Here is a 115,343-nt window from a genome sequence, read left to right as displayed (position 1 = left end):
CAAGGTATCTGGCGGCGCTGGGGGCGGCAAAGGATGGCGCGTATATACTGGGAGGATATGGCAGCTCAACGGGGCAGCAAATGCTGAATCCCCGCAACTGGTATGACCTGCTTTTTTTCAACGCCAAAACCAGGATGTTCAGAAAACTTTACGAGCTCAAATTGCCGAAAGAAGATTTCGTTTTCAGCAATTCGATGATCATTCATGAAAAAGATAACTCCTTTTACACCCTGATCTTCCCGAAGGATAAGTTCAATTCGGAGTTGCAGCTGATCAAAGGCTCGCTTACCGGGCCGGATTTCAAAATGGTTGGGTCCAAAATCCCTTACCAGTTTGTCGATATCCAGTCGTACGCCGATCTGTTTTTCGATTATTCCAGTAACCGATTTGTCGCCGTGACGTTGTATCTGGGAGAAAATAACCTGACAAAAGTTTCCGTTTATTACCTGAATGCACCACCGTTGGAATCCGTTGCCCCTGTTGCCGAGGCAAAAGCAGCGCATGAAAAAACATTTTGGCTGATTGGCGGTTTGCTGTTACTAGGCGCACTGGCTTATGTTTATTTGAATTATTACAAAAAGAAAAAAACAGTAGAATCTGCCATTTTGCCCAATTCCGTGCCTGCTGCATCTGTTGGTACTTCTGACGCGGACGTCGTTGCTCTTGTGGATGACAATTCGGGAATCACCAACGAGTCGCTTCACAGCAGCATCTTTTTGTTTGGGAATCTTCAATTGTTTGACGAAGAAGGGAACGAGATCACAAAACAGTTCAGTCCGTTGGTTAAGGAGCTTTTTCTCGTGATCCTGCTTTATTCCATTCGCTGGGAGGGAATCAGCTCTGAGAAATTGAAGGAACTGCTCTGGTTTGACAAGCCGTCGGAAAGTGCGCGTAACAACCGCTCGGTGAATATCGCGAAGCTGAAAGGGATATTGGATAAAATGAAGTATTGCCAGGTTTCAAAGGAAACCGGCTACTGGAAAATAAAGATCGATTATGAAAAAATACATGTCGACTATACCCATTATCTGACGCTGATCCGAAATAAAAAGGCGCTCAACAAGCAAAGTATTATGGAACTGGCCGATATTACCAAACGCGGAAATTTTCTTTCCAATGTGGAATATGAGTGGCTGGATACTTTCAAATCTGAAATTTCCAATGAAATTGTAGACACCTACCTCCGCTTTGCCGCTACCATAAAAATTGCTGATGACCCAGAATTTTTGGTCAAGCTGGCGAACTACGTTTTTTACTTTGATCCGGTAAACGAGGAAGCGATGATTATCAAGTGCAAAGCGCTGGCACATTTGGGTAAACATTCTCTGGCAAAAACTACATACGAGAACTTTGCCAGAGAATATAACCGGATTTACGGTGAAGATTTCCAAAAGGACATGCCGGAAGTTTTACATTCCTGAGAACCGCTTCATCATATTTCATTTGACAACCTTATGGAAGAAGATGATTTGCAGTACGACAATCTGAATCTGGCTGAAGCCAAAGCCATTCAGTCCGCGTTGCGTGACAGGATTCAGATAACAGCCTTAACAAAACCTATCCTGACGATTGCGGGTGCGGATATTTCACTGAACAGATTCAGCAAAACTATTTTTGCAGGCATTGTCGTACTTCGTTATACGGATTTGCAACCGGTCGCCTATTCACTCGTAGAAAGCAAAACGACGTTTCCTTACATACCCGGTTTCCTGGCTTTTAGGGAAGTACCCGCTTTGGTCCAGGCATTGGCACAGATGCCAGTCCGCCCGGATGTGATGATGATTGACGGCCACGGCATCGCGCATCCGAGAAGGATGGGTATTGCTGCCCACTTCGGCGCATTGACCGGTATCGCAACGATGGGTTGTGCAAAAAATATATTGTACGGCAAATGGCAGGAACCTGGCATTCACAAAGGCGATTTTTCGTCGATCACAGCGAAGGAAGAACTCATTGGCTATGTGTTTCGCTCGAAGTTCCGGACAAATCCCGTCTTTATTTCTCCCGGAAATAAAATGAGTTTGCAGGACAGTCTGGATATTGCCCGTCGCTGTGCAGGGCGATATCGTTTACCGGAACCGACGCGGAGAGCACATGAATTTATGAATTTGTTCCGGACCCAAAAATTGAAGGAGGGTTATCATGAACTACCTCCTTCCCTTATACTTTAATTTTTAGCCAGGGCTTTTCGGTCACTTTTGACTGCGCCGGAGATTTTCACTTTAAACAAAGTAGGCCAATTTTTGCCGGTAATATAAAAGGCATCTTCCATCGGCTGGTAGGCAATACCATTCAGTACACTGGATCCGGTTTGATCCACCTCAACCGGAATGATTTTCTTCATATCCATATTACCAACAACTTTTCCTGTTTTCAGATCAATCTGAACGATCCGGTCCGTTTCCCAGACATTGGCAAAAACATAACCGTTTACATATTCGAGTTCGTTGATTTTTATAAGAGGCCCTTTGTCATCATAAACCTCAATTTCGCCTGTCTTTTGAAAATCTGCGTTATAGAAATACAGTTTATTTGACCCGTCGCCCATGATAATGGTCGTATCATTATGGGTCATCCCCCAACCCTGTGTATAATAGGTGAAGGTTTTATCCAGCGTAAAATCCATGTTATAACGGAAGCCCACACCGGTTGTCCAGGTTAGCTGATAAATTTTATCATTGAAAATAGTCATCCCCTCGCCAAAATATTGATCGCTCAGTGGTACTGACTTAACCGTCGCACCGGTTTTTAAATCGATTTTCAATAAAAGCGATTTTCCATTTTCTCCGGTGCTTTCATATAATTCCCCTTTATAAAATTCCAGTCCCTCGGTAAAACTCGTTTTTTGATGCGGATAAGAAGACAAAACCGAATAGGTCATTTCTTTCGGCTTAACATCTGATACCAACTCCACGGATAGCGTATCCGCGAAGGCTTCCTTCGTTTTGGTCGTACCGCTTACAATCAGTTTTTTCCAACCTGGCTTTTCAGAGTCTGCCTTCACAAAAACTGAATCCGAAACCTGTTTGGCATCCGGTATTACTGCGCCATTCCATTGCACTTCAAATTTGTGGACGGCCTGCGAAAATCCTACGGCAATGGAATCTCCGATTTGAAATCTGCTTTTTGTAAGAACAGCCACCGGAATTTTTTGTACAGCTTCGGGATTTGATTCTGCCTTTTTCTCCTGCTTACAAGAAAACACGGCCAGGCCTATGCATATAACAAGAAGAAAATGTGTGCTACGCGTATTCATAAAAGGTGTTTTACAATTTGGCTGCAATATGGGTTAAATTAAAAGTTAGTGCAAAAAACACCACGGCTTTTGTGTCGCGAAATATCTGATCACATTTCGTTTGTCTGATTCTAAGCATATGTGGTAGACATATTGCCAGAATAGTACAGCATGATCCATGACGACTTCTACTCCACTTTGTCATGTTGGACCAATTAATTTATTTCCAATAGTTATAATCAGTTGGATCACAAATGTCGGAATAATGCCTAGGAATTCGATACGCTGCGGCTTACGGAACAAAAACTTTCAGTGACGATTTTCTTCTTCTTTAATTTAACCCGGAGTCGTATCTAATCACCGTTCTATCGCGTTTGTGCTGCCTTTTAGGTAACTGTTAAAATGTGAAATAGTAAGTGCAGAGATGCTACGATATACTTCGGGAACAGAGCATTTGCCCGACGATCTGACAACAGTTGCCAACGAAGAAAAATCTTGGTGGCCAGCAGAGTCAATTTTTACAACTTGTTTTATGGCATTGACCTTGCTCAAAAAATTATAGGTAGAATCCTTCTTTGAGGTTTTAGGTTGAGGATTACTCTCTAAACGTAAGTAAGGCACAGATAAGGTTTCCTTCTTGAAGAAAGGTGTATTAATCGTCTCCTCAAAATCTTGATCCTCTGATTTCGAATAGCCATAATGATGGAATTCGGAGCCATCTAGTGAGACGATAGCGTCTATCTCGTACCGCTGCATAGCCCATAGTGCCCCAGCCAGACCTCCCCAACTATAACCTAATACCCCTATTTTGGTCGTATCTATCCTATTATCCAGACTTAACCGGTTCAAAATTTGATCGGCGTCTCTAACCTGTTCCATCAAGTCAGCGTTCTTCATCGTCATATCGCCAGGATACCGGCCAATTGAATTAACGCAGGCAATGATGTAGCCTTGGCGAACCAGCGATTCAAACAACAAGTAATTTTCATAACCCATCGAGCCGAAACTTGCGAAGTATAGGATCAGAGGAAATCGTTTAGATACTGACTTGGCCTGATTAAATGTATAGGTAGGATTTTGTAAAAGAAGGCTTGGCCGTGAGCAGCCGAACCCATCACAGAATGACTTAGCTATGGTCATTGGTAAACTGTCAAACTTCTGAGGCGCACTGTAGAAATTAGCCCGGTCTTGCAGCAATTGCAGGAAGTGCCCAAATCGTAGCGTTGAATCAGAAGCAACCGGTTGAGCAGGATACCAGAGATCAATATCAATCGGTCGAAAGTACAATCGATCGCTTTGCTCCACGTTTGGCTTGTAGGTTCTCGAACTGTCAACAAATGAGATAACCCGGTATCCTACTTGGTAAACTGTTGTAGTGTCGGCGGAGCTTTGCTGGGTATTTTTGTCGGAATCACAACCTGCCATCATTAGTAGGAGCAACCATAGAGGAAAGTAAAGGATTTTCAACATAAAGGTTTATCTAACTGATTGATATTAAAGCGAAGTTATGTAAAATCCTGCCAAGGGGTTACTTTTTTAACAAACTTTAATGAGGAGGTGCTGAAACTCGTTGCGCTTTTAGTACTAACTTTTAATTGAACACGATACCCGCAGAATCGTTAAAATGACTCCCAGTTTCTTCGAATATTTCAGTAGCAACAATTTTCACAGGACTAATTTCAGAAGCTACTTTAAAACAAAAAATCCTGCCGCAAAATATTTACGCAGCAGGATTTCAGTAAATATATAACAATTAAGCTTCGCCGCCGGGTCCTCCGAAACTGATCGGGAAGTTGAAGGAAGGATCGCTATCGTGGTTGCTCTGGATCGGTCCGTACTGATCTTCGTACTTTTCGATATTATCTTTCAAGGCTGCAACCAAACGTTTGGCATGCTCGGGTGTGATGATGATACGTGCCTTTACCTTTGCACGCGGCACACCCGGCATCAGACGGATGAAGTCCAGTATAAATTCGCTGTTGGAATGAGCGATCATCGCAAGGTTTGAGTAAACGCCTTCGGCCATTTCTTCCGAAAGTTCTACATTAATCTGCTGTTCGTTTTCTTTGTTGTTGTCTTCCATCGTCAAGGTTTTCGATATTTGCGCAGGTGCTGGATAATTACTTGTCGTTATTCATGCTTTTAGAAAGTGAAAATTACTAAAATTATACAGCATCTAAAAACAAAGAGTCGGTTCCGCTTACGCAGAACCGACTCTTTTATCTTATTGGAATTCCGACTAAACTAATTCACGTTTTTTACGCGACTGTTTTTCACGGGATTCTGCCAAAGCATCATATTCTTCTTTCGAACCAACAATGATGTCTATGTATTTACGCATACCTGTACCGGCCGGGATCAAGTGACCAACGATCACGTTTTCTTTCAGACCTTTCAGTTCGTCACGTTTTCCACGTACAGCAGCCTCAGACAATACTTTGGTTGTTTCCTGGAACGAAGCCGCAGAAACGAAACTTTCAGTACCCAATGAAGCTTGTGTGATACCCATCAAAGTAGGTTTCGCCACAGCCGCCTGTGCATCACGTGCTACAACCAGTTTCAAGTCACGACGTTTCAGACTTGAATTCTCGTCACGCAGACGACGTACAGAGATAATCATACCTGGCTTAAGTGTTTCAGAGCTACCAGCATCTTCAACCACTTTCATGTCAAGAATCTTATCATTTTCTTCGCGGAACACAACGCGGTCAACCGCTTGCATTTCCAGGAAGTTGGTATCACCGGCATCAAGTATTTCTACTTTCTGCATCATCTGGCGTACGATACACTCGATATGCTTGTCATTGATCTTCACACCCTGCAGACGATATACCTCCTGAATTTCATTCACAAGATATTCCTGAACTGCTGTTGGTCCTTTGATAGACAAGATATCTGCTGGTGTGATCGCTCCATCCGATAACGGATCACCTGCTTTTACGAAGTCACCATCCTGAACAAGAATGTGTTTCGAAAGGGCAACCATGTAGCGGCGTTGTGTACCATCTCTTGATTCGATATGAATCTCGCGGTTACCACGTTTAACACCTCCGTATGATACAACACCGTCGATTTCAGAAACTGTTGCAGGGTTCGATGGGTTACGTGCTTCGAATAATTCCGTTACACGCGGCAGACCTCCCGTAATATCGCGGGTTTTTCCAACCACACGTGGGATTTTCGCCAAAGGCTGACCAGCTTTGATACTAGCACCAGCCTTCACAACCAAACGAGCTCCTACCGGCAAGTTATAACCTTTCTCAGTCTGATCTTTCAGCAACGTGCTCTTACCTTTCACCACGATTGCCGGGTTTTTGGTTTTATCACGTGTTTCAATGATTACTGATTCCTGGAAACCTGTTTGCTCATCAAATTCTTCACGGTAGGTAATACCTTCTTCAATAGCGTCGAAAGAAACAACACCCGTGAATTCAGAAAGGATTACTGCGTGATATGGATCCCAAGTACAAAGTTCCTGTCCTTTCGTTACTTTCTCACCATCTTTTACAAGAAGCTGAGCACCGTAAGGAACGTTGTTGGAAATTAATAACTGACCTGTTTCAAGGTTAACGATTTTCACCTCACCTGAACGGCCCATTACTACTGTAATTGGATCTCCCTCTGAATTAACAGAATCAACCAAACGTAACTCTTCAAACTGAATTGTTCCGTCAAACTTCGCTTTGATGTTGGCATCAACAGAAATGTTGGATGCCGTACCACCCACGTGGAATGTACGAAGTGTAAGCTGTGTACCCGGCTCACCAATGGACTGCGAAGCAATTACACCCACAGCTTCACCAATGTTAACCATGTATGCCGAAGCAAGAGAACGGCCGTAACATTTCACACAAACACCACCACGTGTTTCGCAAGTAAGTACCGAACGGATTTCTACGCTTTCGATGCTTGTTTCATCAATATAGGAAGCGATTTCTTCTGTGATTTCCTGACCTGATGCAAGGATCATTTCTCCTGACAACGGATCAAAAACATCGTGAACACTTACACGGCCCAAAATACGCTCAGAAAGCGGTTCAACGATATCTTCGTTGTCTTTCAAAGCTGATATGGCAATACCACGAAGAGAACCACAATCTGTTTCAATAACCACAACATCCTGCGCAACATCATGCAAACGACGGGTCAGGTAACCTGCATCCGCTGTTTTCAAGGCTGTATCCGCAAGACCTTTACGCGCACCGTGTGTCGAGATAAAGTACTCAAGAACGTCAAGACCTTCTTTAAAGTTAGAAAGAATTGGATTTTCGATGATTTCACCTGCTCCACCAGCCATGTTTTTCTGAGGTTTGGCCATAAGACCCCTCATTCCACCCAGCTGACGAATCTGTTCACGGGAACCACGTGCACCGGAGTGCATCATCATATAGATGGAGTTAAATCCACCCTGATCCGTTTCCAATTGCTTCATCAATGTTTCTGTGATACGTGAGTTTACACGTGTCCAGATATCGATAACCTGGTTGTAACGTTCGTTTTCAGTGATAAGACCCATCAAGTAGTTACTCCAGACGTTTTCCACGTCTACTTTCGCCTGCTCGATCAGTTTAACTTTTTCATCCGGTACCATTACATCATTAAGCCCCATTGACAAACCGCCTTTGAAGGCCATTTGGAAACCGAGTTCTTTGATTTCATCCAGGAACTGGGCGCAACGCGCAACCCCTGCAAGTTTGAATACCAAACCAATGATTTGCTGCAACTTTTTCTTCGTAAGCAGCTCATTAATATAACCTACCTCAGCTGGAACCGCCTGGTTGAACAGGATACGGCCGGCAACTGTTTCGACTAATTTAATTTCAAATGTTCCATCATCGTTACGTACACGCAGACGGCATTTGATGTTGGCATGCTTGGAAAGTTTGCCTTCATTGATCGCAATGATTACTTCATCCGGTCCGTAGAAAGTCATTCCTTCTCCCAGGATCGGATACTGAGGCGTGCTTACACGGCCCTTTGTTACATAATACAGACCCAAAACCATGTCTTGTGATGGTACCGTAATCGGTGCACCATTCGCAGGGTTAAGGATGTTATGTGAAGAAAGCATCAACATCGAAGCTTCCAAAACGGCTTCCTGACCCAATGGCACGTGAACAGCCATCTGGTCACCGTCAAAGTCAGCGTTGAATGCAGTACACACAAGTGGGTGCAACTGGATTGCTTTTCCTTCGATCAGCTTAGGCTGGAAAGCCTGGATACCCAAACGGTGAAGTGTTGGAGCACGGTTTAGAAGAACAGGATGCCCTTTCAAAACGTTTTCCAAAATATCCCAAATCACAGGATCTTTACGATCTACGATTTTCTTAGCTGATTTTACAGTTTTAACGATTCCGCGCTCGATAAGCTTGCGAATGATAAACGGCTTGAATAATTCAGCAGCCATATCTTTCGGCAAACCGCACTCGTGCAGTTTCAATTCTGGTCCTACGACAATTACAGAACGACCAGAATAATCGACACGCTTACCAAGCAAGTTTTGACGGAAACGTCCTTGCTTACCTTTAAGCATATCAGAAAGTGATTTCAAAGCACGGTTCCCTTCAGAACGTACTGCGTTCACTTTACGGCTGTTATCAAAAAGCGAATCAACCGCTTCCTGCAACATACGTTTTTCGTTACGCAAGATTACCTCAGGTGCTTTGATCTCGATCAGACGTTTCAAACGGTTGTTACGAATGATAACGCGGCGATACAAGTCATTTAAGTCAGAAGTCGCAAAACGACCACCATCCAGAGGTACAAGCGGACGAAGTTCTGGTGGAATAACCGGAACCATTTTGATCACCATCCATTGCGGGCGGTTTTCAACACGCGTATTTGCATCACGGAAAGCTTCAACAACTTTCAGACGTTTAAGCGCTTCCGCCTTACGTTGCTGAGAAGTATCCGTTGCAGCCTGGTGACGAAGTTCGTATGAAAGCTCATCCAGTTTGATACGGCTCAAAAGCATTTCAAGCGCATCAGCACCCATCTTCGCGATAAACTTGTTTGGATCCGTGTCCGGAAGCTGTTGGTTTTCACGAGGAAGTTTGTCGATGATGTCAAGATATTCGTCTTCGGTAAGGAAGTCAAGGTAGCTAACGCCGTCCTCTTCTTTAACACCAGCTTGTACTACGGCATACCGCTCGTAGTAAATAATTTGATCCAGTTTTTTGGTAGACAATCCCAGCAAATAACCGATTTTGTTCGGTAAGCTACGGAAGTACCAGATGTGTGCAACAGGAACCACAAGCTCAATGTGTCCCATACGCTCACGACGTACCTTTTTCTCAGTCACTTCCACACCGCAACGGTCGCAGATGATACCTTTGTAACGGATACGTTTGTATTTTCCACAATGACATTCCCAATCCTTCACAGGACCGAAAATACGCTCACAGAACAAACCACCCATTTCCGGCTTATAAGTCCGGTAGTTGATAGTTTCAGGCTGGGTTACTTCACCGAATGAACTTTCCAGTATCGATTCAGGTGAGGCCAGACTGATTGTCATTCTGGAAAAATCACTATTTAGTTTTTTGTTCTTTTTGAAAGACATAATTAAAGAGTCGTTTGTCTGTTAGTCGAAACTCAATTTGTATTGCATTTCTAAGCAGAGCAGCATTACTGCCGCTCTGCTTACGACTAAAAATTAGTCCAGCGTAATTTCCAATGCCAATCCACGAAGTTCGTGAACAAGTACATTGAATGACTCCGGAATATTTGGTTTCGGAAGGTTTTCACCTTTTACGATAGCTTCGTATGCTTTGGCACGGCCCACTACGTCATCCGATTTTACGGTAAGGATTTCCTGAAGGATATGAGATGCACCGAATGCTTCAAGTGCCCACACTTCCATCTCTCCAAAACGCTGACCCCCAAACTGTGCTTTACCACCCAACGGCTGTTGTGTAATAAGCGAGTATGGTCCAATCGAACGCGCGTGCATTTTATCGTCAACCAAGTGACCCAGCTTCATCATGTACATAAGTCCGACTGTAACTGGTTGGTCAAAACGCTCTCCGCTAAGTCCGTTGTACAGATAAGTACGTCCCCAATCCGGCAACCCGGCTTCTTTCAACTCAGCTGCAACTTCTGCTTCCGTAGCTCCATCGAAGATAGGCGTAGCATAGCGACGACCCAGTTTAAGACCTGCCCATGCAAGGATGGTTTCGTAAATCTGACCGATGTTCATACGTGAAGGTACCCCAAGCGGGTTCAACACGATGTTCATTGGTGTTCCGTCTTCAAGGAATGGCATGTCTTCATCACGTACAATACGGGCAACAACCCCTTTGTTACCGTGACGACCCGCCATTTTATCCCCTACTTTCAATTTACGTTTCTTAGCGATATATACTTTCGCAAGTTTCACGATACCTGCCGGAAGTTCATCTCCCACTTCAAGCGCAAAACGGTCACGTTTGAAACGGCCCATCAACTCGCTGCGTGCGTTAAGATAATTCTTCAATGCAAGCGAAACCTGGCGGTTGGCATGCGCATCATCCGTCCATGAATCAGTCAATACATCACCGATCAAGTTTACTTCCTCAACCACGGCGTACTGGCTTTCGTCACGGTACGGGTTGTTGGCAGGGAATAAATTCTCAGAGATATTTCTCACGTTGAATTTAACCGCTTTTGAAATCAACTCATCACCGAATTTGTGCTTAACACCCTGACTTGTTTTGCCATCTGTAAGAGAAACTAATTTCTCGATGATACGTCCGCGAAGTGCTGTCAAGTCACGGCCATATTTCTTCATAAGCAATTTAAGCTCGTCTTTGTGTTTCGCACGCTCTTCTTTCGTAGGACGAGAGAAAAGTTTGGTATCGATAACTACACCTTTCATAGATGGCGGTGCTTTTTTCGAAGCATCCTTCACATCACCGGCTTTGTCACCAAAGATTGCACGAAGAAGTTTTTCTTCCGGAGTCGGATCAGACTCACCTTTTGGTGTGATCTTACCAATCAGAATATCACCCTCTTTTACTTCCGTACCAACTTGTACGATACCGTTTTCATCAAGGTTTTTAACAGTTTCCTCGCTTACGTTAGGAATCTCAGCAGTAAGTTCTTCTTCTCCACGTTTCGTATCACGTACTTCCAATTCAAATTCTTCAATGTGAATAGAAGTAAAGATATCGTCACGAACCACTTTCTCAGAGATTACAATCGCATCCTCAAAGTTGTATCCCTGCCAAGGCATGAACGCAACCAAAAGGTTACGACCCAAGGCAAGTTCTCCACCTTCTGTACCATATCCCTGGCATAATGCTTCACCTTTCGATACCTTTTGGCCTTTAAGAACCATTGGTTGCAGGTTTAAGCAAGTATCCTGGTTGGTACGACGGAACTTAACAAGGTCGTAAGAAACGCTGTCTTCAATAAAGCTTACAAGACGCTCTTCATCTGTTCTTTCGTAGCGAACAACAATTTTAGTTGCATCCACATACTCAATCACACCGTCACCTTCCGCCACTACCAATGCACGTGAATCCATCGCAACACGCTTTTCAAGGCCCGTTCCAACGATTGGCGCTTGTGGGCGCAACAATGGAACACCTTGACGCTGCATGTTCGATCCCATCAAAGCACGGTTGGCATCATCGTGTTCAAGGAAAGGAATAAGAGAAGCTGCTACCGATACGATCTGGTTAGCGGCAACGTCCATATAAGAAGCCTGAGAAGGATCAACCATCGGGAAGTCACCTTCAAAACGCGTCTTGATTTTTTCTACCGTAAAGTTTCCGTCCGTATCTACCGAGGCGTTAGCCTGAGCGATATATTTGGAATCCTCTTCTTCGGCAGTCATGTATATAATATCATTCGTCAGCTTTCCGCCACCATCGATCACACGGTAAGGAGTTTCAATGAAACCCATTCCGTTCACCTTGGCAAATACGCAAAGAGAAGAAATCAAACCAATGTTAGGTCCTTCAGGCGTTTCGATTGTACACAGACGACCGTAGTGCGTGTAGTGAACGTCACGAACCTCAAAACCTGCTCTTTCACGGGAAAGACCACCAGGCCCAAGCGCAGACATACGTCTTTTGTGGGTGATCTCAGCCAATGGATTCGTTTGATCCATGAACTGTGACAACTGGTTGGTACCAAAGAAAGAGTTAATAACAGAAGAAAGCGTACGCGCGTTGATCAAATCAACAGGCTTGAAATCTTCGTTGTCACGCACGTTCATACGTTCTTTGATGGTACGGGCCATACGAGCCAAACCTACACCGAACTGTGCGTAAAGTTGTTCACCAACGGTACGAACACGACGGTTTGACAAGTGGTCAATATCATCGACAACTGCTTTCGCATTGATAAGACCGATCAGATACTTAACGATCGAAACGATATCACCTGTTGTCAGAACGCGTACGTCAAGACTTGTGTCAGAACCTAATTTTTTGTTGATACGGTAACGACCAACATCACCAAGGTCATAACGCTTATCACTGAAGAACAAGCTTTGGATTACATCCCTTGCCGTTTGCTCATCCGGTGCTTCTGCGTTACGAAGCTGACGGTAAATCTGCTCAACAGCTTCCTTGTCGGAGTTTGAGCTATCTTTTTGCAGCGTATTATAAATGATGTTATAATCCGCAACATTCATGTCTTCCTTGTGAAGGATCACTGACTTCTGGCCAGATTCCACGATAACCTCGATATCGTCAGGAGTGATTGTTGAATCACGCTCTAACAATACTTCGTTACGCTGGATAGAAACTACCTCACCGGTATCTTCATCCACGAAATCTTCTGTCCAGGTGCGAAGCACTCTCGCAGCCAAACGACGGCCAACCGCTTTTTTCAAGTTTGTCGGTGTCGCTCCGATTTCCTCAGAAAGTCCGAAGAGATCAAGGATATCCTTATCAGAACCAAAACCGATGGCTCTTAAAAGCGTAGTAACCGGGAATTTCTTCTTACGGTCGATATATGCATACATGACATTATTCACGTCAGTAGAGAATTCAATCCATGAACCCTTAAACGGGATAATACGTGCTGAATATAATTTAGAGCCGTTTGTGTGCTTGCTCATGGAGAAGAACACACCCGGAGAACGGTGTAACTGAGAAACAATAACACGTTCAGCACCATTGATTACAAATGAACCGCGGTCGGTCATGTAAGGGATATTTCCTAGGAATACCTCTTGTTCAATGGTTTCAAATTCTTCGTGATCTGCATCATTACATATCAAACGTAATTTTGCTTTCAGAGGCACTGCATAAGTTAACCCACGATCAATTGATTCGTCGACAGAATACTTTGGTGGCTCTAATAAATAGTCGATAAATTCGAGCACGAAGTTGTCGCGAGAATCGGCAATAGGAAAGTTTTCAGCGAAAACTTTGTACAATCCTTCATCAGAACGATCTTCTACTGAAGTATCAAGACTGAAGAAATCCCGGAACGATTGTACCTGGATTCCCAACAGATCCGGATAATCAATAATCTGATTAATCCTGGAGAAATTTATTCTGGGAGTTGCTTTAATTGTAGCCAAGGCTATGTCTGATTTTGGGTTAGTAGAACGAAAACAAAGCGACGGTGTAACACATTACAACACGCAATCGTACTAATTAGTTTAAAACCTTAATCGTTTGCCTCGTAGAGAAAAATAGAATAACGGCCCCTTTTCTTCTTTTCTACGAGTAAAGAAGTGTTTCAGACCAATTATCCGGAAGGAGAATTAGCGAACCGAAGAATAAAATTTCACTTTCGGCCCAATAAACCAAACGTAAGGAAGTACATTTTGTTTGGTTTATATGCAAAATAGGAAAAGACCTGACGTCAGTCAGGCCTTGTTCCCAAGATATTATTGATGATTGGTATAAAGCAAATTACTTCACTTCAACTTCTGCACCAGCTTCTTCAAGTTGTTTTTTCAAAGCTTCTGCTTCGTCCTTAGCAACTCCTTCTTTAACTGGTTTCGGTGCACCGTCAACAAGTTCTTTTGCTTCTTTAAGTCCAAGACCTGTAAGGTCTTTAACCAATTTCACAACAGCTAGTTTACTAGCACCTGCTGATTTCAAAATTACATCAAAAGACGTTTTTTCTTCTACTGCCGGAGCGTCACCGCCACCTGCTGGACCTGCAACCATTACTGCACCTGCAGCAGCTGGTTCGATTCCGTATTCGTCTTTAAGAATTGTAGCCAATTCGTTAACTTCTTTAACCGTTAGGTTAACAAGCTGTTCCGCGAAAGCTTTCAAATCTGCCATTTTTATTTTTGATTTTGTGATTATACAATAAGATGATTTTAAAAGCTCGATTTCTTATAAACCCGGAGAGCTCAGCCTGGCTATTTATATTAGTCTTCTTTCTCAGATAAAGTCTTAAGAATACCAGCCAATTTGTTTCCACCGCTTTGAAGAGCGCCGATAACGTTTTTAGCAGGCGATTGCAACAGACCGATAATCTCTCCAACCATCTCTTGTTTAGATTTAAGAGCGATCAGAACGTCAAGCTGGCTTTCACCAACAAAAAGAGATGAATCAACAGAAGCTCCTTTGAACTTAAGCTTGTCGCTACCTGCTTTTTTCTTGAATTCTTTAATCAGCTGTGCAGGAACTTTACCTGACTCCGGGTGAAACATTACACCGGAAAAACCTTTCAAAACTGTGTCGAAAGAAGAATAATCCGTATCTAGTGTTTCTAATGCTTTCTTAATCAGAGTATTCTTAACAACACGATACTCGATACCGCGCTCGAAGCATAGGCCTCTAAGAACGTTAACCTCACTTACAGACATGCCTGCAGCACTGGTAATATAGAAGTATGGCGTGTTCGAGAATTTCTGACTTAGCTCGTCAATAATTACTGCTTTCTCTTCCCGTGTCATATTATAATCCTGGAATCGTGTTTTTGTCAATAGTCACACCCGGGCTCATCGTAGAAGATAAGTGAATGCTTTTTACGTAAGTACCTTTTGCCGAAGATGGCTTAAGGCGGATCAAGGTGTTGATAACCTCAGTCGCGTTCTGTGCAAGTTGGTCTGGTCCAAAAGAAACCTTTCCTACGCTGGTATGGATAATTCCAGATTTGTCAACCTTGAAATCGATCTTACCTGCTTTCACTTCTTTCACAGCTTTAGCTACATCTGGTGTAACTGTACCTGATTTAGGGTTTGGCATCAGACCACGAGGACCCAATACTTTACCTAACTTACCCACTTTTGCCATTACACTAGGCATTGTGATGATCACGTCGATGTCAGTCCAGCCTTGTTCTATCTTTGTGATAAACTCGTCAAGACCAACGAAATCTGCTCCTGCTTCTTTCGCTTCAGCCTCCTTATCAGGAGTACACAAAACCAATACACGAACATCCTTTCCGGTTCCGTGTGGCAATGTTACCACGCCACGTACCATTTGATCAGCTTTACGAGGATCAACGCCCAAACGAACGTCGATATCAACAGAAGAATCAAATTTAGTATAAGAAATCGTCTTTAGGACTTCCGCTGCTTGTTCCAAGGTATAAACCTGGGTTGCGTCGTATTTCGAAAGAGCTTCTTTTTGCTTTTTGGTCAATTTTCCCATGTTCTTTGTTTCTTTGGCGTAATTAAACTACGCTCAGTTGTTTTCTTCCCACGGGGCTTTGCCAGCTACGGTAATACCCATACTACGAGCCGTTCCCGCTATCATTTTCATAGCCGAATCAATTGTAAAACAGTTAAGGTCAGGCATTTTAGTTTCAGCGATCGTACGAACCTGATCCCAAGTAACTGAACCAACTTTTAGACGGTTTGGCTGAGCCGAACCAACTTTTACTTTTGATGCTTCCAGAAGAAGATTTGCGGCCGGGGGAGTCTTAATGACGAAGTCAAAAGACTTATCCTTATAGTACGTAATAACTACCGGCAATACCACACCAGGTTTATCCTGAGTACGGCCATTGAATTGCTTACAAAACTCCATGATATTCAAACCTTTCGATCCTAGTGCAGGACCGATTGGAGGTGAAGGGTTGGCTGAGCCACCTTTTACCTGTAGTTTGACGTATCCACCTATTTCTTTTGCCATTGTTTTGGAATTTGTGCGGTTCACTGATTAATTAAACGGCTTACATGCAAGTGGAAGCTTACCCTGCCCGTTCTCTTGATCAATTATCCTTTTCTACTTGTGCGTAACTTAATTCAACGGGTGTATTACGCCCGAATATTTTTACAACTACATTGAGTTTTTTCTTCTCATCAAATACTTCTTCCACCAAACCGATAAACCCGCTGAACGGACCATCGACCACCTTTACGGTTTCGCCTTTCATGAAAGACATGTTTGGTGCCTCTTCGTGCTGTTCCGCTTCGTCGACCCTACCTAAAATCCGGTTGATCTCCGACTGGCGCAACGGCACCGGTACTTTGGAATTCCCTTCTGCGTTTCCTAAGAAACCAATCACCCCAGGAATACTGGTAATGATGTGTAACACTTCACCTTTTGATAAATCAGCTGAAATGATAATGTATCCAGGAAAGAAATTCTTTTCCCGAACTCTCTTTTTTCCGTTACGCATCTCATAAATCTTCTCAGAAGGAATAAGAATCTGCGGAACGAATTCATTGAGTTTTTGCCGTGTTATTTCATTCTCGATATAGGACTTGATCTTTTTCTCTTGTCCTGACACAGCACGTAATACAAACCAATTTAATCCACTCATACCATTCAGGGGGTGTCGCTAAAAAAAATACCTTAGAAAGACTGATAAAACAGTCTGAGTGCGTTTTCAAAGACAAAATCCATCACTCCTACCACGAAGGCAAAAATGAGAGATCCAACAAGCACTAATGTTGTGTTCGCCTGAAGCTCGTTAAAGGGAGGCCACGTCACATGCTCGGTCATTTCTTCCCAAGACGCTTTTAGAAACGAAGTAAATTTATCCATTGTTGCTTTTGACTTTTGCACGGGTGGAGAGATTCGAACTCCCATCAACGGTTTTGGAGACCGCTATTCTACCCTTGAACTACACCCGTATTCCGTGCGAACCAATGTTTCGGGCTGCAAAGATACACTATTTTTATAAAAAACAAGTGCATTTCAAAAGAAACGCACTTGTTTTTTATTTTTATCTCGATTAGTCAACAATCTCAGTTACCTGACCCGCACCTACGGTACGTCCACCTTCACGAATCGCGAAACGAAGACCTTTTTCCATAGCGATTTTGCTGATCAATTTAACGTCGATTGTAACGTTATCACCTGGCATAACCATTTCAACACCAGCAGGAAGAGTGATCTCTCCTGTTACGTCAGTTGTACGGAAGTAGAACTGAGGGCGGTATTTGTTAAAGAATGGCGTGTGACGTCCACCTTCTTCTTTCGAAAGTACGTAAACTTCACCTTTGAAAGCAGCGTGAGGTTTTACTGAACCTGGCTTACAAATAACCATACCACGACGGATATCTTCTTTGTTAATACCACGAAGCAATAAACCTACGTTATCACCAGCTTCACCACGGTCAAGGATTTTACGGAACATCTCAACACCAGTTACGGTTGATTTAAGACCTTCTGCTCCCATACCCAAGATATCAACAGGCTCACCAGAGTTGATCACACCACGCTCGATACGACCAGTTGCAACAGTACCACGACCAGTGATCGAGAATACGTCTTCAACAGGCATAAGGAAAGGAAGATCAGTCATACGTGGAGGAATTGGAATGTAGCTGTCAACAGCGTCCATCAATTCTTCGATTGTCTTAACCCATTTTTCTTCGCCATTCAATCCACCCAAAGCAGAACCCTGGATAACTGGAATGTTGTCTCCATCATAATCGTAGAAGCTCAAAAGCTCACGGATTTCCATTTCAACAAGTTCAAGTAGTTCTGGATCATCAACCATATCCACTTTATTCATGAATACTACTAGTTGAGGAACACCTACCTGACGAGCCAAAAGAATGTGCTCACGAGTTTGAGGCATAGGACCATCAGTTGCAGCAACTACAATGATAGCTCCATCCATCTGAGCAGCACCAGTAACCATGTTCTTCACGTAATCCGCGTGACCTGGACAGTCAACGTGTGCATAGTGACGGTTTGCTGTTGCGTATTCTACGTGTGATGTATTAATTGTGATACCACGTTCTTTCTCTTCAGGTGCATTATCAATTGATGAGAAATCACGCAATACTGCTAAACCCTTTTTTGCCAATACAGTTGTAATTGCCGCTGTAAGGGTAGTTTTACCGTGGTCAACGTGCCCGATAGTACCAATATTCACGTGGGGTTTCGAGCGGTCAAACGTCTCTTTTGCCATGTCCTAAGTACGCTTAAAATTTGAAGTTATTACGAATTTATTAAACACTAATGATTGATTCCGTTTAGCTTACATTTACCAAGCCCTTCAAAACCAATAAAACTAAATGCAAAGAATCAAAATCTTCGCGGATACTTCGGAGACAAACCAACGCCATCCCGAGAAATCACCGCTGAATGCCCAAATATCCTGGCACTCTCTGAGCTATTGAGGGGATTTGAACCCCTGACCTCTTCCTTACCAAGGAAGTGCTCTACCCCTGAGCTACAACAGCAAATTTCAATATTTTAGAAACGTTACGCTTAACGTTTCCCTGGCTTTTTTGACCTAAATCAAAAAGGGCCCAATTTAAACAACAGCCAAAAGCGACCAGCGAAAGGGCTTCAAAATGAATGTTTTTCGCTGATCGCTTGACGGTGTCTTAATTGAGCGGAAGACGAGGTTCGAACTCGCGACCTATAGCTTGGAAGGCTATCGCTCTACCAGCTGAGCTACTTCCGCATCTGTTTTGTGCCTTTCTTTATTCTGGTAAATCATAAAGAAAACTTCGACACTCACTGTGGGGGCGGATGGATTCGAACCACCGTAGGCATACACCAGCAGATTTACAGTCTGCCCCATTTGGCCACTCTGGTACACCCCCTTTCAACATTTCAACACAACCGTGAAAACCTCTTGTCTCACTTTTGGAGCTGCAAAATTATGTCCTTTTTTAATACGCTGCAACTTATTTGGAAAAATATTTTCAAAAAAATTTAGCGCCCGTTAGAAATACATTTCTAGCAGACACTAAATCAACAGGTTATAATCAAAATAATTTTATTCCAAAACTCAACATTTTTACGGCCGGTCCCTGATTTGTTTCATAAAGTTCGTTCAAATCGTAGTTCACGAACAAATCGGGGAACCTGCGGATGCCCAGTTCAAATCCCACGCCATACCGGACATCATTGGCAAAAAAGTTAACACGATCGAATTTTTTGTCCTTACTTCCCTCCGCCACAATCTTCGAATAACTCCCCAGACGGTACCCGCCGTAGACGCCGGCGGTGATGTGGGAGATGAACGATCTGCGGAAACTGAGCGTCGGCATGAACGACAGGTTCACAAACGGCAGCACATACTTGTTTTTCTTCAACGCGATCTCATTCGTGCCTTGTTCGTCCAGAACAGGTTTGAACACGGCGATACCATCCGGCGATTTTACAATTTTTTTATTCCCTTCAAACATCAGGTTGTACCAGGAAAAATCAATACCAAAATCGAAGCTCAACCGCGCTTTCTGTCCCTTTGCAACGGTCGTGGAAGCGATATATCCCAGACTGATGTACCGCGATGCAAATGGTTTTAAATCAGGCATTTCATTTACCGCCCCCGAACTTAATGTCATGGGTGTATTGCTGCCATAGGTGTTCAGCCCCAGCCCGATGTTAAAGCCTTTGCGCGGACTGGATCCCCAGCTCGGAACATAAGCCTTTGCCGCCTCTCCAATCTTTCCGTAATTAAAATTTCCCGTATTATCGTCCGACACATCGACGTCATCATCATTGACCGCCACGCGCTTATTCCCGTTTTTTATCTGCAGGCCCCGTCTCCCGATCCTGACATAATTTTTATCGTCGCCCAGGTCCGGTTTATTTTTCAGATAATCGTCACCGCTAAACTCCTCGACGATCAGCGTCGTGTCCTGCTGCGTACTATCCAGACGGACTTTCAGGTCTTTCAGCAAAGCATTCAGATCATATTTCAGGATTTTCTCCAATTCTTTCTTATTCTCCCCGTAAATGACCATTCTCGTTTTATTGCCAAATCTTACGATGATGGAGTCGTTCGGGAATGGTTTCTTATCCACTGGGGGGATTGTTTTTGCCGCCATAACTTCTGTCAGCGACATCAGCAGCGCAACTACCAAAATGATTCTCGTTTTCATGACTAAGGGGGTTACCAATTAATTTTTCCGTTCACGTTTACCTGAAACTTTTTCATCATCATTCGTTCGGTCATCTGCTCTTGCCATGATACTTTTCGGATTAAATCCAACGTCATCCCAATCCACCGGTTCGGCTTCCCTTACATTTTTAAGCTGGCGAAAAACGCGGGCAAACCGCGAAGGTTTCCCTTTTTCTTTCGGCTCGTTCACCGGTTCTTCAACCTCTACGATAATGGTACGGTCTGGTTTCTTTTCATCCACACGGGCAAGTTCCGGCGCTTTCGGGACAACCTTTTCCGGCACGATGGACGGCTGCATATCAGGTTTATCCAATTTCACTTCGTTTGTTTTTGCCGTTTCAATTTTAGCGATCTGGATCTGCGGCTGGTTATCCGGCTTGTTTTCCTCCGCGTTGGCTTTGCGCAAAGGATTTCTTTCGATCACCTTCTGATGCACCTTGCGATCCACTTTTACTTCCGCCAATACAGGTGTCTGGCCAGCCGACTCAATTTCGAGCTCCTTGTCCTTGCCTTCAACAGCTTCTTTTTTCCCGGTTACTGGATCCGGCGTTGGTTTTACATCCGGTGTGACTTTTTCCACCCGGGCCATCTGAACAGTGCCTGTCGGGGAAGAAACAGGATCCTGACTTTGCCACACGAGGTACCCCGTGATCATCGTCAGCACCATACTTGCCGCCGCATACCATACCCACGCCGCCATTCGCCGCGATTTGTTCTTCTGACCTTCCTGAATCCGTTTCCAAGCCAGCTCAGTAGGTTTTTTCTCCAATGAAGTGAGTCTCTTTTTGAAAAGATCATCAACCGGATGCTTTTTCATAATTCAATTTTTTTTTGAAATCATTTTCCCATTCCACCACCATTTTTTGCAACAATGCCCGGGCGCGGTGTAACTGGGATTTCGATGTACTTTCAGTAATACCTAACAATCCTGCAATTTCGCTATGCGCATAACCTTCAATTGCATATAAATTAAAAACCGTGCGATAACCAACCGGAAGTTTTTCAATAATATCCAGGAGCTCCTGCGTTTCAATATGCTGGTCCGCGTAATTATAGTCCGGAATATTGGCCGCTTCGTCAGATAAAATATCTTCCGGCATTTGTTTTCTTTTCCGCAGCAACCCAAGTGCCTCATTCACCATGATCCGCCTGATCCACCCTTCAAAACTTCCATCACCACTGAACTGGTCAATTTTCCCAAACACTTTCAGAAAACCCTCCACCATCACATCCTCGGCCGTCATTTCATCACCCAGATAACGAAAGCATACCCCCAGCATGCGCGGGCCATACTTTTCGTACACCTGTCTCTGCGCCCTGGCGTCTTCCTGCCGGAGTGCTTTGATCAGCTGTGCTTCCTGGTTAAAAAAGGATAAAATTCGACCCATGCTCATGTTGTTTCAATGGTAAGATGTGAAAACCTATCCCGGAGGTTGCACAACAGGATTTATTTTTTTAAATCATTTCCATCGTACTCATGTTCTGCATTATATTACATTATCAACAATCTAATTATCAATTAGTTACAAAAAGACGGAATTTTTAATTTTTCGCAATAAAATATATTTACCGCTTACAAAGGAATTATTACCAACCTTCATTTAGTTTTATAGCCGATTAACTATTTTCCCCTGATTTACTCCATGTTCGATTCCTCAGCGCCCATCGGCATTTTTGATAGCGGTATTGGCGGCATGACCGTCGCCAGCGCGGTAACCCGTCTTTTACCCAATGAAAATACCATTTATTTCGGAGATACCGCCCACTTGCCTTATGGAGACAAATCAACGGCAGCCATCCAGGCTTATTCGATCAAGATCTGTAACATGCTTTTGCAGCAAAATTGTAAGCTGATACTGATTGCCTGCAACTCCGCATCGGCCGCTTCATTTGAGCTCGTACGGGAATATGTCGGGAGCAAAGCCAAGGTTCTGAATGTAATTGACCCGGTTGTGGACTACATCAAGGAGCATTATGAAGGAAAAACCGTGGGACTCATCGGGACCAAACAAACCGTTTTATCCAATGTGTATAAAAAGAAAGTGGATGCATTGGGGAAAAATATCAACCTGAAATCACTCGCGACACCTTTGCTTGCACCGATGATTGAAGAAGGTTTTTTTGACAATAACATCAGCGAAAGCATCATTGACAGCTATTTGTCAGATCCAACGCTGAACGGCATTGAATCGTTAATTCTCGGGTGTACCCATTATCCCCTGATTAAAAACCAGATCAGCAAGTATTACGGCAAGGACGTGGAGATCCTGGATACTTCGGAAATTGTAGCGAATTCCCTGCGGGCCTGGCTGGAACAGCATTATCTCGTAAATGAAAAAGGTACGGGAAAACGTCAGTTCTATGTTTCTGACTATACGCTTTCCTTCGAACAATCTACCAATATATTTTTCGGACAGCAGATTCAGCTTGAACATTACCCGCTGTGGGAGTAGATGTTTATGCTGCCATGCATTTTCACGAGCCCATTACGTGAAAATTCATGGCAGCAAAGTTTAGTAATATAAAAATCTAACCAGTCCCAATAAACCAGATGGCATCGGTTCCCAGTTTTCTGCATTGAATTTCTTATAGGTGATATCAACGATATTGATATCATAAAATTTCTTCCAGTCGGGTGCCTGTTTATCCCGCAGACGCATGTAATTCGCCGAAAGATTTGTCACTTCAATTTCCAGTTTGTTTCCTCTCTCCCGAAGCATTTCCGAAATTAACCGGAGCTGAAACGGTATCGACCACGCCGTGCCGATCTCCCTACCGTTTATTTTCACCGCGGCCACTTCCCGGACATCTCCCAAATCCAGCGTTATAGCTTTAGAGCCCAACAGCTCCGAGGGAACATCAAACTCCAATGCATAACGTGCCGTACCGGAGAAATAACGGGCCGTATCGGAAAACGTAACCCACGATCCAGGCTTGGATAACTGCGCCGGGGCCGGAAGTGAGGGTTTCCCCTTGATAAAGTTTACATGCCAGGTTCCCGAAAGCGGGTATTGTTTTTCACCAACCGAAGAAACGGCTGATTCGGCTGACCGATCCGATTCTCTCAGAAAACACGACTGTCCGGGTAACAATGTTAAGAATATCTGGTTTTCACCTTTTTCCTTCCTGCCCGCCAGCGTTATGGACTGATCGCTCAAAGCATCATAGCGTTCCACGTTGCCTTTGAACTTACCGGGACCTATCCAGCCCTCCCGGAACGTATTCCCGACGTTGGCAACAAAATATAAAGTCTTTCCATTTTCTATTTTTCTTATAAAAGTCAGGCCCTGTTTTGCCCATGGCTCCTGCACCACGCCCTGTTTTCGCAGCGCTGCCTGCCAGTCTTTTCCCACCAGTACTTTCGGATGATTACTTTTCAATGCGGCAAGACCGGTTGTAAACTGCTTTTGCCGGTTTTCATTGAGGTTATAACCCGTCACTTTTTGCGGCAAATGATCGGCGAAAACGATTCTGGCACCCGCCTTTGCAAGTCGTTCGAGCGCTTGTAATGTCTCCTCTGGCATATAGGTTGACGGCGGGATGATTATTGTTTTATAGGTCGAACCTTCCGAGGCCAGATTTCCCGCCTGATCCACCGACAGTCTGGTCAGCTGACGGTCCGAAACGTAATCGAAAGCATATCCTTCCTGCCAGAGTTTTGTCGTGAGTTGCCCAAAGGGCAATTGCAGCAACCAGCGGTCCACGTGATGCACTTCCAGTAAATGTACTCCGCCACCCGATTTGGCCGGTGTCGACCACAGATCATGGATTGGGAAATAAACCAGTACATCATGATCCGGACGGCTTTCCTGCAACAGCTTCTGACAGCGCTCCACATATTGATTTAAAAGTGAAAAGTGCTCAGCAAAATGTGAGGAGCCTCCGAAATTGGTGGAAGCATAAAATAACCAGCCGGGATAAGACTCTTTCACGGGCGAATACGTGGTTCCGTGGTAGAAAATGTGGTTGATTCCCGCCGTCAGCAACTCGTCAATCTGCGGTTTTAACTGTGATAAGGAAACTTTAAAATGGTTGGCAAGCCAGGTACCGGTTTCCGAGCTAACGAGTTTCTTTCCCGAAAAATGTGCAGCCGACGAAGCAAATTTCATCGCCAGCGGATTCGGTGTTCCAAACTGTTTTATGGAATAGTCGGGATCAATCCTTAATCCCGGAATCGGGAAACGACTGGTGCCAAAGGATTCCGTCTCGGGAATATCTGCTTCATCGTAAAGATCCAGCAAATTCCCTGGGGAGCCATGCGCCTGGTATCTTGTTAAAAATCCTTTTTCCCGGCTCCATTTCGTCCATACATGCGCGTAACGCTCTCTTAGCAGTTCAGCCAGTGTCTGGTGATAATCGATTTTCACGAGTATCGACCCGGGTTTACCCGTCGTATCGGTCAGCATCGCAGGCTCATTAGCCAAATCATATCCCCGGCGTTTTTTAAATTCCCTCAAAAAATCATCGGTCCAGTTGGCTCCATAGGCTTCGTAAGAATCCATGTACATCGACCGCGGACGTTGCCTGGCATGGACGAACGCCGAATCAAATCTGTTCAGGTAGGTTGACATAGCCGTCGGATGGAACGGATCAAACACCAATCCCTCACCTCCCGGCGCTGCGCGCTTTACTTCTTGTTTTGTCGGTACAATGATCCATTTCCCGTCTTTGAAACTGATTGTCTTCGCCGCCATCTGTTTAGTTACATTGGGTCCGCCGAAGGGCCAGCCTGTACCCGTTGTCATATCGACACCCAAGCCGAGCCGTTTCCCTTCCATAACCGTATGTTGCATCACATCCAGCCAATGATCGGTCAAAAAAGGGACAAACTCGTTCTCGTCTCCTTTCACGCCATAAATAGGAATGATATGAACACCTCCCAGGCCTGACCGGGAAAATTGTTCGAGCTGCGCTGTGATGTCTTCTTTATTAACGGCACTGCCCATCCACCACCAGTATGTCCATGGCTTCGACGTTGAAATACTTTGACCGTTCCCGGACAAGGAACATATTAGCAGCAGAAATAAAATAATCGATCGCATGACAAACTTGTTTTCCAGTAAAGACTTCAACCCCTCATTACACACCTACATTCAGGAAATATTTTTAGCTTTTTATAATCACCACAAAATCTGTTGACCATTTCCCAAATAAAAAGGCGGAACCAATAATTTGATTCCGCCTGGGATAAGATCTATAAAACCCTATTTGTGATGCAAAGCCTGCTGCACACGTGCCGATACAAATTGACGTTCCTGCTGTGCTTTTTTACTATGCCGGTACCACATGTATCCGATCACTGCGACCAACAGATAAGGCATCATAAAAAGGTAAACGATACCGGTGTTCAAACCTACGCCTACGTTATTTCTCCCGTTGCCCATGGAACTTTCAACACTTCCTCTGCACATCGCACACTGAGCCATGGTTGAGGGAACCGTTAAAACAAAAAAAGCAATTACAAACCCGCAAATCACCAGAAACTTTTTCATACGTAATAGGGACTAATCAACAAATAAACAATAACACCGCTTACACTCACATACAACCATATCGGGAAAGCCCATTTTACGGCTTTGCGGTGCTCAGCCAGCTGATTGCTATAACCGAAGTAGACGGCTCTCAGTACAAACCAAACGACCACAATGGATAATAATATATGCGAGATCAGCAGGAAATAATAAATGGGTCTGATCAACCCGGATCCACCAAAGGGTGTTGACTCGTTGGAAATGTGATACAGAATGTAACAGACCAAAAAAACAGCGCCCAAAGCAAACGCAGCCGTCATCATCAAACGGTGTGCGCTACGGTTATTAACTTTGATAAAATAAAATCCCAGCAACAGCAAAATAGCCGTAGCCGTATTCAGCAGACCGATGACGTGGGGTAAAACTTTCGTCCAGGTACCCAAATCTATCTTTTGACGGATTCCAATCAATGCCGCAACCGCAAGGGGAATTACGATGGCCAGTATATTAATAACTTTTCTATACTTCTTATTTTCTTCAACCAATACAGTTGCCATAACAATTCGTATTAATTCGTTTTTTTCTCGTAATCCAAAATTTTTATTTCAGCCATCAGCCTGTCTGTCTCCTCTGTATCCGTTACGTGGTAATAACCCCTGACATGTCCTTTGGCATCTATCAATACTAACCTGGATTCAAACGAATTGGTTTTCGAACCCGGAAGTTTTGTTGGTAGTTTCAACACCTTTTGAAGCACGCTATCGATTTCAGCTTCGGATCCGGTCACCACATCCCAGCCGGCAGTATTTATTCCCTGCGGATAATCCGTGTTTCCGGCAGTCCACTTTTGACAGATTGTAAGGAATTTCAGGTTGTGAATATTTTCACGGAGGGCGGATAACCTTTCAAGCTGATTGACGACCACTTTACAGCTGTCGTCACATATTTCTGGCAGATACCCTGCTATGGTGATTTGCCCCTGCCCAAACACTACATTTCCTGCACTACTGTCAGGTTTTTTCAAAGCAATTGCAGGCACTGTATAAAACAACGTATCACGACCATTTACAACCACACTGCCATCGGTATTAACTTCCGGATGGTAATATGGTAAATCGTAGTGATTCGTTCCAAACATCTTTAAAAAGACAAAAATTAAAGCCGGAATTACCAATGTTCCAATTAGTAATCCGGCTTTACGGAAGTTTATCATAACGACTCGCCTCTAGTTGAATATGGCTTCAAAGATAGCGTGTCCTTCTAAAAGAAGCGCCAGAATAAGCCAGGCTACAAAAATAACCGGTACAAGTATCGACCAGATCAACGTTTTAGTTTCATGCTTAAGGTGCATAAATTCACCTACGATATAAAATGCCTTCACGATGGTCATGATGATGAAAATACTAATTTTCAAAACTCCGTGGGGAACCGTAAAGGCAATAAGGAATTCCAATGCCGTCAGGATAAGTAAAATCCAGAATGTTTTCCAGATTGCTTTACGCTGTTCTGCACCCGCGTTAGGATCCTGCTCGTGTATATGATGTACTTCTGACATATGATTTAGAAATAAATAAGCTGACGATTAAACCAGATAAAAGAATGTAAATACAAATACCCAAACAAGGTCTACAAAGTGCCAGTAAAGGCCTACTTTCTCAACCATTTCATAACTTCCGCGTTTGTCATAAAAACCAGTCGCAGAACGGTAAAAAATAAGAATATTTAATATAACACCGCTAAATACGTGGGTTCCGTGGAAACCTGTGATGAAGAAGAAGAAATCCGCAAACGCAGGAGGTCCGTATTGATTTTCTGTAAGATTAGCTCCGTGAATGACTTTCTCAACCCATGATCCATTTTCAATCACTTTCATAACCGATCCTGCATCCGTACCATGGATAAAGTGAGCCCATTCCCAAGCCTGGCAACCTAGGAAAGTAAAACCTCCAAGAATTGTCCAAAGCATATATTTTTCAACGTTTGCACGGTCCATGCGGTGACCAGCTTCAACGGCAAGTACCATCGTAACACTACTTGCGATCAAAATGAAGGTCATAATACCTACAAATACCAACGGCAATGAAATTCCATGCAAAAACGGTACTGCTTCATAAACTTTGTCCGGAACCGGCCAGTACATGTTTGAGAAAGTAAAATTCTCATGCAGGCCAGTATAAGACGGAAAACTAAAACGAGCCGTTCCATAAGCCACCAGCAAGGCGGAAAAAGTAAACGTATCCGAGATGAGGAAAAACCACATCATCAATTTCCCGTAACTTGCTTTCATAGGCTCGATCCCGCCCATCCACATTTTGGGTTCTACCGTGCCAGGTGTTGTTACATGTGCAGCCATTGGTGAAAAATTATCAATTAAAAGTCAATAAAAAAACAAAAAGGTATAACCAAAGTAAATCTAAGAAATGCCAGTAGGTGGCACAAATCTGTATTTGTCGTAAATTTTTCGAATGCACTTTCTGTTTAAACACAGCTCTGAATGCATAGATCAAAACGATGATACCACTGATGATATGGAATCCGTGTAATCCTGTAAACACATAAAAAAACGAACCAGACGGGTTACCGACGAAATAAACATTCATGGCAACGAGCTGTTTCCATCCTTCAAACTGCATCCACAAAAACGCCAGACCCAATACAAAAGTAATAGAAATTGCTATTTTCAATGATTTGAAATCATCTTTTTTTGCTGAGAAGTATGCCCATTGCATGGCAAGGCTACTTACAAGCAGTACAGCTGTACTGTACCAAAAAATCCTTGGCATCTCAAATTCAAGCCAGTTACCCTCTGCTCTGCGCACAAGGTAAGCACTCGTCTGTGATGCAAAAAGCATGATAATACTTACCAGGAACAACCAAAGGATAAACTTCATTGGATCCATCGCCAATGTTTCCTTGGGGCCCTTATCTACTTTTAAATGCTGAATATTTTCCATTTCACTTTAAAACAATATCACAATTTATCCAACAAAAACGCAATCTGAACAATAGGCAGGTAAACGAATGAACCAAACATCAGTTGTCTCGCCGTCTGATCCGTGCACTTCCGCATTAAGTGGAAAGTCTGTGCTAAAAACAATACGCCAAACACCGTTGCTATAAAAGCGGAATTGATCCCCGTCATACCCAGTTTATAGGGCAACCAGCCTACTGGCAATAGGAACAACGTGTAGATCATGATCTGTAACGTTGTATCTGCATCTTTCAAACCGTTTGCCGGTAATAATTTAAAACCTGCACGCTTATAATCGTCATCCAAAACCCATGCAATGGCCCAAAAATGCGGGAACTGCCAAAAGAACTGAATGGCGAACAATATACCCGGTTCAAGACCAAAATGATTTGTTGCGGCTACCCAGCCAATCATCGGAGGAAATGCACCCGGGAAAGCCCCTACGAACACCGCAATAGGCCCGACACGTTTCAAAGGTGTATAAACAAATCCGTACAAAACCAGCGATAACAAAGCCAGCAAGGCACTGATCATATTAAAATATACCACGAAAATAAACAGCGAAGCGACACCTAAAAAAATCGCCCAGACAATCGTCTGTTCCACTGTTACCCTTCCGCTTGGCAGCGGACGGTTTTGTGTTCTCTTCATCATTTTATCCAAATCCTTTTCAAGAATCTGGTTGATGATATTTGCAGCCCCGGTAATACCTATGGATGCAAGGCAGAAAAGCACCATTTTGGTCCAGCTTACGTCCGAAGCACCCAAACTGTATCCCATTGCACCTGAAAAAGCAATCAAAGCAGCCAGTCTGAATTTCAACAATTCAAACAAAGCTTTTACTTTATCCCCAACTTTACTAAAACCTAAGCTTTCTTCTGCTGATGTCATTACTTTACCCAATTTCCAATCTACACTAAATCTCCCTCAATTCAACCATTTCTTTATTCCAGGAAAACCTGTCCGCATTCATCAACAACCACATCATGAACTGTAAACCGATCATTAAAATGGCCAATGTCAAGTGAACTGGCTGTGCCCATGCAGGCACTCCGAAATAAGCCATGAGTATGCCTGTCAATATTTCCAGACCTAAAATCGCGAGGCAGGCTTTGCCCATTTCTTTTATTCTGGATTCACCTGCTATCGAACGGTTAATTTTGTTAATCCACCAAACATTCGAAACAACGACCAATACCGAAAACGAGCGGTGTATGTAAAAAGGAATTCCAAGTGTTTCAATCCATGCTGATCTTCCTTCATACCCGAGTGCCCGGATCGCCTCATCCATCAGTTCCCGTACCTGCGTGCCTAACAAAATCTGGATGAGCGATAGTGAAAGGACTAAAAAACTTATCTTGTTGATAAGGCTTTTTTCGCCTGTTATTTTTCCGTCTTTTCCTTCCGAATAAGAAGACCGGATATACAGATAGATTAAAATGAAAACGATAACAATAGCGAGCAACATGTGCACTGTAATCATTACCGGATGCAGTTCGGAAGAAACCACTTTTGCTCCCAGCCATCCCTGCAGCCCTACCAAAACAAAAGCCAGTAAGCTATAAAAGAACAGGCTCCTTGTATTCGATTTCAGATAAGGAATGGAAGCCAGCAGGGTAACAAAAATCATTATCCCGGTAAAAGCTCCGAAAAGACGGTTAACATATTCTATCCACGTTTTCACGGGATTGAAAATCACCTCGCCCTTCAGTTTAGCTCCGTAGATTTCCTTATAATTTAATGGTAGCTCGGAGACCTCCGTGGGAGGGATCCAGCTACCAAAGCATTTAGGCCAATCGGGACAACCCATACCAGCGCCTGTACTTCTTACCACGCCACCCACCATAATCAGGCAGTAAAGGGTAATGACAGTATTCAGTGTCAACCGCCGGAAACGACGGTTGACACGTGAATTAATGAGCTGCGTTAAACTGGTCATTAAAATTTTGAGCCTCAATCTCTTTTTCTGTTGCAATCAGCTCGTTCTCATGCGGGAAGTTTGATTCCAGTGTTTGAGAATAAGGAATATTCTGAGGAATGAAATCTTCTTTTGCACCTGGTTTGCTATAATCGTATGACCAACGGTATACTGCCGGAAGTTCACCTTCCCAGTTACCATGACCCGGCACGATTGGCGTCGTCCATTCCAGGGTGTTTGAACGCCATGGATTTTTCGGAGCCGTTTCGCCTTTAAAAATATTTCTGAAGAAGTTATACAAGAAGATAAACTGTGCCAGGAATGACAAGATCGCAGCGACCGTGATGAACATGTTCATGTCCATAAACTTGTGCGTGAAATCATAACTTGTAAACTGATAATAACGACGTGGGAAACCTGCGATACCAACATAGTGCATCGGGATGAAGATCAGGTAAATTCCAATAAACGAGAACCAGAAGTGAATCTGTCCTAAAGTATTGTTCATCATCTTACCAAACATCTTAGGGAACCAGTGGTAAACCCCTGCAAATAACCCGAAGGCCGATGCAGCACCCATTACAAGGTGAAAGTGAGCCACTACGAAATAGGTATCGTGTAACTGAATATCCAGTGCACTGTTACCCAGGATAATACCTGTCAAACCACCGGAAACGAACAGAGAAACCATCCCGATCGCAAACAACATGGCCGGGGTAAAGACGATGTTACCTTTCCACAAGGTAGTGATGTAGTTAAATCCTTTTACCGCAGATGGAACCGCAATGATCAAGGTAAGGAACATAAACACCGATCCAAGGAAAGGATTCATACCCGTTACGAACATGTGGTGAGCCCAAACGATAAAGGCCAGGAATGCAATACCCAACATCGAGGCGATCATCGCACGGTAACCAAAGATAGGCTTACGTGCATTTGTCGCGATCACTTCAGATGTAATTCCAAGACCTGGTAGCAATACGATGTATACCTCCGGGTGTCCAAGGAACCAGAACAAATGTTGGAAAAGGATTGGGCTACCACCTACGTTAGGCAGTGCTTCTCCGTTGATATAAATTTCAGAAAGGTAGAAGCTGGTTCCGAAGTGACGGTCAAAGATCAACAACAATACGGATGACAAAAGAACCGGGAACGAAATAAGACCTAATACCGCTGTGATAAGGAATGACCAGATTGTAAGCGGAAGACGGTCAAATGACATACCGCGTGTACGCAGGTTGATAACCGTAGTAATGTAGTTGATACCGCCCAACAGCTGTGAAACGATAAAGAACGCCATACTGATCAACCAAAGTGTCATACCCATGCCTGAGCCCGGGTGCGCCTGTGGCAATGCACTCAATGGTGGATAAATAACCCATCCACCCGCAGCAGGACCAGCCTGTAAGAACAAAGAAGCAAACATGATCACACTGGCGAGGAAGAAGAACCAGTAAGATAACATGTTCATAAATCCGGATGCCATATCACGGGCTCCGATCTGTAATGGAATAAGGAAGTTACTGAACGTACCGCTCAAACCGGCAGTAAGTACAAAAAATACCATGATCGTACCGTGCATGGTTACCAATGCCAGGTAAAAATTAGGATCCAGTTTTCCTGTTTCGCTAATCCATTGCCCTAAAACAGGCTTCAACCAGGATAAGTTAGAATCCGGCATCCCCAACTGGATACGGAAAATAACCGACATTGAAATTCCAATAACTGCCCAAACGATACCCGTAATAAGGTATTGTTTAGCTATAACTTTGTGGTCCTCACAAAATACGTATTTCTGCCAAAAGCTTTGTGGCTCGTGATGGTGCGCATGTTCCTCGTGGTGTACAGCGGTGTCCAATCCTTCAGTAGCTGACATATGCCTGTTTTGTATTTAAATTAATAAAATTAGCGAAGAGCCGCACTTGTTCCAATTCCTCCACCTGTTGAAGCAGTTTTAGCACTGTCGGCGGGTACAGCTGTATCAGCTGGCAAACCTTTCATTGCCTTAGCCTTCAAATTGTCTGGCACTTTCGCAAGATATTCCGGGTAAGTCTGCAAGAAAGTAGCCTGCTCCGCACACCATTTCTTATAAGAAGCTTCATCTTCAACAACCAAATTGATCTTCATCGAGAAGTGGCCTTGTCCACAAACCTCAGTACAAGCAATTTCATACTTGAAATTAGGATCGTTAAGTTCGGCACGCATATCCGCCGTTGTTTTGTCCGGTACAAACCAGAATTTCGTTGGCATACCAGGTACTGCATCCATCTTAACACGCATGTGCGGGATGAAAACACTATGCAAAACGTCACGGGCACGGATCTTCAACAGCACGGGTCTGCCTACAGGAATGTGCATTTCGGTAGGGTTCAAGAAGTCATCGAAAGAGTTTTCGTCAGACAAATCGATACCTACTTCATTTTGTGCGTCGATCAATTTATAGTTATAATTCCCAAGCTTGTTGTCGTTAACACCGCCGTAACGTACAATCCAGTTGAATTGCTTTCCGGTAATTTCAATCACCTCTGCATCGGCCGGAGCCTCAGAAGTAATATCAGACCATGCTTTCCAACCTGTAAAAACCAACATGGCCATTACAATTGCCGGAATGATCGTCCAGATTAACTCCAATTTATGGTTGTCAGGATAAAAAGAAGCTTTGTTGCCTTTTTTAAACTGATACTTCCAGGCGAAGAAAAATATTAAAAAGTTTACGAATGCGAAAGGGATCGTAAGGATTCCCATAGAGAACCAGAACAAGTCATCTGTTCTTCTACCGTGTACCGACGAAGCGATCGGTAAAAAATGCTCACGGGCATTCATGTAAGACCAGGTGATCCCAACAGCCGCAGCAATAATAATGACAATAAACATGGCACCATTCCAGCTGTTTCCTGACGGAACCTCATCAGCTGATGCTGGTTTCTTAACATTCTTGAGAACATCTTGCAGCCGGGTTACCACGACAACCGTGAGAACCACAAAAACTAAGGCAACTAATGCGATGATAAAATACATGATAATAACAGGTTAAGCAAATTAGGCGATATCGTGATGCAATGACTCTTCCAACATTGGATGGTGCTTTGGAATCAAATTTGCCTTTTCCAATTGAGTCGCCATTGACCAAACAAATCCACAAATGAAGACAATGAAGAATCCCCATTCTAACGGGCCAAATCCCGCTGTACTTCCAGCACTACCTGGCATAATGTTCGTGTAAAAGTCCATATAATGGCCAATAATTACACTCCAGCAAGCTACTTTAAGAATCGAGTGCGTAAACTTAGAATCTCTTGTCATCAAGATAAGGAATGGCAAGAAGAAGTTAAGGAACAAAGTGATGAAGAACGGAGCCTTGAAAATGCTGCCGTGTCCTCTGAAACGTTCGATGAAATAGATAATTTCCTCTGGCTGGTTAGCATAGTAGATCAAAAGGAATTGAGCAAACCATACATAAGTCCAGAAAATACTGAATGCAAAAACAAACTTACCAAGGTCACGAAGGTGGCTTGAATTAACCGCTTTCAAATAACCTCTTTCTCTCAACATCACAACTGTCAATGTAATTACTGCCAGTCCGGCAACGTGCCAGCTTGCCAATGTATACCATCCAAACATGGTACTAAACCAGTGCGGATCGATAGACATTACAAAATCCCAGGCAGATGTAGAAGATGTAACACCAAATATTACAAGAAATGCTGTACCTAAACGTATTGATTTATCATATAATTCTGTTCCTCCGATCTGATCTTCTTCCAAAGAAAACTGGCGAATCTTTTTCCACATCCAATACCATACAACGAAGTAAAAAATCATACGACCCACAAAGAAAGGCGTATTCAAGTAACCTTGTTTCCCTGCCAACACAGCATCATATTCAGGTCCGCCTACTTCATACACCTCACTGTGTGTCCAGTGAAAAAGATCGTGGCCTCCTAAAAAGAAAACTGCAAGCATGACAATACCCATAACCGGTAAAAATGCAGGCATCGCTTCAGGTACTCTTTTAAATACAGTTGACCATCCCGCCTGAGCAAGATAGTTATATGATATGAAGAACATACCTACCACAGATATACCGGTAAAGTATACCGCATTTACCCAAAGGTTTGCCCAAATACGTGTTAGCCAGCTAACATGATGTTCTGCTGCTTCATGTCCACCCGCAGCGCGTCCGGTTATAGCGTTTACCGCACCGTGTGTTGCTTCTGCTTCATGTCCACCTCCACCATTAGCCGCCAAATAAACACCTACTACAACCAGAGCCGCTCCAATAGCGCCTCCGATGATAAGGTTCCTTTTAGCCCCCGAAGTGAATTCAAACCGTTCTTCAATAGAAGGAATCGAATGTGCTGATGCCATTATTCAAATATTATTTCTCAGTTATCAAAAATAGACTATGCTCCCTTTTGCAGCTTTTGCACATAATGTACAATTTTCCAGCGCTCCTCAGGATTAATTTGCGAACCATGAGGCCACATACGTGCTTTACCATGCGTAATGACGTGGAAAATATGTCCTTCATTCAGGTTTTTGTAAGCGTCACTTGCGTAATTAGGAATCCCTTTATAAATAGCAGCTACCTTTCCGTCACCTGCACCCGTTGCGCCATGGCAATGCTGGCAATATCTTTCGAACAAAACTTTACCTTCAGCTAAAGATTTTTCGTTAAGTGGTACCGGATTTTTCAAAACTCTTTCCGAGATAGAAATGCTATCCGCAGGAATGTTATAAACCATCAAATCCACTTTGGCTGAATCTCCTTCGCCAAAAGTCGTATTGTAGTTACGACGGGCAACCGTTCCTTCAACCGGCAGACGCATTGTCAATCCCATTGGGTTGATCGGGTTTGCCTTCTCCTGTCTGAATGGTTCATAACCAACAGGCAGATACATATTCGGGGCATATTCTGTGCCAGGATTGCTAGGATCACGCTTACAACTAACGGTTGCAACCAGAATAACAGCAAAGGCTATTGAATACTTATATAAACTTTTCAATTTCATCGATCCAAGCACATTAAAATTGTTTGATGTTGACCTCTTCTGCACCGCTATCTCTTAGTGCACGGGATATTTCATCTTCACTCATTGAATTTCTACCCAAGTTGATAGCCATTACGAATTTGTTATCCGTCGCACGCACATCAAATCTTTCGTGGTTATGAGCCCCCGGAGTTAATCCGTTTGAGATGAAAAATGTAGTAACCATACCAAACGCAGTAAAAAGTACAGTTAACTCAAATGTAATGGGAATATAGTTTGGCAGAGAAATTGAATCCTTACCACCCACAATCATTGGCCAGTCGATACCCATGGTCCAGATCATCAGGGTTAATGCCACACAACATCCGGTTACACCAAATATAAATGCCGCGATCCCGATTCTTGTACGTGGATGACCAAGTGCATCATCCATTCCGTGGATAGGAAAGGGTGAATATACTTCCTGTATTTTTACCCCAGCCTTTCTAAGTGTTGGTACTGCATGTAATACAGTATCGTCATCGTCGTAGACTCCAACCAGATATTTACCAGATAATTCTGCCATATTTATACTAATGTTAAATATTTTTCCTTCGCCTGTAAGCGATCTTTTACTTATTCGATATCCTTGTTAAATAACGGAGCTGCTGCTTCCCGTTGTCTTACTTTGGCAACCCCAGCAATCTTCTTAGGCAATTGCGCAGAAGTTGATCTGATAACCGCCTTCACTTCCGCCATGTTTACAACCGGTAAATATTTAGAGAAGAGCAGGAACAAAGTAAAGAACAATCCGAATGAGAATATATAATCCCCAATATCATAACGGGTAGGGGAGAACATCGCCCAGCTCGATGGAATGTAGTCACGGTGAAGAGACGTAACGATAATTACGAAACGCTCGAACCACATACCAATGTTAACAATAACAGATATGAAGAATGTAAAGGTAATGCTGCGACGAAGTTTTCTTGACCAGAACAACTGCGGAGAGATTACGTTACAAGTCATCATCGCCCAGTATGCCCACCAGTAAGGTCCGGTAGCACGGTTGATAAATGCATAACTTTCATATTCTACACCCGAATACCAGGCAATGAAGAACTCAGTGATATAGGCAACCCCTACAACCGAACCAGTCAGGGTGATTACCTTGTTCATCGTTTCAATGTGCTCAAGGGTAATATAATCTTCCAGCTTGTACACCACACGTGTGATCAGCATGAGGTTTTGCACCATCGCAAATCCAGAGAAAATCGCACCTGCCACGAAATAAGGAGGGAAGATTGTTGTATGCCATCCCGGAATTACCGAGGTCGCAAAGTCCATACTTACAATGGTATGTACTGAAAGTACCAGAGGAGTAGATAAACCGGCAAGAATTAAGCTAATGTACTCATAACGAGACCATGTTTTAGCTGATCCGTCCCAGCCTAATGCGAAAGTCCCATACATGAAACGGGAAACTTTGCTGGTTGCACGGTCACGGATTGTTGCCAAATCAGGAATAAGACCGATATACCAGAAAACAAGTGATACCGAGAAATAAGTACTGATCGCAAATACGTCCCATACAAGCGGGGAGTTGAAGTTTACCCAAAGAGAACCAAATGCGTTAGGTAATGGTAAAGCCCAATATGCCATCCATGGACGACCCATGTGCATCAGAATGAATGATGCGGCGCAAATTACAGCGAAAATTGTCATCGCTTCTGCCGCACGGTTAATGGATGTTCTCCATTTCTGACGGAAAAGTAAAAGAATTGCAGAGATCAGCGTTCCGGCATGCCCGATACCAACCCACCATACGAAGTTTGTGATATCCCATGCCCAACCTACGGTTTTATTTAATCCCCACACGCCCAGACCTTCCCACCAGGTCCATGCCAGACAACAAGTTCCATAAGCCAAAACAACCAGAGAAATCCCAAAAGCAATTTTCCATTCCTTTGTAGGCTTTCCTTCGACATGTCGGCATATATCTTCCGTTACGTCTGCATACGTTTTCCCGCCTTGAATAAGGGGCTCTCTTACGGGTGAAGTAACATGCATACTACTGTAATTTATAATGATTTAATCTTCAAACAAATACAAAACTAACAACTTGCTTAGGCGTGCTCCTTGTGGGCTTCTGCCTTAGGCGCTGCATCCTTATTTCTAACCTTGGTCAGATATGAAACCTGAGGACGAACGTTAATCTCTTCAAGCATGTGGAAAGCACGACCTTCTCTTTCTACGGCAAGAAGTTTAGATATCTTACTTTCCGGATCATTCATATCACCAAAAGTAATGGCATTGGTAGGGCAGGATGAACCACAAGCTACGTTTACATCACCATCCACTACGCGTCTTCTCTCTTTTTTAGCAGTCAATTTTGCCTCCTGAATCAAGTGCACACACATTGAGCATTTTTCAATTACCCCACGTGAACGTACCGTTACTTCCGGATTGATCACCATTTTACCCAGGTCATTATTGAAATTATAATCGAAATTATCATTATCAAAATACTTGAACCAGTTGAAACGACGAACTTTATAAGGACAGTTGTTGGCGCAATAACGCGTTCCTACACAACGGTTATAAGTCATTTGGTTCAAGCCCTCAGAACTGTGGGTTGTAGCCAATACCGGACATACCGTTTCGCAAGGTGCGTTGTTACAGTGCTGGCACATCATAGGCTGGAACGTAACCTCAGGATTTTCCGAAGCAACCTCCATCGCAGTATAATCGCCAACTTCTGCATCACTGCTGTAATAACGGTCAATACGTAACCAGTGCATTTCACGCGCGTTGATTACTTCCTGACGGCCTACTACAGGGATATTATTTTCAGCCTGGCAGCTGATCACACAGGATCCGCAACCAAAACATGTATTCAAATCAATGACAAGTCCCCACGAGTGGTTTTTGTACTGGTGTCCATTCCAAAGAGAAAGATCTGTTGCATCTACTTTCCCTTCTGAAGTTTCTATTTTCGGGATGAAACGTCCCGCCAACGGATCTTTCTGGAAATGAGAAAGAACAGTTTCCTGAAGAACAGACTTACGGCCCATTACGGTGTTGTGCGTCTGAGTTTGTGCAATCTCGCGCGTTTCGCCTGTTTTTGTAACCGTAGCTTCACCCGGTGCGAATGACAAGAAACCGCCTGCAAACGCTGCCAATGGATAAGCATTTTTACCTACGCCATTCGCTGATTTACCCGCTTTATCACGACCATAACCGATCGCAACGGCTACTGTACCATTTGCCTGACCAGGCTGGATGATTACAGGAAGGTCAATAGATTTTCCTTTGAAGTCAACCTTAACAACATCTCCCTGCGCAAGACCCAGGTCTTTTGCCGTTTTCTGGGAAATATTTGCATGGTTATCCCAGCAAGCTTTCGTTACCGGCTCAGGGAATTCCTGCAACCATGGGTTGTTTGCAGCAGCACCATTACCGATACCAATGTTCTCGAAAATAGCAAGTTCGATACCCGTCGAAGATGCTTTGTATTTCTTAGCAAGTGCAGAAGCAGCTTCATCCACATTGCCTGTGAAAGTAGCTCCGGCAGCAGCCGTTGCAGCCGATGCATACACACCATCATGCAAGGACTTAACCCAGAATTGCTCGAAATTACCACCTTGAGTAAAGATATTTTTTCTCCAGTATGCTTTCACATATTCATGGAAATCAGAAGGTTGTCCAGCCCATTTCAACAAACTCGACTGAGCCTGACGTGTACTGAAGATCAAGCTGATCGTTGGTTGGGTCAAGCTGTAAAAACCTGCTTTTGGTTCAGCATCATTCCATGACTCAAGATAATGAGGAGCCGGTGCGATGAATTTAACCAGAGAAGCCGTTTCGTCAGCACGGTCATTAAATGAAACGCTCAACGCTACTTTTGGAAGCGCAGTTGCCAGTTCAGCACCACGTGGGTGATCATAAACCGGGTTGGCAGCGTAAAAAATAACCGCATCCACTTTTCCACCTTTCACCTCGTCAACGAACTCGTTCATTGCGATGTCATTTCCCTGACGGAAATAAGCAGGCGTATCCAGGTTAATCGTAGAAGTGTAGCTACCCAAAAGGTTATTCAACGCATTGACAACAACCTGAACAGCAGGATCATTGATGCCGGAAACAACCAGTGCATTTCCTTTTGCCGCGATCAGATCAGCCGCAGCTTTATCCAAATGAGGTGCCTCAAAAGCAGGTGTAGCGATAGCCTTACCTCCTAATTTTGCAGCCACTTTATTGTATAATGAAGAAACCACCAATCCTAACTGTGAAGGTTTCACAGCAGAACGGTAATCTGCATTTGAACCAGTCAAAGAAAGAACGGATTCAAACTGATAATGACGCGACATATCCTTTTTACCATCCTTTGCACTGCTCACCGCACGGGTTTCAGCATATTGACGGGCATAGGCATCAGGAGCGATCCATGAACCAAGGAAGTCAGCATCAACGGCTACGATCACTTTCGCCTTGCTGAAATCATAAGAAGGAAGAACAGCTTTACCGAATGAAAGCTCATTTCCTTTTACGATAGCGTAAGATGAGTTCGCATCATAAACGATGTGACGCGTCGTAGGATATTTCGTTGTAAAATCAGCGATAACTGATTTTGTAGAAGGACTTAATATAGTAGAAGAAACAATACGAATTGCGCCTCCTTTGGCAGCGATCTGAGAAAGCTGGCTTGTGATATCTTTATCAATTGTGTCCCAGGTAACTTTTGTATCGTCACCTTTTTTAGGACCTTTTAATTTTTCGTTATCATAAAGACCTAACAATGAAGCATGTACACGTGCACTTACACCGCAGGCATCTTTTGCCAATGAATTGCCTTCGATCTTAACCGGACGACCTTCACGGGTTTTAACCAGAATGCTGGCATAATCTCCACCTTCTGAATACGTGGAAGCGTACCAGTTAGCAATCGTAGGAAATTCTCCCTCAGGCTTATTAACGTAAGGAATTGCTCTTTTCACAGGCGCTTCGCAAGCAGCCAGAGAAACCGCTGCCATACCAAACCCTAACACTTTCAAGAAGTCACGACGGTGCGTTCCCGCGCCGTCTACAAGACTTTCATATTGATTTTCTGTTGGTGCTTCAGAAAACTCTGAACCTGCGCTTTTAATGAACTTTTCGTCATTACGCAGCTCTTCAAGTCCTCTCCAATATCTTTTATTAGTATTTTCCATAAAACTGTTAATACAATGAGTTGTATTCTAGTATCTATTTGCAGTGATTAATAGTGGCACTTAGAACATTCCAGACCACCGATATCAGCTACTTTTAAAGCTTGTTTGCTATCAGACGCATGTAACTGTACCAGCTTGTCGTAATACTTGTTGTCTTTTGTATTAACATCAGTCTTACGGTGGCAATCAATACACCAACCCATTGTTAATGAAGAGCGTTGCTGAACAACTTCCATCTTAGCGATGTCTCCATGGCAATTTTCACAATCCAATCCGGCTACGTTAACGTGCTGAGAGTGATTGAAATAAGCAAGATCAGGAAGGTTATGAACACGTACCCATTCAATAGGGGTATTATTTTCAATCGAAGTGTAAATCTTCTGGATTTCAGGAGATTCCTTTTTGATAACACCGTGGCAGTTCATACAAATATTCGCAGATGGAATATGTGCAGATTTACCTCTGTTTACACCTGTATGGCAGTAATTACAATCAATTTTGTACTCACCGGCGTGTAGCTTGTGAGAGAACGAAATAGGTTGTTTAGGGGCATAACCCTGCTGAACACCAACGCTGTACGCGCCATCAAGGGTCGCCTTAATGACAAGAAGTACAAATATCCAAACCGTTGCAGAACGAATGGCAGGATCTCCAGCTATTCTTTTCAGAGAAGCACCGAAACGAGTCATGAAGTCGCCTTTAGCTGCGCCCTCACCTTCTCCGGTAACCGCTTTCGAAAGAATCGTTACAATAACAACCAAAACACCTAATACCAAGAGCATTACAACCACCAAAGCAACCAAAACGATCATGAACAGATCGGAAGGTCCGCTTGATTGTGCAGCACCGGCAGCAGAAGTTCCGCCAACAGCAGCTGCGGCAGGGGCCGGAGCAGAAGCAGCGTTGTCAACGTAAGCAAAAATCCCTTTAATGTCATCTTCTGACAAATTAGGGAAGCTTGTCATTTGCGCTTTACTGTACTCGTTGTAAATTTTCACACCGTAGGGATCGCCCGAAGCGATAACGGCCTGTGAATTGCGCACCCACTTGGTAAGCCATGCAATGTTGTTACGTGTTGTTGCACCTTTCAAACCAGGACCTACAACTCTTTCGTCAGACACTGCGTGACACTGGGCACAGTTGTTTTTAAATATCGTTTCTCCTTTTGCAGCATCGCCTCCACCAGCGGCGGTGGCAGCTCCAGCCCCGGCAGCAGCCGTGCTGTCCTGAGCCCATGTAAGGCTGCAAGTGCTTAAAAGAATAGCTACAAAAATAGCCAGAAACGATTTTGAGCGGGGAAAGAAGGAACAAAACTTAGAGTCTTCTCGGAATGGTATATTCATAATCAACTATTCATTATACTTCAACAGACAAATCTAGTGCACGATTTTTTATCCACAAAAGTATTTAGGGGATATTTTAGATGGCTTACTTATTTATAATTCTTCTAATTTGCTATTTCGTGTCAAAACAACGCTATATTATTGTAACCATTGACATTCAATGTATTAACAAAAAAATACCATTTGATAAAAACCAAAAATCCGGTCTCTTCAAATGGTATTTTACCAAGATATTTCTGAGAGGTTCCGAGCGGATTCGAACCGCTGTACGAGGTTTTGCAGACCTCTGCCTAGCCACTCGGCCACGGAACCATATCGGGTTAGCTGGTGGATTTCCCCGCTAACAGCTAACCCGGGTGCAAAAGTATTAAAAAAATTGACTACTCTTCAGTTTCGTCGTCTTTTTTTGCCACTTTTTTTCCTTTTCTTTCAGAATCTTCAAATTGCTCCTTCAAAGCAGAAAGTACACTTAGGTCACCAAAGGTAGATTTCTCTCCTTCTTTGGCAGCACTGTCTGTGTTATTAGCTGAGCTTTTAGACTGACTAGCAGCAGGTTTCGCAGCTTTTTCTTCTTTCTTATCTTCAGCAGCAGGTGCAGCAGAAGGCTTCACTTTAGAATGTGTCAGAACGATTTTCTTTTCGTCTTTCAAGAATTCCAATACTGTGAAGTCTAGGCTTTCTCCAACTTCAGCCACTGAACCATCTTCTTTCGTAAGGTTTTTCACTGCTGAAATTCCTTCGATTCCGTATGGCAATTCCAAAGTTGCGAATTTGTCTCCCTTAGCAACGATTGTACTACGGTGTACAGATCCGATTGCGAAGATCGTTTCGAAAGTATCCCAAGGGTTTTCTTCCAGTTGTTTGTGACCTAGTGCCAAACGACGGTTGTCAGCATCAAGCTCAAGAACAACAACTTCAAGTTCGTCACTTACCTTAACGAAGTCCGAAGGATGTTTGATTTTCTTAGTCCATGACAAATCAGAAACGTGAACCAGTCCGTCGATACCTTCTTCAAGTTCGATGAACAAACCGAAGTTAGTAAGGTTACGTACTACACCTTTGTGACGTGTACCAATTGCATACTTATCTTTCAATGAACCTTGAGTCCAAGGATCCTCAGTAAGTTGTTTGATACCAAGAGACATTTTGCGCTCCTGACGGTCCAAAGTCAATACCACTGCGTTGATCTCGTCGTTTACGTTCATAAACTCCTGAGGATTGCGCAGGTGCTGAGACCATGACATTTCAGAAACGTGGATCAAACCTTCAACACCTGGTTTGATTTCAAGGAAAGCGCCGTAATCAGCAACGTTAACGATACGTCCTGTTACTTTAGATCCAACCTGGATATCTTCAGACAACGAATCCCATGGGTGAGACTGAAGTTGTTTCAAGCCAAGAGAGATACGTTTTTTCTCTTCATCAAAGTCAAGCACCACAACGTTAAGCTTCTGGTCAAGTGCCAAAAGATCTGACGGGTGGTTGATACGTCCCCACGAAATATCCGTGATGTGCAACAAACCATCTACGCCACCAAGATCGATAAACACACCGAAGTTTGTCATGTTCTTAATAACACCTTCAAGAACTTGTCCTTTCTCAAGGTTATTAAGGATTTGCTGACGTTGTGCTTCAAGATCTTTCTCGATCAATATTTTATGAGAAACGACAACGTTATCATTTGCGTAGTTAATCTTAACCACTTTCACTTCCATACGTTTTCCAACAAAGATGTCGAAATCACGAATTGGTTTCACGTCGATCTGTGAACCTGGCAAGAAAGCCTCGATACCAAATATATCTACAATAAGACCACCTTTGGTTCTTCTCTTTACGTTAGCATCAATTACCACATCCTCGTCAAACGATTTCTGGATGTTATCCCATGCAGTAATTACTTTTGCTTTTTTACGTGAAAGAACAAGCTGACCTTGTGCGTCTTCCTGGTTTTCAACATAAACTTCCACTTCGTCACCAATCTTCAATCCTGGCAAGTCACGGAATTCATTTGATGAAACGATACCATCAGATTTGAAACCGATGTTAAGAATCACCTCGCGGTCAGTAATACCTACAACCACACCTTTAACAACCTTTTTTTCCTGAACAGGAGAAATCGTTGTTTCGTACATTTCTTCAAAACGAGTACGGTCAGCAGCTGAATAGCCTGTACCGAATCCTTTGTCTTCTGCTTTCTCCCAATCGAAATCAGGCAATACTTGAGTTTGTTTTTCCTTAGACATAAATAGGAATTAGAGCCCTGGATTACATCAGCTGGCGAGCCATACAGCTGAAAATAGTTAAACTAGAAATTTAAAAAACAGGACGCAAAGGTAAGTATTTTCTAAATAAAAATCCATATCTCCAGGATTTGATTTAGAAAAAATTTACAGGATGCCGTTACAGGCGAAGTGGGGGAGTTTCAATCAGTTAACTGCTCTTTCTTTCGAGCCAAGATAGGGAAGCCATTCTGCATCGGCTAATCCGGAAAAGTCTCGGATAAACATTAAAAATGACGGTCGGAACGGGCGTTGGCGTAAATGCATTCCGGCTTCTTCCGGTGTATAGTCTCCTTTTTTTGAATTGCAGCGTTTGCAGGCGGTGGCTAGGTTGTCCCAGGTTGTTTTGCCTCCCCTGGATTTGGGCATCACGTGGTCTAACGTGAGGTGGTCATGTGTTCCGCAGTACTGACATCGGTTTCCATCCCGTTTGAAGATATTGTGCCGGGTCATCACGACGCCGCGATAGGGCAGATGAATGTATCGGTTCAGGCGGATGACGATGGGCATCGGATATTCATCCCTGACAGTCCTGAGAAAAAGAGTCGGAGATTCCGCCAGCAATTCAGCCTTGTTTAAATAAACCAGTAAAAATGCTTTTGGTACGGTGCAAACACTGAGTGCACTATAATCTTGATTAAGAACCAGAACTTTACCCATGAGTCTTTACGGCAATTAATTCCCACAATATAGGAATTTTACCTAAAAAAACGTTTCGTAAAATTCAATTATTGTTAAAAAAGGCTCCGGCGTACGGCCTGAGATTTAATTATATGGAAATTTTCCGGGCAAAGGGTTAAATAGCTCACTCACAGGCTGAGCCCCCGCTCAATAATCCGCCCTGTCTCTTTCTCGCTTGATATCCTTTTCTTTGATGCTGTCGCGTTTGTCATACAGTTTTTTTCCCTTTGCCAAAGCAATGCTCAGTTTGGCAAAACCGCGCTCGGTTGTAAAAAGACGCACCGGCACGATCGTCAGCCCCTGATCTTTCAAATTTTCGTTGAGTTTCCGCATTTCCCGTTTCGTGAGCAACAGCTTGCGGTCACGCAGGGGATCATGGTTCCAATGTGTGCCTTCCGTATACACAGAGATGTGCATGCTGCGGACGTACAACTCCCCATCCATAAAAAGACAATAAGCGTCGGTCAGGTTCACCTTGCCCTGGCGTATTGATTTTATCTCGGTTCCGGTTAACGATAAACCTGCGGTAAACTCTTCAAGAAAAAAATATTCGAACGACGCACGTCGGTTTCGGATATCCACTTTTTTCACTAATTTCTCTGACATATGATATTACGAACACAAAAAGGTCTGTAAAATTAGGGTTTTGCTAAAACTATACCAACAAATGAAAATAACATGCGCAAAGGAATACCTTAAAAAGGCCCTATTTTTTAGCCTTTTAATAACTATTTCAAATATTGCATCTGCACAGTCACAGGAAGCATTGATACGTTCTTCGGTTGATCAATTGTTTGACGGCATGCGATCCGGCGACTCCTCCGCTTTGAGGAGTGTGTTTCAGCCTCAGTCGGTACTGACTTCAATCTCCGTCAACGCCAATGATTCGGTCGTCTCGCATCAGGGTAAAACGGAAGAGTTTATTACAGCCGTCGGCAAACCGCATCCGAAAAAATGGGATGAAAGAATTTATGACGTAAAAATTTCAGTAGACGGCCCCATGGCGATTGTCTGGGCTCCATACAAATTTTACCTCGGCGACACCTTCTCGCATTGCGGCGTCAATGTGTTCACGATGATCAAAACGGGGCAAGGCTGGAAAATCCATGCCATTACCGATACAAGACGAAAAGCGGATTGCCTCTAGTCTTGTATTCCGGCCAAAACATTCTTCCCATATAACAGAAACCGCAGGAAAAATAGGCTCGCTACCATTCCTGCGGTTTCTCTTGTAAGACGACGCCGATTATTAACTCAGCATGGTTAACAGGCTCGTCAGTTTATCTTTTAAATCTTTACGGTCCACAATGAAATCCAGGAAGCCGTGTTCCAAAACGAACTCTGCACTCTGAAAACCTTTCGGAAGATCTTTACCAATCGTTTCACGAATAACGCGCGGACCGGCAAAACCGATCAATGCCTCAGGTTCGGAAATATTGAAATCACCCAGCATCGCATAAGAAGCCGTTACGCCACCCGTCGTAGGATCCGTCAACAAAGAAACATAAGGAATTTTCGCCTCAGACAATAACGCAAGCCTTGCCGAAGTTTTTGCCATTTGCATCAATGAAAACCCCGCCTCCATCATACGCGCTCCGCCAGATTTTGAGATCATGAGGAAAGGCTGTTTGTGTTTCAAGGAATAATTGATCGCACGCGCAATTTTTTCTCCAACCACAGAACCCATAGATCCACCGATGAAATTGAAGTCCATGCAGGCAATCACGATTTTTACATCGTTCATTTTTCCATGACCCGTACGGACGGCATCTTTCAAACCGGTTTTGTGCTGTGTTGCTTTGATACGATCGGGATAGGCTTTGGTATCCACGAAATGCAGCGGATCACCGGAAGTCAAACCGGCATCAAGCTCGGTAAACTGGTTCTGATCGAATAACAATTCAATATATATATCAGACCCAACTTTTTCGTGGTAGTTGCAATGCGGGCAAGTGTAAGCATTTAATTTGTGCTCTCTGGTGGCAGTAATTTTCTTGCAGCTTGGACATTGATACCACAACCCATCCGGAGCTTCACGTTTCATTTCGGTGGGTGTATTGATACCTTTTTCTTTCCGAATAAACCAGGACATATTATTTAGTGGGTTAATATCTTTGATTATAGTCTGTAAACAAACCTTTTATCTACTGTTCACGATGAAATTAGGGGTCAAATATACTAATAAATGTTGGGTATCATCAAAGTGTCACTTACTATTGCATCCTCCCTGATTAGTTTTAACCTTACTTTGGCAAATTGGGCACCAATAAAAAATATCTTTATCTTGTAGCCTAATTCTATTAATCAAGCATCCTCACGAATTCAGATTCAGCAATTTCGATTCGTACTTTAACGTATGGCAGCTACTACTTCTATTGTGATCATTGTTGGCACCAACCGTCCAAATTCAATGTCACGACGCATTGCAGAATACTACCAAAGACTTCTTAATCAATACGATACCCCAAGCACAATACTGGACCTGGTTGATTTACCGCATGATTTCACTTTTACTGCCTTGTATGCAAACAGTGGAAAAAATGACGCCTTCAATCAGTTGAGAAGCCATATCGACGGCGCCGAAAAGTTTATTTTCATCGCCCCTGAATACAATGGTTCCTATCCCGGCGTTTTAAAAGCTTTTATCGACGGACTTCCTTATCCCAATAGTTTTACAAATAAAAAAGCAGCACTTGTGGGATTATCTTCCAATAATCAGGGAGCAGCAACGGCATTAAGTCATTTGAATGACATTTTCAGCTATTTGGGCATGAACACTTTGGCACTCCGGGTGAAGCTGGCCCAAATTCAGGCTCATTTTCATGATTCTGAAATTACCAATCCTTTATACAAAGAGTTACTGGAAATCCAGGCGGAGCAAATTATCCGTTTCTAACAGAAAAGGAGCCTTTGGGCTCCTTTTCTGTTTATTTTAACCAATGCTGTTCCATTTCACTTGACGGAATAGCCGGTTTTTTCCATAGTTCTATATGGCTGCGGCGGTAAGCCGGACCTTCCAGGTCTCCCCATTTTACCAAACCGCCCTGAAACGATTTTACCATCGCCTCTATTTTCGCCGTTTCTTCATTGGACCATTCGTTGCTTTCATCGAACTCCGCATAGGATACATGGCCGTATGATCTGCCATCCTCCATGTCAAGAATATCCGGATCAACCATCAGATCAATGGACCCGGTTGCCGTATTTTCTTCCAGTTCCTGGGTCAGTATAACCGTCGGAGCTTCCTGAGGCACAATGATATTCGGAAGTTCGGGCACTGGAACAACCTCCTGCGGCTGTGTTTTACCCGTAAATCCATTTTTCAATTCAATGCCTGGAATGGGTGATTCAACGCTGTCGAAACCCGCAGCGACGATGGTCACGCGTAGCTTATCACTTAGCGAATCGTCCGTAATCGTACCGAGTTTGAACATTCTCGCTTCTCCTCCCACCTGAGAAAGGACATAACGCCAGATCTCGCGCTGTTCCTTCATCGTGGCCTCTCTTTTTTTGCTCGTCGCAAGGGTTACCAGGATGCGTTTCGCACCACGGATATCACGATCGTTCAAAAGCGGAGAATCCAGCGCTTCTTTGATCGCCAGCTGGGCACGGTCAGCGCCGGTTGCCTCGGCAGTACCCATAACAGACTGTCCGGCGTTTTTAAGAACCTTTTCTACGTCTTTAAAATCTGTATTGATATTTCCGTTTGTCGTAATGATTTCGGAAATACTTTTTACTGCATTCAGAAGAATTCCATCAGCCTCGGCAAATGCCTGGGTCAACGTCATATCTTCATATAATTCTTCCAGTTTATCGTTAAGTACGACCAGAACGGTATCGCTAAATTCTTTCAGTTGTTCAATACCTTCAAGGGCTTGCTCTTTTTTGTCAAGTCCTTCCCAGGTATAAGGTGCCGTTACAACAGCTACGGTAAGCTTGCCCATTTCCTTTGCAAGCTGCGCGATCACTGGTGCCGCGCCGGTTCCTGTACCACCACCCATACCGGCAGTGATGAAAACCATTTGCGTGGAACCTCCAAGTAATGCTTTAATCTCCTCAATCGTTTCAAGAGCCGCTTCCTTTCCCTTCGTTGCATCCGTCCCCGCTCCCAAACCCTGCGTTAAAGTAGCACCAAGTTGAATCTTAACCGGAACCGGGCTGTTGGCAAGCGCCTGCCTGTCCGTATTACAAACGGCGAACTCTACATCTTTGATCTTTTTCTCAAACATGTAGTTGACGGCATTGCTTCCTCCGCCTCCCACGCCTATCACCTTGATGATGGCTGGTTCGGTCATGCCTGCATTGGGGTCTTTTACGATTTCGTTCACAATGTAGTCCTGGTCTAGAGCGTGCAACAAATTTTTATTCATAGTCCGGGGTGGTTGATGTTGGTGCAATTCTTCCTAAATAATTTCAATAATCTCCTATACTGTCATCTTTTCGGCCAATGATACGATCCCAAAATGATCCATCTTCTTTTGGCACTTTTTTAAATTCCTTCGGCTTACTTGGGGCTTCTCTTAACGGGGCACTTTGATGTACAGGAGGTTTGCATATTGATTTTACTCGCGGATCTATTGACTTAATACCAGCCCAGGCTAATCCAATCGCAGTAGAAAATGAAGTATTACTGACCGCATCCGCTTTGGCAGTATGCGCCAGACGTTCAGGTAATCCGACCCGAACAGGCATATTGGTTACTTTTTCAAACAATAATTCAATGTCAGGAATATTGGCAGTTCCGCCCGTCAGGACAATTCCGCCAATCAGATGCTCTTCATAACCGGATTTCAGGATTTCGGCATATACCATCGCTGATATTTCCTTAAGCCTCTCTTCGATGATCAGGGCAACGTTTTTCTTTAAAACCTGCTTTGGCGGACGTCCGGCAAGGAAGTTCACCAAAACTTCTATGTTAAGCGGCACTTCGGATGAAATGGCCATACCATGTTCTTTTTTCAGCTTTTCAGCATTTTCCGGCTGCACGCCACAACCCAATCTCAAATCGGCGGTAATATGTCTGCCGGCAATCGGGAACGAGGCAATATGACGGATGATACCATCCTGGTAAATCACAAGATCCGTCGTGTGATCCCCGATATCCACCATGGCGATACCCGCTTTTATTTCCCCTTCGTCCAGCACAGCCAGGCTGGTGGCGAGCGGCGCATAAATCATCTTGTCAAATTTCAGATGCGGATCTGCTTCCAGCAAACTTTTCTTTGTACGCTGAATGGATTGGTTATTGGCAGAGACAATTAAAAAATTCCCGCCAAGTTTAATCCCGGTTCTTCCCACAGGCTCACGTACACCTGTTGAATTGTCCACCACAAATTCCATCGGCAACACGTGCAGCACATCATAGTTTGCCTCCGTTTTTGCCCGGTACATATCATCAACCAACTGGTCAACATCTCTCTGGGTCACCTCATCGCCCGTGGACGAAGTAGGACGGATCACGCCGTCGCTTTGTGGTGTAACTCTTACGTGTGTGCCGCTGAAACTTACGTTTACAATACCAATATCCAGGTCCGAACGTGACGACGCTTCAGCAAGTGCCTCGCGGATCGCGCTTCCAACCTGTTTTATATTCTCAACCGAACCATTAATGACAGCTCCTTCAGGCACAAGAACTTCGCTAAATCCTAAAATCTCGATATTGTCAAAACGAGATCCCGTTGATGTACCATGCGCTGCTACTACGGTAATTTTCGTGCTTCCAATATCTACTCCTACTACAATATTATCCTGTGCCATGTTGATGGTGAATTATTATTCACAAACTATTTGATCTTGAAACTTAACACTAATTTTTGAATATCTGCTCCAATCTTTGCTAAGTACTTCATCGTAAAAAATACGAAGCTTCTCAAATTTTGGTTCGAAATTCTCTGCCATTCCTAACTCAATGCGTTGATCCCCTAAAACGGTCATTAACTGCACTTCCCCGTCTTTGTCAACATACATTTCAGCAACCTGTGCACTCCAGAATTCATTGGTATTCAAAAAACGGATTAAATCCATCAGCATCAAGCCTTTTTTGGTTTTTAGTTGTTTTGGACTACTAAAAAAAGGACCTGAAACCAACAGTGTCCGTGCCGAATAACTCTCGGACAACGGAAAAAAAACGCCTTCATCATTAATATAATACCCGGAAGTATTACGCCACTCGCCATGCTGCGAGGTATTGATCCATCGCGCAAGCGGTTTTTCCTGCTCTACTTCTACGACGATGTTACCCTTAAGGTCACGAAATACCTGACATTTTTTTACAAGTCTGTTCTTTCTGACCCGGTTTTCAAGGTCTGAAAGGTGCACATCCCGCAATCTGCTTCCTAGCAACGGATCTCCTCCACCTTCAGTAAGAAGCATTTGAACATCTGTTTTATCCAGAAAATGCATCCCCGAATCACCGTCGATCGAGATGATAATATTGTTACACCGTTGATTACCAAGGCGGCTTTCAGCCATACCGATACCGGCAATTGGCAAAATAAGCCACAAGCTACGTTTAAACAAATGCCAAGAATAGTCAAATTTACGTAACATCTTAGTAATTTTAAAAACGCCGGTACTAATTATTACTAAAAGGGTTTTGTAGCAGATTTTTAATAGGCCCTACCAGGGTATCAATGTCACCCGCGCCAATCGTTACTACAATATCAGTATTTAATTTCGGTAAAAGGTCTAAAACTTCTTTTTTAGTTACCAAAATCTTATCTAAAATAGAAACTTTTTCTAGTACCATTTCAGAATTCACCCCTTCAATCGGCAGTTCACGCGCCGGATAGATATCCAGAAGTAACAGTCTGTTCACCAGTGAAAGACTCTCCGCAAAACCGTCTGCAAAATCCCTGGTTCTCGTAAATAAATGCGGCTGAAAAATCCCCGTGATATGTCTTCCCGGATAAAGTGCCTTGACAGACGATAAAAATGCTTCAATTTCGGCCGGATGATGGGCATAATCGTCGATATAAACCCGGTCTGGTAACTCCACCTGATATTCAAAACGCCTTTTCACTCCACGGTAGCTTTCCAGCGCCTCTTTTATATTTTCGGGGGAAACTTCCAGATATAAAGCAACGGCAGCGGCAGCCAGTGAGTTCTCAATGTTATGATAACCCGGAATTTTCATCGCAACATCCTGAATCACCCCGCCCGGATGAACGATATCAAAAACAAATCGTGCATTTTCAATCCTGATCCGGTCCGCATGATAATCGCCTTCCGTCAAGGAATATGTAAACACCCGGGCTTTTGTACTCGAAGCAAGTTCCAGTCCCTTCTTCATAAACAACGCACCATCGTCATCGATCTGGCTGACATATTCCCGGAACGATTCCAGAACCGCCTCATGTTTTCCATAAATATCCAGATGGTCAGCATCCGTAGACGTGACGATGGCTATTTCCGGGAAAAGCGTCAGAAAAGAACGGTCAAATTCGTCTGCTTCAACCACACACACCACCTCACTGAGATTTTCCGTTGGGGTATTTAACAACAAATTGGTGCCATAATTTTGGGTAATCCCACCCAAAAATGCGGTACAATTCACATCCGAATAACGCAGGATATGCGCAACGATCGACGATGTCGTCGTTTTTCCATGCGTTCCTGCAACACCAACTGTTTTTAAATTCTTTGTAAGCAAACCCAATACCTGTGATCTTTTCAGGATCATAAAATTTTCCTGCCTGAAATAATTCATCTGCTTATGCTGCACAGGAACCGCCGGCGTGTAAACAATTAAAGTTTGCGAAGGATCAGCGGTGTATTCCGCCGGAATACTTTCTATTTCATCTTCAAGCGTAACCGGAATACCTTCGGAAATAAGATTCTGAACCAGCGGGGTAGAGGTTTTGTCATATCCGGCCACCTGAAATGCGTTCGCCTTAAACCATCTGGCCAGCGCACTCATGCCAATTCCGCCTATCCCAACAAAATATATGTATTTCCAGTTATCCATAAAATGACGCGATAAAAGATATTTTTTTGTAAAATGATATAAACACTACTTGATTAATTTCAGCACCTCGGCAGCAATATCATATGCCGCAGTCGGCTTCGCCAGTTTCTGAATATTGGCTTTTAGCGATTCCTGCTTTTTCTCATCCCTGAGCAGGTTCAAGGCTGCCGGAATTAATTCTTCCGCCGCATTGGCATCTTTAATAAAAACAGCAGCGTCCTGTTCCACCAGATTCATTGCATTTTTTGTCTGATGATCCTCCGACGCAAAAGGAAACGGAATTAAAATCGAAGGTTTTACCGCCAGACACAGCTCCGAAACCGATAATGCGCCTGCTCGCGAAACAACCACATCCGCCGCCGCATAAGCCAGATCCATCTCGTAGATAAATTCAAAAGCTTTTACCTGATCCGATTTCAGGTTGGCAATCGTCTCGTTGGCTGAACTTATAAAACCTTTTCCAGTCTGCCACAACACCTGATAACCCGCCTCAACCAGACTGGCCAGCCCGGCGTTCAGACTTTCATTGATTGACCTTGCCCCCAAACTTCCTCCCATCACGAAAAGTGTTTTGCGGTTTTCCTGAAACCCGAAATGCGCCAAGGCTTCTTTTCGTTTGGAAGAAACATCTACGATATCGCTTCTGACGGGATTACCGTAAAGCCTGATTTTTTCACCAGGAAAAAATGCTTCCATGCCTGGGTAAGCCACACATATTTTACTGGCCCTTTTGGCCAGAAGTTTATTGGTAATACCCGCGTAGGAATTTTGCTCCTGCAAAAGCGTCGGAATTCCCATGAGTGAGGCAATCATCAACAAGGGACCGCTGGCAAAACCACCGACGCCCACTGCGGCATCCGGCCGAAAATCTTTAATCACCGATCTTGCCTTCCACAAACTCCGGACCAGCTTTAACGGGAAACTGAGGTTATCCAGAGAAATTTCTCTCTTAATACCGACAATCGGCAAACCAACAATTTTATATCCCGCGCGGGGTACCTTTTCCATCTCCATTTTTCCAAGCGCACCCACAAAAAGGATTTCAATTCCCGGTTCAATTTCCTTAAGGGCGTTGGCAATGGCAATGGCCGGATAAATGTGTCCGCCAGTTCCTCCTCCGCTAATGATTACTCGTTTAGACATAAAATTTTTAAATCTTTTGCTCATCCATTTTCTCCCCTCTGCTTACGCTCAGGATCATGCCCATTGCCACACCCGTAAAAAGCAATGATGTCCCGCCCTGACTGAAAAAAGGAAGCGTCTGGCCGGTTACAGGTACCAAACCAACCGTGACCGCCATGGCAGAAAATGCCTGACTTACCACGACAAAGGTCAGTCCGGCAGATAACAATCCTCCGAAAGGCCTTTTGGTGGCCTCAATCGCTTTAAGACCGCGGTATAATAAAACGAGGTAGGCGATCATCAGTGCCACGCCTCCCAATGTTCCGTATTCCTCTACAACCACTGCAAAAATAAAATCTTTCTGAGGCTCGGGCAGAAACCTTCGCTGCCGGCTTTTCGCAGGGCCTTCTCCGTAAAGGCCGCCCCGGGCCATCGCCATATAAGATTGTTGTGACTGATAAACGACGACATCCTTATCAAAAAAAGCACTGATCCTGTTTTGTGCCGTTCCTGAACGCTGCGTCGAATTGAGCAGAATCGCAAGGCCGGCAAAAAAGACCAGTCCGAGCGCTGTAAAAAACAGATAGTGAATCGGCACTTTCCCGACGAACATCAGTAAGAAGCAAATGCCTGCCAGCATAATCGCCGTCGAAACATTACTCGTAAAAATCAGTCCGCAAACCACACCGACCAAGGCCAGCGGTTCCATAAAAAGCTCCCGGGTGTTCCAGCCTCCTTTGATATGTCTGGCGAGAATCAGCGACAAATGTGCAATTAATGCCACTTTCGCCCACTCTGATGGCTGAAAGCGCTGCCCGATAAAAGGTATCTCAATCCAGCGTGACGCTTCGTTCACCGACCGCCCAAAAAACATGGCAAAAATGAGGAGCAAAATGGAGCTCCAAACGGCCATGCGCGTCACGTAGACAAATTTGATATAAGGGATTTTATGAACCCAAAACATAATCAGCATCGACAACACACAGAGCACGGAATGTTTAAAAAGATAATATTCCGTATCCCCCTTTTTCAAACTGTATGCGTCCTTCACACTGGCACTATAAACGACCACGATACTCGAAAGCAACATCCCCACGCAGATACCCCAGATCCAGCGGTCGCCTTTGAGGTTTCCCGCAAACCATGCTTGCGTATCTTCCCTTAATTTGTGTAGAGCGTCCATGTGAGCCAGCTATTTGGTTAGATTGATAACGGCTTGCTTAAATTTGTCACCCCGGTCTTCATAATTTTTAAACAGGTCAAAGCTGGCGCAAGCGGGTGAAAGCAGTACCACGTCTCCGGGCACACTCCATTTCTGCGCCTGGTTCACGGCATCCTGAACATCTTCGGTCACATAAATCTGCGGCACGATCGCACCAAAATATTCTTTCAGTTTTTCGAATTTAGGGGTCAGGATAATCAGCGCCTTTACTTTCTGACGAACCAGTTCTTCAATCTGGCCGTAATCATTGCCCTTATCCACACCACCGGCGATTAGCAAAATCGGCCGATCGAAACTTCCCAGTGCATAAAAAACAGAATCTACGTTCGTCGCCTTGGAATCATTTACATAAGTCACCTCATTGATCACAGCCACCTGCTCCAAACGATGCGGCGCATTTTTAAAGGACAACAACCCGCTTTTAATTGCCTCCGGACTCAATCCCACACACTGGGCAACCAATATCGAAGCCAGCGCATTAACCGCATTGTGAGAGCCTTTTATCGGCAATTCCGAAAAATTCTGCTCATAATGTAACCCGTCTTTATTGGCAATCAGCTTTTGACCGCTTAAATAGCCTCCCTGTTTCAACGTATCTTCCAACGTAATGCCCCATTTTCTGGAAAAAACCGACCGTTTTTCCATCTCTTCAATGATCACATCACTATCTTCAAAATAGATAAAATCATCCTCAGCCGTCTGTTTTTGTATAATTCTGAATTTCGAATCAACGTAATTCTGAAAATTATAGTCATACCTGTCCAGATGGTCCGGCGTGATATTCAGCAAAACGGCAACGGAAGGACGGAACTCAAAACTATTATCTAACTGGAAACTACTGATTTCCAATACATAGTAATCAAAATTCTTCTCAGCGACCTGCCATGCAAAACTTTCTCCGATATTTCCGGCAAGACCGACATGCAGCCCCGCCTCATGCAGCAGATGATAAATGAGCAAAGAAGTCGTTGTTTTACCGTTACTGCCTGTAACCGCAATCAGTTTCGCATTGGTATAACGGGACGCAAATTCGATCTCCGATATAACCGGAATTCCTCTCGACGCCAGGGCCACGATGATCGGTGCCTTGTCGGGGATACCCGGACTTTTCACCACTTCATCCGCATCCAGAATAAGCGAATCCGTATGAAATCCTTCCTCAAAATTTATATTTTCACGAAGTAAAACTTCGCGGTATCTATCACTGATCGGACTACGATCCGACAAAAAAACTTCGAAACCTTTTGATTTAGCAAGTATTGCCGCGCCAATTCCGCTTTCTCCACCACCCAATACGACGAGTTTTTTCTGCACCATATTTTCACATTTTAACTAAAGGAGTAAAGTACGCAGAATAATCCCTTCCAATGAAGAAATTTTTACGCTTTCTTGAAAAAATCTTAAGCATAAAAAAAGAGGCGTGAAATCACACCTCTTTCTCTACTTATGCTTGTAAATATTTTATGCGCCTTTCTTGGCTGACTCTGAAAGCTTTAAACGATTTGCTACCTTAACGATCAGGAAAATAACCCATGCGATGATCAGGAACTGAATCATGGTCTGAATAAAATTACCATACTTGATGGCCACTTCCGGCGTTTCTCCCACCGCTTCCTTCAAAACAACTTTTAACTGAGTAAAATCCACGCCGCCGATTATTAGACCCAGAATCGGATTAATAATATCTTCAACCAGCGAAGTTGTAATTTTTCCAAAAGCAGCTCCGATGACAACACCGACAGCCAGATCCAGAACATTGCCCTGGGCGATAAAGGTTTTAAATTCCTGCAGCATAAAGTTGGTAGTTTAGATGTAACGTTGGCTAAATCTAACTAAAATGTGTACAAAAACCCAATACTCAATCCCTGTGCAAATTGAATATCATCGACCTGAGACTTATTGTAGACCAGAATCGCACCTAAATTCACATTGAAATATTTAGCGATCTTAGCCGTCAGCATGGCATCAAGCCGGTGGTCGTTTTTAAATTCTCGCTTCTCTGTAATCTGGTTTTTGTTGTAAGCAGTGAAAAGCAAATATCTGAATTTCAGATTTACATTTTTGGCCAGGTCCTTATCAAAGTTTGCAACCAGCTGGGCAATACCGACCTCGTTACGAATCCTTTTGCCTATTTTCACGCCATAATTTTCAGGTACAGTCAGATATAACTTGTCATCTGCTACGATGGTCTGACGAACCGCGCCGGGAGCCAGGTCGATAAAGAAATACGGAACAGGGCGGTATTCAATACCGATTGCCTCTGTAATATAAGCGGGTGAAAATAATCCCGAAACTTTGGTTTTAAAATTGACCGAATCCGGATGTGTCGAAGACGAATAATTATAACCGTTTGCAAATTGCGACAACAGGTTAACATTTCCGAAAATGCTCCATTTTTCCGATAATGCATAGTTATATTTTGTATCAAAAAAGATCCGGTCAAGATTTTTTCGGCTCCCCTGGGATGCATTTTTTACGATACCGTATTGCGATTGAAAATCATTTCTCCACGAATGTCTCCCCTTCTTTTTCTCACTTAATGCGTTAAATAACACTCCGAGCGCAATGGAACTTACACCTCCACCTGCCCAGTTTGAACTGAAAGAACCTTGAGTAAGATTAACCCCAAATTCGATTTTCCGCCAGGATGTATCTCCCTTAACTTTTAGTATGCCACTATTAAGCGAATTGGACAGATCAACCTTCTTTTTAATATCATCCTGCGCGAAGGCCAGGGAACTCCCCAGTGACAGAAGGCCGATAATAAACGGGGCAAATTTCATCTTTTTGCTCATACTCATAACAGGATTAGTAACGTAGTTAATTAAAAATTTCCACCTGCCGGGTCTGGAAAAACTGTAAAGGCAGTATGGTAGTGGTGGTATCATTGACGATGGTAACGGTGGTGCTGTCTATTTTGGTGATGACGCCTTTGATGTCGTCAATCTTGATAACCTGGCCTTCCCGGTAATTTTTGCGGCTGTAAAACGATGAAATAATGTTTGACAGCACATCCTTCGATGCGATACCGTAACCGAGCGAAAACGCCCCGATCACGCCACCGATCACGAGAATAAAACTCGATTCCAGCAGGGTTGTTTCGATACCGATCTGGCCCAGGGCACTGATAAAGGTGATGATCAGGAAAAACACAAAAGCAATGTTTCCGATCAGTTTGGAAGAGGGGATATTAAACGATTTACAGGTGGCAATAACGGCTCCCTTGATCGCATCCGAGATCATGATACCGATCTGAAGCATCACGGCGGCAGCAATCAGTTTCGGAATAAAATTAACCAGCGACAGCACCATGCTTGTGATGGCATCGACGCCCAGCGTTTCCGTTGCGGCTGTAAGGAAAATCAATAAAATGAAATAGTAGACCACCTTGGCAACGATATCACTTAGCCTGATTTCGGTTTTTAGCTGTTTGATCAGACCAATTTCATTCAGTTTGTCACCAATACGATCAAATCCAATGGTAACAAGTACTTTCCGAATGACAATGGTTATGCCTTTTGCAACCAGATAGCCAATGGCAATGATAATAAAACAACCAAAAACACGCGGTACAAAAATTACAAATTGATTGATTAACGTGTTAAACGTATTGACTAAAATTTCAGAAATATTGGGGAGGTTGTTCATATGAGCATGTAAAAGTGTGTTTGTTATTGTGAAGTCCGGAATAACCGGGTCAGTCCGTATCCACCGAGGATAGACTTACGGCCAGTGCACTTAAAAAATGTTCTGTAAAATGGGTGACTACAGTCATCGTATCCCGGATGGTGTCCACCTCCGAGAGCAATGCCCTTTTTAGGTATTCAGGGACTTCATCCGTAGGTTCCAACTCCTTAAAAACTGAATTTCCAGAAGGCATATCTCAGTTAGATATCAAATATTTAATTAATTCTATGATTTTGATAAACAATATACCAAAGAAGAGCATTGTCTCCATATATTTCTTACGAAGCTTTTCCCGCGATCTCAGCAAGCGCATTTTCACGGCACTTTCCGTTATTTTGAAAATATCGGCGATATCCCTGATACTCAGGTCGTCGGTATATTTCATAAATAAAATACCCTTTTCATCAACAGTCAGGTGATCCAGGGCCGTTTTTAGATTTCTGGCCTCTATATCATCCCCATCGAAAAGGTTATTAAGATCAATGTCATCCGGCACTTCCATGACTTCGTCCTGGTACACTTCGCCTCTCTTTTTGTTGGAGCGCAACTGATCCATACAGTGGTTATAGGTGATCGAATACAGCCATGTAGAAAACCTGGCGTCCTCCTTGAAGGTACCTAGCTTAAAAATCAGCTTCAAAAAGATATCGTGTGTCAGGTCCTCAGCCTTTGCCGTATCTTTTACAAAAGACAGACATTTGTGATATACCTTATCCGCATACCGCGCGTACAGTCTCTCAAAATACTGGTTGCGCTGGGTATCCACAAATAATTTCACCAACTCTTCGTCGGTGTAACTATTTTCCTTTAAATCTTCTTTAAACGTTTTGACCGTCATACATGTAAAAAGTAACAGAGCGAGGTCTAAGTGGTGTGTAAAAAATATTTTCTTCGGCAAATAACAAAAACAACGCTTGGTATACAAATATGTACCAAGCGTTGTTTTTATTTTTTTTCAGGAAATCTTTCGATTATGCGCCAATGGCGATTCTCTTGAACGACTTTACAGTCAATCCCTTAGCAGTTTTTTCTACCAATTGACGAATTGTCAATGAAGAATCCTTTACGAACTCCTGGTTCAACAAAGTATTGTCTTTGTAGAATTTCTGCAATTTACCCTGTGCGATTTTTTCAAGCATCGCTTCAGGCTTGCCTTCTGCACGTGCCTGTTCTTTTCCAACTTCGATTTCGCGCTCAACAGTTGCCGAGTCAACGCCATCTTTGTCAAGAGCAACCGGTTTCATTGCAGCAATCTGCATCGCAACGTCTTTTCCAAGTTCATTAACGTCAGTTCCGTTAACGCCTTCGAACGCTACCAACACACCAAGCTTACCGTTTGAGTGGATGTAAGAAACAACCTGGTCAGCCGTTACGTTTTCGTAAGCAGCGATAACCAGTTTCTCTCCCAATTTACCAACAAGGTCAATAATATTTTCACTTACAGGACGGCCATCAGCCAAAGTCGCAGCAAGCAAAGCATCTTTATCCTGGATATTGTCTGCAACAGCTTTATCCAAAATACTCTGAGCAAGATTTTTGAAATCTTCAACGTTTGAAACCGGTTCAGTTTCGCAAGCGAAAGCAACCAGTTTTCCGTTAGTTCCGTCAGCACTGATTGCTACCAATACAGTTCCTTCTGCTACTTCGTTGTCAGCACGTTTTGCAGCTACTTTCTGACCTTGTTTACGTAGAATATCAACAGCTTGTTCGAAATCACCATCAGCTTCCTGAAGTGCTTTTTTACAATCCATCATGCCTGCGCCAGTCATTTGGCGTAGTTTATTTACATCTTGAGCGGTAATTGCCATGATTTATTTCTAAATGGTTAAAAACTTTTTTACAAAACAGTTCAATTCCCCGGATTAACATATTAAGTAAATGTTAACGAATCGGTTATCAACTATTTTTCATTTTGAATTTTAAAAAACTATAGCCCATAGCAAATGGCTATGGGCTACTTTATCTATCAGAAAGAACAAGGTTATTAACTAACCCGGTTCATATCGCCCTGACTATTCTTCGTCGCTTTCAATAGCTGGAACTTCAGCACGTGGTGCTGCAGCAGCTTCCTCATTGCCTTTGTCTACCTGACGTTTGGCTTCTTCTTCCTCAACAAGACGCTGATCGTCTTTATCCTGCTTGCGTTCCATCAGACCTTCTTCGATTGCCTTACCGATCGCCAAAGTAATCAATGAGATCGCTTTGTAAGCATCATCATTACTTGGGATAGGGAAATCAACCAATTCAGGGTTTGAGTTTGTATCACAGATTGCAAAAATAGGGATGTTCAATCTTTTTGCTTCTGCTACCGCAATGTGTTCACGTTTCACGTCAACGATGAAAAGTGCTGCTGGAAGGCGAGTAAGGTCAGCTACACCACCTAAAACTCTCTCCAACTTATCCTTTTCACGTGTAAGCATCAGGCGTTCTCTTTTCGCGATATTGCTAACCGTGGTTTCGTCTTTAAGCATCTTCTCAAGAGTCTGCATTTTTTTCAAAGACTTGCGAATTGTGCCAAAGTTTGTAAGCATACCACCCAACCAACGATCAGTCACGTAAGGCATTTTAAGGCGTTTTGCCTCTTCCGTTACGATTTCCTGCGCTTGTTTTTTAGTAGCCACAAACATGATCTTACGTCCTGAACGAACGATCTGTTTCAAAGCAGCTTCAGCTGATTCTACGCAGCTCAGTGTTTTGTTCAGGTCAATGATGTGAATACCGTTTTTTTCCATAAAGATATATGGAGCCATACGGGGATCCCACTTGCGGGTAAGGTGACCAAAATGCACACCTGCATCCAATAGGTCTTTATATTCTATTTGTGCCATTGCCAAATTTGAATTTAATATTTTAAAAAGATATTACATACGCAGCACAGTACATCGGGCACGATAAGTAACTGTCTGGACTCTTCAAATGTCAATCATTGTCATTTGCTGTCAGGGGTTGTCATTTATTGTTGTGCTTCTCAGCCGAAACGATACCTGACTATTTCCTGACCATAGGTGACGATTCCTGACAAAGAATAAATATTAACGTTTCGAGAACTGGAATCTCTTACGAGCCTTAGCGCGGCCGTATTTCTTACGCTCAACCATACGAGGGTCACGAGTAAGGAATCCTTCTTTCTTCAACGCTCCACGGAATTCTCCGTTGTATTCAACCAATGCACGTGAAATAGCCATACGAACAGCCTCAGCTTGTCCTGAAATTCCACCGCCTCTAACGTTTACTTTAACATCGTATCCGTTGTTACCGCTAATAGTAACGAAAGGCATTTGCAAAACGATCTGGTGAACTTCAAAAGGGAAGTACTCCTTAAAATCGCGGCCGTTTACTTTGATTTCTCCTTTACCTGGCGTTAGGTAGATGCGCGCCACAGCTGTTTTTCTTCTACCAATTGTGTTGATAACTTCCATGAATTGCTTTTGCGTTATCAGTTTTAAACCTCAACGGCTTAAAACTGTATTTCTTTAGGTTGTTGAGCACTATGCGGATGTTCCGCAGCGGCATAAACGAACAAATTAGTAAACAAACGACGTCCCAAACGACTTTTTGGGAGCATACCTCTCACGGCTTTCTCGATCACACGTTCTGGGTGTTTTTCAAGCAATTCGCGAGGAGTTTGAAAACGCTGACCTCCTGGGTATCCTGTATGACGAACATAAACTTTGTCTGTCAACTTCTTACCTGTCAACTTTACTTTATCGGCGTTGATAATGATAACATTATCACCACAGTCCACATGAGGTGTGTAACTTGCTTTGTGCTTGCCTCTGATAATTTTAGCAACTTCACTGGCCAAACGACCAAGAACTGCACCTTTGGCATCCACAACAACCCACTCCTTGTTCACTGTGTTTTTGTTCGCCGAGATGGTTTTGTAGCTTAACGTATCCACGATTAACAAAAATTTTAATTGATTTTCAATAAATTACACTGTTATAGAACAGTCCCATCGCAAAATGGGAGTGCAAATATAGAGTTTAACAAATTGAATTACAAGTATGTTTGCATTTTTTCCCGGATGCCCCTCATTTTGTAATACTTACAGGATCGGAGAAGGGTCAAAAAAATTGCTTTATTCAAGCAGATTTCAAAGATTTTCGGTGACTGTCAGCTTTTAAGCAAGTATTACGAAAACGAAAAATACTTTAATCAAATACTATTCATTCATTAAGACACACCCAATATTTCGCGTTTCCTGCTTATGTATTTTAAAAATCCTGCGCCCAAAATGAATATTTCATGCATTAGATGCATCTGTCTGGCACTTTTGTTATCGCTTTCTGTCCACTTTTCACAGGCCCAGTCCTCTGAAACACTAGGTTTCAGGCCGCTTTTTAATGGAAAAAACCTGGATGGCTGGATTGATGTCAATACCTCGAAAGAAACCTGGAAAGTAAAAAACGGTACGCTGATCTGTTCTGGATTACCGATCGGTGTGATGCGGTCAGACAAACAATATGAAAACTTTATTCTGGAAGTGGAATGGAAGCACATGACAGCCGGCGGGAACTCGGGGATTTTTGTCTGGAGTGAGGGAACACAATTTAAGGACGACCCGCTGACAAAAGCCATCGAAGTGCAAATGCTCGAACTCGATTATGCAAGACAGCATAACGCCACAGACGACTACGTGCACGGTGAACTGTTTCCAACCATGGGCATGACCGCCATTCCGGACAACCCGAGAGGAATCCGAAGCAAATCCATTGAAAAACGGTGCAAGGGAAAAGGGGAGTGGAACAAGTATGTAGTCGTTTGTGTGGACGGTACGGTAAAATTATCCGTCAATGGAAAATTTGTAAACGGGCTCCGGGCATCGGAACGCAAGAAAGGATACATCTGCCTGGAAGCTGAAGGGGCTGAAATTCACTTCCGTAATATGCGTATCATGGAACTGCCTGCCGGTATTACGTCGGCTGAACAAACGGCTCCGCTCGTAAACTGATTTGTGAAGTTGGTTATGCCTTAATAACTTACGCAGGTTATCACAATGTCCATTACGAAATGAAAATCTCCTTTATCGGTGCCGGAAACGTTGCATGGCATCTGTCTCAGGCATTTGAAGATGCCGGTCATGTTATTTGTGAAGTTTACAGCCGCGATACCCAAAAGGCCCGCCAGCTGGTATCCCTGCTTTACGACTCCACGATACAGCCCGACCTCAATTTTTCCGAAAGCGATACACAAATCATTTTCATTACCGTTTCCGACGACGCTTTGAAGTCCGTCATTGAACGTATCGTGTTGCCGGAAGGGGTTATTGTCGTACACACATCGGGTACGCGGTCGCTCGCTGAACTTCAAAATTTACTGGAAATTTACAGTGATGTACCGGTGCAGACCGGCGTATTTTACCCTCTCCAGACTTTCACAAAAGAGGTTCCGATGGATTACAAACAATTACCCATTTGTATTGAAGGAACGAGTGATATTGTTGAAACCCGGCTAACCGACCTAGCCGAAAGTGTCAGCAGCTATGTCCGCCATGCTGATTCCGATGAGAGATTCATTTTGCATATAGCTGCCGTTTTTGCCAGTAATTTCACCAATCATTTATTAAGTATCGCAAATGACCTGCTGGCAAGGGAACAGCTGAGCTTTGATCTCCTGAAACCGCTCATCCGGACGACCGTTGAAAAGGCTTTACAATCAGAAGATCCTGCTTTGGGACAGACAGGCCCGGCACGCAGGGGAGACTGGAATACGACCAACCGGCATCTGGAATATCTCCAGGAGGTTAACCCCGAATGGACCGACATTTACCGGTTAATGACTGAAAGAATAAGAAGCCGACATTTAGGAAATGACTAGGCAGTACTTCGCCGGGAAAAAAGTTAGACTATCTTTGCACACAATTCCAATATTGAAATTTTATGAGTTCAACCTTAGAAGAGCGTTTCAAAAAGATTACCACATTCATATTTGACGTTGACGGTGTCATGACCGACGGCAGTGTTATCGCACTCGAAAGCGGCGAACAGCCTCGTGTTTTTAATGTTCGCGACGGATACGGCATCAACCGCGCTGTCAGATTGGGCTATAATGTCGCCATACTTTCTGCGCAAAATCAGGTTGGTGTGCGCAAAAGACTTGAATATCTTGGTGTGAAAGATATCTTCATAGGTACCACGCCAGACGGGAAATTGCCCATCTTTAAAAAATATCTTCAGGAACGCGGTCTTACCGAGGACGAAATTATCTTCATGGGTGACGATTTGCCCGATTATGAAGTCATGAAAACGAGCGTTCTCGGTGCTTGTCCTGCCGACTCCGATCAGGAAATTCTTGCGATTGCAGATTATGTTTCTCCCGAAAAAGGCGGCTACGGTGCCGTACGTGACGTGATCGAACAGGTGATGCGCGCGCAGGGAAAATGGATGTCATGGTTTGAATCGAAGTAAGAATAGAAATAGGTGGCACACTCGGAAAACAAGCGTTACTTTCCCAATTTGAATGGCATTCGCTGCATCGCAGCACTTTTAGTGGTTTTTCATCATTTGGAGCAGGCCAAGCATGCTTTTGGTATTGATAATTTTTATGATGTAACCATTATAAAACATGCCGGGAGGCTGGGCGTAGGCCTGTTTTTTGTATTGAGCGGTTTTTTGATCACCTATTTGTTGCTCGAAGAAAAAGGCCGTTTTGGCGATGTTGACGCGAAAAAATTCTATCTGCGAAGGGTCTTTCGGATCTGGCCGATTTATTTTCTGATCATCGGTTTATCCTTTTTTGTATTCCCGCATATTGACCTGCTTTATTTCCCGGGTGCCAATGAAAAGCTGACACAGCACGTCGCTCCGCGACTGGCGTTGTTATTGCTCGTGCTTCCCAATTATGCGTTCGTGCTGTACGATCTCCCTTATTGGTGCGCACAAACCTGGTCCATTGGCGTAGAAGAGCAGTTTTACTATTTATGGCCCTGGATCATTAAGTATCCTAAAAAAAGCGGCCGGATTCTTTTTCTTTTCTTGTTTGTCACGGCTGCGCTTTTATTCGGTGGCGCCTACCTGCTTGATAAAACCGATGAAGAGAAAATATCGGCCGTCACCACTTTTATTGGCCAGTTCCGCATCCAAACCATGGCCTTCGGCGGGCTTTGCGCTTATCTGGTTTACACGCAAAAAACAAAAATTCTGGATTTCGCCTTCAGAAAAGACGTTCAGGTTGTCGTCTATTCCCTTTTGGCTGTCCTGTTTTTCTCTGGCGTTCACTTTACCGGTTTTCTGGAATTGTACGCGCTTTTTTTCAGCTTCTTTGTGCTGAATGTTTCCTGTAACAAAAACACAATCATCAGCCTTGAAAACAAGGTGATGCGTTATCTTGGAAAGGTCTCTTACGGACTTTACATCTACCACGTTTTTGTGATTGTCATCATCATCAACGCGTTAAGGACTTTTGCACCGCAAATATCCGGGGCAGCTTATCACATTATCCTTTACATTCTCACCCTGGTATTGTCCGTAGGGGTGACAGCACTTTCCTATAATTATTTCGAAAAACCTTTGCTGGCCTTTAAGGATAAACACTTTGGGCGATAGTGCTTTAACACAGAGTTTGGGGAGCCGTCCGTCGCGCGGTTTTACGCGGAGTTTTAAAGAGTTTTATTTTGAGGTGGAAAGCTCGGACATCGTGTAAAATTTCAGGTTTTGGGTTTTTGCTTCTTTTAGTATTGTTTCTAAAAATGCGACACTAAATCCATATGCTCCATTTTTTGGTTTTTCATATAGCGGTTGATGGCCAAAAACCATGATCGCGGTGTTCGTATCCCTGGCTTTTTTCAACGCTTCTTTTATCTCTTTTTCGCTGATATTTGTCCCTTCATCGATCATGAGCGCGTCAACAATTTGTTCCTTGTTGAACCGATAATAAATCCATTTCATGATACTGGGTGCGAAGTGATAAACGGGTATGCCCAATAATTTCCGCTCAGCCTGCGCCACGTCTCTCAAAATTTTAAAACCATTTGCCAGTAAAATGGAATCAGCCTGATCCGTATGATTTCCACCGGGATGCGCGTAGGATGTAGGCCTGACCCCGATTTCCGCCAGATGTTTTAAGCCAGGTTCCAGCTCCATTTCAACATATTTTTGCGGTCCGTGTGATCTGATCATTTCTGTCGCATTTCCATGCAAGGTGCCGTGAAAACCGATTTCGTGTCCGTCTTTTTGCAATTGTTTTATTTTGTCAGCTTCGTCGCTCGTCAACGTATCAGGGCAGGTGAGAAAAAACGTAACGTGCGCGTTGTATTTCTGCAAGAGCGGCCTTAATGCGTACCAGTCATCGATAAAGTGGTCGTCAAAAGAAATAGCGATGCCGGATTTTTCCGAACTAGCCCGTTTTTCCTGGCAGGAGATTATCGACAATGAGATGAGGGCAAAGAATGCCAACATCTTGATGTTTTTATATATTTTTCCGAAGAGACAGATCAAGGGAGTTCGATTAAATATTTCAAATGTATCCAAACGAAGTATTATTTTCGCTAAAATAATTACCCAAAATGAAAATTCTCCACACCGCAGACTGGCATATTGGAAAAAAACTGGACAATTTCTCCAGGCTGGAAGAGCAAAGGCTCGTATTAAATGAAATCTGTGAAATTGCAGATCAGGAAGCGGTGGATGCGGTCGTAGTGGCAGGCGATTTGTTCGATAACTTCAACCCTTCATCAGAATCTACCGAACTATTATACAGCACCTTATACAGATTATCAGCGTACGGAAGCCGTGCCGTTATCGCGATTGCCGGCAACCACGATTCACCCGAGCGGATTGAAGTGCCTGATGCGTTGGCAAAAGTCTGCGGAATTATTTTCGTTGGTTTTCCCAATGCGGAAATAAAACCATTTCAAACCCGGGCCGGGCTGGAAATCGTGAAGTCTGATAAAGGATTTATTGAAATCAGGCTCCCAAATTCAGACGTTCCGCTCCGTATTTTGCATACACCCTATGCCAATGAGCAGCGCTTAAAGACATTTTTAGGCCTTGAAGATTCGGAAGAAAACCTGCGTACCCATTTGCAAAAACACTGGCAGGAGCTGGCGGAAAAATATCTGGATGATAACGGTTTTAACCTGCTCGTCACGCATCTGTATGTCATGAAAAAAGGTGATCCGGCACCGGAAGAAGAACCGGATGAAGAGCGTCCGATCTTACATATCGGCGGTGCGCAGGCAATTTACACCGAAAACTTCCCCGAGCAACTTCATTATATCGCGCTGGGCCATTTGCACCGTTACCACCGCGTTGATAAAATCCCGGCTCCATCCGTTTATTCCAGCAGTCCGCTGGCGTATAGTTTTTCGGAAGCAAACCAGACAAAGTATGTCATTCTCCTTGACGCAGAGGCCGGGAAATTAAATAATTACCGCGCTATCGAACTGACGAAAGGCAAGAAACTTCGGCGTGGTAAATTTGATTCGATTGACGATGCCATAGTCTGGCTTCAGGAATATTCAGAGGACCTGGTTGAGCTTACGATCGTTTCGGATAACTATCTGGAAGCAGCCGATAAAAAGCGCCTGACAGAGGCACATGCCGGTCTGGTACAGATCATTCCGCAAATTAAAAAAATGGCAGAAGAGGGCAGTGCCTCTGCGATTGATCTGACCTTGAGTATGGAAAGTCTTTTTCAGGAATATTTTAAAAGTAAAAATAAGGGACAGGAACCTTCCGAAGGATTGCTGAACGTGTTCAGGGAAGTGTTGGGGACGGAAGGAGAATGAACATAAAACCCATACGATAGACCTTATCACAAATTAAATTGTAAGACAGTTTTGCAGTCGGCTATCAGCAGTCGGCAGTCGTCCAAAATTTGGTTTCGTGTTTTAATCCGACTGCCGAAAGCAAAACAAATCGTAATAGAGTTTAATATTTAAATCGTATGGGTTTTATAAGCAAAACTTATTTCATGGCTGCCACTATTTCTACACCAAATTTTGTACCCGAATTGTCTATCATGCTTATGATAATTAATTTGTTAGCACGATAAAAAACAAATTTGGGAGTACCTCGCAAGAGTATTTCATTGTCTCTTGATAACTGAGGATATCTCGCAATCTGTATGGATTTTCTATTTTGGGTAGCAGCGTAGATTGTCCGCCCGTCATCGCTAAAAGCAAAATCAGAGAACGTTAAACTTCCGCGTTGGATTTGTCCTTTGTATTCCATGGATTGTGCAGTCAGATAAACAGCGCCTTCTGCACCTGTCACAAGGTAATCACCACTTTTAGAAATCCGGAATATATCTGCATTAAGCGGATAGCTCCCATGTTGAATGTCATCTTTATGCAGCAATATTTCACCTGATCTGTTTAGTTCGAAATATTCCATATCCGTCGGGCTGACAGACCTGGAAATTGAGATGATTTTTTCAGCCCCGGGAACAAACCGCAATCTGTCACCGTCAAATCCTCCACTTCCGCTAATATTAATTCCGGTAGCTCTTGAATAAGTTCGGACTGGACTCTCCCACCATGGTGAAGGCATCACAGAAGCAGCTATATATCCGTGACCATTGGTTACGACACACGGCGTTGACAACCCAGTATTTATTGATTTTTTCTGAGTAAGCTTATCTGCATCATAAATATAAACCCATCCATCACTGCTTGGGACATATACTTCCAAGCCTTGCCCGTTATCACCGATATCAATATAACCCGGAGTTCCCTGGAGCGACACACTCATGATTTCCTCATAAGTGTCAAAATTTATCACCCTCAACTTATTGGCCCCTTTATCAACAAAATATAGTCGGTTCAAAGTGGGGTGAATCACTACATCAGAAGGATTAAAATAGAATATCTTCCCAGCCGGACTATCCACCTGAATAGCATTACTATTACTAAATGCCCCCTGGTTTGTGACAACCCTGACGAAATAGAATGCTTTATCAACAAAAGGAGCGAGCGAATCGGTGAAAGTTGTGCTACTTAAATTAGAAATACTTGAAACCAGCACATTGTTAGATGAATTTAACTCTGTGCCTCTGTAAATTTCATAGGTACGGAAATCATCACCAGTATATTTTTCCCAAACCAATGATACATTGGCGTTTTTAACCGAGGCACTCAGGAGTTTTATGCCTTTAGGCGCAAGTGTGGATAGATCAAAAGAATAACTGCTCGAATATTTTTCTTTGTCTGTGGCGGTAACTGTAATTTTGTGAGTCCCTTTTGAAAGCGTTTTGGTAAAAGCCACATTTCCACTTGCGTTAGGAACTGAGGTATTGATAATCCCATCCAAATTACTTTCCCATTTTACGGTTATATCGCGCGGCGAAGAATCCTGATCCTGGATATCAGCAGAAAAATTAATCTTGTCATCTTTTGAAAACGCAGCAGGAAGAGTTGGTAATATCAAACGTATCTCAGGGGCAACACCCGTCATCACCCCTTTGACAATATAAATAGTAACCTTTGTCAAAGAGTCTCGTTTAACGGAAACAACTGTTTTTCCTGACCCGTAATTAGCCAGGCTGGCAAAAACCTCAAACGAACCTGGTGGAACTCCTTTTAGTAAAAAAGTACCAAATTCATCCGTAACGCCTTGAGTACTTTGAGGTTTTGTATAAACATTAGCATTAGCGACCGCACCGGAAATTCCACCGCCGGAGGCATAAACAGAGACATAAACATCGCCCGTATTCTTGTTTGGGTCGATATCTTTTTTACAACTCAGTAACGCGAAAACAAATAGGAATAAAAGTAAAACTTGCCTTGTAAAATTAATCATATACCATTACTGTTAACAACTGATTGGAGAGAGAGATTAGATTACAAATATACATTTTTAACCTTTAGTATATTTATTCTCTATAACACAAAACAAAGGCTATCGGGGTTTCCAATAGCCTTAATTCTGTATATTATATTTTTGAAACTTCGATTAGTACAGATACTTTTATTTAGTATAATTTCTCTTCATCCCAATCAGCTTACCCGTTTTAGTTTAGCTTCAATCGTTTGTTGTGTGTGCGGAACAATACGCAACCGCTCCTTTGGAATCAGTTTACCCGAATCAATACAGATGCCGTAAGTGCCATTTTTAATACGTACCAGTGCATTTTCCAACTGGATTGAATACTTCTGTAATCTGGCTGCCAACTGGCTTAGATTTTCACGTTCACTTGCATCAGCACCATCTTCGATGGATTTCGCCGTGCTCGCTGTATTATCTGTACCGCTATCGTTTTTTTTGCTCAGACCTCCCTTAATATAATTAAGTTCATCAAGCGTTCCTTCTAGTTTTGCGCGGATAAGTATCTCAAATTCCTTTAATTCCTCTTCAGAATATCTAGTCCTTTCTTCTTGCATAATCTTAATTGATTTGAATCTGTATTAAGGCCCTTTATAAAACAAAAATAATCGTAATAGCAATCAACTTACTTCTGAACAATAAATTCCGGGAAAAGCTCCCATCCTATTGAAACTACACAAAAGTCCACCCAACGGGTACGACAAAACACTGGCAATTAAAAAACAAAGCCACAACCTGCGGCGGGAAATGGCTTTGTTACTTTATTGTTAAGTTACTTATAAAGAACAGTCTTCACTGCCTCTACAACCCGCTTAACATTAGGTAAAATTTCTTCGATAAGCGTTGGCGCGTATGGAAGCGGCACATCCCGGTTGGTTACGCGGATAACCGGCGCATCCATATAATCAAACGCATGACGCTGAATATGGTATGTGATCTCCGTTGAAATAGACGCCAATGGCCATGCCTCTTCAACGACCACACAACGGTTGGTTTTCTTTACGGATTCAATGATTGCATCGTAATCGATTGGCTTAACCGTTCTCAAATCGATTACTTCCACATCAATACCTTCTTTTTCCAGTTGCAAAACAGCCGGCATCACCACACGCGGGATCATTTTACCGAAAGAAACGATCGTAACGTCTTTTCCAGCACGTTTGATATCCGCTTTTCCCAAAGGAATCAGGTATTCTTCCTCAGGAACCATCATTTTATCGCCATACATTACTTCCGATTCCATAAAGATAACCGGGTTATTGTCGCGGATGGCTGATTTTAAAAGTCCTTTTGCATCATAGGCATTCGAAGGAACAACCACTTTCAAACCGGGCGTGTTTGCGAACCAGTTCTCAAAGTTTTGCGAGTGCTGAGCACCCAGTTGACCTGCGTTTCCAGTTGGTCCGCGGAATACGATAGGAGCACCGTACTGTCCGGCAGACATAGATAAAATTTTCGCGGCGCTGTTGATGATCTGATCAATCGCAACCAACGAAAAGTTGAATGTCATAAATTCAATGATAGGACGGAGACCGTTTCCGGCTGCTCCAACTCCAATACCTGCAAAACCCAATTCGGCGATCGGTGTATCAATCACACGTTCCGGTCCAAATTCATCAAGCATTCCCTGACTGGCTTTATAGGCGCCATTATATTCCGCAACTTCCTCGCCCATAAGGAATACACTTTGATCCCGGCGCATCTCTTCCGACATGGCGTCGCGAATGGCATCTCTAAATGCTATTTCTTTCATCCGTAATTTTATGATTATTTAATGGTCCGTGGTTCCCCACCGGGATGTAGCCAGACAAATTCATCCGAAGGAGGTTAAATTCAATTTCGCCTGGTTTCATCAAAATAAGGTTATCTATACTGGTTTCTAAAATGATGTGGTAAAATTAGAGAAACAAGGCCAATTCTCAAATTGTTTAAAGAAGCATTCTGTTAAAACTAAAAAGATATTGCCATTTTAAGTGTTAATCCACAGGAATTACATCCACTTCCACGGATAAACTATGTTTTCCCGAGCTGAAAATTATTCCTTTCAGTGGCGGAACATCGCTGTAATCTCTTCCCCAGGCCGTAATAATATGACGTTCGCCGGGAACAACGTTATTCGTCGGATCAAAATCACACCAGCCATAGTCGGGGATAAAAACCGAAATCCAGGCGTGAGACGCATCTGAACCCTGTAATTTGGTCTTACCCGGAGGCGGAAGCGTTTCCAGATAACCGCTCACATAACGGGCCGCAAACCCGAAACTCCTCAGACAAGCGATCGCTAAATGTGAAAAATCCTGACAAACACCCTTTTTTGCCGTCAATACTTCACGGATCGGTGTATGAATGGTGGTAAAATCAGGAACGAAGTCAAATTCTCTAAAAATTTTACGGCTTAACGCATGCACGCAAGCATAAAGCGGCAGATCGTCCTGAAAACAATCTGCTGCAAAATGAACAATCGCAGGATCCCATTTGATCAGCGGGCTCGGCAGCAAATATTCCAACAGGGAAACTTTCAGCGGACGATCCTGCATGAAGCGCAGCCTGGCTTCCGCGCAGGTCACATCCGAACGGATCGGCACCCCGGTTGTTTCGGTCAGACATTCCACAATACTGGTTGTCTTCACCGTAAGCTTTTTATGCGGTGCGTGCAGCGAGAAATAATGGGTTGTATTGCCATAAAAATCCACCCTTTCAACAATCTCAGCCGGTGTCGGCGACACTTCGATCGAAAAACCCTGACAAAGTTGTTTCGGCAACGTTCGCGGCGTCAGACAAACGAGGCTGTGGTAAGTGCTTACCGGCTCCGCATAATTGTATTCCGTTAAATGCGTTAGCTTATATTTCATCGTTCTCGACGGGTTTGAAAAACGAATGCTGCATGACCGTATGGCTGAAATACATATTCGTCAGTGTCATGGAAACCGACGAAATTAACCTGGAAACCTTCGACATCAGATAGAACAACTCCTTCCGTTCCAATGAAAATTCGTCGTATTGACTTAACGATGAAACACTGGCAAGGTTGATAAGCGTCGAGGCCTCCAAAACTGCTTTTTGGGCATCATTCAGGCGTTCTCCCCTCGTTTCAGGCAATTTATCAAGATTTGCCTTTAAGGAATCCAGCAGATAAACGATCGAATAAGGCAACGATTTTTCAAACAAAACCATATCCAGCATCGCTTCCAGATTTAACTGCGATTTGTAAACAAGCCTGTAATTAACCAGCAGGTGATGATTCAGCAAGGTCGCCTCAATCAATTCATTTTCAACATTGGCTTCATTTTTTACACCAAAATTCGACTGAATGATACTGATCTTGGAAAGAATACGTTCGATTATTTTTCCCGTATCGAGCAATAAAAAACTGTTGTCGCGCGGCATCGTTTCCGAGATAACGCCCAGGAACGTCAGCATGCTCGTATAGAGTTTATCCAGCGTTTTCTGAATGTTACTGCTATTCATCGACGACTTGTTCTTCACTTCATGAAAACTATTTTCAATCAGGTCAACGATGTGCCAGATTTCAATATCCCACTGGTTTCGAACCGCACCGACGGCCTGTAAAAAGGCATCGACATTCGAAGCCACAGATCCCTGTCGGCTAACATCCGAAGCCAGCGCAACGATTTCCTGGTAAGGTTTATTCAGCAACTCCCGGTTATGCTCACCCAGGAAACCCGGATAGGTCGACGACAAATGTGTCAGCGACTGAAGCAATATTTTGATATGTTCCTGCTTGGAAGAGCCGCCGAAATTTCTGTCAAGATTAAGCACATTGATCACAATGTTCATAAACTTGACCACCGCCATGGTACGCTCGCAATAACGTCCAACCCAGAAAAGATTTTCGGCGCTACGGCTTGGCAAGGATATTTGCCTGTTAACCGACGCCGTCACCGGAATCGTTATTTTTTCCTGTATCTCTTCCGTTTTATCCGAAACCACCCAAGTATCCTTCGATAACCCGCCATGCTGGTTCGAAATAACAAAACGGTCTTTCACCGGTGAACTCCGTGTTAACCCGCCCTGCATCACGTGGTAACCTTTTTCGTCGGCAACCAAAAAGGCCCGGATCGCGGCATAACGCGGCTCGATCAGTCCGTCCACCAATGATGGTGTCGTTGAAAGACTGACTTCTTCCTGTGCAATGTATTCATGCGGCCGCTGGACCAGCGCCTTTTTTAATTCTTCTTTATCTTTGGCTGTCAAAAGTCTCCCGTAAACCGAACGAAATTTAGATTTTCGGTTGGCTTTTTTAATGATCAGCTTATCTATATTATTTAAAACAAAATTCAGCTCTTTGGGCTGTCCGCACCACCAGGTAGCGACGGAAGGCATAATCAGATCCTCACCCAGAAAATACCGGCAGATATTGTGCATAAAGGCCAGAAACGCATGGTTTTCCAAAACACTGGTACCCGGCGGATTCAGCACTTTTACATTTCCTTTACGCATGGCATGAAGCAGCCCCGGAACGCCCAGTCTGGAATCTTCACGAAGTTCCAGCGGGTCGCACCAGTCATCGTCAATTCTGCGGATAATCACGTCAACACGCTGCAAACCTTCGATAGATTTCAGCCAGACATAACCGTCACGAACCAGTAAATCATCCCCCTGCGCCAGCGTATAGCCTAAATAAGACGCCAGATAAGCATGCTCGAAATAGGATTCGTTGTTGGGGCCTGGCGTGAGGTAAACAATGTTCGGGGCCTCTTTATTTTTTCCTGATAATCTGGAAACAGTATTTTGAACGCTGTTAAAAAAAGGAGATAATTTGCTCACATACATGCCGTCCGCAAGTTCCGGCAGCAGCTTGCTCATCACAATCCGGTTTTCAAGCGTGTAACCCGACCCTGATGGAGCCTGGGTACGGTTGTCAACGATCCACATTTGCCCGTCAGGCCCGCGTGCAATATCTGCCGCATACATGACAAGTTGATTGGGCGCAGGCAATATCAAATCTGCACAGGGACGGGAAAATCCGACATTATCAAAAACCAGTTCGGCCGGAATAACCGCATCCCGAACCAGATTTCTCGGACCGTAAATATCACGAAGTATCAAATCAAGCAGCAGAGCCCGCTGCTGAAGACCCTTTGCTATTAAATTCCATTCCTTTTGTTCAATTAAAAACGGGATCGGGTCGAGCTGCCAGGGACGGTTAAGACCGTCCACGCCCTCGTAAACATTATAGGTCACCCCGTTTTCACGGAGTTTCTCAATAATCTCCTGGTTCCTGCTTTTTAATTCATCGATACCAAGCTTTTCCAGCGTAGCAAACAGGGCTTGCCAATGTGGTTTCACACGACCTTTTACATCCAGAATTTCATCATACGAGTTCAGCCCGCTGCGATATGACTGTAAAAGATTCACGGAAGCTTCAGTAAGCATAATTCAACTAAATAATTTTTCAGATGGAGGCGTCATTTGGCTTTCCAGTATTTTCTCAAATCCAGCGTGTTTGGATATTCCGGATCGATCAGTTCGATCGGCGTATCACTTTTCAGCTCTTTTTTAGTTTCGGCAACAAAACGGGAAACCGCCGGTGTAGACCGATCTAAAATCGGAACTTCCTGATTAGCAGAAGGTGTATGCCCAAAACCCCAGAACAAACTGATTTTTCGTGACTCCGCCTCAAAGCTGTTCACAGGATGCGTATCAAAACTACGACCGCCCGGATGTGAGACAAAATACGTACAGCCGCCCAAGATACGGTTATTCCATGTGTCTACAATATCAAACACCAAAGGCGCGTCGGCTCCGATCGTCGGATGCAGGGCGGATGGCGGATTCCATGCTTTGTAACGGACACCGGCAACAAATTCTCCCTTCACACCCGAACTTCTTAAGGGTACCCGGCAGCTGTTACAAACCAGAATGTGACGGCCTTCCACGAAACCGCTGACCTTAACCTGAATTCTTTCCAGAGAGGAATCTACAAAGCGGGAAGTACCGGAATTGGTCAGTTCTTCGCCCAGTACATGCCAGGGCTCAATACCCAGGCGGATTTCAAGCTGTATATTATCAACCGTAATGCCTCCGTAATATGGAAAGCGGAATTCGAAAAAAGGGTCAAACCAGGAAATATCAAAGTGATAACCCGAACCTTTCAGGTCATTGACAACATCAACCATATCCATGTAGGCAAAATGCGGCAACAGGAAACGGTCATGTAATTCAGTACCCCAACGAATCAGTTTATGTTTATAGGGTTCCTTCCAGAATTTCGCAATCAGCGCACGGATCAGCAACGTTTGAACGAGGTTCATGTGCTTATGCGGCGGCATATCAAAAGCGCGGAATTCAAGAATACCCAAACGGCCCGTTGAGGAATCCGGTGAATACAACTTATCCATACAGAATTCCGAGCGGTGGGTATTTCCGGTAATATCAACCAGTAAATTCCTGAAAATACGATCCACCATCCAGAACGGGATTTCTTCTCCGTCCGGAATCTGCTCAAACGCAATTTCTACTTCATATAATTTTTCATCACGACCTTCATCAATCCGTGGCGCCTGACTCGTCGGGCCAATAAACGGGCCTGCAAACAAGTAACTAAGCGCCGGGTGATGCTGCCAGTACGTGATCAGACTTCTCAGCAAATCAGGTCGGCGCAGGATCGGGCTATCCGCCGGTTTTGCACCGCCAATCGTTACGTGGTTTCCTCCGCCTGTTCCGGTATGGCGGCCATCGACCATGAATTTATCCGTTCCCAGGCGCGAGAAAAATGCTTCTTCGTATAAGGCACTGATGTTGTCAACCAGTTCTGTCCAGTTTTTAGCCGGATGAATATTAACCTCGATGACACCCGGATCCGGCGTAACGATCAGTTTTTGTACGCGATAATCGGACGGAGAAGGATACCCTTCAATCCTGACGGGCATTTGCAGTTTTTCGGCCGTCGCTTCGATGGAGGTCATTAAATCCAGATAATGTTCCAGATAATCCGTTGGCGGCAGGTAAACGTAAACAATCCCGTCGCGCTCTTCCACGCAAAGTGCCGTTTTAATGATCGGAACTTCAAAAAGCAGCGCTTGTTCGGCTTCCTTTACTTTTTTATCCTTTTCCTCTTCCTCCGTCACCTTATTGACCGGCGCTGCATAGGCTGGCGCGATCGTTCCGTACCGCGCTTCCACAACCGATTTGTATTCACCCAAAGGGGGTAAATCCTCGAACGGACTGCGTTCAATGGGCTGTTCTCTTTTATCTTTTGCTATTTCCGCCAGGGAATCCAGCGGAAGTCTGAAACCCATCGCTGAATTTCCGGGAATCAGGAAACAGTTTTTGCGGCGAAATTCCCAGGCACAGCTAACCCAGTTTTCACCCGGAATATTGTATTTTAAAGGGAGAACATACCCGGTAGGGTTATTCAGGCCTTTTTGTAATAACTGCGCTAAGGTCCGTCTTTCAATGGAATCTTTAAGATTTACCTGCAAAGGATCAATATTGACGGGTAATTTCCCTTCCTCCATCGCCCAGTAAACCGGATCTTCATAAGCCGGCGTAATGTTGTTGGTGTCAATACCTAAATATTTTGCCAACTCGGTCGCAAATATCTCTGCTTCGTGAAAGGTATACTTAGTTTGTCCTTCTTTCGCCACCAAAGCATCGTTTTTCCACATCGGCAAACCATCATTTCGCCAGTAAAGCGCGTATTGCCAACGGGGAAATAATTCGCCGGGATACCATTTACCTTGTCCGAAATGCAGCAAACCGCCATGTGCAAAGCGGTTTTTCAGCCGTAACGAAAGGTCATAGGCCAGCTGTCTTTTCAGTGGTCCGTCGGCCGCCGTATTCCATTCCGCCCCTTCAAAATCGTCGATAGAAATAAAGGTCGGCTCGCCGCCCATCGTCATCCGCACATCGCCTTCCTGCAAATCTTTTTCCACATCGTGGCCCACTTGCATAATTTTGGCCCATTGTTCTTCGGTATAAGGTTTCGTTACCCGCGGATCTTCATGGATCCTGAAAACGCTGTTATCAAATTCAAAAGTTACCTCGCAAACGTCAGTCGCACCAGAAACGGGGGCTGCGCTTGCATAATCGGGTGTACAGCAAAGCGGGATATGGCCTTCGCTGGCAAAAAGTCCGGAAGTCGGATCGAGTCCAATCCAGCCTGCTCCGGGAATGTAAGCCTCCGTCCATGCATGTAAATCCGTAAAATCTTTTTCCGGACCAGAAGGGCCGTCAAGCGACTTGATATCAGAAGTAAGCTGCACCAGATAACCGGACACAAAACGGGCTGCAATGCCTAAATGACGCAAAACCTGCACCAACAGCCACGCAGAATCCCGGCAGGAACCACTTTTAATCGTAAGCGTATCTTCACATAACTGCACACCGGCTTCCATGCGAATGTTATAATTGATCGAACTAAAAAGTCTCTGATTCAGATGAACCAGAAAATCGACCGTTTTTATATCATAATTTACCTTATTCTGCTCAATCCACTCTAAAAGCAACGGACCGGTTTCTCTCGGTTCGAGATAGGGGCCAAGTTCTTTTTTCAGCGACGCATCGTACTGGAACGGAAACATATCCGCATAATCCTCCACAAAAAAGTCGAAAGGATTGATCACCTGCATTTTGGCAATAACCTCAACTTCTACGCTTAATTCGGTCGTTTTTTCAGGAAACACAACCCTCGCCTGATAATTGCCAAAAGGATCCTGCTGCCAGTTTATAAAATGATTTTCGGGCGTAATCTTAAACGAATATCCTTCTATCGCTGTACGTGAATGCGGCGCAGGACGTAATCTGAAAATATGCGGTGACAATGCAACACTCCGATCAAACTTGTACTTGGTCTTATGTGAAATAGCAACTTTTATAGCCATAATTGGAGAATTACAATAATCTATGATAATTTGGCAGCAATGAATTTTATTAGCTCTAAAAAAATGTATAATACGTATTTTTCAAAATATATTTCTACAAGAATTTATTTTTACAGAATATTCTTTGAACGTATTTTTAGCTAACCGGGCAATCCTGGAACCGAAGTCGAAGGTAAGAAGATAAACAGGGAAACATGTTGCCCGAACAATTCATTCCTTGTATTTCCATCTAATTACCCTTGATAATCTAATATTTAGCTAAAAGTTACGAAATTCGCCTTGAGTAATGCGATATACCAACGCACTTTTGCCCGGTTTTCACAAATCTCTAATTCCTTATTACCTCGAAATAATTAACGCAAGTTGTGTTGTGTTAAATTTGAGAATCTAATACGTACATGATAATGATTTAGTAAAATAAATAACCTTTTTACCCTTTGTGTTAAACCGCGCGGCGTCCGCTTTGTGCTCTTTGTGGTAATTTGATTTTACCACAAAGAGCACAGAGCGGATTCCGCGCGGTAAAAAACACGAAGGGCGCAATGTAAAATTCATTTAGTACTACGCGAATTGCGTTAATTACCCAAATACATTAACTTAAAATGAAAATTGCAATTATTGGCTGCGGCAACATGGGACTCGCCTTTGCACGCGCATTCCTGAAATTTGATCTGGTAAAAAAAGAAGATTTTTTGTTGGTTGAAAAAAGTGACGACCGCATGGAGAAACTCCACAGCTTCCAGCCCGGCGTTATTACCGGTGTGATAGGTCCGCAGATTGGTACTTATGATCTGATCATTTTATCCGTAAAACCACAGGATTTTGCATCGGTTCAGGAAGCTCTACGTGCCGTGGTTACACCGAACCAGGTGGTACTTTCGATCATGGCCGGTGTTACGATCGCCAATATCCAAACGGTACTGGACCACAAAGCCGTGATCCGTGCCATGCCCAATACACCTGCCATGCTTGGGATGGGTATCACGGCCTACACGGCTTCTCCCGAGGTCGATATCCACCAGCTTCACAAAATTGAAAACCTGATCAACGCGACCGGACGTTCCGTATTTTTGGAAGATGAGGAACAATTGAACGCCGTAACGGCTTTGAGCGGAAGCGGACCGGCCTATTTTTTTTATGTTGTAAAAGCCATGATCGAAGCCGGCAAAAAAATGGGTTTTGAAGAATCCGTTGCTGCACTTTTGGTCAAACAAACGATGCTGGGTTCTTTCCACCTCATTAACACAGCCGATAAATCCTTGGACGAATTGATTAAAGCGGTTGCTTCAAAAGGAGGAACCACCGAGGCTGCTTTGAAACAATTTGAAGCGGGGCATTTGGATGAGACTTTGATTGATGGGATTTTGGCGGCTCAGGTGCGATCGGAGGAGTTGTCGAAGGGGTGAAGGGTAGGATAAAGTTTCTTTACCCTACTCTCACTCTTATAAAATTCCGCAATATCTTGTAATTATACAAATACAGAAACTACGACAAAGCTTTCGTATATTATAGAGTTGTGCGTCATCTAAATGAAGACCTAAACTAAAAATTAAATAAAAATATGAAAATTGTAAGTTTTACATTAGAAAACTTCAGAGGTTACAAAAAGTCCACAACTATTAGTTTTAATGATTTAACAGTACTAATTGGAAAAAATGATATTGGTAAATCTACAATATTAGAAGCATTGGATATTTTTTTTGAGAACAGAAAATTGGATTCTGATGATGTGAATATAGAAGCCAAAAAGAACAAAGAATCCGTAAAACTTACTGCTGTTTTCTCAAATCTTCCTAATGAAATAAATCTAGATGCAGGAGCTAAAACTAACCTACAAGATGAGTTTTTACTAAACAAAGAATCTCTTCTCGAAATAAAAAAAGACTTTTCAACTGTCAGTAAACCAAAAACGTATATAGTATGTAATCATCCAACAAACGACGACACGAATGATTTACACAGTTTAAAAATTAAAGAATTACAAACTAGAGTAAAACAATTAAATATACAGGGTGACTTTAAAGCTAATGTGAAAAATGAAATACGAAAAGCAATTTGGGACAATCTTGGAAAAGATATAACTTTAGATAAAACAGAATTAGAAATAAGTGAGGAGGGCGTAAAAGATGTTTGGGATAAATTAGCAACTGAACTTCCTTTATTTGCCTTATTCCAATCTGACAGAAAAAATGATGAGAAAGACAAAGAAATCCAAGATCCTTTAAAGTTTGCCGCTGAGCAAGCGTTCAAAAAACATTTAGCTGTCTTAAACCAGATAAAGAAGGAAGTTGAAGAAGAAGTAGCCGAAATTGCAAATCTGACAATTGAAAAATTAAAGGAAATGAATGAGGAAGTTGCAAAGCAACTGTCCCCGCAATTTCCAGCAGAATTAAAATGGCATACACTTTTTACTCCAACATTAACGAGTGATGAAGTTCCAATGAATAAAAGAGGAAGCGGAGTTAGACGACTTCTTTTAATAAATTTTTTCAGAGCAGAAGCAGAAAGAAAACGGAAAGAAAAAAATTCACCCAATGTAATTTATGCAATTGAAGAGCCTGAAACCTCGCAACATCCAGATTGGCAAATTAAACTTATAGATGCTTTAAAAGAACTTGCGGATAACGGAACTGCACAAATAATTACAACTACGCATAGTCCAGCTTTGGGAAGTCTTATACCAATAGAAAATTTAAGATTTATTCACAAAGAAGAAAATGAAAATGTTATTGAAATAGGAAACGAAAGTAACATTGAAAAAATAGCAAAAACGTTAGGAGTTCTTCCGTCATTAGAAAAACAACCTGAACAAGTAAAGGTTTTCCTTTGTCTTGAAGGGCCAACAGACATAAATTTCTTTAATAACATTGCACCGTTATTTGGAGTCGATTTAAAAAATGACCCAAGAATTGTGGCTATTAGTCTTGGAGGCGGAACTTTAGGACATTGGGTTACAAATAATTATTTAAAAAAATTAAACAAACAAGAAGTGCACATATATGACAAAGACGAAGATTTAAAATATCAGGAATTTGTTAATGAAGTAAATAATAGAGGTTTAAATCATTTTGCTGTACTTACTAAAAAAAGAGAATTAGAAAATTATTTTCACGAGAGTATAATTGTCCCAAGTTTTAGCGCAACAGATGGCTTTGAAATTACAATAGTAATTGATGATGAATCAGACATTCCAACTACCATTGCAAAACTGAGACACAATCAAAGAAGCCCAGGGAAAATATGGGAAGACCAAGGAAAAAATTATAGAGATAAATGTTGTGGTCACGTTAAAAAATATATGAGTACAACAACTTCAAATCAACTGACCATAGATATTCTGAAAAGTAGAAATGCTTTTGACGAAGTAAATAAATGGTTTGATGAAATAAAAAATAGATTAAACTAAAAAGCCGAACGCATAACAGCAGTTACCCATGCTAAAACCATGCCTAACACCGATTTGTAATCGGGGTTTCTTGGTCTAAAGTTTGTAACGCTAGAATAGGATACATAAATAAAGCAATTATTCTAACATATTTCTATTGTTGAACTAAGCGTTACAAACGCTAATCCAAACAACCCTACGCGGGTTTAATTTAAATATAGAGATGGTAATATCGAAGTTGCTTTGAAGCAGGTCGTTTTCAAGATTAAATCCCATGCCAGCCGGTGTGGGATTTTGCTGTATTTAGACCGAAATTTCACTTTAATCAACAATTTCTTGCGTTTAATTTCTTTAAACAAAACGGAATCAGACAGATAGGGTTTGCAAAAAAATCCGGAAATAATATTTGAACGATAAAATTTACGTTAAATAAATATTTGTAAACTTTTTCCCACAACACAAAATTTAATTTTTTGAATAACAATATGTTATAGAATTTTTTCGAAAACTTTTTCAATTTTAATGAACATAAAACTTAACAAATAATTAACTTTGAAGATTGCGTTCAACATCAAAAAAGCTAAAAATATATCACATGAAAGTTGCAAATCCATCTGAAAATCAGACGACCTACACCTCAGATGAAGCTTATCAGCAATCCCTTGAATATTTCAAAGGAGACGACCTTGCAGCCCGCGTTTGGGTGAACAAATATGCGCTGAAAGATTCTTACGGAGCTATTTTCGAAGCTACGCCCAATGATATGCACCGACGTATCGCCAGCGAAATTGCCCGCATTGAGAAACGATATCCAAACCCGATGAGCGAGGATGAGGTTTTTGATTTGATCAGGGATTTCAAATATATCATTCCACAGGGAAGCCCGATGACCGGTATTGGCAACCCATACCAGATCGCTTCTTTGTCCAACTGTTTTGTGATCGGAAATAATGGTGATTCCGATTCATACGGCGGGATCATGAAAATTGACCAGGAACAGGTTCAGCTCATGAAGAGGCGCGGCGGAGTGGGGCATGACCTGTCGCACATTCGTCCGAAGGGTTCGCCGGTTAAAAATTCAGCGTTGACCTCCACAGGGATCGTTCCGTTCATGGAGCGTTTCTCCAATTCCACGCGCGAAGTGGCTCAGGATGGGAGACGAGGCGCGCTGATGTTATCCGTTGCGATCAAACACCCCGATTCAGAAGACTTCATTGATGCCAAAATGGAACAGGGCAAAGTGACCGGCGCCAATGTTTCGGTTCGCATTGACGACGCTTTCATGCGCGCCGTTGAAGCACAGCAGCCTTATACCCAGCAATACCCGATCGACAGCCAAACACCTCTTTATTCAAAAGAAATTGATCCAAGCGCCTTGTGGAAAAAAATTGTTCACAACGCCTGGCAATCCGCCGAGCCGGGGATTTTGTTTTGGGACACCATTATCAGAGAATCCCTGCCGGACTGTTACGCAGACCTAGGTTATAAAACAGTTTCAACCAATCCTTGCGGCGAAATACCGTTATGTCCTTATGATTCCTGCCGTTTGCTGGCAATCAATTTGTTCTCTTACGTAGAAAATCCGTTTACAGAAAAAGCTATATTTAACTGGGATCTTTTCAAAAAACACATCAACGCAGCGCAGCGTATGATGGACGACATCATCGATCTGGAACTGGAAAAGATTGACGCCATTCTGGAAAAAATCAATGAAGATCCGGAAGACGATGAAATCAAACGTACTGAAAGAAATCTCTGGCTGAATATCCAGACCAAAGCCAGAGAGGGCAGAAGAACGGGGATTGGTATCACGGCCGAAGGAGATATGCTTGCCGCACTTGGTTTGCGTTACGGAAGTGATGAAGGCACCGAATTCTCCGTTGAAATTCACAAAACAGTGGCGTTGGCAGCCTACCGTGCATCTGTTAACACGGCAAAAGAAAGAGGCGCATTTACGATTTTTGACGCCAACAGAGAGAAAAACAATCCGTTTATGCTTCGTTTGAAAGAAGCAGATGCCCAGCTTTATTATGAAATGCTGGAACACGGGCGCAGAAATATTGCCTTGTTAACCATCGCACCAACCGGTACAACCAGTTTGATGTCACAAACAAGTTCTGGCATCGAGCCGGTGTTTATGCCCGTTTATAAAAGAAGAAGAAAAGTAAACCCGAACGATCAGGACGCACGTGTCGATTTTGTCGATGAAGTTGGTGATTCCTGGGAAGAATACGTCGTTTTCCACCATCGTTTCAAACAGTGGATGGAAGTAAACGGTCATGACCTGACCAAAAATTACGGTCAGAAAGAACTGGATGATCTGGTGAAACAGTCTCCCTATTACAAAGCCACGTCCAACGATGTTGATTATCTGAAAAAGGTAAAAATGCAGGGCGCGATTCAGCAATGGATTGATCACTCGATCAGCGTGACGATTAATATGCCAAATGATGTGACGGAAGAACTGGTTGGCGAATGTTACCTGGAAGCGTGGAAAGCCGGATGTAAAGGCGTCACGGTTTACAGAGACGGCTCCCGTTCGGGCGTGCTGATTTCCAATGAAGAGAATAAAGAGGAAGAAAAAATCAACAACACGCCTTTTCCAACGACCCGGCCACAGACTTTGGACGCCGAAATTGTTCGTTTCCAGAATAAAAAAGACAAATGGATCGCCTTTATCGGTTTAATCGACAACAGACCTTATGAAATTTTCACCGGTTTTGCCGATGACGAAGATGGAATTCTTATCCCAAGATGGGTGAATGAAGGTTTGATCATCAAAAACCGGGAAGCAGACGGAAGTTCCCGTTACGATTTTCAATATAAAAATACGCGTGGTTATAAAACCACCATTGAAGGGTTATCGCACAAATTCAATCCGGAATACTGGAACTACGCAAAATTACTTTCCAGTACCTTGCGTCATGGTATGCCGATTGAAAAAGTGGTTGACCTGATCAGCAGTTTGCAGCTGGATGAATCCATCAATACCTGGAAAAACGGTGTGGCGCGTGCACTGAAACGTTATGTTCCGGATGGTACAGAGGTGAAGAAGCAAAAATGTCAGAATTGTCATTCTACCAATCTGCTTTATCAGGAGGGATGTCTGACTTGTAAGGACTGTGGTTCTTCGAAGTGCGGGTGATGTAATATTGAGTTATAACCAAAGGAGTCAACTTTCAAAAAGTTGACTCCTTTAATTCTTACCAAAAACAAAATGATCAGTTACCGCGTCTCCTCGACAACGCCCAAATAATTAAACGGCGTGATCTGTCTTAATTCTTCACGGATACTTTCAGACACATCCAGGGTTTCAATGAAATGAGACATGGATTCGTGCGTAATTTTTTCATTCGTACGTGTCAGCGATTTAAGTGCTTCGTATGGTTTTGGATAACCTTCACGACGAAGAATTGTCTGGATAGCCTCTGAAACCACTGCCCAGTTTTCTTCAAGATCAGATTTCAAGATATCTTCATTAAGTTCCAGTTTACCCAATCCTTTGATCAACGAATTAAGGGCAATCGCCTGATGCGCCAGTGGCACACCGATATTACGAAGCACCGTTGAATCCGTTAAATCCCTTTGCAAGCGTGAAATTGGCAGTTTTTGTGCGAAATGTTCAAACAATGCAGACGCAAGACCCAGGTTCCCTTCCGAGTTTTCAAAATCAATCGGGTTCACTTTATGCGGCATCGCAGAAGAGCCTACTTCACCTGCCTTAATTTTTTGTTTGAAATAACCCATGGAAATGTAAGTCCACATATCCCGGTTAAGGTCAGTCAAAATGGTGTTGACTCTTTTCAGGTTATCAAAAATAGCTGCCAAATTATCATAATGCTCAATTTGTGTCGTATGACGGCTACGTTTTAAGCCTAAGCCATCCACAAAATGATTTCCGAAAGCCATCCAGTCCTGCTGTGGATAAGCCACGTGGTGTGCGTTGAAATTCCCCGTTGCACCGCCAAATTTTGCCGAATGCGGGATTTTTTCCAGCATTTCAAACTGACGCTCCAATCTTTCAACGAATACCAGAAATTCTTTCCCAACGCGTGTCGGAGAAGCCGGTTGTCCGTGTGTGAACGCAAGCATCGGAACATTTTTCCACTCAATGGACATTCTCTTAAGCACGAAAAGAACCTGGCGGAACAATGGCTTGATGGTTCTTTCCAACGCATCCTTCAAGGAAAGAGGAATGGCCGTGTTATTGATATCCTGAGATGTAAGACCGAAGTGGATAAATTCCTGATATGCCTCAATGCCCAGTTTTTCGAATTGTTCTTTGATAAAATATTCAACCGCCTTTACGTCGTGGTTGGTTTCTTTCTCGATATCCTTGATGTGCAAGGCATTTTCCTCATTAAAATCTTCGTAAATCTTACGTAAAGAAGGATAGAGTTTCTTGTCAAATTCTGATAACTGAGGAAGTGGAATTTCACAAAGCGCTATGAAATATTCTACCTCTACGTATACTCTGTAATAGATAAGAGCATATTCAGAAAAATAAGCGGAAAGTTCAGATACTTGCTTATAGTAGCGACCGTCGACCGGCGAAATAGCCGTAAGTTGATTTAATGACATGATTTACAATGCAAAAAGATAAATTTTGCTGCAAAGTTAGTAGAATTCACGAGCACAAACTGGTATAATCGTCATGAAATATTCTTTATGGTATTTGTCTAGGTTATTTTAATACTATTTACATATTTGCCAAACCATTTTTATCCCTATTCCATCCTTATGCAACAAACCCCATTCATCGGAGAATTAATCGGTACCATGATCATCATTTTGTTAGGAAACGGCGTGGTTGCCAATGTGGTTTTAAAACGGACAAAAGGAGAAAATGGAGGATGGATTGTGATCACGGCGGGCTGGGCCTTTGCTGTAACTTTTGGCGTTTTTGTGGCCAATGCCTTCGGAAGTCCGGGCGCACACTTAAATCCCGCGGTAACCATTGCATTTGCCGTCTTGAAAAGCGATTACAGCAATGTTTTCACCTTTATTTCCGCGCAGTTAATCGGTGCGTTTCTGGGTGCAGTTTTGGTCTGGCTTCAATACCTGCCGCACTGGAAAGCAACAGAAGATCACGAAAGCAAGCTGGCCTGTTTTTCAACAAATCCAGCCATCAGTTCGCCTCTTGCCAACTTTCTTAGTGAATTTATAGCAACCATTGTATTAATTGTCGGTATTGCCGCTATTGGTTTCTCCGGAACATCCGACGTGCACCGAGGTCCCATCCCATCCGGTGTCGCACCCTATCTCGTTGGCTTGCTCGTCTGGAGCATCGGCTTGTCCTTAGGCGGAACGACTGGATATGCGATCAACCCCGTAAGGGATTTAGGCCCGCGGATTGCACACACCATTCTGCCTATTCCAAACAAGGGATCGTCGCAATGGGGATATGCCTGGGTTCCGATCGCCGGCCCTATTTTAGGCGCGATTGTAGGGGCTTTGATACTACGCATGTTTTCATTTTAACCCATAAATCCCTTTCACCATGGCGAAAAAAATCCTGATCGGCCTTTTGATTGTTTTGGTTTTAATCCAGTTTATAAGGCCAACCCGGAATGAGTCAACGGCAATGTCAGCCAATGACATTGAAAAACAGTATATTGTTCCGGAAAATGTTAAAGCAATACTAGGTAAAGCCTGCGGGGATTGCCATTCTAATAATACCGTCTACCCCTGGTATGCTCATATTCAGCCGGGTGCATGGTTTATCAACAACCATATTGTCGATGGAAAAAAACATTTTAACTTATCAGAATTTGCTGATTATGAGCCTAAAAAAGCAGATCATAAATTAGATGAACTGGTAGAAGAACTTGAGGGCCACGGAATGCCTTTGGAGTCCTATCTCTGGCTGCATCCGGATGCAAAACTGACTGAAACGGAAATAAAAGATGTAGTAGATTGGGCGAATGGAATCCGCAAGGAAATTCAGACGACACATCCGGAAGCCTTTGTAAAAAAAGAGAAAGAATAAAATCGTCTTATTGGGCTCTCCGATTAATAAAATGAGCTTCTACCAACGAAATGTTTCAATGGGACAAGGACATTAGCCTGTTTCTACCAGCGAAATGTTCCCATTGGGACATTTCGCTGGTAGAAACAGGCCGCCGATATGAAAGATTTCCTGGAATAACTCAATTCACAAACACTTCGTCAATAAACACCCAGGCCTTTTCTCCCTTTCCGGGATGCCATGGCGGTAATTTGGATAAAGGTTTCGCAATGATTTTAAAACAGCCTATTTCCTGCATATCGAAATCAAAGTCAAACACCAGATTCTCTGAATTGGAAGTTTCCTTAACCGGCATTTCGGGCGTCAGTACCTTTAACAATTTCATCTGTTTTTCATTGGCTCCACCCCAAACTTCAATACGAGCCGGAGGGAAAATATAACCGCCGACATTTCGCAGCATACTCAGCGTAATACTTTGCGCTTTGACCGCCTTATTGAAATACAAATAAGTCTGAAAATCCAGATCGCGGTAACCGAGCCACTTGCCACTGGAAGTCGACTGATCGCTTTTTACGCCATCGTATAAGGTTTTGGCCCCTTGCGCCGGGAATTTCAAATCTGCTTTTGTAATCAATCTCGCACTATCCGCATGGAAAGTCGATTTAAAGAAAAACTTTTCGACTGTTTTACTCCCGTACCAGCCTTTCTTAAATGCCCTGGCCTTAATTTTAGCGTTTTTGGTAACAGGAAAAGGCTTGCTGTAAACGAGCGATGTCGTGCTGTCCGGTTCTGATCCGTCAATGGTATAGCGAAGGACTGTCCCCGGAATCTGGTGTTTCAAGCGAATATCCGTATTTGCCGAAAGAATCTGGCTTTCATTTTCTATGATTGGCGGGTTTAAATTCAACACCAAAGTATCACCACGGAATCCCGTTTCATAACGTATTTTGGCAGATTTTTTCAGCGTTATCATTTCATCCGGTGTCAATTCTGTATTCCAGACAAATACATTTTTCAAGGATGGGATCTGAGAAAGCGCCTGAATCTGGGCAAGTTTCACCTTCGTGCCACTCAATGACAAGTTTTTCAATTTTGTCAGTTTCTTTAATTCCGGCAGTGTCGAACCGGTAATATCGGTAAAATTCAGGATCAGTTTCCGCAACTCCACAAACTGGCTTATTGTTTTCAAATCTTCATCTTTAACCGGCATTTTACTCAGATCCATTGCAATGATCTGGCCTTTTAAGGGAGCCAGCGCGCTGATGTCTTCACTTTTAAAATTAGCACGATTGTAAAAATTCACCGCCAAAGCCGGAGACTCGGCCGCTACCGACTTTATCAACCGGTAGGTGGAATTTAATTCTTTTATTTTATCGCCACTGGCAGCACTGAACTCGTATTTCTCCTCAGTTTCGGAGCCAGCCAGAACATTTTGCGCATAACTGTACATGGGACTTTGTGCATCAACCGATTTCACCATCAGATCAAACCTCGAACCACCCTTAATCCAGGCTTCCAGCAAGGCAATTTCTTCGTCGGTCAGTGGCGTTTTACCTCTTGGCGGCATGTGTTTTTTGTCGTCCAGAGGCAAATGTACGCGCGTTAACAGCACCCCCAGATCAGCCTTCGTCGTATCCCAGGGTGTTCCTTCTTTTCCACCTTTTGCAAACAGTTCTTTCGTCTGCATCTGCAAATCTCCCTTTGATTTTTGGGCGTTGTGGCAGGAAATACATTTTTGTTCCAGAATCGGTTCAACCAGATCCGTATAAACATTCGCTTCTTCGAAAGTCACTTTGTCATTTTCAACAGAGGCTAGCTGCATCGGAGCCGTTAAAAAATCTTCACCATGGGTAAGATTTCCACCTAAATGCCCTCCGATCAATAGCATAATCAAAAGGGAAACTGATATCAGTTTGGCAGGAAGTTTCCAGGGGGGTAAATATTTTTTAAAGCTGTACCAGATAATGCTGCAAACCGAAATGACTATCCCCAGCCATTTATGCCAGAAAAGCGCATCCGCTTCATATCCTTCTTCGTGGGATAATACAAAACCTGAGAAGGCTGCTACCACCGACGTCAGTGTTCCGATCAGCAATAAAGTGTCTGCCAGGTTTTCATTCCATTTAGTCGATTCTTCCTTTTCAACGATCAGAATCCAGATCGAATAAAGCATCAATACAACAAGCGGAAAATGCAGCACCAAAGGGTGCATACGTCCCAATGACTGCATCCAGACCGGCACTACAAACCGGTCTTCAAACAGTAAAAGAAAAATTAAAAGGCCATTCAGAAAGAAGGCGAAATTATAAACCCATCCCTTCCAATCTGAAAAAGAACGGCCATCTGGTCGTGATGCTGACTCCATTAAACAATAATTCCTTTTACTAATTTGCCAGCAACATCCGTAAGCCTGTAACGGCGTCCCTGATGCTTGTAAACTAATTTTTCGTGATCTAAACCCAACTGATTTAATATGGTAGCATGAAAATCATGCACATGTACCGGATCTTTTACAATATTATAACCAAATTCATCCGTCTCTCCATAAACAATACCAGGCTTCACACCACCGCCAGCCATCCAGACTGTAAAAGCACGCGGATGATGATCCCTACCATAATTATCTTTGGTTAAGGTTCCCTGGCAGTAATTGGTACGGCCAAATTCCCCTCCCCAGATCACCAGCGTTTCATCCAGTAAACCACGTTGTTTGAGATCCGTAATAAGCGCGGCGGATGCCTGGTCCACATCCATACATTGTCCCTTTATTTCATTCGGAAGCCCGCCATGGCTATCCCAGCCCTGGTGATAAAGCTGTATAAAACGAACCCCTTGCTCTGACAGTTTTCTTGCTAAAAGACAATTTGCGGCATAAGTCCCAGGCACGAGACATTCCGGTCCGTACATTTTCACGATTGATTCCGGTTCACGGGTCATATCGGTAATTTCCGGAACGGCTGTTTGCATCCGGTAAGCCATTTCATATTGCTGAATCTTGGCGGTAACCTCCGGATCTCCGAATTCATCAAATGTGTTTTGATTTAACTGAGAAAGCTTGTCCAGCATTTTCCGTCTTTCCTCACGGTTCATCCCATCCGGGTCATTCAAATAGAGCACCGGATTCTCTCCGCTGCTGAATTGCACGCCCTGATGCACAGAATCCAGAAAGCCATTCGTCCATAGTTTCGAATAAACTCCTTGTCCATTTCCTTTCCCCCTCGACAAAAGCACGCAAAAACCGGGCAAATTCTGGTTTTCACTACCTAATCCATAACTTAACCATGCGCCCATACTCGGCCGGTTACCTACCTGCGCGCCTGTCTGGAAAAATGTCAGTGCCGGATCATGGTTTATCGCTTCAGTATTCAGAGTTTTGATGATACACAGGTCATCGACAATCTTCGACATATGAGGCAACAGCTCGCTCATCCACGCGCCGGATTTGCCGTATTGCGCAAAATTAAAAACGGAACCTGCCAGGGGAAACTTAGCCTGATTTGCCGTCATACCCGTCAAACGCTGCCCCCCACGAATGGATTCAGGCAAATCCTGACCATGCATTTTATTGAGCATCGGTTTGTAATCAAACAAATCCAGTTGGGACGGGGCTCCGTTTTGAAAAAGATAAATAACCCTTTTCGCTTTCGGAGCAAAGTGCGGTAAACCCGCCATAAGGTCATTCACATCACTTTCACCTCCGCCTTTAAACATATCAGGTATCAGCAGCGAACCCAGGGCGGCACTCCCCAAACCCAGGCTCAGTTTGGATAAAAAGTGTCTGCGGTTTGTGTTTAAACCAAAATCAAAAATCGGTTTTTCCATTTTTAGTTTTATTTTAACTGCGTCGGCGACGCGGTTAAGTAAAGTTTTATAAATCTCAGGATTTCGTTATTGTCTCCTCCATATTGTACAATGCGCTAATCACCCGCATCAGCGCCGCTGCCTGGTCTTGATTCACTTTTTGCTCATGCGGATGTTCACCAACATTCAGTACCTTTTGCGCTTCCTTTTTATTTTTCCCGAATATCGAGACCTGATCCGTGTAATATTCCGTCAGTAATTTAATCTCTTTATCAGAAGGTTTCCGACAAACAATTCTTTGGAATGATTCTCTGATTTTCTCCTCCGGCGATGACGTTTTTAATGCAATTCGCTCGGCTAAAACCCGCGAAGCTTCCAAAACAGCCGGGTCGTTCAGCATCACCAGAGCCTGCAACGGTGTATTGGTTTTGGAACGTTTCACTTCACAATGATCCCTGTTGCTCGCATCAAAAATGATCATGGAAGGAGGCGGAACCGTAAGTTTGATAAACGTGTAAATACCTCTACGATAAAGCGCATCCTCGTGATCCTGGTTGTATTTGGCCAGCTGACCTCTTCCGGAGGTAGCCGCCTCCCACAATCCCTTGGGTTGGTAAGGCTTAACACTCGGTCCCCCGATTTTAGGATTCAGCAAACCGCTGCTCGACAAAACGATATCACGAACAGATTCTGCCGGTAAACGATATCTTGGACCCCGTGAAAGGTAAATGTTCTCAGGGTCTTGTTTTTCCTTTTCTTTTGTAAGCTTCGCCGACTGCTTGTAAGTATTGGATGTCACAATCTGCTTGACCAACCGTTTGATATCCCATCCATGATTCATAAAATCCACTGCAAGCCAGTCCAGCAAGGCCGGATGTGTCGGCAATTCTCCCTGCATCCCAAAGTCGCCGGTGCTTTTTACAATACCTCTGCCAAAAAACTCCTGCCAGATCTGATTTACAAAAACCCTGGCCGTCAATGGATTTTGCTTGCTGGTCGTCCAGCTGGCCAATCCCAATCGGTTTTGAGGGATTTTTGTCGTGTCAAATTTCATAACGGATGGAAGGCCCGACGCCGTTACGACTTTCCCCGGCGCATCATAAACACCCCGGTTCAGGATATGCGTGGCGCGCAAAGTATCACGCTCGCCCATCACCGAAACCATCAAACGGTTGGTGTCAGGACGGTTTATAAAAGTCAGAATACTCTTTGCCTCCGCATCCGAAATGGTCATGATCGGGTTTTTAGCCGGTTTCGACTGCGACACATCCCCTTCGTATCCAACCTCTTTCGTGTTGTTAAAAAAGGCGAATAAACGATAATAATCTTCCTGCGAAATCGGATCGTACTTATGGTCGTGGCACTGGGCACATTCTACCGAGAGCCCCAGAATGCCCATACCGTACGTTTTCGTTTTGTCAATGTTATATTCGACCCGGTATTCTTCCGGGATCACACCACCTTCCTCGGTGTATTTATGGTTTCTAAAAAATGCAGTCGCCAGAATTTGCTCTTTATTTGCATTCGGCAGCATATCACCAGCAATCTGCCAGGTCAGGAATTTATCGTAGGACAGATTTTTGTTAAAAGCACTGATCACCCAGTCCCGCCAGGGCCATTGCGTACGGATTTCGTCATCCTGATATCCATATGAATCCGCATAACGGGCGACGTCCAGCCAGTGCAGCGCCATTTTTTCTCCATAGGTTTTTTGACGAAGCAATACATCAACCATTTTTTCATAGGCCGCATCACTGTTATCAGCCGCAAATTTATTTTGAAGTTCAAGCGAAGGCGGCAAACCGGTCAAGTCCAGCGAAGCTCTTTTCAGCAAATGATTTTTGTCCGCTACCTCATTTGGTTTAATGCCCAGGTTTTCCATTTTATCCAAAACAAAATAATCAATCTCGTTTTTTGGCCAGTCTTCCTGATTCACTTCCGGTATCTTCGGTAAAACAGGAGCGGTAAACGCCCAGTGTTTTTCATATTTCCCTCCCTGCTCGATCCATCTTTTCACCAAACCGATTTCTGATTCGCTCAACAGGCCCAAATGAGATTCCGGTGTCGGCATCTGAATTTCCGGATCCAGTGAAATGATCCTTTTATACAATTCAGATTGCTCAGGTTTTCCCGGAAAAATCGCAACCGCACCGTTCCCATCTTTCAATTTGGCATAAGCACTTTCTGCCATATCCAGACGTAAACCAGCCTCCCGCTTGTTGGCATCCGGACCGTGGCAGGCAAAACATTTATCAGACAAAATCGGACGGATATGGAAATTATAACTAACAACTTCCTCCGAAGATTTTTTTGTGGCACTACCATTCTTTTGAAAACAGGAAATAACCCCCATTACAATGGTGAAAACTATTCCAGCCAAAAAGAAGAGTCGCTTCTTCATTTATTTATTACGTTATTGATTTAAAAATACAATCAGGATATATTACTGAACAAAATAGAGCATGGTATGATTATACTCTAAGTATTTCAGGTTATTTTAATAAAACGATGCAATATACTGATTATGTATGGACATTTGCAAAACAAATGTTTTTTAATTAATACATAATATATATTTCAAAAGACGATCTATTTGCAGAATATAATATTAAAACATATTCTTAGTCAAAATAATAAAGCAAAATCACTTATTCATTAAGGCCGAACACTAAATTGATTTCAATATGCCGGCTTCACTTCAAAATATCGAGAAATTAGACATCATTTTAAACGGGCTGATGCGCCGCTATAAAAAGCGGGTCCCGGATGTAAGAAAAATCCTGGATGCGATGGCTTCGGAAAAAATTATTGAGACGCCGGATGATATCGAAAACGATCATATTGCCTTTAGAACCATGGGCGTGCCCCAGCTTGGTGTTTCCTCATTTGAAAAAATATTTCTCGCCTATGGTTACAAGAAAAGAGATCATTACTTCTTTGAAGGAAAAAAACTTGACGCCTGGTGGTATAGTCCGCCCAGAGAACGGGATCCGCGTATTTTCGTCAGCGAGCTTCGCGTAGGAGACCTTTCGGAGGAAAGTCAGCGCATCATTAAAAGTTATACCGACGAAGTGCTCCATGATCCGGCGGATAACCTGGATTTAAATGATGGCGAAGCGGTGGATCAGTTTTTACATGCACCGCTCTGGCGAACACCCACCCTGAGCGATTATCTGACTTTATTGAAAGAGAGTGAATATGCAGCCTGGGTTATTTACAACCGCTATTATCTCAACCATTTTACGATCAGCGTTCATAATTTGCCCAAAGGTTATAACACCGTTGCCGACTTCAACGTATTCCTTGAAAAACAGGGGATAACGCTGAATACGGCGGGAGGAAAAATCAAGACCAGTCCGGATGGCGGTCTGATACAGAGCGCGACTGTGGCCGAAATGATCGAAGCTGAATTCGCCTGCGGGGAAAAGTACAAGATATCCGGCTCCTATGTCGAATTTGCAGAGCGAAGGGTATTACCCCATTTTTCTGATTTATCAACACCCGAAATTTCAAGAAAACACCGGCGTGACGGATTTGAAGCCGCGAATGCCGATAAGATTTTTGAGAGCACTTACACGACACAAACGGGAAAGTAGCGATTTATCTATTACTCATTCACCAAAAAATAAACCACCCGGCAAGCATTCCCGATACTTTTCTCGTTTTTATCCTGAACGATCTGCAGGCGCAGAGTATGCTTGCCCGGCGAAAGCTCGTCAGACAGCATCAGATACCATGGTAAATGCAGCTGCGTGCTCCATGGCGTAATTAAGTCGAGACTTTTTGCCTTTTTGCCATCGATAGCATAAGAAATTTTCCCTGCATCCGGCCCGGAAATAATTGCAATCCCGACTGCCCGTCCTTTAAATTCAAATTCAAAGGAAGCATTTGCATTTTCACCGACAAGCATCGGTACATCCACAAAACCCGGTCTGGTAGAAACTTTATCTGCCGGTTTCCAATACGGATCAATTTTGAAATCATGCAACTTTCTGGCTTCTGAAACCGGATGATAACCCGCCTTTTCATAAGAAAATTTGTTAATGGCTGGCGGCAGTTTTATCATACCCAAAGCGGCATTTTCCGGCGTCAGTTTTAACAATTCCTTGATCGTTTGAAAATAAACTTCTTGTCCGTAGGGTGAAGGATGCAAATCTTTAAAATCATACTTCCAGGAAAATTCCCCGGCCTGAATGCGGTCATGCACTTCTTTCGCAAGATTGATATAAGCAGCTCCGTAATATTTTGCCATTCTTTGGTGCACAGCCACCTCCAGCGGCTCTTTTCCATTGTCATAATCGGTGTTTTTTGCAGGTTCCGCAAATGCCATCAGCACAATATTTGCTTTTGCATTTTTGGCATACATCTGGCGGATTATTCCTTCCAGCGCTTTAACCTGCGCCGTTTCACCGAAACCATTTCCCCGGTCATTCACCGCCGATTCCACAAACAGCAGGTCGGGGATACCTTTATCCAACACATCACGCTGAAAACGGAATGCGTGTGGCGTGCTTCCCAGGGACGGAATGCCAGCTGTAATAAATGTAAACGCTGTTTCGGGAAAATGTTCCTGAAGATATTGGGCAGTCTTATTTCGCCATCCGGGATTATGCGTGATCGAACCGCCCAGGAAAGCGACCGTACCTTTTTTTGTTGTTTTAAACTTCTCATAAGCATTGCCCAGGCCACCGTTTATTTCAATGTACGGCGTGTGAAGAAGCGGTTTTGAGACAGGAACGCTATTCTCGTAAATAAAATCTGCAAATTTTTCGGGATGCTCAATTGGGAAATGATGGCCTTCCAAAGCTTGTTCTCCGCGTGTCATGGGATAAACGCTGACCGGACCTCCAAGTTTCGCATAGTTTTGAACCAGAATGTCCGAATTTTCTGCCGGGGGTACAATTTTATCTTTCAGCCCGACCACATGCAAAATCGGCACTTTAAAAGAGGCCAGACCAGCCAGATCATTGAAGGGAATATCTTCAAAAGTTTTCGAAGATTCTTCAGTAAGATTGTTTAATTCCAGCCAGTTCGTCCAGTCCTTTGGAGAACCTTTCCCGTTACCTTTCCCACCCGGCCAGCTTTTCGGATCACAGACAGGCGCCTCCGCATAAATGCAGCTAACCTTGTCCGGATTGCGCTTGGCCCAGCCATATACATACAAACCACCACGACTGACGCCTTCCAGCGCAACCTTCGCGGCAAATTGTTTCTCTTTTACCAGATAGTCGTAAAATGCATCCCAAACCTGCATGGCTTTGGGATGGGCGAAAAGATCATTCGTATTGACATAAGCGACATGGAAACCACGCGTCAATAAAATACTATCCATTTCGGTATGCCAGGTTGGAAAATGCGCACGCCAAACCCAGGGATTGCCCGGCAAAGCCTGTTTCGGTTTCACATACCAGGCTTTTGTATTTTGAAATGAAAATTCAACTTTATCAAATCCTTTCCAAACCGTTGTTTGTTCGTTGGTTTGTGCAAGCAGCTGGGTCAATGGACTTACTGCAAAGAAGAGGAAGAGGGTTCCGAAAAAATACTTTATGTCTTTCATAAGGATACAAAGACCGGAATGCCTTATCTCTAACCGATATGCGTCCCTCAAATTTATCTTTTCCGGCGACTACAATGAAGGACCGGTGATGATTCCCCTTTCCTTGATGGAAAGATAAGATTGAGGCTCAGACTTATGCTTCCTCAAACCTGAATCACCCCGACATTAAATCTTTCGGTAATTGGCGCGTGATTGGCCGCCTCAATGCCTACTGAAATAATTTTCCGTGTTTCAACCGGATCAATAATCCCGTCCACCCAAAGTCTCGCTGCTGCATGGTAAGGCGATAATTCTTCATTGTAGCGATCTGTTATCTGATCTAGCAATTCCTGCTCGGCCTCTGCCGTAATCTCCTTTCCCTGGGCTTTTAGCGTCGCTGTTTGAATCTGTACCAGCGTTTTCGCGGCCGTTGCTCCGCTCATAACCGCCATTTGCGCCGTCGGCCAGGCATAAATCAGGCGCGGGTCATAGGCTTTTCCACACATGGCGTAGTTACCGGCGCCGTAAGAATTACCTACGATAAAAGTAAATTTAGGTACTACGGAATTGGCAACGGCATTAACCATTTTTGCACCATCTTTGATAATACCTCCCTGCTCAGCACGGCTCCCGACCATAAACCCCGTTACATCATGAAAAAAAACGAGCGGGATTTTTTTCTGATTGCAATTCATGATAAATCTTGCCGCTTTATCCGCCGATTCACCGTAAATCACACCGCCCATCTGCATTTCACCTTTTCCGGACTTTACCATTTTCCGCTGATTCGCCACAATACCAACCGCCCAGCCGTCAATCCGTGCATACGTACAAATGATTGTCTTGCCATAATCCGGTTTGTATTCATCCAGCTCCGAACCGTCCGTGATGCATTCCAGCACCTGTTTCATGTCATAAGGTTTGAGCCTGTCCACCGGAAGAATATCATAAATCTCCTCAGCCAAACGCTTTGGAGGCATTGAAGGCTTTTTATCAAATCCTGCCGAGGCGGGCTGGCCGATTTTATCCATATGTCTTTTGATCGCGTCAAGACACGATTGATCGTCGGGATATTTATTGTCGGTCACCCCGGAAATTTCAGAATGCATGACCGCGCCACCCAAAGTTTCGGCATCTACATCTTCACCAACAGATGATTTCACCAGGTATGGGCCCGCCAGAAAAACAGAACCGGTTCCTTCAACGATCAGTGCTTCGTCGGACATAATCGGCAAATATGCGCCACCCGCCACACAGCTTCCCATAATAGCCGAAATCTGAACAATGCCCATGGCCGACATTTTCGCATTATTTCTGAAAACGCGCCCGAAATGTTCTTTATCTGCAAAAACTTCTGCCTGCATAGGAAGATAAACCCCGGCGCTATCCACCAGATAAATAATGGGCAGCAGGTTTTCCATTGAAATTTCCTGCGCTCTCAGATTCTTCTTCGCCGTGATCGGAAACCATGCACCAGCCTTTACCGTGGCATCATTGGCTACGACGACACATTGTTTTCCAGAAATATATCCAATGCCGACAACAACCCCTCCCGACGGACAACCACCATCTGCCTCATACATACCCTCCCCAGCAAAAGCGCCTATTTCCAGGAAATACGACCCGGCATCCAGCAAATAATCAATGCGTTCCCGAGCCGTTAGTTTTCCCTTTTTATGATGTGCGTCGATCTTTTTTTGACCGCCGCCTAATTTGACATTTTCATACTTTTCATTGAGGTTTTCAATAAGCTGCTGTGTGCTTTGCTGATTTGCCATAACTTGATGAAGATGTAATAGAAACAATAATTTATTTCAATTTCAAGGTATAAATTTATCCGAACCTTTACTACCAAAAGCAAAAAAGTCGCTCACCTCCCGGCAAACGACTTTCTGTAAACTGAACCTTAATAAATTCTTATTTTATGACCGTGGTCGTGTCCAGCGGTGATTCTGCCGGCCCTTTATCCTTTTTCCCAAAAACCGATAAGTGAACGTAACGTTTAGGATGCTCACGGAAATTAGTCATCAGCTTATTCAAACTGACCACCGTACTGTTCAGGTTATTGTAAAGTGTTTCGTCTTTAAGAAGTTTCCCGGCAGTGCCTTTTCCTGAATCTACACCGGCCAATAACCCGCGTAATTCCGCGATCGTCTTATTAGCACTCTGTACCGTTTCGCCCAATCTTAAAGCATTCAGCGAGTCAGCCAGCGATCCTGTTTTGGCAAGCAATGGCTTCAAACCTTTTTCAGTTTCCACGAGTGATTCCGAAAGTTTATTCAGGTTTGTCGTCATCACCAAGAGGTTTTTACGATTTTCGGTAACGAGTCCCTGCACCGTACTGCCGGTCTGATCGTAATTCCTGATCATCTGGTTCAGGATTTTACCCGTTTCCTTAAATCCTTCTGCAACCGCAGCAAGATTTAACACCAGAGAATCTGCATGGGTAACAAGTGGCAAGGCTTTTTCCTGTAAAACCGCAGATATACCAGCTTCTCTCGTGCCAACCAAAGTATCTTTATCCTGCAAATTCACCGAAGCTGCGCCCATTGCCAAATGAATCACTTTACCTCCCAGCAATCCTCCGTCCGCAAGCAAGGCTGTGGTTCCTTTTGGCAAAACGATACCTTTTTGGATATCCAATGTCACCAAAAGATGGTTTTTCTGATTCTGCAATAATTTTATTTCCTGCACCCGGCCAACATTCAACCCGTTCAGCAAAACCGGGTTGGAAGCGGTTAATCCATCAATGTCATCGTAAATTACATAATACTTATATGTTCTTGAAAATACGTCGGAGCCTTTAAGGATATGAAAACCAAAATATAACAGGACCATTGCCAAAACTGCCATTAACCCGACTTTTGCTTCTTTTGATAGCTTCATGAAGTGAGTATTAAATAGCTTGCGGCTCGCGCCATAAGCTTGAAATAATGTAAATGTTTACAAAAATTTATTTGTCCGAATGATTTATAAACCAATTCAAAATTCACTTTCCACAACGAACCCTATTGATCCATTTGCTTTTTATACACCTTAAATGCTTCCAGAATCGACTGGGCAACTTCGTCCTGTCCTTCTTCTGAATTAAGATATTCTTCTTCTTCCGGTGTCGACAAAAATCCCGTTTCGATCAACACGCTCGGCATGGTTGTTCGCCACAACACAAGGAATCCAGCCTGTTTCACACCACGGCTTTCACGGTCAGATACCGATTTGAATTTCTTTTCCACATTATCTGCGAAGCGTAAACTGCTTGAAATAAATGCGCTCTGATAATTGGCAAGCATGATATGCGCAAGCGGCGAATCCGGATCGAAACCCTTATATTTTTGCTTATAATTCGTTTCTTTCAAAATGACCGAGTTTTCCCGCTTGGCAACTTCGAGGTTACCGTTCGTCTTGTGTAACCCCATCACGTACGTCTCAGTTCCTCTGACCGTCCGGGAATTCGGTGTGGAGTTGCAATGAATGGAAATAAAAAGGTCGGCATTGTTTCTGTTGGCGAAGGCTGAGCGTTCCGACAATTCGATAAATTCATCGGTATCGCGGGTATAAAGCACCCTGACTTCCGGCGAATCCTGCTTAATTTTATGGCCCAGCGCCAATGCAATTTTGAGGGCAACAGTGGATTCACGCGTTTTACGGCCGCGCGTTCCGATGTCATGACCACCATGGCCTGCGTCAATAACCACCACATTAACCTTGCTGTCTGCTTTTCCGGGAGCCGGTATTTCTTGAAAGGCAAAAGCGAGACTGAGGGTTAAACAACTCGCTGCAATTAAGATTTTAAGAACTTTTAACATTATTTTTTAGTTACGGCGTTATTCTTTAGGAGTTTCTCTGCTAATTTTGACATTCGTTATGCAAAAATACTCTATTTGTTAGAACTGAAAAAAAAGGCGATTATTATATCGTTAGGACTTGTTGCGTTTCTATTGTTTGGCACCATGGCATGTGTTCAGCAACGCACAAAACGATCCGGTAAAGATCTTCTTAAGTCGAAAGCCAAGACCAAGCATTCTGCACCTACGGTAGCAGACAAATCTGCTTTGGCCAAAACCCCGGGTGGCGAAATTATTGCCGGACCGGACACACTCATCAAAAAAGACTCAACGGCTGCGGATTCTCTGCGGCTGAAAAATGGCATTGCTTTAACGGATTCATCGGCAACCGATACCTTATCCAATCCTGACGACCTGCAAAGTGTCGTAAAATACACCGCAGAGGACTCCACCATCATGGATGTTGTCCTGAAACAGGTGCATTTATACGGAAATGCGGAGGTAAATTATGGTACGATTAATCTAAAAGCAAATTATATTCGTCTGAACTGGGTGACCAACGAGGTCATGGCGCATGGCGATTATGATTCCACCGCAAAAAAAATGATAGGCGAGCCCATATTTCAGGATGGGCCGGAAATGTACAATACGAAGGAAATCCGCTATAATTTTAAATCCAAAAAAGCCATTATCCGCGGCATTGTCACACAGCAGGGCGATGGTAATGTCAGGGGAGACCGTGTAAAAAAAGACACGGAAGGCAATTTTTACATACAAAAATCCATTTATACGACCTGTAATCTTACCCACCCGCACTTTTATATCAATGCACCAAAAATAAAAATGGTGGATAAAAAATCGGTGGTGTCCGGGCCTTTTAACCTGGTGATTGCGGATGTTCCGCTGCCACTGGTTATTCCTTTCGGGTTTTTCCCGTTCCCTAAGAAAAAAGAAGCAGGCACATCCGGTATTATTTTCCCAACCTATGGTGAAGAACCCAACGGGCGCGGTTTTTATCTGCGTGACGGAGGCTACTATTTCGCCATCAGCGAATACATCAACGCACAGGTAACCGGGCAAATTTACGCCACAGGAAGCTGGGGACTGGGTGTCGCCACGACGTATTCTAAGCGTTATCAGTATAACGGTAATTTTTCGTTCCGCTTTAACAAAAATAAATCCAGTGACGAGATACAAAAGGAAATCGGTCTGGGCGGCACCAATGATTTCAGTCTCGTATGGTCTCACGCGCCAAAACCAAGAGGCAACTCGACATTTTCTGCGAACGTAAATATTACCAGCAACAGCTATAACCAGTTTCAGGAAACCAATACCAACAAGTACATTTCCAACGTCGCCAGTTCATCGGTGCAGTATAACCGCACGATGGGCCAATATCTTCGGGCGGCGGCGAGTGTAAGGGTTAACCAAAACTTTGGTCAGAAAGATACTTCCGGTATCAGAAGAGACGGAAAAACGAATATTTCAACCGATTTCAGTTTTGGCGTTAACCAGATTGCTCCTTTTGCCTTAAACGGAGGGCGTTCGCGATGGTATGACAGTTTCCGTCTAGGGCTTGATTTTAGCGGAAATTATACCCTGACCAACTCTCTGACGGCTATTGACACGTCTTACAGCAGACTTGGTTTTAAGGTGGATAACAAAATTGATTCTTTACGGGATGGCGCTATACAGGTTTTACCCTTTAACCTTTCAAACTTATCGGCCTTTGCGCAGGATGCTCAATTTACAGGCCGGTACAGTTTACCCATCTCGCTTCCGAACTTCAAGCTTTTACGGTTTATAAATCTTACGCCAAGCATGTCACTTCAGGGGCAGATTTATACCAAACAATACAATTACATCTACAAAGGAGGGAATACCGTACACATTGATACGCTCAACAAAGTAGGTAACGAGTATTCCTATTCCTTCGGCGCAGGTATGAACACGCGTTTCTATGGAACATTTTTCGTTAGGGGAAAGCGCCTGGAGGCTATACGGCATACCGTAATCCCTACACTATCGTATAGCTATACCCCGGATTTCACGGGCGATAATTATGGTTTTTATCAAACCGTACAGATTAACGAGCTGGGCGAGACACAAAAACTTTCAAGATACAAAGGTGTTGGTACGAATGTCAGCAACGGAAAAGCTTCGAGTGTGATTTCATTCAGTTTGAACAACTCGTTTGAGATGAAACTGAAATCAAAAAGTGATACGGCCGCGGCTCAGTTTGAAAAAGTATCCCTGCTGGATAACCTTGGTTTTGGTGGTAGCTACAACCTGATGGCGGATTCGCTTAAACTGTCAAATATCACGGTCAACGCCAATGCCCGTATCGGTAAAAATCTTAACCTGAATTTTAACGCAAACCTGGATCCATACGCCTACGTAAAAGATCCGCGGGTGAAATCTGACAATCAAACCGGTATTAAGGTAGACCAGTTTGCCATCACGAAAGGGCAGGGACTTGCCAATTTACAAAATCTTAGTTTTACGCTCGGAACCAGTTTCTCTCCCAAAGGCGCTTCGGATAAGCCGAAAAATGCCAATCCGAACAGTACCGTCACCGAAGAGCAAAAAGAGTTTATCCAGCGCAATGCCGATATGTATGTGGATTTTAATATCCCGTGGAATGTGTCCCTGAACTATAACTTTGGCCTCACCAAACCGGGACTTTCGAATGCCCAGCTAATCCAGACGATCAACGCAACGGGCGATTTGAGTTTATCCACGAATTTTAAAATCAGTGTGACAACCGGTTTTGACTTTACGGCATTCAAACCGTCCATTACGACACTAACGCTATACCGTGACTTACACTGCTGGGATATGAGTTTCAGCTGGACGCCTTTTGCTGGAAGTGCTTCCCGCGTAAGCAACTACAACTTTATTCTAAAAGTAAAATCAAGCATCCTTCAGGACTTGAAACTGACCAGAAGAAGATCATTCCAGGATCGGGCTGCGTATTAAATTACGCTACCGACGAAATGTTCCTACTGGAACAAAACGCCGAAACATCCTAATGTCCATGTTCCCATCCAGATATTTTGTTGGTAGAAACTGGTTTTGGCAATTGCAATATCATTGCTACCGACCAAACGCTCCTATTGGAACAAAACGCGGAAACATCCTAATGTCCATGTCCCATCCAGATATTTTGTTGGTAGAAACTGGTTTTGGCAATTGCAATATCATTGCTACCGACCAAATGTTCCTACTGGAACAAAAACACCGAAACATCCTAATATCCATGTCCCATCCAGATATTTTGTTGGTAGAAACTGGTTTTGACAATTGCAATATCATTGCTACCGACGAAATGTTCCTACTGGAACAAAACGCCGAAACATCCTAATGTCCATGTTCCCATCCAGATATTTTGTTGGTAGAAACTGGTTTTGACAATTGCAATATCATTGCTACCAACGAAATGTTCCTACTGGAACAAAACGCCGAAACATCCTAACGTCCTTATCCCATCCAGATATTTTGTTGGTAGAAACTGGTTTTGGCAATTGCAATATCATTGCTACCGACCAAACGCTCCTATTGGAACAAAACGCGGAAACATCCTAATATTCTTGTCCCCTCGGGACATTTCGTTGGTAGAAACGGGGATAGATTTATCTGGTTTTCGTTCCGTAGGAACGTTTCGTGGTATTGACACGACCAATTAAATGAACTAAAAGTAGAGCATTCCTTTACATTACACGGGTAGCGTACAAAAAAATAAGGCCAGTTTGTAAGCCGGCCTTATCACCATGTTTTTACAGAAAATGTTACTTCGACGAAGTTTTCGCCGCTTCTTTGGCAATAACCTCTCCATTAAGATATAAAGTAATAGATCCACCTTCTGTGTTACTGAAAACAGTTACGGGTTTGTTGAAAGAACCGGCAGCAGCAGCGTTAAAAGTTGCCTTGATGATACCCGTTTTTCCTGGCAATACCGGTGCTTTTGACCAAATAGGCGTCGTACATCCGCATGATACGGTTACGTTAGAAATTACAACAGGGTCAGTACCTGTGTTTGTAAACACAAATTCATTCGTAACAGGCGTTCCCTGAGGCACTTTACCAAACTTGTGTGTTTCTTCTTTAAATTTTAAAACACCTTTCTGAGCAAAACTTACAGTGGTTAAACCAACAAGTAAAACCAATGCTGAAAAGAATACTTTCATAGTTGTAGTGGTATTGATAATTGTGTGAAATTTTGTTTAAGTAACAAGATTAAATGATAAAAACGAAATTTAGTAAACATTAACGTATGTTAACACTGCTTTCAAACTTATTGTGATTCATTGTTATGATTATTATTTTCCTGCATAATTTTGGCGTGCATTATAAAAAAATGTAACTTAACTACGGTTTCAACCCGTAACGTTTGCTTATGCTTCTAAATGATAGTTTGACCGGTTCCAGTGTTTTGAATAAAGAAAAGATAACAGACGACTACCGCCTGGCTTGTGAAAGTAGGCAGGTTAGCTTATTGGGGAGAAAAGACACAATGGGTGGCCGGTCCAAATTCGGAATTTTTGGAGATGGGAAGGAAATAGCGCAGATTGCATTGGCAAGAGCATTTAAGCCAGGTGATTTCCGCTCAGGGTATTACCGCGACCAGACGATCGAAGCCTATCTTGGCAATTTAAGCTGGCAGCAATTTTTTGCACAAATGTACGCACACGCCGATCTGGACCACGAACCGCATACGGGCGGGCGGTCCATGAATGGGCACTATGCAACCCGCTGGCTCGACGACCAGGGCGAATGGCTGGACCAGACAAAACTCTATAATTCAGTTTGCGACATTTCACCGACGGCCGGGCAAGTTCCCCGCTCCGTCGGACTCGCTTACGCCTCGAAACTTTACCGGGCCAATAAGGATATTCAGAATCTGACCACATTTTCCAACAAGGGAAATGAGATCGTATTTGCAACCATTGGTGATGCCTCGACTTCCCAGGGAATGTTTTGGGAGGCAATGAACGCGGCCGGCGTGCTGCAGGTTCCGTTAATTATGTCCGTTTGGGATGATGGTTACGGCATCTCTGTTCCGATAGAATATCAGACTACAAAATCAAGTATTTCAAAAGCGCTGGCAGGACTTCAGAGAAATGAGGAAGAAGCCGGCATGGAAATTATAGCGGTCAATGGCTGGGATTATCCGGCATTGATAGAAACCTATCAAAAGGCAGCCCATCTGGCTCGCACCGAGCAAGTTCCGGTTTTGGTCCATGTTACAGAATTAACACAGCCACAGGGACATTCATCATCGGGCTCCCACGAGCGGTATAAATCCAAACAACGGCTGCAATGGGAAAATGAACGTGATTGTAACGTGCGTTTCCGTGAATGGATTTTAAATAACGGCTATGCGACGGATGAAGAGCTCGAACGTATTGAAGCCGACGCAAAGGAAACGGCCAGAGATGCCCGTAACCGTGCCTGGAAAGCTTATCGAAAAGACCTGGATAAGGAACATCAGGAAACGATCGAGTTAATCCAAAAAACGGCCGCAGAGAGCATTTTCTCGGAGGAATTATCAGGGATTGCTTCCGAATTGAGTAAAACCTATTACCCTGTTCGCCGCGATAACCTTGTAAGCGTCCGCAAAGCATTGCGTTTGATACGAAATGAGCATACGCCGTCAAGAATTGTCATGCAGAAATGGCTTCAGGATGCTCTCAAAGTAAATACTGAACGTTACAACAGCCAGCTTTACAGTGAATCCGCTTTATCACCGCTGCATGTTCAGCCCGTTGAACCCGTGTTTTCGGATGAAAGTATAACCGTTGATGGCAGGGAAGTGATCCGTTCTTACTTTAACGCATTATTCGGCCAAGATTCCCGTGTTGTAGCCATCGGCGAAGACGTTGGGATGATTGGTGATGTGAACCAGGGACTAGCCGGTTTGCAGGAAAAGTTCGGTGAACTTCGGATTACCGATACTGGTATCCGCGAAACGACGATCATCGGACAGGGGATAGGCATGGCCATGCGGGGCTTGCGCCCTATTGTTGAAATCCAGTATTTCGACTATATCTATTACGCGCTTGCCACCCTAACCGATGACCTTGCAAGCCTTCGGTATCGTACCGCCGGCGGACAAAAAGCACCTTTGATCATCCGTACCCGTGGACATCGTCTGGAAGGCATATGGCATTCGGGGTCTCCGATGGGCACGATGTTAAGCAGTGTTCGCGGGTTGCATATTGCAGTCCCCAGAAACTTCACCCAGGCCGCAGGGCTTTATAATACACTCATCAAAGGTGATGATCCTGCCCTCGTTGTGGAGCCGCTTAATGCTTACCGTCAAAAGGAAGTACTGCCTGATAACATCGGAGAAATATGTGTTCCGCTTGGGCAACCTGAAATATTAAAAGAAGGAAAAGATCTTACTGTCGTTACTTATGGCGCGATGTGCCGTATAGTAATGGAGGCAGCAGCTCAATTACATACGCTGGGAATAGAAATAGAGGTTATTGATGTCCAAACATTGTTACCTTTTGACATCGACAACCAGATTCTGGAATCAATTAAGAAAACGAACAGGGTTATTTTTGCGGATGAAGATGTCCCGGGAAGTGCGTCAGCATTTATGATGCAGCAGGTACTCGAAAAGCAAAATGCATACCGCTGGCTGGATTCAGCACCTGTTACGATTTCTGCGAAACCGCACCGTCCTCCATACGGTTCCGATGGTGATTATTTCACCAAACCGAACATGGATGATGTGGTTGAAGTCGCTTACAATATCATGCGGGAAACGGATCCATCTCACTTCCCTGCTTTGTATTAGCGATTGATTGAAAGTTGCTTGTCCGAAATTTATTAGTCAAACTTAATAAATTCTGACATGTACAACAGCTTTGGTAAAAGACTTTTTGATTTTATACTGGCGGCGGCGGGATTAATCATCCTGTCGCCGCTTTTTCTATTGCTGTTCCTCCTAATCCTCTGTTTTGATAAGCAATATCCGTTTTACGATCAGCCTCGACCCGGTTTACACGGAAAGATTTTTATCATCGTAAAGTTCAGGACGATGCGCGATTTACGGGATAAAGAGAAAATGCCCCTCCCTGACGCCCAACGAACAACGCTGCTTGGAAAATTCCTGCGTCAAACCTCACTGGACGAACTCCCACAGCTTTGGAATGTATTAATCGGCGATATGAGCCTGGTTGGTCCACGGCCGCTTCTGGCTGAATATTTACCATTATATAATCAGGAACAGCGGCGACGGCATACCGTTAAACCCGGCATAACCGGATGGGCACAAATTAACGGACGCAACAACCTTAGCTGGTCTGAAAAATTTGAGTATGACTTGTGGTATGTCGATAACCTGTCTTTTCCATTAGATCTGAACATTCTTTTTTTAACGCTCACAAGAACGATAATTACTAAATCTTGATCCCATGCTGATTTACGGTGCCGGCGGACACGCAAAAGTGATCATTTCCATCATTCGTGCAAATGGTGGAAAAATTAATGGTATATATGATGATGATTTAACAAAACAAGAAATTTCAGGAATCGTCGTAAGTGGCGCCTACAACGCCCTGCACCTTCCTGACGAAGACCTGATCATCGCCATCGGAAATAATGTCGTTCGAAAAAAAATATCCAGTCTGGTTCATCATGCTTTTGGCACGGCGATACATCCAACCGCCTCAATCGATCCAGGTATAAAGGTGGGGATGGGAACCTGCGTCATGCATCATGCGGTAATACAGGCCGGCTCAACGGTTGGCAATCATGTCATCATCAACACATCCGCCTCCGTGGATCATGATTGCCATATCGGTGATTTTGCGCACCTCGCGCCTGGTGTTATCCTGGCGGGACATGTAAAAATCGGTGTAAACACGCTGATCGGCACGGGCAGTATTGTGGCTCCGGGCCTGACGATCGGCAAGAACTGCGTCGTGGGTGCGGGAAGCGTCGTAACCAAAAACATCCCCGACGGATCTACCGTACTAGGAAATCCGGCCAGAATCATAAACCGCTAACGATGGAAAAAATATGGCTTTCCCCTCCTCATCCAGGCGGAAATGAACTAAAGTATATTCAGCAGGCCCTGGGAAGTAACTACATTGCTCCACTAGGCCCTCATGTCGATGCGTTTGAGCAAAAACTGGCAAACTATATGGGCATCTCCCATGCTACCGCGCTTTCCTCCGGTACGGCGGGCCTACATCTTGCCTTAAAAATACTGGATATTGGGCCGGGAGATATCGTCATTTGCCCTACATTCACCTTTGCCGCCAGTGCGAATCCAATTGTTTATCTTGGTGCAACACCGGCTTTCGTAGACAGCGAGGAAACCACCTGGAATATTTGTCCAAATGCGCTGGAAGGCACCATCAACCATTTTATTAAAAAAGGGAAACGTCCGAAAGCCGTTATTGGCGTACACATTTATGGAATGCCTATGCAACTCGGTGCGATATTGACGATATGTCAAAAATACGAGATCCCGCTTATCGAAGATGCGGCAGAGGCGCTGGGGTCAGTTTATAAACACAAAAAAGTGGGCGCGTTTGGCGTAATGAGTATTGTCTCTTTCAATGGCAATAAAATCATCACCACCTCAGGCGGAGGAGCGCTCGTTTCCGGGAATGAATTCTATACGCAAAGAGCCAAATTTTTAGCTTCTCAGGCAAAAGATGAAGCGCCGCATTACCAGCATTCGGAAATCGGTTATAACTACCGGCTCAGTAACATCTGTGCGGCCATCGGACTGGCACAGCTGGAAGTAATAGGGGAGCGTGTACAACAGCGCCGGGACAATTTTGCGTTTTACAAGCGGGAACTGGGGCTTATACCCGGTATTTCATTTCAAAATGAACCGGCTGATTGCTTTTCAAACCGGTGGCTTACGTGTATCCTGATAGATCCGACCGCAAACAATGGATTGAACAGAGAAAGTATTCGTTTGCTATTGGAGAAGGAAAATATTGAATCACGCCCCTTATGGAAACCGCTTCACCGGCAGCCTGTTTTTAAAAATGCCCCATATTTTGGAGGAAATGTAGCGGATAGGCTTTTTGAGACTGGGATTTGTTTGCCTTCGGGGTCAGGTTTGAAAAAAGAAGATCTGCTTAGAGTAACCAGAATTATAACGTGTTTTTAATCTAGCCGTGATTGTTCAAATTTAAACAGTCACGGCTAGATTATTTCCCTCACTTATTACGTACTTAAATAGGAATTTCAGATGACTTTATATTTTTATCCAGGTCGACAATATACTCAATACTCGGCAGCTTCCAAACAACAGAACATCTGAACGGTGCCAGCAAAATAATTCCTTGAAAGCCACCCTTACTTTACTTAGTGTGCTCGACCGTACTGGTGTAAATCAAATGGAACGGTTACTCCTTGGACTGTTAAAGTCCCAGAGAAAGTAAACACATCTTTACTATCAAGGTAACCCATTGATGTTACATTCACTATTCCGGTCTGCCAGGTAGAATTATTTGAACCACCAGGTTCAAATATACAATTTCTTACACATCCCCACCCCCCGGCTATATAGTTCCCACTTCCACTATAGTGTGGGTTAGTATATTCATAATCCGGAGTCTGAGATCCAACATTGCTTACTCTAAAAGCCTCAACAGTATATTGAGAAAAAAAAACTCCAATAGTTGATACACCAGGATGTTTCATAACGGGATAGTTTCTAAATTGATAATGGTACCCGTTATACACAAATGAACAGTATGCTAACATTACCGGAACGGTTGGACTTAAAGGTGCTACGTAAACCATCGACTTTTTTAAAACAAAACTATGTCTAGAAATGCGACCCGTATTAGAAAACCATGCACCAGTATTACCTGGTTGAATAAACGGTTGATAATCTCCATCAGGTAAATATGGTGGAAGTGGTGGAGTTGGTGGCAAAAAAGGATTTACTACCGAATTAGCCAGTCTTGCAGCCTGATCTTTATTGGTTTCAAGATTGACCGTATCAGCACTAATCAAAATATATTTCCCAATCTCAGAATCCAGCCCCTCACTAGAGTTTTTAACGGATATGCCATCTGAAATTAAACCCTTGTAAACCTTAACTTCTGGTTTGCTTTCCAAAATTTCTTCTTTATTACAAGAAAAGAAGAAGAACAAAAAAATTACATTTTGGATAAAAAAAACTTTCTGTTTCATTCTAAAAATTGGTTGATTGAAAATCTTTGACTATGAATTACTATATATCTAACCGCTAAGATAATTTATCACAAAACAATATACACATATAAATACTACAATATTTGTAGTATTTATATGTGTATAGAAATTACATATATTTCTACAAGTAATTTTATGTAATCTAGAAAATTTCAATATCAAACAATAATTACCATCCCACCATTTTTATCATAGTCAACTAGGGAAAAGCATATAGCTCCAATATGAGGTAACCTTATCTTCTACACAAACAAATCTTAACATACTCCCTCAGTCCTTAGTAGTATTTTGTACACAACAGGATAATCATCCACAGGTTATTTTTAAAGGGTATCGTATTTTGACGAAGATTTAATCGAGAGGCTTTTAATATTGGACTTTGCTTCCCTTCGGCTCAGACCTGAGCTTGAAACATCCACGATAATCATCGATCATATTAAAACCCTCTAAACAAAAAACGCCCTAAGCAATTCGTTTGCCAGGGCGTTGTAAACTCTTGAAGATTTTTAAACTACAACATCTCTACTTTGAGCTGTAATGGAATATATGGAAAAACTGAAATGCCTCCACATGCTATTTTCGAAGAAATATAGCTGAGAGGCTTTTTAAGATCGGGACTTTTTTGCCTCGGGTCAGGTTTACAAAAAAATCATGTTTCGCCAATTACCTCTTCCATAAAAAAGCCCTCCCACAAGGGGAGAGCTCTCAATAATTTATTATAAAACCTCTAACTCAAATTGTAAAGGAGAGTATGGCTGAATACTCACACTGCTCCCAGTAATCCGTTGACTCCCATAGCCTAAACCTGAAGGAAATACTGCTATAATTTTTTCACCCTTCCTCATTTTACGTATAGCACGATCAAAACCAGCAATGGTTCCACTTGTTCCCGTAGTTACCGAACGTGTACTTTCCTCCACTTTTGTATCATCCAAAAGCTTAAGCGTATACTTCACATTGACAGATTTCCCTGCTCCTAATGTATCACCAGTAACGGTATTCGTTCTTATAATTACCAAATTGTCTGTTGTCCTTTCGGATACCGTAAACTGTTTTTTGGCGATAAAATCATCGATCTGCTCTACTTCTGTTCGCGAACTCACCAATTCAATATTCATTTTAATAGGCGAATAAGCCGGAATATTTCCCTGCCCATAGCTACCAAAAGCAAATGGAAACGACATGAAAATTGTATTGACCTCTCCTACGCGCATTCTGTTGATGGAAAGCTCCATACCCACCAATACATACCCCAACCCTGTGCCAAACGGATACAAAAAAGCTAAGTTTTTATCATTGGTAGAACTTACTACTTTGGTTCCGTTTAAAAGATATCCTTCAAATTTAATGTGCACCTGCTCACCTTTCTTTGGCGTTTTTCCCGTTGGATTAGCCTTTCTTACCACATAGTATAACCCTGATGAATCACGCGTCGCAACCATTGCGCTGTCGGCGATGTATTTTTCGATTTGCTGTTCGTTTTCGACTAGTTTCTCTTCGTCATTATTCTCTATGGACTTAGTACAGCCCACCATACCCATACCCATGACCACGGCAATCAGCATGCCCAGTTTCAAAAAATTACTCTTCATTGTTTGTTACCTTTTAATTGTTTTATAGACGGTTATTCATAGATTTTTCTCTACCCTATTACATGGACCTTCGTCAGCCAAAAAAGGTTGGAATACGGGTTAAAAAAATTACTTTTTCATTTTCTCAAAATACAGACAGCAAGAAGTAAGCGGGCAAACATTGCACTTAGGCGTACGCGCAAGACATATATATCTTCCATGCAGAATAAGCCAGTGGTGTGCCTTCGGAACGAGTGCCGTGGGGATATGCCGCATCAATCCCTTTTCCACCGCCAACGGGGTTGTTGCCGTAGCAGGCACCAGCCCCAGTCGGCGTGACACACGATAGACATGCGTATCAACTGCCATAGTCGGCTGATTAAAAATCACAGAGGCTATTACATTGGCCGTTTTGCGCCCAACACCGGGCAATTCCTGAAGCTCGGCAATAGAAGCCGGAATTTCGGATCCAAATTTTTCAGTCAGCAACCTGGCCATGCCCACCAGATGTTTACTCTTGTTATTGGGATAAGATATCGATCGTATGTAAGTAAACACCTCTTCGGCATTGGAGGCAGCCAGCGCTTCGGGATCCGGATAGCGTTCAAACAAAGCGGGCGTAACCATATTGATCCTTTTATCCGTGCACTGTGCAGATAAAATAACAGCCACCAGCAACTCGTAAGGATTGCTGTAATGAAGTTCTGTTTCAGGTTCTGGAAAATTTGTGGTGAAGTATTCTAAAAATAACCTAAAACGCTCTTTCCTGTTCATAAACTTATTTATACACTTGGGATTATATCATTGTAAGGAGGTGTGTGGCGATATTTTGAAAAATTTACTCAAAATATAGTCGGGGAGAGATGGCAATAACCTTCAAACATCTTCCATTTACAGAAGACGCACCTAAGGCATGTCAGAAAAAATCCTGACATGCCTTTAAACAAAGAAACAACCTACATGGTTTTCCTAACAGGAAAGCGCGTTTGTAGATTGTTTCAGTGAATATTGCCGGGAAAAATGAATGATTTTCTGGATAGAACGATCGGACGGCGTGCGCACAATCTTATTCATCTGTTCCTTCATTTCGAGGGAATCCAGGTAAAAATTCATTAGATCGTCATCAAGCGCTAGCGCTTCTGCGATGGATTCATTTTCATTTTGTGTTGTTTCGGCATATAAATACCT

General features: G+C 43.4%; 93 protein-coding genes and 5 tRNA genes (2 of these 98 running past the window's edge). 21 read left to right on the top strand and 77 right to left on the bottom strand.

The annotated features are described in order from the left end of the window. Positions 1-1,421: the 3' portion of a galactose oxidase gene (locus RB622_RS10730; protein WP_308046540.1), read on the top strand. Its footprint begins 1,147 nt before the window's first position; only the last 1,421 of its 2,568 coding nucleotides appear in the window; its start codon lies off the left edge, out of view; the stop codon is at positions 1,419-1,421. Between the two features lie 33 nt (positions 1,422-1,454). Next, positions 1,455-2,171, top strand: coding sequence for a deoxyribonuclease V (gene nfi, locus RB622_RS10725; RefSeq protein ID WP_308046539.1), 717 nt, complete (start codon positions 1,455-1,457; stop codon positions 2,169-2,171). Here the strand turns inward: nfi and RB622_RS10720 are convergent. The 19 genes from RB622_RS10720 to RB622_RS10630 form a co-directional block, all read right to left on the bottom strand. After that, a complete protein-coding gene (locus RB622_RS10720; protein ID WP_308046538.1) occupies positions 2,168-3,256 on the bottom strand; it encodes a glutaminyl-peptide cyclotransferase in 1,089 nt (362 codons plus the stop codon). The two genes, nfi and RB622_RS10720, sit on opposite strands and share 4 nt — an antisense overlap. Positions 3,257-3,592: 336 nt before the next feature. After that, entirely contained in the window at positions 3,593-4,705 is a 1,113-nt protein-coding gene (locus RB622_RS10715) for a hypothetical protein (protein WP_308046537.1), read from the bottom strand. Between the two features lie 283 nt (positions 4,706-4,988). After that, complete coding sequence (locus RB622_RS10710; RefSeq protein ID WP_254562894.1) at positions 4,989-5,318, bottom strand: DUF3467 domain-containing protein; 330 nt, start codon at positions 5,316-5,318, stop codon at positions 4,989-4,991. A 156-nt stretch (positions 5,319-5,474) separates the two neighbouring features. Next, the gene (gene rpoC, locus RB622_RS10705; protein WP_308046536.1) at positions 5,475-9,797 is read right to left on the bottom strand and encodes a DNA-directed RNA polymerase subunit beta'; all 4,323 of its coding nucleotides are present in this window, start codon (positions 9,795-9,797) and stop codon (positions 5,475-5,477) included. Between the two features lie 93 nt (positions 9,798-9,890). After that, positions 9,891-13,754 carry a DNA-directed RNA polymerase subunit beta gene (gene rpoB / locus RB622_RS10700; protein WP_308046535.1) on the bottom strand — a complete coding sequence of 1,288 codons (3,864 nt, stop codon included), beginning with the start codon at positions 13,752-13,754 and terminating at the stop codon, positions 9,891-9,893. A gap of 337 nt (positions 13,755-14,091) precedes the next feature. Continuing rightward, positions 14,092-14,472, bottom strand: a complete 381-nt coding sequence (gene rplL / locus RB622_RS10695; RefSeq protein ID WP_308046534.1) for a 50S ribosomal protein L7/L12 — start codon at positions 14,470-14,472, stop codon at positions 14,092-14,094. An 89-nt stretch (positions 14,473-14,561) separates the two neighbouring features. Then, on the bottom strand, positions 14,562-15,092 hold the full coding sequence (rplJ, locus tag RB622_RS10690) for a 50S ribosomal protein L10 (RefSeq protein WP_308046533.1): 531 nt from the start codon (positions 15,090-15,092) through the stop codon (positions 14,562-14,564). A gap of 1 nt (position 15,093) precedes the next feature. Then, positions 15,094-15,792 carry a 50S ribosomal protein L1 gene (rplA, locus tag RB622_RS10685; RefSeq protein WP_308046532.1) on the bottom strand — a complete coding sequence of 233 codons (699 nt, stop codon included), beginning with the start codon at positions 15,790-15,792 and terminating at the stop codon, positions 15,094-15,096. A gap of 33 nt (positions 15,793-15,825) precedes the next feature. Then, a complete protein-coding gene (gene rplK / locus RB622_RS10680) occupies positions 15,826-16,275 on the bottom strand; it encodes a 50S ribosomal protein L11 (RefSeq protein ID WP_090339956.1) in 450 nt (149 codons plus the stop codon). Between the two features lie 79 nt (positions 16,276-16,354). Then, a complete protein-coding gene (gene nusG, locus RB622_RS10675; protein WP_308046531.1) occupies positions 16,355-16,909 on the bottom strand; it encodes a transcription termination/antitermination protein NusG in 555 nt (184 codons plus the stop codon). A 32-nt stretch (positions 16,910-16,941) separates the two neighbouring features. Further along, a complete protein-coding gene (gene secE, locus RB622_RS10670) occupies positions 16,942-17,133 on the bottom strand; it encodes a preprotein translocase subunit SecE (protein ID WP_137341234.1) in 192 nt (63 codons plus the stop codon). 18 nt (positions 17,134-17,151) lie between these two features. Beyond that, a tRNA-Trp gene (locus tag RB622_RS10665) sits at positions 17,152-17,222 on the bottom strand. Between the two features lie 101 nt (positions 17,223-17,323). Then, the gene (tuf, locus tag RB622_RS10660; RefSeq protein ID WP_308046530.1) at positions 17,324-18,511 is read right to left on the bottom strand and encodes an elongation factor Tu; all 1,188 of its coding nucleotides are present in this window, start codon (positions 18,509-18,511) and stop codon (positions 17,324-17,326) included. 202 nt (positions 18,512-18,713) lie between these two features. After that, a tRNA-Thr gene (locus tag RB622_RS10655) sits at positions 18,714-18,785 on the bottom strand. 154 nt (positions 18,786-18,939) lie between these two features. Next, positions 18,940-19,012: transfer RNA gene (locus tag RB622_RS10650), tRNA-Gly, on the bottom strand. 59 nt (positions 19,013-19,071) lie between these two features. After that, a tRNA-Tyr gene (locus tag RB622_RS10645) sits at positions 19,072-19,154 on the bottom strand. A gap of 165 nt (positions 19,155-19,319) precedes the next feature. Beyond that, complete coding sequence (locus tag RB622_RS10640; RefSeq protein ID WP_308046529.1) at positions 19,320-20,441, bottom strand: hypothetical protein; 1,122 nt, start codon at positions 20,439-20,441, stop codon at positions 19,320-19,322. 18 nt (positions 20,442-20,459) lie between these two features. Continuing rightward, positions 20,460-21,278 carry a hypothetical protein gene (locus RB622_RS10635; protein WP_308046528.1) on the bottom strand — a complete coding sequence of 273 codons (819 nt, stop codon included), beginning with the start codon at positions 21,276-21,278 and terminating at the stop codon, positions 20,460-20,462. Beyond that, entirely contained in the window at positions 21,259-21,849 is a 591-nt protein-coding gene (locus tag RB622_RS10630) for a sigma-70 family RNA polymerase sigma factor (RefSeq protein WP_308046527.1), read from the bottom strand. The genes RB622_RS10635 and RB622_RS10630 overlap by 20 nt, the downstream gene beginning before the upstream one ends. A 255-nt stretch (positions 21,850-22,104) precedes the next feature. Between RB622_RS10630 and murI the strand changes: the two genes are divergently transcribed. After that, positions 22,105-22,914, top strand: coding sequence for a glutamate racemase (murI, locus tag RB622_RS10625; RefSeq protein ID WP_308046526.1), 810 nt, complete (start codon positions 22,105-22,107; stop codon positions 22,912-22,914). Between the two features lie 60 nt (positions 22,915-22,974). On the opposite strand, the gene RB622_RS10620 is transcribed toward murI, so the two are convergent. The 21 genes from RB622_RS10620 to smpB form a co-directional block, all read right to left on the bottom strand. Then, complete coding sequence (locus tag RB622_RS10620; protein WP_308046525.1) at positions 22,975-25,503, bottom strand: glycosyl hydrolase; 2,529 nt, start codon at positions 25,501-25,503, stop codon at positions 22,975-22,977. Between the two features lie 162 nt (positions 25,504-25,665). Next, on the bottom strand, positions 25,666-25,953 hold the full coding sequence (locus RB622_RS10615; RefSeq protein ID WP_308046524.1) for a hypothetical protein: 288 nt from the start codon (positions 25,951-25,953) through the stop codon (positions 25,666-25,668). Next, positions 25,950-26,489 carry a DUF420 domain-containing protein gene (locus RB622_RS10610; protein ID WP_308046523.1) on the bottom strand — a complete coding sequence of 180 codons (540 nt, stop codon included), beginning with the start codon at positions 26,487-26,489 and terminating at the stop codon, positions 25,950-25,952. The genes RB622_RS10615 and RB622_RS10610 overlap by 4 nt, the downstream gene beginning before the upstream one ends. Positions 26,490-26,500: 11 nt before the next feature. Further along, on the bottom strand, positions 26,501-27,070 hold the full coding sequence (locus tag RB622_RS10605) for a hypothetical protein (protein WP_308046522.1): 570 nt from the start codon (positions 27,068-27,070) through the stop codon (positions 26,501-26,503). Between the two features lie 87 nt (positions 27,071-27,157). Further along, positions 27,158-27,487: a cytochrome C oxidase subunit IV family protein gene (locus tag RB622_RS10600; protein ID WP_308046521.1), complete on the bottom strand. Its 330-nt coding sequence runs from the start codon at positions 27,485-27,487 to the stop codon at positions 27,158-27,160. A gap of 27 nt (positions 27,488-27,514) precedes the next feature. Then, positions 27,515-28,285, bottom strand: coding sequence for a cytochrome c oxidase subunit 3 (locus tag RB622_RS10595; RefSeq protein ID WP_308046520.1), 771 nt, complete (start codon positions 28,283-28,285; stop codon positions 27,515-27,517). Positions 28,286-28,298: 13 nt separating this feature from the next. After that, positions 28,299-28,886, bottom strand: coding sequence for a cytochrome c oxidase subunit 3 (locus RB622_RS10590; protein ID WP_308046519.1), 588 nt, complete (start codon positions 28,884-28,886; stop codon positions 28,299-28,301). A gap of 17 nt (positions 28,887-28,903) precedes the next feature. Beyond that, complete coding sequence (gene cyoE / locus RB622_RS10585; RefSeq protein WP_308046518.1) at positions 28,904-29,794, bottom strand: heme o synthase; 891 nt, start codon at positions 29,792-29,794, stop codon at positions 28,904-28,906. A gap of 25 nt (positions 29,795-29,819) precedes the next feature. Further along, entirely contained in the window at positions 29,820-30,842 is a 1,023-nt protein-coding gene (locus RB622_RS10580; protein WP_308046517.1) for a COX15/CtaA family protein, read from the bottom strand. Continuing rightward, positions 30,817-32,697, bottom strand: coding sequence for a cbb3-type cytochrome c oxidase subunit I (locus RB622_RS10575; protein ID WP_308046516.1), 1,881 nt, complete (start codon positions 32,695-32,697; stop codon positions 30,817-30,819). Before RB622_RS10575 ends, RB622_RS10580 begins: the two co-directional genes overlap by 26 nt. A 29-nt stretch (positions 32,698-32,726) precedes the next feature. Next, positions 32,727-33,839 (bottom strand): cytochrome c oxidase subunit II, encoded by a 1,113-nt coding sequence (locus RB622_RS10570; protein ID WP_308046515.1) that lies wholly within the window; start codon positions 33,837-33,839, stop codon positions 32,727-32,729. 21 nt (positions 33,840-33,860) lie between these two features. Then, positions 33,861-35,189 carry a quinol:cytochrome C oxidoreductase gene (locus RB622_RS10565; RefSeq protein WP_308046514.1) on the bottom strand — a complete coding sequence of 443 codons (1,329 nt, stop codon included), beginning with the start codon at positions 35,187-35,189 and terminating at the stop codon, positions 33,861-33,863. Positions 35,190-35,224: 35 nt separating this feature from the next. Further along, positions 35,225-35,833 carry a cytochrome c gene (locus tag RB622_RS10560; protein WP_308046513.1) on the bottom strand — a complete coding sequence of 203 codons (609 nt, stop codon included), beginning with the start codon at positions 35,831-35,833 and terminating at the stop codon, positions 35,225-35,227. A gap of 13 nt (positions 35,834-35,846) precedes the next feature. After that, a complete protein-coding gene (locus RB622_RS10555; protein WP_308046512.1) occupies positions 35,847-36,377 on the bottom strand; it encodes a DUF3341 domain-containing protein in 531 nt (176 codons plus the stop codon). A 50-nt stretch (positions 36,378-36,427) separates the two neighbouring features. Beyond that, positions 36,428-37,861: an NrfD/PsrC family molybdoenzyme membrane anchor subunit gene (gene nrfD, locus RB622_RS10550; protein ID WP_308046511.1), complete on the bottom strand. Its 1,434-nt coding sequence runs from the start codon at positions 37,859-37,861 to the stop codon at positions 36,428-36,430. 56 nt (positions 37,862-37,917) lie between these two features. Then, entirely contained in the window at positions 37,918-41,001 is a 3,084-nt protein-coding gene (locus tag RB622_RS10545) for a TAT-variant-translocated molybdopterin oxidoreductase (RefSeq protein ID WP_308046510.1), read from the bottom strand. 47 nt (positions 41,002-41,048) lie between these two features. After that, positions 41,049-42,344, bottom strand: a complete 1,296-nt coding sequence (locus RB622_RS10540; RefSeq protein ID WP_308046509.1) for a c-type cytochrome — start codon at positions 42,342-42,344, stop codon at positions 41,049-41,051. 241 nt (positions 42,345-42,585) lie between these two features. Next, positions 42,586-42,656: transfer RNA gene (locus tag RB622_RS10535), tRNA-Cys, on the bottom strand. Between the two features lie 68 nt (positions 42,657-42,724). Continuing rightward, entirely contained in the window at positions 42,725-44,587 is a 1,863-nt protein-coding gene (gene rpsA / locus RB622_RS10530) for a 30S ribosomal protein S1 (RefSeq protein ID WP_308046508.1), read from the bottom strand. Positions 44,588-44,770: 183 nt separating this feature from the next. Then, positions 44,771-45,283, bottom strand: coding sequence for an HNH endonuclease (locus RB622_RS10525; protein WP_308046507.1), 513 nt, complete (start codon positions 45,281-45,283; stop codon positions 44,771-44,773). Positions 45,284-45,451: 168 nt separating this feature from the next. Beyond that, on the bottom strand, positions 45,452-45,910 hold the full coding sequence (gene smpB / locus RB622_RS10520) for an SsrA-binding protein SmpB (protein ID WP_308046506.1): 459 nt from the start codon (positions 45,908-45,910) through the stop codon (positions 45,452-45,454). 61 nt (positions 45,911-45,971) lie between these two features. Here smpB and RB622_RS10515 point away from each other — a divergent pair, with 61 nt between their 5' ends. Then, complete coding sequence (locus RB622_RS10515; RefSeq protein WP_308046505.1) at positions 45,972-46,451, top strand: nuclear transport factor 2 family protein; 480 nt, start codon at positions 45,972-45,974, stop codon at positions 46,449-46,451. Positions 46,452-46,553: 102 nt separating this feature from the next. Here the strand turns inward: RB622_RS10515 and accD are convergent, their stop codons facing one another. Continuing rightward, a complete protein-coding gene (gene accD, locus RB622_RS10510) occupies positions 46,554-47,396 on the bottom strand; it encodes an acetyl-CoA carboxylase, carboxyltransferase subunit beta (RefSeq protein WP_308046504.1) in 843 nt (280 codons plus the stop codon). Positions 47,397-47,660: 264 nt separating this feature from the next. On the opposite strand from accD, the gene RB622_RS10505 reads away from it, so the two are divergent. Then, positions 47,661-48,200: an NADPH-dependent FMN reductase gene (locus tag RB622_RS10505; RefSeq protein WP_308046503.1), complete on the top strand. Its 540-nt coding sequence runs from the start codon at positions 47,661-47,663 to the stop codon at positions 48,198-48,200. Between the two features lie 31 nt (positions 48,201-48,231). Here RB622_RS10505 and ftsZ read toward each other — a convergent pair whose 3' ends face one another. The 16 genes from ftsZ to rplM all read right to left on the bottom strand — a co-directional run bounded on the left by ftsZ (position 48,232) and on the right by rplM (position 63,202). Continuing rightward, complete coding sequence (ftsZ, locus tag RB622_RS10500) at positions 48,232-49,674, bottom strand: cell division protein FtsZ (RefSeq protein WP_308046502.1); 1,443 nt, start codon at positions 49,672-49,674, stop codon at positions 48,232-48,234. Positions 49,675-49,717: 43 nt separating this feature from the next. Then, complete coding sequence (ftsA, locus tag RB622_RS10495; RefSeq protein WP_308046501.1) at positions 49,718-51,061, bottom strand: cell division protein FtsA; 1,344 nt, start codon at positions 51,059-51,061, stop codon at positions 49,718-49,720. Between the two features lie 15 nt (positions 51,062-51,076). Continuing rightward, on the bottom strand, positions 51,077-51,853 hold the full coding sequence (locus RB622_RS10490; protein WP_308046500.1) for a cell division protein FtsQ/DivIB: 777 nt from the start codon (positions 51,851-51,853) through the stop codon (positions 51,077-51,079). Between the two features lie 25 nt (positions 51,854-51,878). Next, positions 51,879-53,270 carry a UDP-N-acetylmuramate--L-alanine ligase gene (murC, locus tag RB622_RS10485; RefSeq protein WP_308046499.1) on the bottom strand — a complete coding sequence of 464 codons (1,392 nt, stop codon included), beginning with the start codon at positions 53,268-53,270 and terminating at the stop codon, positions 51,879-51,881. A 45-nt stretch (positions 53,271-53,315) separates the two neighbouring features. After that, on the bottom strand, positions 53,316-54,413 hold the full coding sequence (murG, locus tag RB622_RS10480; protein ID WP_308046498.1) for an undecaprenyldiphospho-muramoylpentapeptide beta-N-acetylglucosaminyltransferase: 1,098 nt from the start codon (positions 54,411-54,413) through the stop codon (positions 53,316-53,318). A gap of 7 nt (positions 54,414-54,420) precedes the next feature. Beyond that, positions 54,421-55,575 carry an FtsW/RodA/SpoVE family cell cycle protein gene (locus tag RB622_RS10475; RefSeq protein ID WP_308046497.1) on the bottom strand — a complete coding sequence of 385 codons (1,155 nt, stop codon included), beginning with the start codon at positions 55,573-55,575 and terminating at the stop codon, positions 54,421-54,423. 9 nt (positions 55,576-55,584) lie between these two features. After that, entirely contained in the window at positions 55,585-56,931 is a 1,347-nt protein-coding gene (murD, locus tag RB622_RS10470; protein ID WP_308046496.1) for a UDP-N-acetylmuramoyl-L-alanine--D-glutamate ligase, read from the bottom strand. Positions 56,932-57,075: 144 nt separating this feature from the next. Beyond that, positions 57,076-57,408: a large-conductance mechanosensitive channel protein MscL gene (gene mscL, locus RB622_RS10465; RefSeq protein WP_308046495.1), complete on the bottom strand. Its 333-nt coding sequence runs from the start codon at positions 57,406-57,408 to the stop codon at positions 57,076-57,078. Positions 57,409-57,446: 38 nt separating this feature from the next. Then, positions 57,447-58,409: a DUF3078 domain-containing protein gene (locus tag RB622_RS10460; protein ID WP_308046494.1), complete on the bottom strand. Its 963-nt coding sequence runs from the start codon at positions 58,407-58,409 to the stop codon at positions 57,447-57,449. 25 nt (positions 58,410-58,434) lie between these two features. Beyond that, complete coding sequence (locus RB622_RS10455; RefSeq protein WP_308046493.1) at positions 58,435-59,262, bottom strand: mechanosensitive ion channel family protein; 828 nt, start codon at positions 59,260-59,262, stop codon at positions 58,435-58,437. 49 nt (positions 59,263-59,311) lie between these two features. After that, positions 59,312-59,494 (bottom strand): hypothetical protein, encoded by a 183-nt coding sequence (locus tag RB622_RS10450; protein ID WP_308046492.1) that lies wholly within the window; start codon positions 59,492-59,494, stop codon positions 59,312-59,314. A gap of 3 nt (positions 59,495-59,497) precedes the next feature. After that, entirely contained in the window at positions 59,498-60,139 is a 642-nt protein-coding gene (locus RB622_RS10445; protein WP_308046491.1) for a sigma-70 family RNA polymerase sigma factor, read from the bottom strand. A gap of 133 nt (positions 60,140-60,272) precedes the next feature. After that, positions 60,273-61,109, bottom strand: coding sequence for a translation elongation factor Ts (gene tsf, locus RB622_RS10440; RefSeq protein WP_308046490.1), 837 nt, complete (start codon positions 61,107-61,109; stop codon positions 60,273-60,275). Between the two features lie 204 nt (positions 61,110-61,313). Beyond that, positions 61,314-62,129, bottom strand: coding sequence for a 30S ribosomal protein S2 (gene rpsB, locus RB622_RS10435; RefSeq protein ID WP_254561663.1), 816 nt, complete (start codon positions 62,127-62,129; stop codon positions 61,314-61,316). Between the two features lie 204 nt (positions 62,130-62,333). Continuing rightward, a complete protein-coding gene (rpsI, locus tag RB622_RS10430) occupies positions 62,334-62,720 on the bottom strand; it encodes a 30S ribosomal protein S9 (RefSeq protein WP_308046489.1) in 387 nt (128 codons plus the stop codon). 38 nt (positions 62,721-62,758) lie between these two features. Beyond that, positions 62,759-63,202: a 50S ribosomal protein L13 gene (gene rplM / locus RB622_RS10425; RefSeq protein ID WP_254561662.1), complete on the bottom strand. Its 444-nt coding sequence runs from the start codon at positions 63,200-63,202 to the stop codon at positions 62,759-62,761. Between the two features lie 336 nt (positions 63,203-63,538). Between rplM and RB622_RS10420 the strand changes: the two genes are divergently transcribed. The 4 genes from RB622_RS10420 (at position 63,539) to RB622_RS10405 (ending at position 66,848) form a co-directional block, all read left to right on the top strand. Beyond that, complete coding sequence (locus RB622_RS10420; RefSeq protein ID WP_308046488.1) at positions 63,539-64,255, top strand: DUF1080 domain-containing protein; 717 nt, start codon at positions 63,539-63,541, stop codon at positions 64,253-64,255. Between the two features lie 59 nt (positions 64,256-64,314). After that, positions 64,315-65,121 (top strand): DUF2520 domain-containing protein, encoded by an 807-nt coding sequence (locus RB622_RS10415; RefSeq protein ID WP_308046487.1) that lies wholly within the window; start codon positions 64,315-64,317, stop codon positions 65,119-65,121. 62 nt (positions 65,122-65,183) lie between these two features. Beyond that, entirely contained in the window at positions 65,184-65,711 is a 528-nt protein-coding gene (locus tag RB622_RS10410) for an HAD hydrolase family protein (RefSeq protein WP_308046486.1), read from the top strand. Between the two features lie 12 nt (positions 65,712-65,723). Further along, positions 65,724-66,848 (top strand): acyltransferase, encoded by a 1,125-nt coding sequence (locus RB622_RS10405; RefSeq protein ID WP_308046485.1) that lies wholly within the window; start codon positions 65,724-65,726, stop codon positions 66,846-66,848. 63 nt (positions 66,849-66,911) lie between these two features. On the opposite strand, the gene RB622_RS10400 is transcribed toward RB622_RS10405, so the two are convergent. Then, a complete protein-coding gene (locus RB622_RS10400; protein ID WP_308046484.1) occupies positions 66,912-67,700 on the bottom strand; it encodes a polysaccharide deacetylase family protein in 789 nt (262 codons plus the stop codon). A 107-nt stretch (positions 67,701-67,807) separates the two neighbouring features. Between RB622_RS10400 and RB622_RS10395 the strand changes: the two genes are divergently transcribed. Then, complete coding sequence (locus RB622_RS10395; protein WP_308046483.1) at positions 67,808-69,031, top strand: exonuclease subunit SbcD; 1,224 nt, start codon at positions 67,808-67,810, stop codon at positions 69,029-69,031. 178 nt (positions 69,032-69,209) lie between these two features. Here the strand turns inward: RB622_RS10395 and RB622_RS10390 are convergent, their stop codons facing one another. The 6 genes from RB622_RS10390 to RB622_RS10365 form a co-directional block, all read right to left on the bottom strand. Continuing rightward, on the bottom strand, positions 69,210-71,042 hold the full coding sequence (locus RB622_RS10390) for a hypothetical protein (RefSeq protein ID WP_308046482.1): 1,833 nt from the start codon (positions 71,040-71,042) through the stop codon (positions 69,210-69,212). Positions 71,043-71,239: 197 nt separating this feature from the next. Next, positions 71,240-71,623 carry a TraR/DksA family transcriptional regulator gene (locus tag RB622_RS10385; protein WP_409021420.1) on the bottom strand — a complete coding sequence of 128 codons (384 nt, stop codon included), beginning with the start codon at positions 71,621-71,623 and terminating at the stop codon, positions 71,240-71,242. A 215-nt stretch (positions 71,624-71,838) separates the two neighbouring features. Next, positions 71,839-72,819, bottom strand: coding sequence for a pyruvate dehydrogenase complex E1 component subunit beta (locus tag RB622_RS10380; protein ID WP_308046481.1), 981 nt, complete (start codon positions 72,817-72,819; stop codon positions 71,839-71,841). A 223-nt stretch (positions 72,820-73,042) separates the two neighbouring features. Then, positions 73,043-73,918 carry a transglutaminase family protein gene (locus tag RB622_RS10375; protein WP_308046480.1) on the bottom strand — a complete coding sequence of 292 codons (876 nt, stop codon included), beginning with the start codon at positions 73,916-73,918 and terminating at the stop codon, positions 73,043-73,045. Continuing rightward, positions 73,908-76,463 carry a circularly permuted type 2 ATP-grasp protein gene (locus tag RB622_RS10370; protein ID WP_308046479.1) on the bottom strand — a complete coding sequence of 852 codons (2,556 nt, stop codon included), beginning with the start codon at positions 76,461-76,463 and terminating at the stop codon, positions 73,908-73,910. Before RB622_RS10370 ends, RB622_RS10375 begins: the two co-directional genes overlap by 11 nt. Before the next feature lie 32 nt (positions 76,464-76,495). Continuing rightward, positions 76,496-79,912 carry a transglutaminase family protein gene (locus RB622_RS10365; protein WP_308046478.1) on the bottom strand — a complete coding sequence of 1,139 codons (3,417 nt, stop codon included), beginning with the start codon at positions 79,910-79,912 and terminating at the stop codon, positions 76,496-76,498. Between the two features lie 602 nt (positions 79,913-80,514). Between RB622_RS10365 and proC the strand changes: the two genes are divergently transcribed. The 3 genes from proC (at position 80,515) to RB622_RS10350 (ending at position 86,442) form a co-directional block, all read left to right on the top strand. Then, a complete protein-coding gene (proC, locus tag RB622_RS10360) occupies positions 80,515-81,318 on the top strand; it encodes a pyrroline-5-carboxylate reductase (protein ID WP_308046477.1) in 804 nt (267 codons plus the stop codon). Between the two features lie 155 nt (positions 81,319-81,473). Continuing rightward, positions 81,474-83,318, top strand: a complete 1,845-nt coding sequence (locus tag RB622_RS10355; RefSeq protein ID WP_308046476.1) for an ATP-binding protein — start codon at positions 81,474-81,476, stop codon at positions 83,316-83,318. Between the two features lie 574 nt (positions 83,319-83,892). Further along, positions 83,893-86,442 carry an adenosylcobalamin-dependent ribonucleoside-diphosphate reductase gene (locus RB622_RS10350; RefSeq protein ID WP_308046475.1) on the top strand — a complete coding sequence of 850 codons (2,550 nt, stop codon included), beginning with the start codon at positions 83,893-83,895 and terminating at the stop codon, positions 86,440-86,442. A gap of 80 nt (positions 86,443-86,522) precedes the next feature. Here RB622_RS10350 and purB read toward each other — a convergent pair whose 3' ends face one another. Continuing rightward, the gene (purB, locus tag RB622_RS10345) at positions 86,523-87,878 is read right to left on the bottom strand and encodes an adenylosuccinate lyase (RefSeq protein WP_308046474.1); all 1,356 of its coding nucleotides are present in this window, start codon (positions 87,876-87,878) and stop codon (positions 86,523-86,525) included. Positions 87,879-88,037: 159 nt separating this feature from the next. On the opposite strand from purB, the gene RB622_RS10340 reads away from it, so the two are divergent. Both RB622_RS10340 and RB622_RS10335 read left to right on the top strand, forming a co-directional pair. Next, positions 88,038-88,778 (top strand): MIP/aquaporin family protein, encoded by a 741-nt coding sequence (locus RB622_RS10340; RefSeq protein ID WP_308046473.1) that lies wholly within the window; start codon positions 88,038-88,040, stop codon positions 88,776-88,778. A gap of 19 nt (positions 88,779-88,797) precedes the next feature. Continuing rightward, positions 88,798-89,286 carry a heme-binding domain-containing protein gene (locus RB622_RS10335; protein WP_308046472.1) on the top strand — a complete coding sequence of 163 codons (489 nt, stop codon included), beginning with the start codon at positions 88,798-88,800 and terminating at the stop codon, positions 89,284-89,286. Between the two features lie 160 nt (positions 89,287-89,446). Here RB622_RS10335 and RB622_RS10330 read toward each other — a convergent pair whose 3' ends face one another. From RB622_RS10330 to RB622_RS10320, 3 genes are read right to left on the bottom strand one after another with little or no spacing between them, the layout of a single operon-like run. Continuing rightward, positions 89,447-91,630: an FN3 associated domain-containing protein gene (locus RB622_RS10330; RefSeq protein WP_308046471.1), complete on the bottom strand. Its 2,184-nt coding sequence runs from the start codon at positions 91,628-91,630 to the stop codon at positions 89,447-89,449. Then, positions 91,630-93,087, bottom strand: a complete 1,458-nt coding sequence (locus RB622_RS10325; protein WP_308046470.1) for a DUF1501 domain-containing protein — start codon at positions 93,085-93,087, stop codon at positions 91,630-91,632. The genes RB622_RS10330 and RB622_RS10325 overlap by 1 nt, the downstream gene beginning before the upstream one ends. A gap of 55 nt (positions 93,088-93,142) precedes the next feature. Further along, positions 93,143-95,467: a PSD1 and planctomycete cytochrome C domain-containing protein gene (locus tag RB622_RS10320; RefSeq protein ID WP_308046469.1), complete on the bottom strand. Its 2,325-nt coding sequence runs from the start codon at positions 95,465-95,467 to the stop codon at positions 93,143-93,145. Between the two features lie 283 nt (positions 95,468-95,750). Between RB622_RS10320 and RB622_RS10315 the strand changes: the two genes are divergently transcribed. Beyond that, positions 95,751-96,662: a DUF1338 domain-containing protein gene (locus RB622_RS10315; protein WP_308046468.1), complete on the top strand. Its 912-nt coding sequence runs from the start codon at positions 95,751-95,753 to the stop codon at positions 96,660-96,662. Between the two features lie 11 nt (positions 96,663-96,673). On the opposite strand, the gene RB622_RS10310 is transcribed toward RB622_RS10315, so the two are convergent. The 4 genes from RB622_RS10310 to RB622_RS10295 all read right to left on the bottom strand — a co-directional run bounded on the left by RB622_RS10310 (position 96,674) and on the right by RB622_RS10295 (position 102,408). Further along, positions 96,674-98,623 carry a GDSL-type esterase/lipase family protein gene (locus tag RB622_RS10310; RefSeq protein ID WP_308046467.1) on the bottom strand — a complete coding sequence of 650 codons (1,950 nt, stop codon included), beginning with the start codon at positions 98,621-98,623 and terminating at the stop codon, positions 96,674-96,676. A 143-nt stretch (positions 98,624-98,766) separates the two neighbouring features. After that, positions 98,767-100,380 (bottom strand): carboxyl transferase domain-containing protein, encoded by a 1,614-nt coding sequence (locus RB622_RS10305; RefSeq protein WP_308046466.1) that lies wholly within the window; start codon positions 100,378-100,380, stop codon positions 98,767-98,769. A 139-nt stretch (positions 100,381-100,519) separates the two neighbouring features. Next, entirely contained in the window at positions 100,520-101,488 is a 969-nt protein-coding gene (locus RB622_RS10300) for an MlaD family protein (RefSeq protein WP_308046465.1), read from the bottom strand. 122 nt (positions 101,489-101,610) lie between these two features. Next, complete coding sequence (locus RB622_RS10295) at positions 101,611-102,408, bottom strand: N-acetylmuramoyl-L-alanine amidase (protein ID WP_308046464.1); 798 nt, start codon at positions 102,406-102,408, stop codon at positions 101,611-101,613. 75 nt (positions 102,409-102,483) lie between these two features. Between RB622_RS10295 and RB622_RS10290 the strand changes: the two genes are divergently transcribed. Continuing rightward, entirely contained in the window at positions 102,484-105,366 is a 2,883-nt protein-coding gene (locus RB622_RS10290; RefSeq protein ID WP_308046463.1) for a putative LPS assembly protein LptD, read from the top strand. A gap of 809 nt (positions 105,367-106,175) precedes the next feature. Here the strand turns inward: RB622_RS10290 and RB622_RS10285 are convergent. After that, positions 106,176-106,574, bottom strand: a complete 399-nt coding sequence (locus RB622_RS10285; RefSeq protein WP_308046462.1) for a DUF1573 domain-containing protein — start codon at positions 106,572-106,574, stop codon at positions 106,176-106,178. A gap of 209 nt (positions 106,575-106,783) precedes the next feature. On the opposite strand from RB622_RS10285, the gene RB622_RS10280 reads away from it, so the two are divergent. From RB622_RS10280 to RB622_RS10265, 4 genes are read left to right on the top strand one after another with little or no spacing between them, the layout of a single operon-like run. Beyond that, positions 106,784-109,192, top strand: coding sequence for a thiamine pyrophosphate-dependent enzyme (locus tag RB622_RS10280; RefSeq protein WP_308046461.1), 2,409 nt, complete (start codon positions 106,784-106,786; stop codon positions 109,190-109,192). A gap of 57 nt (positions 109,193-109,249) precedes the next feature. Then, on the top strand, positions 109,250-109,807 hold the full coding sequence (locus RB622_RS10275) for a sugar transferase (RefSeq protein ID WP_308046460.1): 558 nt from the start codon (positions 109,250-109,252) through the stop codon (positions 109,805-109,807). A gap of 4 nt (positions 109,808-109,811) precedes the next feature. Further along, positions 109,812-110,405 (top strand): acetyltransferase, encoded by a 594-nt coding sequence (locus RB622_RS10270; protein WP_308046459.1) that lies wholly within the window; start codon positions 109,812-109,814, stop codon positions 110,403-110,405. 2 nt (positions 110,406-110,407) lie between these two features. Beyond that, the gene (locus tag RB622_RS10265; protein ID WP_308046458.1) at positions 110,408-111,529 is read left to right on the top strand and encodes an aminotransferase class I/II-fold pyridoxal phosphate-dependent enzyme; all 1,122 of its coding nucleotides are present in this window, start codon (positions 110,408-110,410) and stop codon (positions 111,527-111,529) included. Between the two features lie 197 nt (positions 111,530-111,726). Here RB622_RS10265 and RB622_RS10260 read toward each other — a convergent pair whose 3' ends face one another. The 4 genes from RB622_RS10260 to RB622_RS10245 form a co-directional block, all read right to left on the bottom strand. Then, the gene (locus tag RB622_RS10260) at positions 111,727-112,563 is read right to left on the bottom strand and encodes a hypothetical protein (RefSeq protein WP_308046457.1); all 837 of its coding nucleotides are present in this window, start codon (positions 112,561-112,563) and stop codon (positions 111,727-111,729) included. A gap of 737 nt (positions 112,564-113,300) precedes the next feature. After that, positions 113,301-114,176, bottom strand: coding sequence for an FKBP-type peptidyl-prolyl cis-trans isomerase (locus RB622_RS10255; protein WP_308046456.1), 876 nt, complete (start codon positions 114,174-114,176; stop codon positions 113,301-113,303). A gap of 108 nt (positions 114,177-114,284) precedes the next feature. Further along, complete coding sequence (gene nth / locus RB622_RS10250; protein ID WP_308046455.1) at positions 114,285-114,929, bottom strand: endonuclease III; 645 nt, start codon at positions 114,927-114,929, stop codon at positions 114,285-114,287. Positions 114,930-115,124: 195 nt separating this feature from the next. Continuing rightward, positions 115,125-115,343: the 3' portion of a hypothetical protein gene (locus RB622_RS10245; protein WP_308046454.1), read on the bottom strand. The gene runs 33 nt beyond the window's last position; 219 of the gene's 252 nt are visible here — the last part of the coding sequence; the start codon falls outside the window, past its right edge; the stop codon is at positions 115,125-115,127.

Source organism: Dyadobacter sp. LHD-138 (assembly GCF_030929615.1).
Lineage (GTDB): Bacteria > Bacteroidota > Bacteroidia > Cytophagales > Spirosomataceae > Dyadobacter.
Note: the sequence above shows the minus strand (reverse complement) of the source record. Positions and strands in the feature narration are given on the sequence as shown.

What these genes read in the sequence shown, in the direction of transcription:
- nfi (WP_308046539.1), top strand. Translation starts at nt 1,455, where the DNA reads ATGGAAGAAGATGATTTGCAGTACGACAATCTGAATCTGGCTGAAGCC.
- RB622_RS10720 (WP_308046538.1), bottom strand. Translation starts at nt 3,256, where the DNA reads ATGAATACGCGTAGCACACATTTTCTTCTTGTTATATGCATAGGCCTG.
- RB622_RS10715 (WP_308046537.1), bottom strand. Translation starts at nt 4,705, where the DNA reads ATGTTGAAAATCCTTTACTTTCCTCTATGGTTGCTCCTACTAATGATG.
- RB622_RS10710 (WP_254562894.1), bottom strand. Translation starts at nt 5,318, where the DNA reads ATGGAAGACAACAACAAAGAAAACGAACAGCAGATTAATGTAGAACTT.
- rpoC (WP_308046536.1), bottom strand. Translation starts at nt 9,797, where the DNA reads ATGTCTTTCAAAAAGAACAAAAAACTAAATAGTGATTTTTCCAGAATG.
- rplL (WP_308046534.1), bottom strand. Translation starts at nt 14,472, where the DNA reads ATGGCAGATTTGAAAGCTTTCGCGGAACAGCTTGTTAACCTAACGGTT.
- rplJ (WP_308046533.1), bottom strand. Translation starts at nt 15,092, where the DNA reads ATGACACGGGAAGAGAAAGCAGTAATTATTGACGAGCTAAGTCAGAAA.
- rplA (WP_308046532.1), bottom strand. Translation starts at nt 15,792, where the DNA reads ATGGGAAAATTGACCAAAAAGCAAAAAGAAGCTCTTTCGAAATACGAC.
- rplK (WP_090339956.1), bottom strand. Translation starts at nt 16,275, where the DNA reads ATGGCAAAAGAAATAGGTGGATACGTCAAACTACAGGTAAAAGGTGGC.
- nusG (WP_308046531.1), bottom strand. Translation starts at nt 16,909, where the DNA reads ATGAGTGGATTAAATTGGTTTGTATTACGTGCTGTGTCAGGACAAGAG.
- secE (WP_137341234.1), bottom strand. Translation starts at nt 17,133, where the DNA reads ATGGATAAATTTACTTCGTTTCTAAAAGCGTCTTGGGAAGAAATGACC.
- tuf (WP_308046530.1), bottom strand. Translation starts at nt 18,511, where the DNA reads ATGGCAAAAGAGACGTTTGACCGCTCGAAACCCCACGTGAATATTGGT.
- RB622_RS10640 (WP_308046529.1), bottom strand. Translation starts at nt 20,441, where the DNA reads ATGAAAACGAGAATCATTTTGGTAGTTGCGCTGCTGATGTCGCTGACA.
- RB622_RS10635 (WP_308046528.1), bottom strand. Translation starts at nt 21,278, where the DNA reads ATGAAAAAGCATCCGGTTGATGATCTTTTCAAAAAGAGACTCACTTCA.
- RB622_RS10630 (WP_308046527.1), bottom strand. Translation starts at nt 21,849, where the DNA reads ATGGGTCGAATTTTATCCTTTTTTAACCAGGAAGCACAGCTGATCAAA.
- murI (WP_308046526.1), top strand. Translation starts at nt 22,105, where the DNA reads ATGTTCGATTCCTCAGCGCCCATCGGCATTTTTGATAGCGGTATTGGC.
- RB622_RS10620 (WP_308046525.1), bottom strand. Translation starts at nt 25,503, where the DNA reads ATGCGATCGATTATTTTATTTCTGCTGCTAATATGTTCCTTGTCCGGG.
- RB622_RS10615 (WP_308046524.1), bottom strand. Translation starts at nt 25,953, where the DNA reads ATGAAAAAGTTTCTGGTGATTTGCGGGTTTGTAATTGCTTTTTTTGTT.
- RB622_RS10610 (WP_308046523.1), bottom strand. Translation starts at nt 26,489, where the DNA reads ATGGCAACTGTATTGGTTGAAGAAAATAAGAAGTATAGAAAAGTTATT.
- RB622_RS10605 (WP_308046522.1), bottom strand. Translation starts at nt 27,070, where the DNA reads ATGTTTGGAACGAATCACTACGATTTACCATATTACCATCCGGAAGTT.
- RB622_RS10600 (WP_308046521.1), bottom strand. Translation starts at nt 27,487, where the DNA reads ATGTCAGAAGTACATCATATACACGAGCAGGATCCTAACGCGGGTGCA.
- RB622_RS10595 (WP_308046520.1), bottom strand. Translation starts at nt 28,285, where the DNA reads ATGGCTGCACATGTAACAACACCTGGCACGGTAGAACCCAAAATGTGG.
- RB622_RS10590 (WP_308046519.1), bottom strand. Translation starts at nt 28,886, where the DNA reads ATGGAAAATATTCAGCATTTAAAAGTAGATAAGGGCCCCAAGGAAACA.
- cyoE (WP_308046518.1), bottom strand. Translation starts at nt 29,794, where the DNA reads ATGACATCAGCAGAAGAAAGCTTAGGTTTTAGTAAAGTTGGGGATAAA.
- RB622_RS10580 (WP_308046517.1), bottom strand. Translation starts at nt 30,842, where the DNA reads ATGACCAGTTTAACGCAGCTCATTAATTCACGTGTCAACCGTCGTTTC.
- RB622_RS10575 (WP_308046516.1), bottom strand. Translation starts at nt 32,697, where the DNA reads ATGTCAGCTACTGAAGGATTGGACACCGCTGTACACCACGAGGAACAT.
- RB622_RS10570 (WP_308046515.1), bottom strand. Translation starts at nt 33,839, where the DNA reads ATGTATTTTATCATCGCATTAGTTGCCTTAGTTTTTGTGGTTCTCACG.
- RB622_RS10565 (WP_308046514.1), bottom strand. Translation starts at nt 35,189, where the DNA reads ATGGCATCAGCACATTCGATTCCTTCTATTGAAGAACGGTTTGAATTC.
- RB622_RS10560 (WP_308046513.1), bottom strand. Translation starts at nt 35,833, where the DNA reads ATGAAATTGAAAAGTTTATATAAGTATTCAATAGCCTTTGCTGTTATT.
- RB622_RS10555 (WP_308046512.1), bottom strand. Translation starts at nt 36,377, where the DNA reads ATGGCAGAATTATCTGGTAAATATCTGGTTGGAGTCTACGACGATGAC.
- nrfD (WP_308046511.1), bottom strand. Translation starts at nt 37,861, where the DNA reads ATGCATGTTACTTCACCCGTAAGAGAGCCCCTTATTCAAGGCGGGAAA.
- RB622_RS10545 (WP_308046510.1), bottom strand. Translation starts at nt 41,001, where the DNA reads ATGGAAAATACTAATAAAAGATATTGGAGAGGACTTGAAGAGCTGCGT.
- RB622_RS10540 (WP_308046509.1), bottom strand. Translation starts at nt 42,344, where the DNA reads ATGAATATACCATTCCGAGAAGACTCTAAGTTTTGTTCCTTCTTTCCC.
- rpsA (WP_308046508.1), bottom strand. Translation starts at nt 44,587, where the DNA reads ATGTCTAAGGAAAAACAAACTCAAGTATTGCCTGATTTCGATTGGGAG.
- RB622_RS10525 (WP_308046507.1), bottom strand. Translation starts at nt 45,283, where the DNA reads ATGGGTAAAGTTCTGGTTCTTAATCAAGATTATAGTGCACTCAGTGTT.
- smpB (WP_308046506.1), bottom strand. Translation starts at nt 45,910, where the DNA reads ATGTCAGAGAAATTAGTGAAAAAAGTGGATATCCGAAACCGACGTGCG.
- RB622_RS10515 (WP_308046505.1), top strand. Translation starts at nt 45,972, where the DNA reads ATGAAAATAACATGCGCAAAGGAATACCTTAAAAAGGCCCTATTTTTT.
- accD (WP_308046504.1), bottom strand. Translation starts at nt 47,396, where the DNA reads ATGTCCTGGTTTATTCGGAAAGAAAAAGGTATCAATACACCCACCGAA.
- RB622_RS10505 (WP_308046503.1), top strand. Translation starts at nt 47,661, where the DNA reads ATGGCAGCTACTACTTCTATTGTGATCATTGTTGGCACCAACCGTCCA.
- ftsZ (WP_308046502.1), bottom strand. Translation starts at nt 49,674, where the DNA reads ATGAATAAAAATTTGTTGCACGCTCTAGACCAGGACTACATTGTGAAC.
- ftsA (WP_308046501.1), bottom strand. Translation starts at nt 51,061, where the DNA reads ATGGCACAGGATAATATTGTAGTAGGAGTAGATATTGGAAGCACGAAA.
- RB622_RS10490 (WP_308046500.1), bottom strand. Translation starts at nt 51,853, where the DNA reads ATGTTACGTAAATTTGACTATTCTTGGCATTTGTTTAAACGTAGCTTG.
- murC (WP_308046499.1), bottom strand. Translation starts at nt 53,270, where the DNA reads ATGGATAACTGGAAATACATATATTTTGTTGGGATAGGCGGAATTGGC.
- murG (WP_308046498.1), bottom strand. Translation starts at nt 54,413, where the DNA reads ATGTCTAAACGAGTAATCATTAGCGGAGGAGGAACTGGCGGACACATT.
- RB622_RS10475 (WP_308046497.1), bottom strand. Translation starts at nt 55,575, where the DNA reads ATGGACGCTCTACACAAATTAAGGGAAGATACGCAAGCATGGTTTGCG.
- murD (WP_308046496.1), bottom strand. Translation starts at nt 56,931, where the DNA reads ATGGTGCAGAAAAAACTCGTCGTATTGGGTGGTGGAGAAAGCGGAATT.
- mscL (WP_308046495.1), bottom strand. Translation starts at nt 57,408, where the DNA reads ATGCTGCAGGAATTTAAAACCTTTATCGCCCAGGGCAATGTTCTGGAT.
- RB622_RS10460 (WP_308046494.1), bottom strand. Translation starts at nt 58,409, where the DNA reads ATGAGCAAAAAGATGAAATTTGCCCCGTTTATTATCGGCCTTCTGTCA.
- RB622_RS10455 (WP_308046493.1), bottom strand. Translation starts at nt 59,262, where the DNA reads ATGAACAACCTCCCCAATATTTCTGAAATTTTAGTCAATACGTTTAAC.
- RB622_RS10450 (WP_308046492.1), bottom strand. Translation starts at nt 59,494, where the DNA reads ATGCCTTCTGGAAATTCAGTTTTTAAGGAGTTGGAACCTACGGATGAA.
- RB622_RS10445 (WP_308046491.1), bottom strand. Translation starts at nt 60,139, where the DNA reads ATGACGGTCAAAACGTTTAAAGAAGATTTAAAGGAAAATAGTTACACC.
- tsf (WP_308046490.1), bottom strand. Translation starts at nt 61,109, where the DNA reads ATGGCAATTACCGCTCAAGATGTAAATAAACTACGCCAAATGACTGGC.
- rpsB (WP_254561663.1), bottom strand. Translation starts at nt 62,129, where the DNA reads ATGGCACAAATAGAATATAAAGACCTATTGGATGCAGGTGTGCATTTT.
- rpsI (WP_308046489.1), bottom strand. Translation starts at nt 62,720, where the DNA reads ATGGAAGTTATCAACACAATTGGTAGAAGAAAAACAGCTGTGGCGCGC.
- RB622_RS10420 (WP_308046488.1), top strand. Translation starts at nt 63,539, where the DNA reads ATGAATATTTCATGCATTAGATGCATCTGTCTGGCACTTTTGTTATCG.
- RB622_RS10415 (WP_308046487.1), top strand. Translation starts at nt 64,315, where the DNA reads ATGAAAATCTCCTTTATCGGTGCCGGAAACGTTGCATGGCATCTGTCT.
- RB622_RS10410 (WP_308046486.1), top strand. Translation starts at nt 65,184, where the DNA reads ATGAGTTCAACCTTAGAAGAGCGTTTCAAAAAGATTACCACATTCATA.
- RB622_RS10400 (WP_308046484.1), bottom strand. Translation starts at nt 67,700, where the DNA reads ATGTTGGCATTCTTTGCCCTCATCTCATTGTCGATAATCTCCTGCCAG.
- RB622_RS10395 (WP_308046483.1), top strand. Translation starts at nt 67,808, where the DNA reads ATGAAAATTCTCCACACCGCAGACTGGCATATTGGAAAAAAACTGGAC.
- RB622_RS10390 (WP_308046482.1), bottom strand. Translation starts at nt 71,042, where the DNA reads ATGATTAATTTTACAAGGCAAGTTTTACTTTTATTCCTATTTGTTTTC.
- RB622_RS10385 (WP_409021420.1), bottom strand. Translation starts at nt 71,623, where the DNA reads ATGCAAGAAGAAAGGACTAGATATTCTGAAGAGGAATTAAAGGAATTT.
- RB622_RS10380 (WP_308046481.1), bottom strand. Translation starts at nt 72,819, where the DNA reads ATGAAAGAAATAGCATTTAGAGATGCCATTCGCGACGCCATGTCGGAA.
- RB622_RS10375 (WP_308046480.1), bottom strand. Translation starts at nt 73,918, where the DNA reads ATGAAATATAAGCTAACGCATTTAACGGAATACAATTATGCGGAGCCG.
- RB622_RS10370 (WP_308046479.1), bottom strand. Translation starts at nt 76,463, where the DNA reads ATGCTTACTGAAGCTTCCGTGAATCTTTTACAGTCATATCGCAGCGGG.
- RB622_RS10365 (WP_308046478.1), bottom strand. Translation starts at nt 79,912, where the DNA reads ATGGCTATAAAAGTTGCTATTTCACATAAGACCAAGTACAAGTTTGAT.
- proC (WP_308046477.1), top strand. Translation starts at nt 80,515, where the DNA reads ATGAAAATTGCAATTATTGGCTGCGGCAACATGGGACTCGCCTTTGCA.
- RB622_RS10355 (WP_308046476.1), top strand. Translation starts at nt 81,474, where the DNA reads ATGAAAATTGTAAGTTTTACATTAGAAAACTTCAGAGGTTACAAAAAG.
- RB622_RS10350 (WP_308046475.1), top strand. Translation starts at nt 83,893, where the DNA reads ATGAAAGTTGCAAATCCATCTGAAAATCAGACGACCTACACCTCAGAT.
- purB (WP_308046474.1), bottom strand. Translation starts at nt 87,878, where the DNA reads ATGTCATTAAATCAACTTACGGCTATTTCGCCGGTCGACGGTCGCTAC.
- RB622_RS10340 (WP_308046473.1), top strand. Translation starts at nt 88,038, where the DNA reads ATGCAACAAACCCCATTCATCGGAGAATTAATCGGTACCATGATCATC.
- RB622_RS10335 (WP_308046472.1), top strand. Translation starts at nt 88,798, where the DNA reads ATGGCGAAAAAAATCCTGATCGGCCTTTTGATTGTTTTGGTTTTAATC.
- RB622_RS10330 (WP_308046471.1), bottom strand. Translation starts at nt 91,630, where the DNA reads ATGGAGTCAGCATCACGACCAGATGGCCGTTCTTTTTCAGATTGGAAG.
- RB622_RS10325 (WP_308046470.1), bottom strand. Translation starts at nt 93,087, where the DNA reads ATGGAAAAACCGATTTTTGATTTTGGTTTAAACACAAACCGCAGACAC.
- RB622_RS10320 (WP_308046469.1), bottom strand. Translation starts at nt 95,467, where the DNA reads ATGAAGAAGCGACTCTTCTTTTTGGCTGGAATAGTTTTCACCATTGTA.
- RB622_RS10315 (WP_308046468.1), top strand. Translation starts at nt 95,751, where the DNA reads ATGCCGGCTTCACTTCAAAATATCGAGAAATTAGACATCATTTTAAAC.
- RB622_RS10310 (WP_308046467.1), bottom strand. Translation starts at nt 98,623, where the DNA reads ATGAAAGACATAAAGTATTTTTTCGGAACCCTCTTCCTCTTCTTTGCA.
- RB622_RS10305 (WP_308046466.1), bottom strand. Translation starts at nt 100,380, where the DNA reads ATGGCAAATCAGCAAAGCACACAGCAGCTTATTGAAAACCTCAATGAA.
- RB622_RS10300 (WP_308046465.1), bottom strand. Translation starts at nt 101,488, where the DNA reads ATGAAGCTATCAAAAGAAGCAAAAGTCGGGTTAATGGCAGTTTTGGCA.
- RB622_RS10295 (WP_308046464.1), bottom strand. Translation starts at nt 102,408, where the DNA reads ATGTTAAAAGTTCTTAAAATCTTAATTGCAGCGAGTTGTTTAACCCTC.
- RB622_RS10285 (WP_308046462.1), bottom strand. Translation starts at nt 106,574, where the DNA reads ATGAAAGTATTCTTTTCAGCATTGGTTTTACTTGTTGGTTTAACCACT.
- RB622_RS10280 (WP_308046461.1), top strand. Translation starts at nt 106,784, where the DNA reads ATGCTTCTAAATGATAGTTTGACCGGTTCCAGTGTTTTGAATAAAGAA.
- RB622_RS10275 (WP_308046460.1), top strand. Translation starts at nt 109,250, where the DNA reads ATGTACAACAGCTTTGGTAAAAGACTTTTTGATTTTATACTGGCGGCG.
- RB622_RS10270 (WP_308046459.1), top strand. Translation starts at nt 109,812, where the DNA reads ATGCTGATTTACGGTGCCGGCGGACACGCAAAAGTGATCATTTCCATC.
- RB622_RS10265 (WP_308046458.1), top strand. Translation starts at nt 110,408, where the DNA reads ATGGAAAAAATATGGCTTTCCCCTCCTCATCCAGGCGGAAATGAACTA.
- RB622_RS10260 (WP_308046457.1), bottom strand. Translation starts at nt 112,563, where the DNA reads ATGAAACAGAAAGTTTTTTTTATCCAAAATGTAATTTTTTTGTTCTTC.
- RB622_RS10255 (WP_308046456.1), bottom strand. Translation starts at nt 114,176, where the DNA reads ATGAAGAGTAATTTTTTGAAACTGGGCATGCTGATTGCCGTGGTCATG.
- nth (WP_308046455.1), bottom strand. Translation starts at nt 114,929, where the DNA reads ATGAACAGGAAAGAGCGTTTTAGGTTATTTTTAGAATACTTCACCACA.